General features: G+C 37.6%; 63 protein-coding genes, 3 tRNA genes and 2 pseudogenes (1 of these 68 running past the window's edge). 35 read left to right on the plus strand and 33 right to left on the minus strand.

Annotation, left to right across the window (positions count from 1 at the left end):
• Together ACFIKR_RS00885 and pncB are read left to right on the plus strand one after the other, a co-directional pair.
• Positions 1–1,322 (plus strand): annotated as a pseudogene (locus ACFIKR_RS00885) (GH36-type glycosyl hydrolase domain-containing protein); it begins 7,248 nt to the left of the window's first position.
• A 132-nt stretch (positions 1,323–1,454) separates the two neighbouring features.
• A complete protein-coding gene (gene pncB, locus ACFIKR_RS00890) occupies positions 1,455–2,759 on the plus strand; it encodes a nicotinate phosphoribosyltransferase (RefSeq protein ID WP_375658459.1) in 1,305 nt (434 codons plus the stop codon).
• A 1,512-nt stretch (positions 2,760–4,271) separates the two neighbouring features.
• Here pncB and ACFIKR_RS00895 read toward each other — a convergent pair.
• From ACFIKR_RS00895 to nth, 10 genes are all read right to left on the minus strand, one after another.
• Positions 4,272–4,658, minus strand: a complete 387-nt coding sequence (locus ACFIKR_RS00895; protein WP_375658460.1) for a YbaN family protein — start codon at positions 4,656–4,658, stop codon at positions 4,272–4,274.
• Positions 4,659–5,005: 347 nt separating this feature from the next.
• Positions 5,006–5,911, minus strand: a complete 906-nt coding sequence (locus ACFIKR_RS00900; protein WP_012754509.1) for a metal ABC transporter permease — start codon at positions 5,909–5,911, stop codon at positions 5,006–5,008.
• Positions 5,908–6,774 carry a metal ABC transporter permease gene (locus tag ACFIKR_RS00905; protein WP_012754510.1) on the minus strand — a complete coding sequence of 289 codons (867 nt, stop codon included), beginning with the start codon at positions 6,772–6,774 and terminating at the stop codon, positions 5,908–5,910. Before ACFIKR_RS00905 ends, ACFIKR_RS00900 begins: the two co-directional genes overlap by 4 nt.
• Positions 6,771–7,601, minus strand: a complete 831-nt coding sequence (locus ACFIKR_RS00910) for a manganese/iron ABC transporter ATP-binding protein (protein ID WP_012754511.1) — start codon at positions 7,599–7,601, stop codon at positions 6,771–6,773. Before ACFIKR_RS00910 ends, ACFIKR_RS00905 begins: the two co-directional genes overlap by 4 nt.
• Positions 7,598–8,506: a metal ABC transporter substrate-binding protein gene (locus tag ACFIKR_RS00915; protein ID WP_375627965.1), complete on the minus strand. Its 909-nt coding sequence runs from the start codon at positions 8,504–8,506 to the stop codon at positions 7,598–7,600. The genes ACFIKR_RS00910 and ACFIKR_RS00915 overlap by 4 nt, the downstream gene beginning before the upstream one ends.
• A 291-nt stretch (positions 8,507–8,797) precedes the next feature.
• A complete protein-coding gene (pheT, locus tag ACFIKR_RS00920; protein WP_375658461.1) occupies positions 8,798–11,212 on the minus strand; it encodes a phenylalanine--tRNA ligase subunit beta in 2,415 nt (804 codons plus the stop codon).
• Positions 11,213–11,244: 32 nt separating this feature from the next.
• Complete coding sequence (gene pheS, locus ACFIKR_RS00925) at positions 11,245–12,327, minus strand: phenylalanine--tRNA ligase subunit alpha (RefSeq protein ID WP_375658462.1); 1,083 nt, start codon at positions 12,325–12,327, stop codon at positions 11,245–11,247.
• A gap of 94 nt (positions 12,328–12,421) precedes the next feature.
• A complete protein-coding gene (rplT, locus tag ACFIKR_RS00930) occupies positions 12,422–12,823 on the minus strand; it encodes a 50S ribosomal protein L20 (RefSeq protein ID WP_012754515.1) in 402 nt (133 codons plus the stop codon).
• 33 nt (positions 12,824–12,856) lie between these two features.
• Positions 12,857–13,060, minus strand: coding sequence for a 50S ribosomal protein L35 (gene rpmI, locus ACFIKR_RS00935; protein WP_012754516.1), 204 nt, complete (start codon positions 13,058–13,060; stop codon positions 12,857–12,859).
• A 154-nt stretch (positions 13,061–13,214) separates the two neighbouring features.
• Entirely contained in the window at positions 13,215–13,955 is a 741-nt protein-coding gene (nth, locus tag ACFIKR_RS00940) for an endonuclease III (protein ID WP_375658463.1), read from the minus strand.
• 120 nt (positions 13,956–14,075) lie between these two features.
• Here nth and ACFIKR_RS00945 point away from each other — a divergent pair, with 120 nt between their 5' ends.
• The 3 genes from ACFIKR_RS00945 (at position 14,076) to ilvD (ending at position 17,620) form a co-directional block, all read left to right on the plus strand.
• Positions 14,076–14,507: an Hsp20 family protein gene (locus ACFIKR_RS00945; RefSeq protein ID WP_012754518.1), complete on the plus strand. Its 432-nt coding sequence runs from the start codon at positions 14,076–14,078 to the stop codon at positions 14,505–14,507.
• 26 nt (positions 14,508–14,533) lie between these two features.
• Positions 14,534–14,785 (plus strand): DUF1150 domain-containing protein, encoded by a 252-nt coding sequence (locus ACFIKR_RS00950; protein ID WP_012754519.1) that lies wholly within the window; start codon positions 14,534–14,536, stop codon positions 14,783–14,785.
• Between the two features lie 996 nt (positions 14,786–15,781).
• A complete protein-coding gene (gene ilvD / locus ACFIKR_RS00955) occupies positions 15,782–17,620 on the plus strand; it encodes a dihydroxy-acid dehydratase (RefSeq protein ID WP_375658464.1) in 1,839 nt (612 codons plus the stop codon).
• Between the two features lie 1,053 nt (positions 17,621–18,673).
• On the opposite strand, the gene mutS is transcribed toward ilvD, so the two are convergent.
• A complete protein-coding gene (gene mutS / locus ACFIKR_RS00960) occupies positions 18,674–21,418 on the minus strand; it encodes a DNA mismatch repair protein MutS (RefSeq protein ID WP_375658465.1) in 2,745 nt (914 codons plus the stop codon).
• Between the two features lie 195 nt (positions 21,419–21,613).
• On the opposite strand from mutS, the gene ACFIKR_RS00965 reads away from it, so the two are divergent.
• Complete coding sequence (locus tag ACFIKR_RS00965; RefSeq protein WP_375658466.1) at positions 21,614–23,914, plus strand: NADP-dependent malic enzyme; 2,301 nt, start codon at positions 21,614–21,616, stop codon at positions 23,912–23,914.
• 67 nt (positions 23,915–23,981) lie between these two features.
• Here the strand turns inward: ACFIKR_RS00965 and secB are convergent, their stop codons facing one another.
• Positions 23,982–24,458, minus strand: a complete 477-nt coding sequence (gene secB, locus ACFIKR_RS00970; protein WP_375658467.1) for a protein-export chaperone SecB — start codon at positions 24,456–24,458, stop codon at positions 23,982–23,984.
• 142 nt (positions 24,459–24,600) lie between these two features.
• Positions 24,601–25,095, minus strand: a complete 495-nt coding sequence (locus ACFIKR_RS00975; RefSeq protein WP_375658468.1) for an FxsA family protein — start codon at positions 25,093–25,095, stop codon at positions 24,601–24,603.
• Between the two features lie 172 nt (positions 25,096–25,267).
• On the opposite strand from ACFIKR_RS00975, the gene ACFIKR_RS00980 reads away from it, so the two are divergent.
• A complete protein-coding gene (locus ACFIKR_RS00980) occupies positions 25,268–25,960 on the plus strand; it encodes a Tim44/TimA family putative adaptor protein (RefSeq protein WP_375658469.1) in 693 nt (230 codons plus the stop codon).
• A 52-nt stretch (positions 25,961–26,012) separates the two neighbouring features.
• Positions 26,013–26,603 (plus strand): Smr/MutS family protein, encoded by a 591-nt coding sequence (locus ACFIKR_RS00985; protein ID WP_375658470.1) that lies wholly within the window; start codon positions 26,013–26,015, stop codon positions 26,601–26,603.
• 898 nt (positions 26,604–27,501) lie between these two features.
• Here the strand turns inward: ACFIKR_RS00985 and ACFIKR_RS00990 are convergent.
• Complete coding sequence (locus ACFIKR_RS00990) at positions 27,502–28,035, minus strand: GcrA family cell cycle regulator (protein WP_375658471.1); 534 nt, start codon at positions 28,033–28,035, stop codon at positions 27,502–27,504.
• 489 nt (positions 28,036–28,524) lie between these two features.
• Here ACFIKR_RS00990 and ACFIKR_RS00995 point away from each other — a divergent pair, with 489 nt between their 5' ends.
• From ACFIKR_RS00995 to ACFIKR_RS01005, 3 genes are read left to right on the plus strand one after another with little or no spacing between them, the layout of a single operon-like run.
• The gene (locus ACFIKR_RS00995) at positions 28,525–29,739 is read left to right on the plus strand and encodes an aspartate aminotransferase family protein (protein WP_375658514.1); all 1,215 of its coding nucleotides are present in this window, start codon (positions 28,525–28,527) and stop codon (positions 29,737–29,739) included.
• Positions 29,736–30,671 carry an ornithine carbamoyltransferase gene (argF, locus tag ACFIKR_RS01000; protein WP_375658472.1) on the plus strand — a complete coding sequence of 312 codons (936 nt, stop codon included), beginning with the start codon at positions 29,736–29,738 and terminating at the stop codon, positions 30,669–30,671. Before ACFIKR_RS00995 ends, argF begins: the two co-directional genes overlap by 4 nt.
• Before the next feature lie 36 nt (positions 30,672–30,707).
• Positions 30,708–31,709: an Hsp33 family molecular chaperone gene (locus tag ACFIKR_RS01005; protein ID WP_375658473.1), complete on the plus strand. Its 1,002-nt coding sequence runs from the start codon at positions 30,708–30,710 to the stop codon at positions 31,707–31,709.
• A 1,099-nt stretch (positions 31,710–32,808) separates the two neighbouring features.
• Here ACFIKR_RS01005 and ACFIKR_RS01010 read toward each other — a convergent pair.
• The 5 genes from ACFIKR_RS01010 to ccmA are packed head-to-tail and all read right to left on the minus strand — an operon-like array spanning position 32,809 to position 35,730.
• Positions 32,809–33,402 carry a DsbE family thiol:disulfide interchange protein gene (locus ACFIKR_RS01010; RefSeq protein WP_375658474.1) on the minus strand — a complete coding sequence of 198 codons (594 nt, stop codon included), beginning with the start codon at positions 33,400–33,402 and terminating at the stop codon, positions 32,809–32,811.
• Complete coding sequence (locus ACFIKR_RS01015; protein WP_375635429.1) at positions 33,377–33,628, minus strand: hypothetical protein; 252 nt, start codon at positions 33,626–33,628, stop codon at positions 33,377–33,379. The genes ACFIKR_RS01010 and ACFIKR_RS01015 overlap by 26 nt, the downstream gene beginning before the upstream one ends.
• Positions 33,616–34,395 carry a heme ABC transporter permease gene (locus ACFIKR_RS01020; protein WP_375658475.1) on the minus strand — a complete coding sequence of 260 codons (780 nt, stop codon included), beginning with the start codon at positions 34,393–34,395 and terminating at the stop codon, positions 33,616–33,618. Before ACFIKR_RS01020 ends, ACFIKR_RS01015 begins: the two co-directional genes overlap by 13 nt.
• 46 nt (positions 34,396–34,441) lie before the next feature.
• Entirely contained in the window at positions 34,442–35,107 is a 666-nt protein-coding gene (gene ccmB / locus ACFIKR_RS01025; protein ID WP_375658476.1) for a heme exporter protein CcmB, read from the minus strand.
• A gap of 11 nt (positions 35,108–35,118) precedes the next feature.
• Positions 35,119–35,730, minus strand: coding sequence for a heme ABC exporter ATP-binding protein CcmA (gene ccmA / locus ACFIKR_RS01030; RefSeq protein WP_375658477.1), 612 nt, complete (start codon positions 35,728–35,730; stop codon positions 35,119–35,121).
• A gap of 297 nt (positions 35,731–36,027) precedes the next feature.
• Here ccmA and acnA point away from each other — a divergent pair, with 297 nt between their 5' ends.
• The 11 genes and pseudogenes from acnA (at position 36,028) to gpsA (ending at position 50,272) form a co-directional block, all read left to right on the plus strand.
• Positions 36,028–38,715 (plus strand): aconitate hydratase AcnA, encoded by a 2,688-nt coding sequence (gene acnA / locus ACFIKR_RS01035; RefSeq protein WP_375658478.1) that lies wholly within the window; start codon positions 36,028–36,030, stop codon positions 38,713–38,715.
• A 236-nt stretch (positions 38,716–38,951) separates the two neighbouring features.
• Positions 38,952–39,218, plus strand: a complete 267-nt coding sequence (gene rpsT, locus ACFIKR_RS01040) for a 30S ribosomal protein S20 (RefSeq protein WP_012754537.1) — start codon at positions 38,952–38,954, stop codon at positions 39,216–39,218.
• Between the two features lie 700 nt (positions 39,219–39,918).
• The gene (gene dnaA, locus ACFIKR_RS01045) at positions 39,919–41,490 is read left to right on the plus strand and encodes a chromosomal replication initiator protein DnaA (RefSeq protein ID WP_375658479.1); all 1,572 of its coding nucleotides are present in this window, start codon (positions 39,919–39,921) and stop codon (positions 41,488–41,490) included.
• Positions 41,491–41,674: 184 nt separating this feature from the next.
• A complete protein-coding gene (gene dnaN, locus ACFIKR_RS01050) occupies positions 41,675–42,796 on the plus strand; it encodes a DNA polymerase III subunit beta (protein ID WP_375658480.1) in 1,122 nt (373 codons plus the stop codon).
• A gap of 20 nt (positions 42,797–42,816) precedes the next feature.
• Entirely contained in the window at positions 42,817–43,950 is a 1,134-nt protein-coding gene (gene recF / locus ACFIKR_RS01055) for a DNA replication/repair protein RecF (RefSeq protein ID WP_375658481.1), read from the plus strand.
• 54 nt (positions 43,951–44,004) lie between these two features.
• Positions 44,005–44,457, plus strand: a complete 453-nt coding sequence (gene aroQ / locus ACFIKR_RS01060) for a type II 3-dehydroquinate dehydratase (RefSeq protein WP_375658482.1) — start codon at positions 44,005–44,007, stop codon at positions 44,455–44,457.
• Between the two features lie 132 nt (positions 44,458–44,589).
• On the plus strand, positions 44,590–45,561 hold the full coding sequence (gene cyoA, locus ACFIKR_RS01065) for a ubiquinol oxidase subunit II (protein WP_273787465.1): 972 nt from the start codon (positions 44,590–44,592) through the stop codon (positions 45,559–45,561).
• Between the two features lie 75 nt (positions 45,562–45,636).
• On the plus strand, positions 45,637–47,655 hold the full coding sequence (gene cyoB / locus ACFIKR_RS01070) for a cytochrome o ubiquinol oxidase subunit I (protein ID WP_375658483.1): 2,019 nt from the start codon (positions 45,637–45,639) through the stop codon (positions 47,653–47,655).
• On the plus strand, positions 47,652–48,320 hold the full coding sequence (locus ACFIKR_RS01075) for a cytochrome (ubi)quinol oxidase subunit III (protein WP_375619284.1): 669 nt from the start codon (positions 47,652–47,654) through the stop codon (positions 48,318–48,320). The genes cyoB and ACFIKR_RS01075 overlap by 4 nt, the downstream gene beginning before the upstream one ends.
• Positions 48,320–48,865, plus strand: a pseudogene (gene cyoD / locus ACFIKR_RS01080) (cytochrome o ubiquinol oxidase subunit IV); the annotation flags it as partial. The gene ACFIKR_RS01075 and the pseudogene cyoD, both read left to right, overlap by 1 nt.
• 399 nt (positions 48,866–49,264) lie before the next feature.
• The gene (gpsA, locus tag ACFIKR_RS01085) at positions 49,265–50,272 is read left to right on the plus strand and encodes an NAD(P)H-dependent glycerol-3-phosphate dehydrogenase (RefSeq protein WP_375658484.1); all 1,008 of its coding nucleotides are present in this window, start codon (positions 49,265–49,267) and stop codon (positions 50,270–50,272) included.
• Between the two features lie 961 nt (positions 50,273–51,233).
• On the opposite strand, the gene fabI is transcribed toward gpsA, so the two are convergent.
• From fabI to fabA, 3 genes are read right to left on the minus strand one after another with little or no spacing between them, the layout of a single operon-like run.
• A complete protein-coding gene (fabI, locus tag ACFIKR_RS01090) occupies positions 51,234–52,052 on the minus strand; it encodes an enoyl-ACP reductase FabI (protein WP_375658485.1) in 819 nt (272 codons plus the stop codon).
• Positions 52,053–52,100: 48 nt separating this feature from the next.
• On the minus strand, positions 52,101–53,321 hold the full coding sequence (fabB, locus tag ACFIKR_RS01095) for a beta-ketoacyl-ACP synthase I (RefSeq protein WP_375658486.1): 1,221 nt from the start codon (positions 53,319–53,321) through the stop codon (positions 52,101–52,103).
• Positions 53,322–53,378: 57 nt separating this feature from the next.
• Positions 53,379–53,888, minus strand: a complete 510-nt coding sequence (gene fabA, locus ACFIKR_RS01100) for a 3-hydroxyacyl-[acyl-carrier-protein] dehydratase FabA (RefSeq protein WP_012754549.1) — start codon at positions 53,886–53,888, stop codon at positions 53,379–53,381.
• Between the two features lie 231 nt (positions 53,889–54,119).
• On the opposite strand from fabA, the gene irrA reads away from it, so the two are divergent.
• Positions 54,120–54,632 carry an iron response transcriptional regulator IrrA gene (irrA, locus tag ACFIKR_RS01105; protein ID WP_273787458.1) on the plus strand — a complete coding sequence of 171 codons (513 nt, stop codon included), beginning with the start codon at positions 54,120–54,122 and terminating at the stop codon, positions 54,630–54,632.
• Between the two features lie 46 nt (positions 54,633–54,678).
• Here irrA and ACFIKR_RS01110 read toward each other — a convergent pair whose 3' ends face one another.
• The 4 genes from ACFIKR_RS01110 to ACFIKR_RS01125 form a co-directional block, all read right to left on the minus strand.
• Complete coding sequence (locus tag ACFIKR_RS01110) at positions 54,679–55,239, minus strand: SH3 domain-containing protein (protein ID WP_375658487.1); 561 nt, start codon at positions 55,237–55,239, stop codon at positions 54,679–54,681.
• A 1,612-nt stretch (positions 55,240–56,851) separates the two neighbouring features.
• Positions 56,852–57,085, minus strand: coding sequence for a 30S ribosomal protein S21 (rpsU, locus tag ACFIKR_RS01115; RefSeq protein ID WP_273717519.1), 234 nt, complete (start codon positions 57,083–57,085; stop codon positions 56,852–56,854).
• A gap of 186 nt (positions 57,086–57,271) precedes the next feature.
• Positions 57,272–58,945 (minus strand): formate--tetrahydrofolate ligase, encoded by a 1,674-nt coding sequence (locus tag ACFIKR_RS01120; RefSeq protein WP_375635445.1) that lies wholly within the window; start codon positions 58,943–58,945, stop codon positions 57,272–57,274.
• Between the two features lie 677 nt (positions 58,946–59,622).
• A tRNA-Arg gene (locus ACFIKR_RS01125) sits at positions 59,623–59,699 on the minus strand.
• A gap of 367 nt (positions 59,700–60,066) precedes the next feature.
• Between ACFIKR_RS01125 and ACFIKR_RS01130 the strand changes: the two genes are divergently transcribed.
• From ACFIKR_RS01130 to pgi, 3 genes are all read left to right on the plus strand, one after another.
• A complete protein-coding gene (locus ACFIKR_RS01130; RefSeq protein ID WP_375658488.1) occupies positions 60,067–61,206 on the plus strand; it encodes an efflux RND transporter periplasmic adaptor subunit in 1,140 nt (379 codons plus the stop codon).
• Complete coding sequence (locus ACFIKR_RS01135; RefSeq protein WP_375658489.1) at positions 61,203–64,337, plus strand: efflux RND transporter permease subunit; 3,135 nt, start codon at positions 61,203–61,205, stop codon at positions 64,335–64,337. Before ACFIKR_RS01130 ends, ACFIKR_RS01135 begins: the two co-directional genes overlap by 4 nt.
• A gap of 189 nt (positions 64,338–64,526) precedes the next feature.
• The gene (gene pgi / locus ACFIKR_RS01140) at positions 64,527–66,191 is read left to right on the plus strand and encodes a glucose-6-phosphate isomerase (protein ID WP_375658490.1); all 1,665 of its coding nucleotides are present in this window, start codon (positions 64,527–64,529) and stop codon (positions 66,189–66,191) included.
• A gap of 315 nt (positions 66,192–66,506) precedes the next feature.
• Here the strand turns inward: pgi and ACFIKR_RS01145 are convergent.
• Positions 66,507–66,596: transfer RNA gene (locus tag ACFIKR_RS01145), tRNA-Ser, on the minus strand.
• 285 nt (positions 66,597–66,881) lie between these two features.
• Here ACFIKR_RS01145 and rplU point away from each other — a divergent pair.
• From rplU to ACFIKR_RS01165, 4 genes are all read left to right on the plus strand, one after another.
• Entirely contained in the window at positions 66,882–67,361 is a 480-nt protein-coding gene (gene rplU, locus ACFIKR_RS01150) for a 50S ribosomal protein L21 (protein WP_375658491.1), read from the plus strand.
• Positions 67,362–67,373: 12 nt separating this feature from the next.
• The gene (gene rpmA / locus ACFIKR_RS01155; RefSeq protein WP_273787451.1) at positions 67,374–67,643 is read left to right on the plus strand and encodes a 50S ribosomal protein L27; all 270 of its coding nucleotides are present in this window, start codon (positions 67,374–67,376) and stop codon (positions 67,641–67,643) included.
• Positions 67,644–68,998: 1,355 nt separating this feature from the next.
• The gene (gene ptsP / locus ACFIKR_RS01160) at positions 68,999–71,530 is read left to right on the plus strand and encodes a phosphoenolpyruvate--protein phosphotransferase (protein ID WP_375658492.1); all 2,532 of its coding nucleotides are present in this window, start codon (positions 68,999–69,001) and stop codon (positions 71,528–71,530) included.
• Between the two features lie 1,351 nt (positions 71,531–72,881).
• A tRNA-Ser gene (locus ACFIKR_RS01165) sits at positions 72,882–72,971 on the plus strand.
• 470 nt (positions 72,972–73,441) lie between these two features.
• Here the strand turns inward: ACFIKR_RS01165 and ACFIKR_RS01170 are convergent.
• From ACFIKR_RS01170 to ACFIKR_RS01190, 5 genes are all read right to left on the minus strand, one after another.
• On the minus strand, positions 73,442–74,662 hold the full coding sequence (locus ACFIKR_RS01170) for an MFS transporter (protein WP_375658493.1): 1,221 nt from the start codon (positions 74,660–74,662) through the stop codon (positions 73,442–73,444).
• A gap of 925 nt (positions 74,663–75,587) precedes the next feature.
• The gene (locus ACFIKR_RS01175; RefSeq protein WP_375658494.1) at positions 75,588–76,094 is read right to left on the minus strand and encodes a hypothetical protein; all 507 of its coding nucleotides are present in this window, start codon (positions 76,092–76,094) and stop codon (positions 75,588–75,590) included.
• On the minus strand, positions 76,087–76,605 hold the full coding sequence (locus tag ACFIKR_RS01180) for an ATP-grasp domain-containing protein (RefSeq protein ID WP_375658495.1): 519 nt from the start codon (positions 76,603–76,605) through the stop codon (positions 76,087–76,089). The genes ACFIKR_RS01175 and ACFIKR_RS01180 overlap by 8 nt, the downstream gene beginning before the upstream one ends.
• Positions 76,606–77,055: 450 nt before the next feature.
• On the minus strand, positions 77,056–77,670 hold the full coding sequence (locus tag ACFIKR_RS01185) for a hypothetical protein (RefSeq protein WP_375658496.1): 615 nt from the start codon (positions 77,668–77,670) through the stop codon (positions 77,056–77,058).
• A complete protein-coding gene (locus ACFIKR_RS01190) occupies positions 77,660–77,851 on the minus strand; it encodes a hypothetical protein (protein WP_375658497.1) in 192 nt (63 codons plus the stop codon). Before ACFIKR_RS01190 ends, ACFIKR_RS01185 begins: the two co-directional genes overlap by 11 nt.
• Before the next feature lie 1,067 nt (positions 77,852–78,918).
• Between ACFIKR_RS01190 and ACFIKR_RS01195 the strand changes: the two genes are divergently transcribed.
• Both ACFIKR_RS01195 and ACFIKR_RS01200 read left to right on the plus strand, forming a co-directional pair.
• On the plus strand, positions 78,919–79,284 hold the full coding sequence (locus ACFIKR_RS01195; RefSeq protein WP_375658498.1) for a dTMP kinase: 366 nt from the start codon (positions 78,919–78,921) through the stop codon (positions 79,282–79,284).
• A 223-nt stretch (positions 79,285–79,507) separates the two neighbouring features.
• Entirely contained in the window at positions 79,508–80,761 is a 1,254-nt protein-coding gene (locus tag ACFIKR_RS01200; RefSeq protein WP_375658499.1) for an MFS transporter, read from the plus strand.
• Positions 80,762–80,983: 222 nt separating this feature from the next.
• Here the strand turns inward: ACFIKR_RS01200 and ACFIKR_RS01205 are convergent, their stop codons facing one another.
• Positions 80,984–81,253: a hypothetical protein gene (locus ACFIKR_RS01205; RefSeq protein WP_012754562.1), complete on the minus strand. Its 270-nt coding sequence runs from the start codon at positions 81,251–81,253 to the stop codon at positions 80,984–80,986.
• A 963-nt stretch (positions 81,254–82,216) separates the two neighbouring features.
• Between ACFIKR_RS01205 and ACFIKR_RS01210 the strand changes: the two genes are divergently transcribed.
• From ACFIKR_RS01210 to ACFIKR_RS01220, 3 genes are all read left to right on the plus strand, one after another.
• Complete coding sequence (locus tag ACFIKR_RS01210; protein ID WP_375658500.1) at positions 82,217–82,723, plus strand: helix-turn-helix domain-containing protein; 507 nt, start codon at positions 82,217–82,219, stop codon at positions 82,721–82,723.
• A 918-nt stretch (positions 82,724–83,641) separates the two neighbouring features.
• Complete coding sequence (locus ACFIKR_RS01215) at positions 83,642–89,371, plus strand: Vomp family autotransporter (RefSeq protein WP_375658501.1); 5,730 nt, start codon at positions 83,642–83,644, stop codon at positions 89,369–89,371.
• 626 nt (positions 89,372–89,997) lie between these two features.
• The coding region (locus tag ACFIKR_RS01220) for a hypothetical protein (protein ID WP_375658502.1) at positions 89,998–95,265 on the plus strand (5,268 nt) is incomplete at its 3' end.

The raw sequence follows: 95,265 nt of genomic DNA on the forward strand, positions 1-95,265 counted from the left end.
TGTCTTTGTTATTGCTGGAACCACAATTAGCACGTGAACAATTATTAAATGCAGCAGCGCACCAATTTCTTGAAGGTGATGTGCAACATTGGTGGTTGCCTGACACAAATGCTGGTGTTCGTACATACATTTCTGATGATATCGTTTGGCTTGCATATGCAACAGCTCTTTATGTCACTACCACTGGTGATGACGCTTTTCTTGATACGCTCATTCCTTTTATTGAAGGTGATGTTCTCAAAAGTGGGCAACAGGATGCTTATTTTCAACCTATCCAATCCTCAAAGGTTGCAACAGTTTATGAACATTGTGCTTTAGCTTTAGACCTTGCCATTAAACGCTGCGGACCCCATGGTCTCCCTCTTATTTTAGGTGGGGATTGGAATGATGGCATGAATTTGGTAGGTGTGGAAGGAAAAGGCGAAAGTATTTGGTTAGGATGGTTTCTTGGGTACACATTACAAGCATTTATCTCGTTAGCCAAAAAACGTGGTGACAATAGCCATATGCAAATATGGAGTACGTACCTTGAACATTTAACAAAATCCCTAGAGAAAAGCGGTTGGGATGGTGCTTGGTATCGACGTGGTTATTTTGATGATGGAACACCTCTTGGCTCTAAAATCAATGATGAATGTCAAATTGATACCATTGCTCAATCTTGGGCTGTCATTTCTCAAATGGCATCGCTTGAACACCAAAAACAAGCAATGACATCAATGCTGGAACATCTCTATGATAAAAAAGGTGGACTTATTCGCCTTTTTTGGCCGCCTTTTGATAAAAGTACGCTCGAGCCTGGTTATATAAAAGGTTATCCTCCAGGAATTCGAGAAAATGGTGGTCAATACACGCATGGTGCCATTTGGAGTATTTTTGCGTTGGCTGAAATGGAACAAAACGATAAAGCTTACGCTTTATTTTCTATGATAAACCCAATTACCCATGGACAAGATCCTGAAATTTATCGTGTTGAACCTTATGTGATAGCCGCAGATATTTATTCTGTTGAACCACGATGTGGTCAAGGTGGTTGGACATGGTATACAGGCTCAGCCGGTTGGTTTTATCGCGCCGCAACACAAGCTATTCTTGGAATACAGCGTCAGGGAGATCTGTTGTTTTTACAGCCACATTTACCCTCTATTTGGCCAAAATATGAAGCAACAATGAAGTTTTATGATGCCATTTATACCATTAAAGTAAAATGGGGATCTAAAAATATGCTTCATGTTAATGGCAAAAAATATACCGAAGTTCATACAGGGATAAAGTTACACAAAACAGGTCAGCATGAAATTATACGTATTGTTAAATCTTAGAGATGAAAGATGAAAAAGAGAGTAGACTTTTTTATTCTTGCCCAAAACTGTAGAGTTGTTATATTGCACCGCCTATATTGTCCGTGTTGGTGCATAATATTTTAGATTTTATGAAACTGAAAGAAAAAGGTTATGAATCATCCGGATATTGCTAGACGTGTTTACAATCATACTTGGAAACTTGATCCCATTATTCGTTCACTTCTCGATACGGATTTTTATAAGCTTCTTATGGTACAGATGATTTGGGGGTTGTATCCTAATGTTAATGTTACTTTTTCCCTCATAAATCGCTCTAAAACAATACGTCTTGCCGATGATGTTGATGAGAGTGAATTACGTGCTCAACTTGATCATGCTCTTAGTGTACGCTTTACAAAAAAAGAAATGATTTGGCTTGCTGGTAATACATTTTATGGACGCAAACAAATTTTTGAACCGGATTTTCTTCAGTGGCTTGAGAATTTTCAACTTCCAGAATATGAACTAACCCGCAAAGATGGCCAATATATTCTTCATTTTTATGGTTCGTGGGCTCATAGCTCTATGTGGGAAATTCCAGCCCTTGCTATTATCAGTGAATTACGTTCACGTGCAGCTCTCAAAAAACTAGATCGTTTTGCTCTTGATGTACTTTATGCGCGTGCTAAAGCAAAAATGTGGAGTAAAGTTGAACGTCTCAAAAAATTGCCTGATATTAAAATATCTGACTTTGGGACAAGGCGTCGCCATTCTTTTTTATGGCAGCGCTGGTGTGTGGAAGCATTAAAAGAAGGCATTGGTAATTCTTTTACAGGAACTTCTAATGTTCTTCTTGCTATGGATACGGATTTAGAAGCTCTTGGAACCAATGCACACGAATTGCCCATGGTTATTGCGGCTCTCAGCAACAACGATGATGAATTACGCAGAGCTCCGTATCAAGTCTTGCAAGATTGGAACCGTTATTATGGTGGAAATCTTCTCATTGTTTTACCTGATACCTTTGGTACAGAAGCATTTTTACGCAATGCACCAGATTGGGTCGCTGATTGGACGGGTTTCAGACCCGATAGTGCGCCCCCTATTGAAGGTGGCGAACGTATCATTCAATGGTGGAAAGAAAAAGGAAAAGATCCACGCGAAAAACTTTTAATTTTTTCTGATGCTCTTGATGTCAATACAATTGAAAAAACCTATCATCATTTCCATGGTAGAGTGCGCATGAGTTTTGGATGGGGCACGGATCTTACCAATGACTTTACAGGCTGTGCACCTCAGGAAATCGAAACTCTTGATGCTCTTTCCCTTGTTTGTAAGGTGACCTATGCCAATGGTCGACCAGCCGTAAAGCTTTCAGATAATCCTGAAAAAACGATCGGTGATTCAAAAGAAGTACAACGTTATCTCAATTTTTTTGGTAATAAAAAGCGAATTGCTAGACCTATAAAGACGTAGTTTCCGGTTCTTTAAACGAGTATATTGATTCATCATATTGTTTATAAGATTGATTTTTATTCTGCCCTAAGGATGAGGATTCTTAACCTTTACTGGTCTGTAAATAGTTCGGCTGTTTTTTGAGCAGATTCTACTTGGGCTACCACGCATACGCTTCACTTACATAAGGATCGACAGATCAGACTTAAAAATATTCACTACGCATTAAAAAAATACTTAACTTGCTAGGAAGTTTAGCCAAGGAGGCTTCCTTATATCATTGTCATAAATAACGGTGTTATACGGCATAACAAGATACTGTTGTTTTGCATGTTGAAAGAGCGTGCGCGAATATCATAAATTTTTCTCATTTCAACCCTGTTAAATCAAGCACACTCATCTCCTTGTATGTATGAAGGTTTTCAAGTTTTAAGGGTTATTGGTGTAGCTCGACAGTAGGTTTTGTACTAAGCGGGAAGAGATCGGATTAAGTAGGAATACGTGGTAATTTGTTGTTTTTATGTACAATTTTGACCATTAAATGCGCGTTTCTATAGTAAAAATGAGAAAAGGCTTTGCCCTCCTTTGAGAACATCTTTAAAACTCTTTGAAAAAAAATAAATTGGTACAAAATTTAGTGTAAAAATATACAAAACCCAATGAAAAGCTACAATTGTAACATTAGGAATTGCTAAGGCAACATTGGAGGATGACAAATAGCACGGTGACTATCGGTGTGCATTTGTAAGGCAAGGGTGATGGTGCTCAAATGGATTTTATACACTTTACAGGAGATTTTACTTTATCCATGTATGGTCTGCCATCATGAAATGCGTAAAGCGTTGAGAAATGTTCCATTAAAATAAATGTGTAAATAACATGATTTGGGAGCTCTTTTGTTTTACGTGAGGGGCATGACCTCATTAAAAAACAGAGAATGCAATAATATTTTTATTTCGAATAAGCTTTATACAAAGATAGAGAATTTATTTATTCGCATATTATAATAAGAATGCGTGTATGCAGAAAATCATCTGAAAAATTCTGTTGTTTCTTATGAATTATCCTTAAGCTAAGAACAGATGTAACATTAAAGATTGATATAATAGACCAATAGACCGGCTTCTTAATTGTATAAGTATAAAATGATGATGTTTAGTAAGCTTTGTATTATATCCTCATTAAGAGATATGAAAACAAACGAAACGTCTTTTTAGAAAGAAATGGCTATCATATCAATGACTTTTCAATGATGTATATGTAGAGATTCATACAAACATGCCTTATAAAAATAATGACTCTTTTCCATGAATGTGGTTTATCCAAGTGAGAACATTTTGAGTGTGCGTAAACAGTCTTCTTTGTTCATAAAAATCATTTCACAAACATATTATTAATTAATTGCTTTCAAAAACCTTACTACTTCATATGCATTTTGGATATGGAGAGCTTATATTCAAAACTTAAAAGTCCTCATAGTTTTTACGAATAAGTCGAAGCTAAAAAGAGTATCTCATAAAGCTTTTTCTATCATTATGAAGATGGACGTGTTACAATATAAATAGCAATCAGCAATAATATAACCGCAACAAGTAAGGAAATCCATAAAGGAGGGTGTACCATTACGAAAAAGGATAAAAATCCTCCTGTCATACTCATCATTGCAAAAACTTTAACGAATGGAGAGATTGCTTTTTTTTCTTCCCATCGCTTAATAGGGGGACCAAAAATACGATGATTATTCAACCATTGATGAAAACGTGGAGAGGAACGCGTAAAACACCATGAGGCAACTAACAAAAAAGGCACAGTTGGCATAATAGGTAATACTACACCGATAATACCTAATATAACCATTGCCCACCCTGCTATATAATAGCAGATACGCAAAGGGTGAGATATCTTCAAATCTTTTTTCATTCTCTCGTACTATTTTCCTCTACGCAAAACCCTCTACAAAAACATTGTATCTGTTTTTTCTGTTATAAGTTCCTTGAAAATACCGAATAACTTACGCAATATGCTAATCATTTTAAATGATTTCAAGAAAAGAGAAGAGATTTTAGAAAATAAAAAAACAAAAAGGCTGCAGAATAAATCAATGCAGCCTCTTAATTAAGAATGCAGCGTTGGGGGGAGAAAATGTACCGCATCCACTTGCTAGACATTAGGAGGAAAAATAACCTAGCACCTCGGACTCTAATTAAAATAGGAATGAGAAACAATATATAAAAATGCATGGCTGATATGCATGAATTTTAACACTTTTAAGTTTCTTGAACTGTGTTTTGACGAAAAAAAATCATCATGAAAATAGCCATAAAAATCAACGTCAAGATCAACACAATTGTGGAAGCAGAATCAGAGCCAATAAATAAGCTGAGATAAATCCCTAAAAAACCAGAAAAAGCTGCAACAAGTATCGCGATCATTAACATAAAAGAAAACCGCTTTGTAACAAGATAGGCAATTGCTCCTGGTGCTATCAGTAAAGAAATAACGAGCACGATACCTACAGCTTTCAAAGCCGCAACAATTGTAAGAGAAATCATCGTTAGAAGGGTATAGTGAAGTAGAGATATTGGTAACCCCATTGCATGTCCTTGAACTGTATCAAAAATATACAGCATAAAGTCGCGCCATTTTGCTGCTAAAATAAAAGTGACAACAGCAGAAATGATCGCCGTCTGCGTTATATCAAGCCAGTTAACACCTAAAAGATTACCAAATAGAATATGATTCAAATCTAAGCTACTATAAATAGACGTGGCTAAAACAAGCCCCAAACCAAACATCGAAGAAAAGACCACACCCATCACCGTGTCCTGTTTGATACGGCTATTGCTTCCTAAAAAACCCGTTAATAGTGCACACACCATTCCTGCAACAAAAGCACCGCAAGTAATCAGAGTCATTGTAATATTCTCTGGACGCATATGTTGAAACCAAGCAAATGGCAAAGAAGTCAAAAATGCGATTACCCATGGTGTTGTCATATAACCAACAACAACACCTGGAAAAACTGCATGAGAAATGGCATCGCCTAACAGCGCCCATCCTTTCAAAATAAGAAAACAGGAAAGCATCGCCATGGGAATAGAAAGAATCATGACAATAAGCATACCCTTAAGCATAAAAGAAAACTGAAACGGAAGTAGTAATTGATCAATCATGATAATATTACACCCTTTTTTGCCGCATTTATGCGTAAGCGCGCAGCAATATACCCATGTTTAGGAGCAAAAATAAAAGCCAAAACAAATAAAGATGCTTGAAAAAGCACAACAACCCCCCCCGTTTGTGCATTTAAAAAATAACTCACATAAACACCCAAGACACTTGTGAATGTTCCAATTACAACTGCAATAACCAAGATATTCACGAAACGATCACTTAAAAGATAGGCTGTTGCCCCAGGTGTCACAACAAGACAAATGACTAAGAACGCTCCAACGGTTTGCATAGCAGCAACAGTACAAGCGGCAAGCAATGTGAAAAAGAGAATCTTTAAAAACTTTACATTTAATCCAATGGCATGCGCATGCGTTTCATCAAATAACGAAACAAGAAGATCTTTCCATTTCAAAAGCAATATAAGTAACGAAAAAAAGCCGATAAAAGCCAATTGTAGAATATCTGATGAACTAACGGCTAAAATATTTCCCAAAACAATCGTATCAATATTAACAGCCATTGGTTTTAACGATTTGAGAAACAACCCAAAGGCAAAAAAGGAAGAAAAAATGAGCCCAATAATGGTATCTTCTTTCAGTTTTGTCCGGTGGTTAAAAAAGAGCATTGCTGCTGCTGCAAGACCACCAGAAAAAAAAGCGCCGAGTGAAAAAGGTAATCCTAAAAGATAAGCTCCTGCTACACCAGGAACAATTGAATGGGAAAGAGCATCACCAATTAATGACCAACCTTTTAACATCAAAAAAGCTGAAAGAAAGGCACAAACACACCCAACTAATCCAGAAACCCACATTGCATTCACCATATATTGATAGCTCAGTGGCTCAAGCAACCAAGAAATCATGCAACGTGCTCCACTCTTTCAATGTCTTCACAAACTGCAGACTGCTTTCTTCCTATGAAAACATCATTTTTTTTTGTGCTTTGAAGATCAAAAATATGGTGGTGCAAAGATCCTCCAAAAGTTTTCTCCAGATTTTCCTTTGTAAAGATTTTTTCTGTTAACCCAGAAGCTAAAACGGTTCCTTTTATTAAAACTGTATGATCACAAAATTCGCGAACAGAACCCAAATTGTGAGTTGAAACCAAGATCACTGCTCCTTCTTTACGAAGATCTTGTAATAAAGCAATGATTTTATCTTCTGTTGTAACGTCAACCCCTGTAAATGGCTCATCTAATAAAATAGCTTTTGCTTTCTGTGCAAGAGCGCGTGCTAGGAAAACGCGCTTTTTCTGTCCACCAGAAAGTTCTCCAATCTGGCGCTTGGCAAAAGCCAACATATCAACGCGTTCTAAGGCAATACGAACGGCTTCATAATCTTGTGTACGGGCATAGCGAAAGAAATTCATATGACCGTACCGCCCCATCAATACAACATCTTCGACCAAGACAGGAAAATTCCAATCAACATCTTCACTTTGAGGAACATAAGCAATAAGGTTTTTTTTCAAAGCTATATCAACGGGCAAATCAAACATGCGAATTTTTCCCTTTGAGGGGCGTACAAACCCCATAATCGCTTTAAATAACGTTGACTTACCGGATCCATTAACACCAACTAATGCCGTAATAGAACCCTTTGGACTTTCAAAATTTACTTCGCGTAAAGCTGTATGTCCATTACGATAAGTTACCGTTACTCCTTGGGCAAATATTCCAGATTCTGTCATTGGCTTTTTACTCCCTCTAATAAAGCATTGCTAATACGCCCACTCGTGACACGTAATAAATCAATATAAGTGGGTACCTCACCATTTTTCTCACTTAAAGAATCAACATAAAGAACACCACCGTATTTAGCCCCTGTTTCTCTGGCAACCTGCTTAGCAGGCGCAGGGGAAATAGTGCTTTCAGAAAAAACTGCATGAATATTGTATTTGCGAACCATATCAATAACATGCTTGACTTGCTGTGGTGTTCCTTGTTGGTCAGCATTGATGGGCCATAAATAAAGTTCTTTTAGATTAAAATCACGCGCCAAATAGCTAAATGCCCCCTCACTGGTCACAAGCCAACGCTTATCTTGCGGTACGGCTTCTAATTCAGCCTTAATTGGATCAATCGTTGCACGAATTTTCTGTTTATAAATTTCAGCATTCTCTTTATAAATAGCAGCATGTTCAGGATCATATTTCACAAAAGCATCGCGAATATTATCAACGTAAATCAAAGCAGAGGTTGGTGACATCCAAGCATGAGGATTGGGTTTACCGCTAAAGGGGCCCTCACCAATTTTAATGGGTACAATACCTTTTGAAACAACAACACTTGGAACATCCTTGATATTTTGAAAAAACTTTTCAAACCAAAGCTCTAACTCTAATCCATTCCACAATACAAGGTTAGCTCCCTGAGCACGCATAAGATCGCGTGGGGTGGGTTGATATTCATGAATTTCCGCACCTGGTTTTGTAATGGATTCAACCTCAGCGGCATCACCTGCTACATTGCGTGCCATATCAGCAATGATGGTGAATGTCGTAACAGCTTTAAATTTACCAGCACACAAAGCAAAATTGGGTGTAAAAAAAATAACACTTCCAAAAACTATGCTGAAAAACGTTCTTACGTTCATTGATTCTCTCTTTCCTCTATATGCTTTCTTTTTATTGCAAATAATTCGCATTATCATTTAGCAATAGCAGTTATCTTTTACATTTGCAATGAAGGATTAAGAGAAAAAATAACTTTTCAAGATGTTTAAAAACAGCTTTTTTCATATTGAAAAAACTGATGATTTAAGCAGCTTGTTTTGGTAAGGAGCACCGCTTTCAAGAAGCTCTATAACTCTTGAATGCCAAACAAAAAGGGAGTCATCAAAAATGCTCCCACTTCATGTAAAATATCTCATAAAAAATGAAAATACTCAGTAGCGCAAATATGCACCTGTCATTTTAGTAACATTATCCACGATCTTTAAGGCAAGCTTTTCTAAATCTTCATCTGTTAGAGTCCGTTCTATGGGCTGAATAGTTACTTCAATCGCAACAGATTTTTTATCTTCGCCAAAGCTTAAATCTTCAAAAATATCAAAAATCTGCACTGAATGAATAAGTTTTTTATCCGCTCCACTTGCCGCACGAATAATAAGAGAAGAGGCAACAGTTTTATCCGCTATAAAGGCAAAATCACGCCGCACCATTTGAAAAGGTGAGAGTTTCAAAGGAGGACGGCTTTTGGTCGTTTTTTTCTTTGATTCTGGAATTCTGTCTAGAAAAATTTCAAAGCCGCATAAAGGGCCACTAACATCTAACTTTTCTAATGTAGCAGGATGAAAAACACCAAAAAAACCAAGAATAATCTTTGATCCAAGTTTTATGACACCTGAACGACCAGGATGATACCAATCGGGCGCTCCTACTTCAATCTGCACTTTCCCAACATCCATATCGCATGCCTCTAAAATAGCTAAAGCATCTGCTTTGGCATCAAAAACATCAACGACGGTTGCATTTCCATTCCAAAAACGACCAGCCCCTTTAAATTGCTCTGTTCCGCGACGAATCCCACTAACAACACGGTGTTGTTTATCAGGGGTATCGCCTTCATAAATATTGGAAACTTCAAACAAAGCAAGATCGGAAAAACCACGATCAGCATTTCTCTGTGCCGCCATAATCAAACCAGGTAAAAGGGAAGGACGCATCATTGACATATCAGCAGCAATAGGATTAACCAATTTAAGCTCTTCTTGACCTCCTCCAAAAGCAAGAGCTTGATTTTCAGAAATAAAAGACCATGTTACCGCTTCTTTCATACCACGTTGCACTAAAGCCAAACGTGTAGCACGTGAACGAATTTGTGCGCATGTTAAAATTTGATCTTTTCCTTCTGCGGAGTTTTCCAAAGGAATAGGTTTAATTTTATCTAGCCCATAAATCCTCATGACTTCTTCCACCAAATCGGCTTTCCCCATAATATCAGGACGCCATGATGGTACTTTTACTGTAACGACATCTCCTTTTCCTTCAACGAAAAATCCAAGTTTTGTTAAAATAGAGATGACTTTTTCAGGTTCTATTTCCAAATTTGTTAAACGTTTAATTTCAGAAAAAGGAAAAGCGATCTGTTTGATTTCTTGTTGCTGATAGCCAACGATCCTCTTCTTAGATACTTCACCACCACAAAGACGTAAGACCAATTCTGTTGCAATCTCAAGCCCTGTTTCTATAAAAGCCGGATCAACACCTCGTTCAAATCGATAACGTGCATCACTGATAAGACCTAATGCTCTTCCTGTTTGTGCAATGCTTTGCGCATCCCAAAGCGCTGATTCAATAATAACGCGACGTGTTGTCTCATCACAACTCGTTCTTTCACCGCCCATGATACCGGCAATCGAAACAATCCCCTCTTCATCTGCAATGGCACAATTCTTAGCGCCCAAATGATAGATTTTTCCGTTCAGTGCTTGAAGCTGTTCTCCCTCACGAGCACAACGTACACACAAATTACCTTTAATTTTATTTGCATCAAAAACATGGAGTGGACGACCAAGGTCAAAACTTATGTAATTGGTCATATCAACAAGCGCATTAATCGGTCTCAAACCAATTGCATTCAAACGCTGTTGCATCCACTGAGGTGATGCACCATTTTGAACATTGCGCACTTCACGCCAAGCAAAACCTAAACATAATGATGAATCTTGCGAAAAATCTAATGAAACATCGAGAGGTGTTTCAAAGGAAGGCTCAAATTTTGACAAGGATAATTCTTTTAATTTTCCCATTCCAGCGGCAGCAAGATCACGGGCAATACCACGAACACCTGTACAATCAGAGCGATTGGGGGTCAAACCAATATCAATGATCGGATCATCTAAACCAGCATAAGTTGCAAATGAATCTCCAATAGGTGCATCTTCTGGAAGTTCGATAATCCCGTCATGTTCATTTGATAATTCAAGCTCCGCTTGCGAACACATCATCCCAAAACTTTCAACACCGCGGATTTTTCCTACAGATAATGTCGCATCGAGTCCTGAAATATAAGTGCCTGGTAGTGCCAGAACACCAACAAGACCTGCACGCGCATTTGGTGCTCCACAGACAACTTGAACAGGTGTAGAAGTCCCTGTATCGACGGACAGAATCTGGAGTTTATCTGCATCAGGATGCTTTATTGCTGTTAAAACTTTTGCAATCACAAAACCTTTTAAAGAAGACCGATCATCAACGTAATCAACCTCAAGACCTATAGCTGTTAGTTTCTCACAAATTTCATCCAAAGATGCATCTGTCTCTAAGTGATCTTTTAACCACGACAATGTAAATTTCATTTTAAAACCTCACATGAAAGCGATGACTAAGATCACATATTTCTATTAGGAAAAAAAGCAGGCATATCAAAGCAACGAAAGCCATAATGGTCTAACCAACGCAGATCAGCATCAAAAAAAGCTCGTAAATCAGGCATACCGTATTTCAACATGGCAATACGATCAATGCCCATTCCCCATGCAAAGCCTTGATATTCATCGGGATCTAAACCAACATTTTTCAATACATGAGGATGCACCATTCCGCATCCTAAAATTTCCAACCAATCCTGTCCTTCTCCGAACTTTATTTCTGAACCAGAACGATCACATTGAATATCCACTTCCATAGATGGTTCGGTAAAAGGGAAAAAAGAAGGACGAAAACGCATTTTTACAGAGGGAACTTCAAAAAATGCTTTACAAAAGGTTTCATGTAGCCACATCATATGGGCAATGGTGGAGGTTTTATCAATGACAAGACCTTCTACCTGATGGAACATGGGCGAATGCGTCGCATCCGAATCCATGCGGTAAGTTTTTCCAGGAATAATGATCCGTATCGGTGCTTTTTGTTTTTCTAGTGTGCGAATTTGTACGGGTGATGTATGGGTCCGCAACAACTTTCGTTCTCCCATTTTATCGACATCAAAAAAGAAGGTATCATGCATTTCGCGTGCTGGATGCCCTTCAGGAAAATTCAATGCCGTAAAATTATAATAATCTGTTTCAATATCAGGTCCTTCTGCAAGAGAAAAACCCAACTTCGTATAAATGGCAATAATTTCCTCAATCACCTGTGAAATAGGATGAATGCGTCCTCGTTCTATAGGTGAAGAGCGAACAGGCAAGGTGACATCAACCGTTTCACGAGAAAGACGGGCATCCATTGCCTGTCTTTTCAGAAGATCACGCTTTTGCGTCCATAATTCTAAAATACGATTTTTTAATCCATTAAGAACTGGTCCAACTTTATGGCGCTCGCTAGCATCCATCTTCCCTAATGCTTTTAATTTTTCAGAGATGCTACCTTTTTTACCCAATGCTGCAATACGCACTGCTTCAAGTGCCTGTTCATCACCCGCTGCCTCTAAGGCTAAACAAATTTCTTGTTCCAGACGCTCAATATCGTTCATATTTTTGCCTATTTTTTTAATAAAAAAAACCCGCACTCGCAACAGCCAGCACGGGACCTCGAATAAATAAATGCTTTAAGAGAACACGACTGGCTTACTTGACAGCGCCTTCAAAAGCATTAGGTGTCGTATCTTTTAAATATTCCAAAGCCTTTTTTGCCGAAGCTACTAAAGCAGAAAATGCTTCTGCTTCGTGGATTGCTATATCTGAAAGAACCTTACGATCAACCTCAATACCGGCTTTTGATAAGCCATCAATAAAACGTCCATAAGTTAAACCTTCTGCGCGAACAGCCGCATTAATTCTCTGAATCCACAAAGCACGGAAAGTACGTTTCCTATTTTTGCGATCACGATAAGCGTATTGCTTTGAACGATCAACTGCTGCTTTAGCTGCACGAATGGTATTTTTACGACGACCGTAAAAACCTTCAGCCTGTTTAAGAACTTTTTTGTGCTTAGCGTGTGCTGTCACACCTCTTTTCACACGTGCCATATTATAATCTCCTCAAAATCAAAAGCGTAAGGTTTAAACACCATTCGGCAAATAATGCTGAACGACTTTTTTAGCATCTTGTTCACACAAAACCATTGTTCCACGTGCATCGCGAATAAATTTATTCGAACGCTTAATCATACCGTGGCGCTTACCGGCAGCTGCTACTTTAATTTTGCCTGACGCAGTGATTTTAAACCGCTTTTTAGCGGATGATTTGGTCTTCATCTTGGGCATTTTGCTACTCCGTACATTAATTTATTCAATCAAATATTTTATTCACTCAAGCGGACCAACGCTTGAACAAGCATTTAAACAGCCACGGCATGCCCTGCCGGGCGGTTCTAATAGTGTTTCCATAAGCCACTATACACAAAATAGCAAGACCGTATTACAAAAAAATCGGAGCTCCATTGCCTTGAAGCTCAACTAAAGGTGCCGGAATAGCATTTGTTTTGATAGCTGCTTTACATAGATCAGCAATAATGCATTGCCTACATTGTGCTTTACGTGCTTGGCAAACATAGCGTCCATGTAAAATCAGCCAATGATGCGCATGACGAAGATAATGGATTGGTATAATCTTTAATAATTTTTTCTCAACAATCTCTGGTGTTTTGCCAGGCGCTAAACCAAGACGATTGCTTAAGCGAAAAATATGTGTATCTACTGCCAATGTAGGCTGACCAAAAGCAACATTCAAAACAACATTAGCCGTTTTGCGCCCCACTCCAGGAAGGGACATAAGTGCTTCATGCGTATCAGGTACTTGACCGCCATAACAATCAATTAAACAGTTGCAAAGTGCATAAACATTGCGTGCTTTTGCTCGCCAAAGACCAATTGAACGGATATGATGTGCTATTTCTTCTTCTCCTAATGCAACCATTTTTTCCGGTTGATCAGCAAGGCGAAATAATTCTTTTGTCGCTTTATTAACGCTTACATCTGTCGCTTGAGCCGAAAGCACAACGGCAATCAAAAGCGTAAAAATATTTGTATAGATAAGATCACTCTTAGGCGCTGGGCGTTGCACAGAAAAACGGCGAAATATTTCTGCAATTTCATTTTCATTATATAATATACCAGATAAATTTCGCACGTTTGACAATTTTATGGTACTTTGAGGCATTGAACTCTCTTAAATCTTCTCTCTTGAAGTTATCATTCATGCTCGCCATATGAGAGGAATGCAGCGAACACTTTTATAGAGTTTGGTCAAGTAAAGCCGTTTTAAAGAGGATACTCATGAATGACACATGTGACGCCTTTCTCCAATCCCTTTCTTTTAGGGTTTGAAACCGTAGAAAAAATATTGCAACGTATCGGTAAAGCTGATGAGGCTTACCCAGCCTATAACATTGAACGTTTGCATAAAAATGATGATGCAAATCATATCCGGATAACTTTGGCTGTTGCTGGATTTAAGATTAACCATCTTAATATTTTGCTCGATGATAATCAATTGGTTATTCATGGTAAACAAACAGATAACCAAAATCATCAATATTTATATCGCGGTATAGCTGCGCGACAATTCCAGCGAACCTTTGTTCTCGCGGAAGGGATGCATGTTACAAATGCAGAGTTGAAAAATGGTCTTTTATCAATTAATCTGTATCAACCAAAATTAAAAAAAGAAATAAAACAGATTCCAATTAAAGTCAGTAGTGGTGAGTCATAAAAGTTAAGGCGTAAAGGAACAGTGAAATGGGAGAACATAAACAGAACTTGTCGTTTCAGAACACATCCTACTCTGATGCGGGACAGATTGCCTATTTAAAAAAAGTTTGTACAGATGATTTGGCTAAAAACTTTCCAGATCTTCCACCAATGACCCCAGGAATTACGATATGGGCGCTCTTTGGTGAAACAGGTTATCCTATCATTTTATCCGATGAGCGTTCTATCGCCCTTGCTGGAGCCAATGAGCATGAACTACAAATTGTAACTCTGCACTAGATTACTTTACGAGAAAACGCTGTACTCTTTATAAATTCTATCTGTTTTTTCATAAAGGGTGTAATGTGAGTTATAATGAGATAAGTATTGGTTTATATTCATAATTAATTTTTTACAACTGGAATGAGAGTCCCGAATATCATAAGGTTTTCTCATTTGAGGTCCTCTTGTATTAAAACAATTAAAGTCACTTGCTTGTATATCACGCGCAGGGAGAGCCGTGTGGATAAAAACACTTGAAGAAAGGAATAAAAATATCTCTTGTGAATTGTCTTAATTAGCAAGGATGTTGGCAATGTTGGGGATGAGAAAAATGTATGATGGTGTCAGTTTGCTTCTTCACAAGTGTGAAGATGTCCCCTATAGATTTATATTATTTACGGGAACTTTTATACCATTTATAGGCGCTATCGTGAAATAGGCTCGAGTGTGCATTGAAAGATGTTTCTTTAAAATGAGTACATGAAGGCTATACAAGTGTATTTTGTTTGGGGTTTTCTGTTCTTCTTGAGGGAAGTGACTCCATTGAGGAGTGTAAAAACAAAAGCATGAGATAATGCGTCATCATTATTTAAAAGATATTGCTATGAATGCTTTTGAAAGATGTAAAGCTGAATTGTAAGGAGATGATAGATTTTTACCATGATGCCTTTATATTCTTTCCAAATTAGGCTGTCTTCTTGTTCCAGAAATTACGCAAACAGATAGATGCAATATACTTACCAAATCTGGCATACAAAAATCTGGTACAGTTCGTGCCACACTGAAGCGTTTTGATATTTGTCTCAAACGTGGAATTGCACAGGGATTAGACGTTGATTAACAGGTAATAAAAAAAACAAAGGCCTTATGAAAAAGTTTATGCAGAGCTTTTAATTTTGTGCTTCAACTGCCTCAGTACAAGATATTTTTCTCTTTTGAATATTAAAGCTCTTGTTTTTATAATGAAGTTACAGCACAACAAGCAAAATGGAATTATTTGAGGGAAAAAAAATAATGCCTTCTTACCGTTCAAGAATGTCGACCCACGGGCGTAATATGGCAGGAGCCCGCGGACTTTGGCGTGCAACAGGGATGAAAGATACTGATTTTGGTAAACCCATTATTGCGATTGCGAATTCTTTTACACAATTTGTACCAGGGCATGTCCATTTAAAAGATCTTGGGCAATTAATCGCACAACAGATAGCAGTTGCTGGTGGTGTTGCGAAAGAATTTAATACCATTGCTGTAGATGATGGAATTGCGATGGGGCACGATGGAATGCTCTATTCTTTGCCCTCACGTGAAATCATTGCTGATTCTGTAGAGTACATGGTTAATGCACATTGTGCGGATGCACTTGTCTGTATTTCTAATTGTGACAAAATTACGCCTGGTATGTTAATGGCTGCTTTACGGTTGAATATTCCGACAATCTTTGTTTCAGGTGGTCCTATGGAAGCAGGTAAGATTAAATGGAAGGATCAAGATCTAAGGGTTGATTTGGTCGATGCCATGGTTGCAGCAGCTTCAGAACAGAATTCAGAAGAAGAAGTTGCTGAAATGGAGCGTGCTGCTTGTCCTACATGTGGTTCTTGTTCAGGAATGTTTACAGCCAACTCCATGAATTGCTTAACGGAAGCATTGGGGCTTTCGCTTCCCGGAAATGGATCAATGTTAGCAACACATGCAGATCGACGGATGCTTTTTGAAGAAGCTGGAAAACAGATTGTTGCATTGGTTAAACGTTATTATGAAAAAGATGATGAAACAGTCTTGCCGCGCTCTATTGCTTCACGCAAGGCTTTTGAAAATGCAATGACCGTTGATATTGCTATGGGGGGATCAACCAATACAGTACTGCATCTTTTAGCCGCGGCGCAAGAAGGTGAGGTGGATTTTACCATGACGGATATTGATCATCTTTCACGTCGTGTTCCTGTTTTATGTAAGGTTGCTCCTGCTGTCGCGAATGTACATATGGAAGATGTTCATCGCGCTGGTGGTATTATGGGGCTTTTAGGCGAACTGGATGCGGCGGGACTCATTGATACGTCAACTTATACGGTTCATGCAAAAACAATGAAAGAAGCTCTTTACCGTTGGGATGTGAAACAAACTAATGAACCAACAGTTCGTACATTTTATCGTGCTGCTCCTGGTGGTATTCCAACACAGACAGCTTTTAGCCAATCTTGTCGCTATGAGACCCTTGATCTTGATCGTGAAAAAGGTGTGATTCGCGATAGGGAACATGCATATTCACAAGATGGAGGATTGGCAATTCTTTATGGAAATCTTGCAAAAGATGGCTGCATTGTAAAAACAGCAGGCGTTGATCAATCAATTTTAACTTTTAAAGGTCCGGCAAGAATTTTTGAAAGCCAAGATTCAGCTGTTTCAGCTATATTAACTGATAAGATTAAAATAGGTGAAATTGTTTTAATCCGTTATGAAGGTCCACGTGGTGGACCTGGAATGCAAGAAATGCTTTATCCAACAAGTTATCTCAAATCTAAAGGATTGGGCAAGGTTTGTGCACTTGTTACGGATGGACGTTTTTCAGGGGGAAGTTCAGGGCTCTCGATAGGACATATTTCACCAGAAGCTGCTGAAGGAGGAGAAATTGCGTTGGTGGAGGAGGGGGATATCATAGAAATTGATATTCCAAATCGTAGAATTCATATGTTGGTGGATGACGTTGAGATGAAGCTGCGCCGTGCTAAGATGGAAGCAAAAGGAAAAGGTGCTTGGCAACCGATTGAGAAACGTCAGCGTAAAGTTTCAAAGGCTCTCAAAGCCTATGCAGCGATGACCACATCTGCTGCAAAGGGTGCAGTACGTAATATTTGATGAGATGAATGACGCGTCTTATAAAAGGGAGATAGTATTCTGATTTTTTGCATCTTTTGCACGATATTCTAAGCTAATTATTTTATGAGTTTATGAACTTATCAGAATATTTCGAGTCATGATAAGTATGATTAAAAAGCTATCAATACAACTAAAAGCTGCTGCGGATTGCTTATTTTAGCAGTTATGTAAGACAGATAAAGATAGATATGGTATGATTACTTTTCATATCATATCTCAATTTTATACGAAATTACGATTTTCTGTTCTTATATTTATGAAAGATATTTATTGTACTGGTGGCATTATCTTGTTGTACCGTAAAACACTGTCATTTAGGGCTGTGATATACGGCATCCTCCTTAATATATTAAGTGTTTTTTTAGTGTGTGGTGAATATTTTTAGACTTGTTTATCAAGCTGTGAGTTTAAGTGAATCACATGACTAGAAAGTCAAGGTAAATCCCTTAGAATCTGGACTGTTTGCAGACTTGATTCGAATGAAAATCTTTATTTCTTGAGGTGCGGGAAGGAGTTCAAAGGATGTTTAGGAAAATAAAATGCTGCTGTGATATATCTGATTATATGGTTCATATGAAAACAGTAAAAGAGCTCTTTATAACTTAAAATGTGAGGAAAATGAGAGACCCATTACCCATGAATTTATTATGCAAAATGGGGTGGCATCCCGACAACTTTAAACTAAAACTGTTGCTATGATAACAATAATATTGATTGTGAAAAAGCATAATTTATTAAATATTGCGTATTTACAAGATAGAGGAGATTTCATGACAATCTTTACAAAAAACGACTATCTTGTAAAAGTAGTCGATATTGACCAATTTTTTGTATACGGGCCAATATTTATCTAAGGAAATATGAAATATAATGCATAGGGTTTTGCTTCTATATGCATTACACGTATCAAAATATATTGTGTAGAAAAGCGATAGGAATACGGTAAACAACAGTTTGTGCTGCAGCATATCAAAAAGGGATACTTTGATCTCCTATTAAGAAAGCTTTTTAATAAAAAATAACATCCGTTTTCTATAAAGGGTTACTTTTTTCAAGCTGTTTGAGATGGTAAATTGCTTCTAAAGCTTGTTTAGGAGAGAGTTCATCGGGATGGATATTTTTTAAAGCTTCGTGAAGTACACAATGTTTGTTTCTTGCTTCATTGACGGGAGATGTTGCTTTAAGAGAAAAGAGTGGTAAATCATCAATGAGTTTATGTCCTTTTCCAGCCATTTCACCTTGTTCTAATTGATGGAGTACATCTGTTGCTCGTGTAATAACGGCTGGGGGGAGTCCAGCAAGCTTTGCAACTTGTACACCATAGGAACGGTCAGCAGCTCCTGGTGTAACCTCATGAAGAAAAACTACATCACCATTCCAATTTTTGACTTTCATGGTTACATTATGCAGTCTGTCAAGTTTTTCGGTAAGTGCAGTCATTTCATGAAAATGGGTAGCGAGAATAGCACGACAATGGTTAACTTCATGGAGATATTCAACAGCAGCCCAAGCAATAGAAAGTCCATCAAAGGTTGATGTCCCACGTCCTATTTCATCAAGAATAACAAGGGAATGGTGGCTAGCATGATTGAGAATTGTTGCTGTTTCAACCATTTCCATCATAAAGGTTGAGCGCCCCCGTGCAAGATCATCGGAAGCCCCAACACGACTAAATAGGCGGTCAACAACACCAATATGTGCTGAAGTCGCTGGAACGAAGGACCCCATTTGCGCCATAATAGCAATAAGAGCATTTTGCCGCAAAAAAGTTGATTTTCCTCCCATATTAGGCCCTGTCAACAGCCAGATTGCTGCATATTGCTGATTTTCTTGCACAGAGAGATCACAATTATTGGCAATAAAAGGTTCTGCTGCTTGTTTGCGGAGTGCTTGCTCGACGACAGGATGGCGTCCTGCTGTGATATGGAAGGTAAGTGAAAGATCAATTTTAGGTCGGCAATAGCCTTGTTCTTCAGCAAGATATGCTAAGGCGACAGAGACATCTAAAATAGCAAGTGCTTCAGAGGCTTTACGAATAAAATCAACTTGTTCGGTAATTTCCTGAACGAGAATATCAAAAATCTCTAGTTCAAGTGTCAATGCGTGATTGGCAGCATGGGCAATACGGCTTTCAAGGTCAGCAAGCTCTGTTGTCGTAAAACGCATAGCGTTTGCCATTGTTTGCCGATGAATAAAACGTGCTTTAGCTTGTGGATTATTTGTAAGAGCAGATGCTTGTGTACTGGTTACTTCAATGAAATAACCTAGAATATTATTATGCTTTATTTTAAGCGTTTTAATATCTGTTTCTTGGGCATATTGCGCTTGAAGTTCAGCAATGACACGGCGCGATTCATCACGTAAAGCACGCATTTCATCGAGCTCTTTATGATAATTTGAACGAATAAAACCACCATCACGTTTAAGGAGTGGGAGATCATCAGCTAATGCTTGTTCTAAATGAAAGTATAACGCTGTGGGTAAGTTTGAGAACACCTGTTGTACATCACTTATTTCTTGAGGCAAAAGCTCATTATTAAGAAGTTGATGCAATTCACGAATGATTTCAAAGCCGCGCTGAATTGTCGCCATATCACGGGGACCTCCTCGTCCAAGAGCCAAACGTGAAACGGCGCGGGGCATATCTGGTCCCCCTTTTAAAATAAGCTTTATCGCTTCTGCAAGAGAAGGATTACGTAGAAAAAAATCGATAGAATCCAAACGCGTATCAATAGCTGAAGGAGTGGTGAGGGGAGCAATAAGGCGATCGATGAGAAGGCGTGATCCTCCTCCTGTTACAGTGCGATCGATAGCTTTTAATAAACTTCCATCCCGTTGACCTGATGTCGTACGAATAAGTTCAAGGCTTAATCTGGTTGCGGCATCAATAAAAAGAGTCGCACTTTCATTTAGGCGCTCAGGCTGCATGAGAGGAGGACGATGCGTTATTTGTGTTTTTTCGATATAACGAATAGCAGCTACAATTGCAGAGAGTTCGGAACGTGAATAATCGGCAACGCCGTCAAGAGTTGAGAGTTTAAAATAATTGCAAATATCGCGTTCAGCGGTCAGTGCATCAAAGAGACAAGCAGGTTGAGGTGAAACGATACGATCAAGAACATTAAAAAGTGATTTGTGAGATTTATCATGAAAGAATGAATCAGCAACAATGATTTCTTGTGGATCCACACGCATAATATCTGCCAAAAGTTTTTCTTGGCGGCTTTCTGTTACACGAAATATGCCTGTTGAGATATCAATCCAAGAGAGAGAAAATTCCTCTCCATCGCTAGTTTTTATACGGGAAAGTGTCATCAAATAATTTGCGCGTGTTGGATCAAGGAGTTTTTCTTCTGTTATCGTTCCAGGTGTTACAAGGCGAACAACATCACGCCGAACAACAGATTTTGAGCCACGTTTTTTTGCTTCAGCAGGATCTTCTATTTGTTCACAAACAGCAACTCGGTAACCACAAGCAATCAGTTTTTGTAAATAATCATCAGCAGCATGAACGGGAACACCGCACATAGGAATATCTTGTCCTAAATGTTTTCCGCGTGCTGTGAGTGTGATTCCTAAAGCCTGAGCAGCTTCAATCGCATCATTAAAAAATAATTCATAAAAATCCCCCATTCGGTAAAAGAGAAGGGAATCATGATGTACGGCTTTAATTTCTATGTACTGCTCCATCATAGGTGTCAGGCGTTCTTGAGAGGAAGCAGATGAAGAAGCAGGCTGTGGAATTAAATTATTTTTATGATTATTTTTTTTATCCATTTGTACGAGGCCTGTTTCCTTTAAGTGAAGTTTTTACTCTTTTTTGTTTACTTCAATATCTATTTATCTCTAAATTGCAACGCATCATCAGATTTGCTAAGGCAAGAATAACGATTTCTAATATATGAATCAAATTTAATGACTATACGCATTATCAAGCAAAATTTACACTGTTTTTGGAGAAAATAAAGTGAGATGAAAGAGAGCGAGCAGGATCAGAAAATGTCTCAAACTGTTTACAGTGCGAGCGAAAGAGAAGCTCTAGATTTTCATAGTCGTGGTCGACCAGGAAAGCTTGAGATTGTTGCAACAAAGTCTATGGCCACACAGCATGATTTAGCACTTGCTTATTCACCAGGTGTTGCAGTTCCAGTTAAGGCAATTGCTCAAAATCCAGCGCTAGCTTATGATTATACAGCAAAAGGCAATCTTGTTGCTGTTATTTCAAATGGTACAGCTATTTTAGGGTTAGGCAACTTAGGAGCCCTTGCCTCTAAGCCGGTCATGGAAGGCAAAGCAGTGTTGTTTAAGCGTTTTGCGGATATTGATTCCATTGATTTAGAAATTGATATAAACGATACAGAAAGTTTTATCAATTTGGTGCGTTATTTAGAACCTTCTTTTGGTGGAATTAATCTTGAAGACATTAAGGCGCCAGAGTGCTTTATGATTGAAAGCCGCCTACGCGAGGTGATGAATATACCTGTTTTTCACGACGATCAACATGGTACAGCAATTATTGTTGCTGCTGGTGTTCTCAACGCTTTGACTTTAACAGGGCGCGATATGCAAAATACGCGGTTAGTCTGTAATGGTGCTGGTTCTGCAGGAATTGCTTGTATTGAACTGATTAAAGCGATGGGATTTCGTTCCGAAAATATCATATTATGTGATACAAAGGGTGTGGTCTATGAAGGCCGCAAAGAGGGAATGAATCAGTGGAAATCTGCGCATGCTATTCAAACAGATAAACGTACGCTTATGGAAGCAATGGAAGGTGCAGATATATTTTTTGGGGTTTCTGCTAAAGGTGCTCTTACTCCTGAAATGGTAAGATCTATGGCACCGCAGCCGATCATTTTTGCTATGGCTAATCCTGATCCAGAAATTACACCGGAAGAGGTTATGCAAGTGCGTCATGATGCCATTGTCGCAACAGGGCGTTCCGATTATCCAAATCAGATTAATAATGTTCTCTGCTTTCCTTATATATTTCGTGGTGCACTTGATGTGCGTGCAAGAGTTATTAATGAAGAAATGAAGATTGCTGCGGCAAAGGCTCTTGCCAATTTAGCGCATGAAGAAGTGCCTGACAGCGTTGCAGAAGCTTATCGTGGAAAGCGATTAAAATTTGGTCCTAATTATATCATCCCTGTTCCTTTTGATCCGCGTTTATTGACGGTTGTTTCAATAGCGGTAGCAAAAGCAGCAATGGAAAGCGGTGTTGCGCAAAAGAACATAGATGATTTAGAGGCCTATGAGCGCGATTTGAATGCGAGGCGTGATCCTACTTCTTCGATGATGCGTGGGGTTTATAACCATGTTCGTCAAGCGCCAAAACAAATTGTCTTTGCAGAAGGTGAAGAAGAGCAAGTTATGCGGGCAGCCGTTTCCTATGTTCATCAAAAATTAGGACAAGCGATTTTGGTCGGTCGTGAAGAGCAAGTAAGAGAAACAGCTGTTATCGCTGGAATTGATCTGGAGCGTGAAGGTATTTCTATTATGAATGCTAAGCTTTCCTGTCGTACAGATGATTATGCGAATTATCTTTATAAAAAGATGCAGCGTCAAGGCTGGCTGTTGCGTGATTGTCATCGTCGTATCAATAATGATCGCAATTATTTTGCTGCGTGTATGGTGGCACTAGGAGATGCTGATGCAATGGTTACAGGGGTGACACGCAATTATGAAACAGCGCTGATCGATATACGTCGTGCAATTGATGAAAAACCAAAAGAACGATTGATTGGTATCTCAATGGCTATTTGCCGAGGACGAACTGTGTTTATTACGGATACAGCTGTTTATGAAAATCCTAATGCTGAAGAACTTGCGGATATAGCGGAACAAACCGCTTCGTTTGTACGTGGATTTGGATATCAACCACGGGTAGCATTTTTAGCATTTTCTACGTTTGGTTATATGAAAGGGCAAATCACACAGCAAATTCAGGATGCGATTAATATTTTGCATGAACGCAAGGTTGATTTTGAGTTTGATGGAGAAATAAGTGCTGATGTAGCGCTCAATTCCAAATTGATGCAGCAATATCCATTTATGGGATTAACAGAGCCCGCTAACATTTTGGTTATGCCTGGATATCACGCGTCTTCCATTGCAAGCAAAATGTTACAAGAACTTGGTGGAGCAACCATCATTGGTCCTATTTTAATTGGGTTGGAAAAATCTGTCCAAATTGTACCGTTTAGTGGAAACGATACAGATGTGGTCAATATTGCAATGCTCGCGGCTTATCATGCCGCAAAAGCCGTCTAAAGGAAAAAAGCCCCTAATATACCAATAATATATCAAGGGGCTTTATGATAGCAAAAGAATAAATTTTTTAAGAGGGTTGTATTTGATTGTCGTTTTGTTCTTCAGCGAGACGCTTTTGAAAGAGGGCTGCAAAATCAATAGGATCAATCCATAAAGGTGGAAAACCACCATTTTGAGTAGCATCAGATATAATTTGGCGAGCAAATGGGAATAAAAGACGAGGGCATTCAATAAAGACCAATGGCATAACATGTTCTTGTGGAATGTTTTTAAGGTGGAAAACACCACCGTAAATCAGTTCTACATGAAATAAGGTTTCAGTTTCATCATTGGCTTTAACGGAGAGAGACAAAACGACATCATAATTGTCATCACCAATTGGGTTGGCATTGACGTTAATATTGATATCAATTTGTGGTGATTTTTCACGTGTACGCAATGAACGAGGAGCACCTGGGTTTTCGAATGATAAATCTTTTAAATATTGAGTTAATACAGCAAAAACCGGCTCTCCACCACGGTTATTCATTTCTTCTTCGGCCATACGACGAACCTCTCTCATTATAATATGTATATTTATTTTAGATCTAAAGACCAAATTGGTTATCACGCCTTGCAAAAGGTTGCAAGAAATGCGCTCTTTATCTTGAATATTTTTTTAGTTTGTTACAGATTTTTTAGGCATTTCAATGGTTATCATCATTTTTGCGCCATGGAGATTCTGTCGTATCATAAATTGTGTAATCTTCTGCGTTAAGATCAATTATTTTTTCAGCATCATTTTTTCTTTTAGTATTGGGATTCATTTTGTTTTGTAATGATGTAAAGAAATGCCAAACAACAGAGCGAATTGGTTTAATAAGAAGTAATATTCCCAAGAGATCACTTACAAAGCCAGGAAGAATAAGTAAAATTGCACTAAACATGATGAAAACATCATTAATAATATTATTCTCTAATGTACGCCCTTGGATAAGTTCAGTTTGTATGTTTTTTAAAAGGCTAAACCCTTGAACTCGCAATAAAACAACCCCAACTATGGTTGTGAGAATAACCAAACTCAAAGTTGCCAAAATACCAATTTCTTGACCAACAAAGATAAAACCAGCGATCTCGATTAAAAGAATGCAAAGAAAGATAACAACAAAAAAACGAGGATTTATAGAATAAAGTTTTATCACATGCAAATTTCCTTCTGGATGAGGTGGGGAGAAATTCTTAAGAGCACTCCATTTAATATAAAATCTACAAAAATATTTGAATGGTAGGATTCCTTATTTTACATATTTATTGATAAATGGTATTGACTGCAATGTTTATTAGAGACTTAAGCTTTGGAGATTGACATCGCCCATGGAATTTGACGTTATACTTGTCATAGCTCTTGTTATTATGGTTGTTATTTTTGTGCAACTCCGTAATGTATTAGGGAAACGAATTGGGTTTGAAAAGCCCCCCTTTGATCCTTATTCACGTCGTTCTAAAAAACAGGTTGAAGCAGAAACGGCTGATAATATTGTTTCGTTCCCTCATCAGAAAAATTCACAAAAAGACGACTTTAGTGAAATTGATAAAATTTCACCGGAGGGGAGTATTTTGAATAAAAATTTGCGGGAATTGCATAGAATTGATCCTCAATTTTCTCCTCAATTTTTTATAAAAGGTGCACAAATTGCTTATGAAATGATTGTAACAGCTTTTGCCAAAGGTGATCGCAATCAACTTAAAAGCTTGCTTTGTCAGGATGTTTTTGAGAGCTTTTGTACGGCTATTGAGCAACGAGAAAAAAATAAAGAGAGAATAGAGTTCACTTTTGTTGGAATTAATAAGATCGAATTTGTTGCGGCGGCAATACAAGAAAAGGATGAACTTTTAACGATACGTATTGTCAGTGAGATGATTTCTGTTACTTATAATGAACAGGGTGAGCGTATAGACGGTGATCCTGATGCTATTGTAGAAATCAGGGATATTTGGACTTTCGTTCGCAATAGTTTATCGTCAGATCCAAACTGGAAGCTTTTTGCTACAGAAAATGAAAATTAAAATACTTTTTGTTTTTCTTCCATAAGTATTCAATGATTTATGAGAAATTAAAATGTCCTCAAGTAAATGGAGACAAAAAAGAGATTTATTGGCTTCACAGGATCGCCTTTTATGGGAGATGGTTTGTCGTACGATAACACCGCTTCACGGTAAGATGCTCTCTTCTGCTTCAGAAACTATTGCAAATATTAATGATAAAAAACAGCCTGTAACTCAAATCTCCTCATTATCTCAGGAAAATCAACAACCCTCGACAATTATTAAAAGAGAAAAGAAGGGGGGTACACAAGCACAAAAGATTCATTTTTTTGATCATGTTGCACATCGTAAAATTTCCCAAGGTCGTTATCCTCTTGAGGCGCGCCTTGATCTCCACGGTTATATGCAGGAAGAAGCTTATTTTTTCTTAAAAAAATTTCTACAATCCTCTCAGCAGAGAGGATTGCGTTATGTCCTTGTGATTACAGGAAAAGGGCGATCCGTTGGGAGCGATGGAGCTTTGTATAGATTTGTTCCGTATTGGTTATCAACACCAGCTTTTCGATATTATGTCCATGCATTTGAGCAAGCAGCGCGTCAGCATGGCGGGGAAGGTGCACTTTATGTTTGGTTGCGCCGTTTCGTGTCGGGAAAAGGAAAGTGATGTTATTGTGGTCGTTCTAGGTTTAATATTTATTTATACGTAATAATTTATAGTTTTCGTATATTTCGTAAGAGCCTTGAATACAATATCCCCTTATTTATAATTTTTATAAAAAATTATAAATATATCATTTTACATTCTACGTATTGCTTCACGCTTTTGTTTATCGCATTCTTTAATGGGGTACATCCCTCACGCAAAACAGAATGACATTGGATTGCATATATGCACAGGCTTGTTTTAAAGAAACATTTCTCAACGCACCCAAGCCTATTTTGCGACGGCATCCGTGAAGGGTATAACGATAAATCCATTAAGACTCCTATCTTTATGCTTAATAAAAGAGCAAGCTGGCATCATCACACACTTTGCTAGCTCCCAATGTTGCAGCAACTCTGGAAGCCCTTGGCACTTGAAAGCATTTGTAGAAGGCATGCTTTTCTTTAAGTGTTTTTACTCTCCACAGTTCTCATCTCATTCGTGACGCTCAAACGAAAGATTTTGATTGATTCAATATAAGAGGGCTTAAAATAAAAGAGATATTGATGGATCTCATTTAGGTTGCAACGTGATAAATTATTTTTATAAACCACAGCATTACTCTATTAAATACACGAAGAATAAAAACATGAGAAATTGTCTTATTCAAAAGATATTGCTATGGATAGTGTTAAAAGTAGTACAACTAAATTAAAGAGAATCTTGAAAATAAACAGGAATATAACTTTACAACACATAATTGTGCAATAGCACCAAAAAATACAATTTCGTTGAATAGTTTCATGAAGAAATTTGTTCACTCATTAAAAGCTCTATTAAATTTCTTTCTCATAATTCGATAATTAAAATTTAATAACGAAGCGCAGAAGGTATAGAATATGAGATTCAATCGAGGATATTACACTCTTATCCGACGTCTTTCAGATATTGGTTGAAATGCTAGCTTAGCATGAAAGGCACAATAGGGGCTATTTTCATCAGAATCTGCACCACAAAAATGAAAATCTGCTGATAATGGATCGCCAACCGGCCATCTGCATGTATTTTCACTCAATTGTAAAAGATTAAGTTGACGTGATATAGGCACAACTACATTGGATTTTGTGGACATATCAACTTCTTTTACATCTTCCGCTACAAATTCTGTCTTTAAAGCTGTTTCTTCAATACTTACAGATGATGTGTTTATTGGCGATACCGTGGATGTGTTGCGACGCACACGTGGAGATGATGGGCTGCTTCCCACGGGGGTTTTTTGCGTACGCGCGCTTCCTTGTGCTGTCTTACCGCGTCCTGGTAACTTTAATCGGTGTACTTTGCCGATGACTGCATTTCTGCTGACCCCACCTAATTGAGCAGCAATTTGACTTGCACTTAACCCTTCACTCCAAAGCTTTTTAAGAAGCTCAACGCGTTCACATGTCCAACCCATACCAGCACTCCATTCCGATTACCTTACTAAGATGCTCTCCCCCTTTGCATCTTCAAATGTTTTAATAATGTTTTCACTACGCTGAATGAAAGAATTTTACACTCTAAGCGAGCATAAGAAAATCATCCAACCTGTGGACTTACAAACCAAAACACATCATCTTGCTTATTATATTATAAATTACAATATGCACTCACTCTATGACAAGAGTCTTTGACCTCTTGAAGAGTTTATTTAGAATGTTTTCCCCAACTTGCAAATCAATCATAGGTTAAACTTTCACTTTTGTTTAAGGCTTTTTCCCAAAATGCTTATTTGTAGAACCTTCATTGACTTTTTTTCAATTGGTGTAATGATCTATTCCATAGGTGTAATCATTAATCGTAATGAAATGTTGAAAGCACCGTAACGAAATGTACCACGTTGTTTTATTTGTAGTGTTGCTTTGTATATATATATTGAAAAGGTTAAAATATAAAGGAAATTATGATGGATGCCGTCTCTATACAACCACTTTATGAATGCTTCGCACGACGAGATTTGCATTTTGAACAGGGGCATGGTGTATGGCTTATTTCCGATAAGGGAGAACATTATCTTGATTTCACATCTGGCATTGCTGTTAATGCATTAGGGTATTCACATCCAAAATTGGTTGATACGCTCAAAATGCAAGCTGAAAAACTTTGGCATGTTTCTAATATTTTTCAATCCCCTGAACAAGCAGCTCTTGCCACGCGGCTTTGTGCAAATAGTTTTGCGGATAAGGTTTTTTTCTGCAATTCAGGCACTGAAGCATTGGAGTGCGCATTCAAAACGGCACGTCATTATTATTACGCTGCGGGTCATTCAGAACGCATTGAAATAATTACTTTTGAAGGGGCATTTCATGGACGTACACTTGCAGCACTTGCTGCGACTGGGCATGAAAAATATCTTGAAGGCTTTGGACCTAAAGCTGGTGGATTTATTCAAGTACCTTTTTGTGATGAAATTGCTTTGCGTAACGCTATTAATAAAAATACCGCCGCTATTCTTATTGAACCTATTCAAGGAGAAGGAGGAATACGAACGGTTTCTCATGAATATTTAAGATTTTTGCGCAAAATATGCGATGAGAATGGTGTGTTATTGATTTTGGATGAAGTCCAAACGGGTATAGGACGAACAGGAAAGCTTTTTGCTTATGAATGGAGTGATGTCTCGCCTGATATTCTTACCCTCGCAAAAGGATTAGGAGGAGGATTTCCATTAGGTGCTTGCCTTGCAACGGATAAAGTTGCAAAAAGCATGACACTTGGGACCCATGGTTCAACCTTTGGAGGAAATCTTCTGGGAATGGCTGTAGGAAATAGTGTTCTTGATATTTTGTTAGAGCCAAATTTTCTCAACCATGTTCAGCGCATGGGAAATAAACTAAAAAGTGGACTTTTGCACATTCTCAATATCTATCCTGATATTATCTGCGCAGTTCAGGGGATGGGCCTAATGGTGGGTATTCAGTGTGTTGTATCTTCGAATCTTGTCGTTAATGCTTTAGAAAATGAATATCTCTTAAGTGTTGCTGCCAATAACAACGTTGTGCGCTTATTGCCTCCTCTTATCATTAGGGAAGAAGAAATAGATGAAAGTTTGCATCGTATTGAAAAAGCAATAGCTTATCTTTCGCAAGCAAACAAAGAAAGACAAATATTACACACATGACAAATGCTCTTCGTCATTTCACGGATTTATCCATTTTAACGCCAGCAATAGCACGTGCACTGATCGATTATGCAAAAATCCTTAAAGCATCTTTTAAAGCAGGGAAAGGTTCAAAACCTTTTATGGGGAAAACACTTGCGATGATTTTTGAAAAACCATCCACACGAACCCGTATTTCATTCGATATCAGTATGCGTCAGCTTGGGGGAGATACAATCATGCTCACGGGGTCAGAGATGCAGCTTGGTCATAGTGAAACTATAGCTGACACGGCTCGTGTTTTATCCCGTTTTGTGGATATCGTGATATTACGAACAACAAAACATCAACGTATGCTCGAATTGGCACAATATGCACAAATTCCTGTCATTAATGCCCTTACAGATGATACACATCCTTGCCAAATTTTAGCAGATATATTAACCTATGAAGAGCATCGGGGGCCAATTGCTGGCAAAATATTCGCGTGGATGGGGGATGGTAGTAATGTGCTCCATTCCTTAATTGAGGCCGCAGCTCTTTTTGATTTTCATTTGCGTATTGCTACTCCAAAGGGCAGTGAACCACAAGAAAAATTTATACATTGGGCACGTGAACGAGGAGCGCACCTTACACTAACCCATAGTCCCCAAAAAGCAGCTCAAGATGCTGATTGTATTATGACCGATACATGGGTCTCCATGGGACAAGAATTTCGTGCTCGCAGTCATTCTATTTTTCAGCCTTATCAAGTCAATGAAGCTCTCATGAAATTAGCAAAATCTGATGCTCTTTTTATGCATTGTCTTCCTGCTCATCGTGGTGAAGAAGTGGTTGATTCTGTTATTGATGGACCGCACTCCGTTGTTTTCGATGAGGCTGAAAATCGTCTTCATGCTCAAAAGGCAATTCTTTCTTGGTGTTTACAAGATGCGTTTTTCTCTCCACAATAGCCCCTCTACAACAAATTATATAAAAAAGGCAAAGCTATGAGTAAACAAGCTAAAGATGAAGCCTCTCTCAACAACAACTTCTTGCATGAAGATGATACTGTTATTCCCTTTCAAGTTGAAGAACTTGATATCCGTGGACGTGCCGTACAACTTGGAGAAACTTTAAATTCTATTCTTAACAGACATCAATACCCTGAACCGGTTTCTTATCTTCTAGCAGAAGCTTTACTTTTAACTGTTCTGCTTGGAACTTCTCTAAAGCTTACAGGAAAATTTATTTTACAAACTCATTCCGATGGACCGGTTAATATGTTGGTATGCGATTTTTCGCCTCCTTCCAGTTTACGTGGATACGCTCGTTTTGATAAAGAACAGCTTAAACAAGCCATAGACAATAATCAAATCTCTTCAGAAACACTTTTAGGAAAAGGCACTTTAGCCTTCACAATTGATCAAGGTCCCCATATGCAACCCTATCAAGGGATAGTTGCATTAGATGGATCAAATTTACAAGAAACTTCTCGTATTTACTTTGATCAATCAGAACAAATTCCTACCGATATCCGTTTGGCTGTTGCTATATTAATTAATCGTGACCAACAAGGAAAAACGCAGAAAAGCTGGCGAGCTGGAGGTATTTTGATTCAACTTTTACCCCAAGAATCGTCTCATCATAAAATAGATACCTCTCATCAAACGCGAGAAAAAACGAAAACCCATATCCAATTGGATAACCAATGGCAGGAAGCTAAAATACTCATGGCAACGATTGAAAGTTCAGAATTAACAGATCCCCAAGTTGGTAGTAAACAGCTCTTGTTCCGTCTTTTTCATGAACAAGGTGTTAGAGTTTTTAATCCTTTTTCTCTTGTCGATCAATGTTCTTGTTCACACGAAAAAATTAAAGGAATCCTAGAAGGATTTTCGATTGATGAACGCAATAAAATGGTTAAAAATAAATATATTTCAGTCACATGTGAATTTTGCTCAAAAACGTATTGTTTTACACCACAAGAATTTTTAGAAGAAAAAACATAATCAAATATTTTTCATAAAAAAATGATGATTGCAACAAAAGCCTATTTTATTTGCGTCATAAAAGTTTACCTATAAGCTCATATGAACTTCTAGAATATTTCTTGTCTTAGAGTTTTTTAATGTATACGAGTGATCTTTCTGTTGAAATCAGTAATCACGTCACAGAGTGCTTAAAAAAGAGTTCTCTGTAAAATATATTTTCTCCTCTCGAAAAAGCTTCTTGTTTATTTTTTTCATCTCAAAAGCTTATTTCTTACAATGAATTCTTTTATAATATTCATTGATAGATTGATCATGTACTTATAACTTATTTTCTCTGTTAAATGTTTTTTTGATTGTAGTCATATTTTCTTACTCGAATTTATCTTATTAAGAGTCAAAAAAGCTTATTAGTTATAATCATAAGATAAATTATCGAAAGAATAAGAATGTATAGACTCAATATGGACTTTATGGAGTCTATTACGAACAGATAGTGTAATGGGAATAAATATACCAATAACGCTGCGAAGGAATGGATTTGTTATTTTATAAAGATGAAAATAGTGGTGAAGTCCCCTCATAACAATGTGCATTTCAGATAAACAAGTGGAGACAGAACACTATATTATTTTGAAAATAATATTTGGTTTCTTTCACTAATCTAACGATGTTTCTATAACAATATTGTTTTGTCCAAATAATCAAAAATAAAGCTCTCAAACAGATATTTAATCGCTAAAAAATGAAAACTACTTAAATTTTTGTCATATTTGGGAGGTTTGCTCTACAGATATTTCTTTGCACATGTTTTTGAATCAACAATGGTAATGCTCTTGTCAAATTTTCCTAAAAAGAATGAGGATCCGTATAAATAAAATAGCATACATAGCATGATAAAACGTTATGTTTTTACAAACCTGCATTATTATATTTTTCAATTTAAAATATTGCCAATTATTTTCACGTTTAGACAATTCATAAAAGGTATTTTTAGTCTTTATCCTAAATGTTTTTTGATTCAACATATAGAAATTTTAAAAAATCTCATAGTATACGGTATTTTCATTTAATAGATAAAAATGGTAAATTATTATTTATAAATCAATATGTTGATATTTTATTTTTCTTCTGTCATGAGCGCTTGTTCAATTTTTGGTAGAATTTTTTTTTGATAAATTTGCCATGTTAAGGGACCAACATGTTTAGCGATAATGGTGCTCTCTTTATTCAAGAGAAAGGTTTCTGGGGGGCCATATATTCCCCAATCAATGGCTGTATATCCTGAAACATCAAAGCCAATAAATTTAAAAGGATTACCAAAACTGTTTAAAAAGCGCAGGGCGTTTGTTTTGTTATCTTTATAATTAATACCAATCAGATCAAAACGTTTATCTTGTGCAATTTTCATAAGAATAGGATGCTCTTCGCGACAGGGCAAACACCAAGAGCCCCAAAAATTGATCAATGTGACACGTCCTTTAAACTGTTTTGAATTGAGATAACTTTCTTTATCAAGAAGAGGAAGATGAATATTAGGAGCAGATTTTTCAGCTAATGCGTTTGGGAGAAGGGAAGAATCTTGAAGGTATTTTTTATCCATAAAGTTGAAAAAAAGCACCATGAGAAGAAGAAAAAGCACAAATGGTCCAAAAAAAACAAGCAGAACAGGCAAAGATATATTTTTTTTAAGTTTTGGAGGGATGTTTTTCATTATACTTTTCTTTTTGTGACAACTCTTTTTTGTTTAGCTGTTGGAGAATTTTTTTTTGGTATAGGGCTTTGCAGAGAATATATCCAATAAGACATAAGAGGGATATTGCAGAAAGCACATAGCTTAAAACAACAATTTGCTCGTGTTTAAGGGTGCTAAGGAAAAAATCAATTTTCTGAGATAGATTTCCTAAAAGTCCGCCCTGGATGCCATTTAGGTCGAGCATGATGAAGAGTCCTGTTGTTGTGCACGACGGGATTTTTTAATCTGAAGCATTCGGATATAATAACTATTGATTTCATTTCGCATAGCCATCAAATAGAGTGCAATAAACATAAAGATAAAACAAAATAGCATTGTTATAAGGGGCCATAACATAGCATTGTCGATTGTTGATCCTCCAGCACGTAACAATGATGCTGGTTGATGCAATGTATTCCACCAATTAACGGAAAATTTAATAACAGGGATATTAACAAATCCAACAAGTGTAAGAATTGCAGTAGCGCGAGCGGCTTTTACTTGGTTGTCAAAAGCACGTCCAAGCAGGATAATGGAAAGATAGATAAAAAGCAGAATTAAAACTGATGTTAACCGTGCATCCCAGACCCACCATGTTCCCCATGTAGGTCGCCCCCAAAGTGCTCCTGTCATGAGAGCCAATGCGGTAAAAATCGCTCCAATAGGCGCTCCACATTTAAGTGCCACATCAGCAAGATGATATTTCCAAATCAGATTTCCTAATGCTGCTGCACTCATCGTTACATAACAGAATGTAGACAACCACGCAAAGGGTACATGAAGGTACATAATCTTAACAGTAATGCCTTGTTGATAGTCATCAGGAGAATACATCACCAGAATAATTCCTAAAATAAGGAAACACAATGTTATGCCAGCCAACCAAGGTAAGACGATACTGCTTATTTTCATGAAAAGGGTGAAACTTGCAGGGAGTGACCTGATTTTATATGGACGAGATAGTTCATTCATGAAATTCATAATAGGCAGAGTTTTGCTATGCGGCAATCATCTTTTATTATTCTGATAAAAGTTTAAGCGTTATCGTAGCAACAAAAGAGCCAAAGAGACTCAAAAGAAGTGAAAAAGCGCTGAGAAGAGCCAAGGACGTGAGAAAAGAAATATTTGGATTTATTGGGGCTGTAGCAGCCGAGACACCAAAAATCATAATTGGAATGATCCACGGCAAGATAATGATAAAAATAAGCAGAGTACTGTGCAACAATGAGGTTGCCAGTGCCGCGCCTATGGCGCCAATAAAAATAATGGCTGGTGTTCCGCATAAAAGGGTAAGTATTGTTGTAAAAGTTATTGTTACATCTAAATGGAGCATGAGGGCTAAAATAGGTGTAGCAAAAATAAGAGGAAGCATTGTTCCTACCCAATGGGCAAGACATTTGGTAAAAACAATTAGTGTAAAACTTTGTCTTTTTCCTGAAAGGATAAATTGGTCGAGATTACCATCATCGCGATCGATTTGGAAAAGTTTGTTTAGATTGAGGAGTCCTGCAAGAAGGGCTCCAAACCACAATATACCTGGCCCTATTTGTGCAAGAATTTTGGGATCTGGTCCAATGGCAAAGGGGGTTATGACAACAACAGCGATAAAAAACAATAGTCCTGTTAGTGAAGAGGCTTGTGGCGCTAATAATAGTTTAAGGTCACGCCAGAACAGTGCTTTCATTTTATTCTTTCCTAGAGAGGTAAAAATTTTTCCAGAGCGATTTTATGGTTTTCTGGAATACCTAGGGAATTATGAGTTGCAGCGATAATCATACCACCTTGATTGAGATGACGCTGGAAAATACGAGCAAGGAGTTTTTGAGCATGGTTATCAAGCCCAGATATTGGTTCATCTAAAATCCAAAGAGGACGATAGGAGAGCAAAAGGCGAGCAATAGCTACGCGTCTTTGTTGTCCAGTTGACAGAGCTTTAAAGGGTAAATGTTCAAGGTTAGAAAGACCAATATCAGCAAGAACCTCATGCACAAAGCGTAAATGTTGACCATAAAAATCTGCCCAAAATTGCAAATTGTCCATGACAGATAAGAGAGGTTTCATAGCATTTTGAGGACCAAGATAATGACACGCAGTTGCAACAGGGTATATTTGATCATGGTCTTTAAGTATTATATGACCTTCAGCAGCTTCAAGAAAACCGACAATGATTCGGAGTAATGTAGACTTTCCGATACCATTAGGACCAGTGATTGTCATCAGTTGCTGTGAAAATAAACAAAAAGAAAGACCTTTAAACAGAATTTCCTCGTTTCTGTAAGCGGCTAAATCTTTGCCTGATAACACCATGTGATTGCCTATTTTGTTTTTATTTTCATATTCTTTATTGCATTATAGAATAAAAAACACATTTTTTGTGCAATTGTACCTAGAATAGTTCTAGAAATAGTTCTATAAGAGATACCTTACATCAATATCTGGTGTAAAATGGTTTCTGGCGCTGATTTCCGCATTTGCCTACGAGAGGGTGGAAGGGGAAATGGATGGCGGAGGTGATTGCGTCTGCGCTCAAGCTGCGACCTTGACTCGTAGTTTGTGTTGTTCATTCCTGGAAATTGGGTGGTTATAATATGAGGGTGGACAGTCATGACTCAAATTGATAGCTTTAATTGTCGCAGAGTATTAAATGTTGGTGGCAAGGAATATACTTATTATAGCTTGATCGAAGCGGAGAAGAATGGTCTTGAAGGTGTTTCTCGTTTACCGTTTTCGATGAAAGTTATTCTCGAAAATTTATTGCGATTTGAAGATGGTCGCACAGTTAAAAAAGAGGATATCCTCAATGTTGCTAAGTGGTTAAACGACAAAGGGAGCGCTGGGGCAGAAATTGCTTACCGTCCTGCACGTGTTCTTATGCAGGATTTTACAGGTGTTCCAGCAGTTGTTGATCTTTCTGCAATGCGTGATGCTATGGTTAAACTTGGCGGTAACGCTGAAAAAATCAATCCTCTCATTCCCGTTGATCTCATCATTGATCACTCAGTTATTGTTGATGCTTTTGGCAATTCCATGGCTTTTAAGGAAAACGTTGAGCATGAATATGAACGCAATGGTGAACGCTATCGTTTCCTTAAATGGGGGCAGCAAGCCTTTCAAAATTTTCGCGTTGTTCCTCCAGGAACAGGGATTTGTCATCAGGTTAACCTAGAATATTTAGCACAATGTGTATGGATGAAAAATGAAGAGGGGTGTGAGACGATTTATCCTGACACCTGTGTGGGAACTGATTCGCATACGACTATGGTTAATGGTTTAGGGGTTTTAGGTTGGGGTGTTGGTGGTATTGAAGCAGAGGCAGCAATGTTAGGCCAACCTGTTTCTATGTTGTTACCTGAAGTGATTGGTTTTCGTCTAACAGGTAAACTTAAAGAAGGTGTAACAGCCACCGATCTCGTATTGACGGTGACTCAAATGCTACGCCGGAAGGGTGTTGTCGGTAAATTTGTTGAGTTTTTTGGTCCTGGTTTGGAGCAGATGACGCTTGCTGATCGGGCAACGATTGGAAATATGGCACCTGAATATGGAGCAACGTGTGGTTTTTTCCCAATTGATAAGGAGACAGTGCGTTATCTCAATATGACAGGGCGTGATGAAAATCGGATTGCCTTAGTAGAAGCTTACACCAAAGCACAAGGGATGTGGCATGACGAAATGGTGGCTCATCCCATTTTTAGTGATACAATTGAATTGGATATGGGAACTGTTGTTCCTTCTATGGCTGGTCCTAAACGTCCTGAAGGACGTATTGCATTGGAAAACGTTGGGCAGGGTTTTGAGAAGGCATTGGTCGAAGACTATAAGAAGACTTCTGAACAAAATAAGCGTTATCAGGTCGAGGGTGAAGAATATACGCTTGGTCACGGTGATGTGGTGATCGCTGCGATTACGTCGTGTACGAATACATCGAATCCAAGTGTTCTTATTGCAGCGGGTCTTTTGGCAAGAAATGCAGTGGCAAAAGGTCTCAAGAGCAAACCATGGGTAAAAACTTCTCTTGCACCAGGTTCACAAGTCGTTGAAGCTTACCTTCAAAATTCGGGTCTGCAAAAAGATTTAGATGCATTAGGATTTAACTTAGTAGGATTTGGGTGCACAACATGTATTGGGAATTCTGGTCCTTTGCAGCCAGCTATTTCCAAAACGATTAATGACAATGGTATAATTGCATCTGCAGTTCTTTCGGGAAATCGTAATTTTGAAGGGCGTGTTTCCCCTGATGTGCAAGCGAATTATTTAGCTTCACCACCGTTAGTTGTTGCACATGCGCTCATCGGGACGGTGTGTAAAGATTTAACCAAGGAACCTCTTGGTGAAGATTCAAATGGCCAACCCATTTATTTGAGAGATATTTGGCCAACTTCTCAAGAAATACAGGAATTCATCGAAAAAAATGTTACGCGTAAGGTTTTTGCCGAAAAGTATGCAGATGTTTTTAAGGGAGATGAAAATTGGCAAAAAGTTCAGATTCCTACGGGTTCTACCTATTCTTGGGATGAGCAATCCACTTATGTACGCAATCCACCTTATTTCGATGATATGCAGAAAACACCTGATATCTTACCAGATATTAAAGATGCACGGATTTTAGGTTTATTTGGTGATAAAATCACGACGGATCATATTTCTCCTGCTGGTTCTATTAAAGCAGCTTCTCCTGCCGGAAAATATTTAATGGATCATGGTGTTAAAGTGGCTGATTTTAATCAGTATGGAACGCGTCGTGGGAATCATGAAGTTATGGTGCGTGGGACCTTTGCCAATATTCGCATTCGTAATTTCATGTTGGGGGAAAATGGTCGGGAAGGAGGTTATACGGTTCATTATCCGTCAGCGGTAGAACAAGCCATTTACGATGCAGCAATGGCGTATAAACAAGAAGGTACTCCACTTGTTGTTTTTGCTGGTATTGAATATGGCAATGGATCATCGCGCGATTGGGCAGCCAAAGGTACCAATCTTCTTGGTATAAAAGCAGTGATTGTACAGTCTTTTGAAAGGATTCATCGCTCTAATCTTGTTGGTATGGGCATTGTTCCCTTTGTCTTTGAGGAGGGTGTAAGTTGGAAATCTTTAGGCTTAAAGGGAGATGAAAAGGTGACAATTGAAGGAATTCATAACTTGAAACCTCGTCAAAAGACAGTAGCGAAAATTACTTTTTCTGATGGTACGATAAAAACCGCTCCGTTATTATGCCGTATCGATACTGAAGATGAGCTAGATTATTTGCATCATGGGGGAATTTTGCAATATGTCTTGCGTAAGTTAGCCGTTTAAATTCTTTTGTTTGTTAAGGAATATCTATTATTAAGCTATAAAGTTGCGGATCAAAGAGTTTGGCTTCATTTTTTATGACTATCTTTGAAAATCTAATTGACGTTAGCTTTGGGATTGCGCTATAAGCCACACAGTTATAGGCAGCTTTATAGTTTTGCTTGGGTTGAATTTATTTATATTGGTAGAGTTATTCTTTAGACTCATTTTACCAAGGTATTGAAAGAGAGATTATATTTATGGCGAATACACCTTCTGCTCGAAAAGCGGTGCGCAAGGTTGCGGCGCGCACACAGGTTAATAGAGCCCGTCGTTCGCGCGTTCGTACCTTTATACGTAAGTTTGATGATGCTTTAGCGGGTGGCGATAAGGCATCTGCAGAGATTGCATTTAAGAATTTTGAGCCTGAAATTATGCGTGCGGTTTCTAAAGGGGTTTTTCATAAAAATGCTGCTGCGAGGAAAGTATCGCGTTTAGCTAAACGTTTGAAGGCTCTCAGCGTTTAAGCTTTTTCTCCTTTATTGAGAATAAAGCCAGTATCCATGAGGATGCTGGCTTTTTGTTTATTATCTCAAAAAGTTTCTATTGAAAATAGGAATCGATAATGATTCTCCTCTTGAAAAAGGAGAAAAAGTTTATAGGGGGAGTATGGTTATCCACAAGCTTTGTGGATTTTTACAGAGTCTTTTTTGTCAAGCATTTTATTTTTTTTTTTAAATCTGAAGAGATTCTTTAATTGTTGGTAAATTTAGAGAAAAAAAATGAATTGAATCAATATTTTTTTCAGTCCTTATTGATATAAGCATTTTTTTTGAGTTTTTTGATTTTATTTTGACCTCTTGCATTTTACCTCTGCTGTTTTGTATGGTTCTTACGAAGACTAAAAAGTATGAAGGGGTCACACCAGCACATTATTCTGTATTTTGTTGAGTAGAAGATGTTTTGATTTAGGCTTTTCGAAGCTTTTGTGCTGGAGAGGTTTTCTGACGATTTTTTAGTTTTCTTAATGGATATGTTTACCATTTTAGAAGGGTGGGTCATATCATGAGTGCAAGTAAATCTTATTGGTCATCTTTATTAGTGGGGTTGTGATGAGGCTATCCTAGGGGAGGGTGAGTAATCTTATTTGGGGTAGGGCGTTTTGCCTTCGCTAGATTTATTTTAGCTGTTTGGCAGGACAAAATTTTATTTTTATCAGGATGGAAGATGGTGGATAAATTGAACTCTAAAGCTAGTTCCTTTAAAAGGGTTTCGGTGAATATCCTGTCGGCAGAGAACATAATAAAGAATAGGATGACGGAGACTGATGAGAATGTTTGTAGAAATGCTTCTATAGGGCATTCTATTGTTTCAGCGGAGGAAAGTGCGGCGGCTTTTATACGTGTTATGGCGCAATTAAAGGTGCAGGTTGGTGTTGAGGCTTATACCAGTTGGTTTGGGCGTGTGAAACTTGCTGAATATAGCCATACTCTTGTAAAGCTTTCTGTTCCTACTGCTTTTTTACGTTCATGGATTAATAATCACTATGGTTCTCTGTTGACTCATTTATGGAAACAAGAGAATTCAGCAATTCTTCGTGTTGAAGTTATTGTTCGTGGTATGGAACGCGTTTCAAGAGACGTCGTTTGTAAAAGAAGTGTTCCTTCTGTTGTGCTAGAGGAGCAGGCGACTTCATCTTTTGTTGAAAGTTGTGCAGAGCATTCAGTTAAGAGTTCTCAAACGGGAGTTTTTGGATCTCCACTTGATTCTCGCTATACTTTTGAAAGTTTTGTTGAGGGGGCTTCTAATCGTGTTGCTTTAGCAGCTGCGCGTTCAATTGCGGAAGGGCATAAAAGTGCTTTGCGTTTTAATCCTCTTTTTATTCACGCATCTGTTGGTTTAGGAAAAACACATTTGCTTCAAGCGATTGCTGCTTCTGCATTGAAGCGTTTAACGTCTGCGCGCGTTATTTATTTAACTGCTGAATATTTTATGTGGCGTTTTGCAACAGCTATTCGTGATAATGATGCTCTTTCTTTTAAAGAACAGCTTCGTGATATCGACCTTTTGATTATTGATGATATGCAGTTTTTGCAGGGTAAGTCGATACAACATGAGTTTTGCCATTTGCTTAATATGTTGCTTGATAGTGCAAAACAAGTTGTTGTCGCTGCAGATCGTCCGCCAGCAGAATTAGAATCTCTTGATCTTCGCGTTCGCTCTCGTCTTCAGGGAGGGGTTGCCCTTGAAATTGAAGCACCAGATTATGAAATGCGTTTGCAAATGTTGCGCCAGCGGTTGAAGGTGGCACAACAAGATGATGGCATGGTATCAATTTCTGATGATATCTTGGAATATATTGCGAAAACGGTTTTAGGGTCGGGGCGTGATATTGAAGGTGCATTTAATCAGCTCTTGTTTCGTCAATCTTTTGAATCTGATTTATCTTTAGAGCGGATTGATGAGTTATTAGGTCACTTGACACGTCCTGGTGAACCTAAGCGCATTCGGATTGAAGAAATTCAGCGTACGGTAGCACGTCATTATAATGTTTCTAAACAGGACTTGTTGTCTAATCGTCGAACACGTACGGTTGTGAAGCCACGGCAAGTTGCAATGTATTTAGCAAAAGTATTAACTCCTCGCTCGTTGCCAGAAATTGGGCGTCGTTTTGGTGGGCGTGATCATACAACAGTTTTACACGCTGTGCGTAAAATTGAAGATTTGGTTTGTGGTGATCAGACCTTGGCTAAGGAACTTGAATTGCTTAAGCGGTTGATTGGAGAACAGGCTGTATAGTGTTTATCGTTTCTTTCTTTGGAAAAACTTTAAAGAATTTAATGAAAAGATTTATTTTTTCTTATGCAGGAGTGACTTGCCATTTTAAGAGAGGTTTAATAAAGTCTAGCAGGCGATTCTTTAAAGAGGATCTTTTTTAATGCTAAGGAATTCTTATAGTTTTTAGTAAACATACGGGGCTTTTATGCGTATTACAGTTGATCGCAGTCAATTTCTTAAGTCTCTTGGGCGGGTTCACCGTGTGGTAGAGCGCCGTAATACTGTTCCTATTTTATCGAATGTGCTGATTGATGCAGAAAATGGTCGTGTGCAGTTAAAAGCAACAGACCTTGATTTAGAGGTTACGGAATCTTTTGCAGTTAATGTTAAACAAGCTGGAGCAACAACTGTTCCAGCACATTTGCTCTATGATATCATTCGAAAACTCCCTGATAGCCATGAAGTTATATTATCCGTCGATGAGAATCAAGCAGGTACGATGTCCGTTGTTTCAGGTTGTGCACATTTTCAGCTTCAATGTCTTCCGAAGGCAGATTTTCCAGAGTCGCTTCCTGGGCAGTTTGGTTATCGTTTTTCTCTATCGGCATCAAGCTTAAAACATTTACTTGATTGTACGCAATTTGCTATTTCTACTGAAGAAACCCGTTATTATCTTAATGGTATTTATTTACATGTTATTAATGATGGTGTTTTGAAATTGCGTTTGGTTGCAACTGATGGTCATCGTTTGGCACAAGTTGAGATGGAGGCTCCTTCAGGAATTGAAGGAATGCCCGGTGTTATTGTTCCCCGTAAAGCTGTAGGAGAATTGCAAAAACTTCTTTCAGAAGAAAATGATAGCGATGTATGTGTAGAGCTTTCAGAGACAAAGATTCGTTTTTCTATAGGTTCTGTGATTTTTACATCAAAATTAATTGATGGAACATTTCCGGATTATCAACGTGTTATCCCTCTTGGAAATGATAAAGAATTAATTGTTAATAGGCAGGACTTTTCTTCTGCAGTTGATCGTGTTTCAACGATTTCAAGTGATCGGGGGCGTGCAGTTAAATTAACGATTGAGCATGGACAGTTAAGGCTTGTTGTTAATAGCCCAGATTCGGGCAGTGCAGAAGATCAATTATCAGTAACTTATGCATCTGAACCGCTTGAGATAGGGTTTAATTCACGTTATCTTTTGGATATTGCTGGGCAGCTTTCAAGCGATGAGATGGTTTTTATGTTGGCTGAGGCTGGAGCACCAGCTCTGATTCGTGATAATGATGATGCGAATGTGCTCTATGTACTGATGCCTATTCGCGTTTAGGGGCAATTGTTTTGCAATGCATGGCCAGTCATGTGCACAAAGTGGCAGTGAGGCAGCTGAAGCTTTTACGTTATCGCAATTATCCTTTTTTCAATATTCATTTTTCTGGTCAGCATGTGGTTTTTACTGGCCATAACGGTGCTGGTAAGACGAATCTTTTAGAGGCGTTATCTTTTCTTTCTCCTGGTCGTGGTTTGCGACGTGCTGCTTATTCTGACGTTAGTTTTGTAGATGGTGGCGGTGGAGGGTTTGTTGTATTTGCGCTTCTTGAATGCGCTCTTTATGGTGAAGTAAAGATTGGTACAGCTTTGGAGGTTAGCGATAACAGTCGAAAAGTCCATATTAATGGTGTGAATGAGTCGGGTGATTGCCTAACAGATTATTGTCATATTAGTGTTCTAACACCGTCTATGGATGGTCTTTTTACAGGTCCTTCGCTTGAGCGCCGTAGTTTTTTGGATCGTATGGTTTTGGCGATTGATCCCTTGCATAGGCGCCGCATAGCTGATTATGATAAAGCTATGCGCGCACGTAATCGTTTGTTTTTAGATGGAAATGAAGATTGTGCTTGGTTTGATGCTTTAGAAAAGCAGATGGCAGAACTGGCGACAGCTATTTCTGCGGCGCGTGTTGATGTTGTTCGTCTTTTAAATGATTTGTTTACACAAATGCCATCACAGATACCTTTTCCACGAGCTTTTTTGCAAATTGATGGTTTTTTGGAAACAGCTCTTAGTGAAATATCAGCAATTGAAGTTGAAGAGCAATTTTGTGATCTATTACGGCATAATCGCGCAATGGACCGTGCTGCTGGTCGGACATTAGAAGGACCACATCGCGCAGATTTGCAGGTTTTTTATGCTGATAAAAATATAGCCGCAACATCTTGTTCAACAGGTGAACAAAAAGCGCTGCTGACAGGTTTAGTTTTGTGTCATGCACGTCTAACAGGTATGATGTCGGAAAAAACTCCCATTCTTCTTCTTGATGAAATGGCTGCTCATCTTGATTCGCATCGACGTGCTGCTTTATTTGATATTCTTGATGATTTAGCTGTACAAACATTTATGACAGGAACAGATCGTCTTTTATTTGATGGCTTAAAAGGACGCGCAGAATTCTTTGAGATTAAGAATGGAGCTTTATTGTCGTAAAAACATGCTAAATATTTTTTTAATAAGTGATAGGTCTAAAAGAAAAGGCATGCTATGTCTGAGATGATAACGATTTTAAATGGTCCTAATTTAAATTTTCTAGGTCAACGTGAGCCAGAAATTTATGGAACTGAGACTCTGGAAGATATTGAAAAAAGATGCAGAGAATGGGCAAAAAAAAATGATATCATAATAAATTTTTATCAAAGTAACTGTGAAGGGCAGTTGGTAGCATGGATACAAAAAGCAATAGAGGCAAGTTCTGGATTGATTATTAACCCAGCGGCTTACAGTCATACATCTGTTGCACTTCTTGATGCCCTAAAAATGTTTTCAGGGCCAAAAGTAGAAGTTCATTTATCTCATATTTACCAGCGTGAAGCTTTTCGTCACCACTCTTATACATCTGCAGGTGTAGACGCTATCATAACTGGGTGTGGAGGTGATGGATATTGGTTTGCACTTGAATATATTGCAAAACAATTAAGCAAAACAATTAAATTGTGATAGGTAAAGAATAAGCGTTTGATAAGAGTAATATAGGCATTGAATTCACTTGATAATTATTTTCAAATCTGTACAATACGAGGTATATATATTTATGACAATTTTTGGTGCATATGACGGGGGTAAATAGAGATGAAAAGCTTTGTTCGACAATTAGAAATGCTTGTGATTTTAGGGGGAGCACTGCTTTTATCTGGTTGTAAAATTGATGTTATACAGCCATCAGGTTATGTTGCACGTCAACAGCTCATTTTGATAGTTGTTTGTGTGGTGGTGATGCTTTGTGTTGTCATCCCAGTTATGGTGAGTGTGGTATTTTTAGCTATAAAATATCGTGCATCGAATATGAAAGCGGACTATTCTCCTGATTGGGCGCATTCAAATAAAATTGAAGCGTTGATGTGGGGTATTCCAATTGTAATTGTAATGGTTTTAGGTTCATTAACAGCTTATTATACTTATAAGCTGGAACCTACAAATCCTCTCCCAGTGGAAGTTGTAGGTGAAGGAAAGCCATTACAGATTGATGCCGTTTCTCTTGATTGGAAATGGCTTTTTATTTATCCTGAATATGGTGTTGCATCGATTAATGAGATTTATGCACCTGAAGGACGTCAAGTTTTATTGCAATTGACGTCAGAGAATTCTGTCAATGCTTTTTGGGTCCCCAAACTGGGTACAGTTCTTTACGCTATGCCGCAGATGAATGCTAAGTTGCATTTGGTCGCTGAAGAGCAAGGAGTATTCAAAGGAACCTCAGCAAATTACAGTGGTGATGGTTTTTCGAGTATGCGGTTTAAGTGGCATTCTGTGTCTTTGCAGGACTTTGAGGATTGGATTGTAAAAGCTCGGGCTAATGGTCGAGTGCTTGATCGTGCATCTTATCGTCAACTTTCTATTGCGCCTCGTATGGGTGATATTGCTGCGAAGAAAAAAGATGCTGAAGTTCGTTATTTTGCACCTGTTGAGAAGCGCCTTTACTATCGTGTTGTTAATCGATGTGTCGATGAAAATACGGTATGTAATGAGGATTTAATGAAACGTGCTGCTGCTCAGACGCTATGGGGTGCACTATGTTCAGTATTTGATCCTGATGTTATTTAAAGGGTCAGTAAAGAAAGAGCCCTTTTAACATAAGGTTTCTTTTAAACTTGAATTTCATTTGAAATGGGTTGAGAAATGTTTGGAAGACTTACAGATCCTACGGCAGGTGCTTTTCATGCACTTGCACATGAGCCGATCGTTTTATACACGTGTATTGCGATTGTTGTGGTTGGTTTAATTGCTGTTGTTGCTCTAACAGCACTTGGGTGGTGGGGGATTCTATGGCGAAATTGGATTACAACTGTTGACCATAAACGCATAGGCATTATGTATATAGTTCTTGGAATTATTATGCTTGTTCGCGGTTTTGCGGACGCGCTTATGATGCGAACACACCAAGCTTTAGCTCTTGGGAGTGAAAGTGCAGGTTATTTGCCCCCTGACCATTTTGATCAAATTTTTTCGGCGCATGGCACTATCATGATTTTTTTCATGGCCACGCCTATTTTATTTGGTCTTTTTAATTATCTTATACCGCTTCAAATTGGTGCGCGTGATGTTGCTTTTCCCTTTGCAAATAATCTAGGTTTTTGGATTACGGCTGCAGGGGCAATATTGATTAACATATCCCTAGGTGTTGGGAATTTTGGTCGTGGTGGCTGGTTGATGTATCCACCTTTTACAGAATTGCAAACGAGTCCAGATACAGGGGTAGACTATTATTTATGGTCACTTCAACTTTCTGGTATAGCGACAACAATGGGGGCGGTCAATTTTGTTGCGACTTTGATTAAAATGCGTGCTCCTGGGATGACGATGATGAGAATGCCTGTTTTTTGTTGGAGCGCTTTTGTTAGCAATGTCCTTATTTTAGTTATTTACCCTGTCTTAACTGTAGCATTTGCACTCTTGGCATGCGATCGTTATTTGGGCATGAATTTCTTTTCTAATGTTGGTGGCGGAAATCCGATGGTATGGATTAACTATGTTTGGGTTTTTGGTCATCCTGAGGTTTATGTTTTGGTTGTTCCTGCTTTTGGAATTGTTTCTGAGGTTGTATCAACTTTTTCTTCAAAGCGCCTCTTTGGTTATACTTCGATGATATGGGCCATGTTGGTTATTTTGATTCTTTCGCTTCTTGTTTGGGGACATCATTTCTTCACAATGGGTGGCGGTGAAGCTGTGAATACTTTCTTTGGTATTGCGACAATGATTATTGCCGTTCCAACAGGTGTAAAAGTCTTTAATTGGCTGCTAACTATGTATAAGGGGCGGATTCGCTTTGAGCCTCCAATGCTTTGGTGCATGGGAATGATTTTTACATTTGTTGGTGGTGGATTAACAGGTGTTTTGTTATCTATTGTGCCAGCTGATTGGCAGTTTCATAATTCGTTGTTTTTGGTAGCGCATTTCCATCATACAATTATTGGTGGTGTCGTTTTTGCGTACTTAGCGGGGATTGCATTTTGGTTTCCAAAAGTTTTTGGTTATAAACCAAATCGAGCATTGGGTATTGCATCTTTCTGGTGTTGGTTCATTGGTTTTTACCTTGCCTTTTTCCCAGTCTATGCACTTGGTTTAATGGGTGGGACGCGTCGTCTCCAGCATTACATGGAACCTAGTTGGCAACCGATGTTTATGATTGCTGCATTGGGTGCTTTTATTATTTTGCTTGGTATCCTTTGTTTTGTGCTGCAAGTTGTTTTGGCGATTTGGTACGGTATCAAACATAAGGGACGTTTACCTGTAACATTAAATGATTCTTGGGGTGATGCACGGACCCTTGAATGGTCTATCTCTTCACCGCCTGCTTCTTACAATTTTGCAATAGTTCCGAAAATACAGTCTGATGATGCTTATTGGAATATGAAGAAAAGTGGTTATCAACGTCCTACCAGTGGATTTACAAAAATTCATATGCCGTCCAATACATCGGCTGGAATTATTGCGGGATTTTTCTCATTAGTTGTTGGTTTTGCGCTTGTCTGGCATATTTGGTGGCTTGTTGCGGTCGGCTTGATTGGTTTTATTGCAACGCTTGTGTGTCATTCATTAACAGGTGATCATCATGGTTATTATATTCCGGCTGAAGAAGTACAAAAAACTGAAGATGCCTTTACAGCTGTTCTTAAAGAACAAGGAGTGACAGTATGAGTGCAGTAACAATGAATAAAGTGAGTGCTGTGGATGAACATCACCACGATAATAGTTCGGTAATGACGTTTGGTTTTTGGGTCTATATTCTCTCAGATTTGATCCTGTTTTCGACACTTTTTTCAAGTTTTGCTGTTTTTTCTGCTTCTTATGGTGGTGGTAAGGCGGGCAATGAGTTTATTGATTTAAAATTTGTTTTGGTTGAGACTGCTTTCTTGTTGTTTTCATCCGTCACTTATGGTTTTACAATGGTACAAGCACATAAAAATAACATCAGTGGTGTGCGTTTATGGATGGCTATTACCTTTGTATTTGGCTGTTGCTTCATTGGTATGGAACTTTACGAATTTCATGAACTTTTGGGTGAGGTCTTTTATTACGATCCAAATGCTTATGCTGGGATTGATCCTGCAACGGGTTTACAGCTTTTTGGACGGGAGATTCTCTCTGCTTATTGGTCAGCATTTTTTGCTTTGGTTGGCACCCATGGACTTCACGTAAGTGTTGGTCTTCTTTGGATGGTTGTGATGTTTTTTCATCTTCGTCGTAATGGCTTGGATCAGAACAATAAGACACGTTTAGCATGCCTTTCCATTTTTTGGCATTTACTTGATATTGTATGGGTTGGTGTTTTCACCATGGTTTATCTATTAGGAGCGTTGTGATGAGCATGCAAAATGAAACACATGGTCCCAGTACTGGTTCCTATTTGGTCGGTTTTATTCTGGCTGTATTTTTCACTTTGGGTTCTTTTGTTCCTGTGATGTATGGAATGATGGAAAGTTGGGCAGTTAGTACAAAGGTTGCGTATCTTATTGGGATGGCGATCATTCAGATTATAGTACAAATTGTTTTCTTTTTGCACTTGAATTCTGGTCCGGATGCCAAGTGGAATTTAAGCGCATTGTGGTTTGCTGCTATTTGCGTTTTTGTTATTATTGGGGGAACTTGGTGGGCTATTTCTCATTTGAATTATAATATGATGGGTGGTTCAGGACGTGTTATTGAACCGGAAATATCAAGTAGAGATGATTCTTCAGTATCTAAGCAGTTATTAAACAAAGATATATCCGTAAGAAAACAACCAGAAAAGATACAGGGCTCAGAAATGTCGATGGGGCAAGGTGCAAGTGCGCAAACTTCTGTAGATCAAGCGCCTGGTTCGGAAATGCCCATGGAGCAGGGGTTAAGTACGCAGTCTCCTGTGGAGTAATTTTTAGAAATATCTGTGGAGCTGATGCAGCATGTATCAGCTCTTACAAGAAATTCGTAGGATATTAAAGAGGGGTAGCTACAAGATATCAGTGGAATGAGTATCATGATTTTGAATGTACTTTTATTTCAAAAGAGAAAGTCCACGGAGTATTGAGTCAAGCTTTAATTTTTGAGACAAATAGCTATTTGTAGAATATACAAAAAGTGATGTCTATGCAATTTACTACAAAGAAAGAGAATGTGAGAAACAAGTTTTTATGTTGTGTGGAATAAAAGCTACGAAGCGGTAACGTTTTTATAATTTACAGAATTTATATTAAAGATAGCATTAAAGTTATTTGTAATAATAATATGCACTTGAAATCAAAAGTTTAGAGAATAATCAGAAAACTTGATGAAAACCGTTGCAATGACAATTATTGGTGCTGGTTCTTTTGGTACTGCATTAGCGATTGCTCTTGCCCGTAATGGTCATAATGTTTTACTTTGGGGATATAAACCCCAACATATCAAAGAATTACAGGAACAACGTTGTAATCAAGTATATTTACCCGATATTCAATTTCCTGAAAATTTATTACTTGAAGCTTCGCTTGAAACTGCAATAGCAGCAAGTCACAATATATTAATCGCTGTTCCAAGCCATGTATTTCATCAAGTTTTGTATAATATTCAGCCTTATTTAGATCAGCATTCACGCGTTATTTGGGCAACAAAAGGTTTAGAACATGGTACCGGACGTTTCTTACAAGAGGTTGCTCGTGAGATTTTAGGTGAAAAAATTCCTTTAGCTGTTTTTTCTGGACCAACTTTTGCTCAAGAACTAGCTATTGGTTGGCCTACTGCAATGACGATAGCAGTTTCTGATGTTGAGTTTGGTAAAGAATTGCAGCAACTTTTTCATTGTGACAAAAGTTTTAGAGTTTATAAAAGTTCGGATATGATTGGTGTTCAATTAGGGGGAGCAGTCAAAAATGTTATTGCTATTGGTGCAGGAATATCAGATGGTATGGGCTTTGGGGCAAATGCACGAATAGCTCTCATCACACGAGGACTAGCTGAAATCAGTCGTTTAGGGGGGGCTATGGGTGCTGAGCTTTCCACATTTATGGGAATGACAGGCTTAGGTGATCTGGTTTTGACATGTACTGATAATCAGTCGCGTAATCGCCGTTTTGGAATACTTCTTGGTAAAGGAATAGACATAAAAGAAGCGGAAAAACAAATTGGTCAGGTTGTTGAAGGGTACTTAAATACCAAGGAAGTACATACGTTGGCGCAACGTATTGGGATAGAAATGCCCATTGTAGAACAAATTTATCAAATTCTCTATTGTGGTAAAAACATAACTGAAGCGGCGAACGCATTACTAAGCCGTACTCTCAAGGATGAAATACAATGATATCCTATTTTTTTAAATAATTCCAATCGTAAAAAAATAAAAACATGCTATGATAGACATATAAAATAGATTGTATTGATGGTTGTATATGATAGTCATATTCCAGCAAATTATAGATTCATATCATTCGATTCTTTATGAAACATGGATGAAATATAAAAGTTTTGGCTTTTGTCTAAGAGCTATCTCTTTGAATATAAATTATCATTTCCATTTACACATGTTTATCTAATGAACAAGATATTTTGATTTTCTCTTAAATTCATCTCACAATGATATTTGCAAACAGAATAATACAAGACTCATTAGGTAGAAGCATCTTATTTATGTAACGTATAAGCTAAAAATATCATTGCTATTATCCAATTTTCAATATTATTTGCTGCGTGTAACAGCTTTTGTATCTAGATAGGGGGCAGGGATATTGTGTGTCTCTGTTTGTGTAATTCTTTAAAACAAGAAGACAATCTAATTTGGGAAGAAGCTGAAATTTAAAAGATGAAAACCAGTTCCCATTTCTACCATCATTTTTAACTTCAGTTTTACGCTATCTAAAGCAGTATCTTTTAAATAATGGAGATTACCTCACACCTTCATATTCGTCCTAAATTAGATTGTCTTGACGTTTCAAGAATAAATAGAACGGTAGGCAATATTTTTTTCAACCTGGTATACAAAAGCTGAAGCTAAGGATTTTAATAATCCTCTAATCTCTGTTTCAAACTGTGATAGCATGAGAGCTGGATATTTGCTTTATAAGCAACAGCAAAAGCGTATGCTTTAGTAAGGTAAATAACGTCATAAAATACAAAATTTATCAACCATGGATTGAAGAAATATTCCGGATTTTTATAAAATACTTTGCAAAACAAGGCATCATACATCTGGTTTTGTATTACACTTATTCTTATAAAGACCTGCGCACGTGCCTTACGTCATATTTTTCTAAGTGCGATGATTTTTATCCTTCTTGAGCATCGTCACTCTTTTTCAGCTCTTCAAGTATTGGCATAGACATGATGTTATAGCCTGAATCAACATAATGGATTTCACCTGTAACACCTGATGATAAGTCAGAGAGTAGATAAAGAGCAGATTTTCCAATTTCATGAATATTTACGGTACGACGTAATGGGGCATTACGGCGTTGATGTGAAAATATTGCCCGTGCAGCTGCAATACCGTTACCTGCTAAAGTTCTAACAGGACCAGCGGAAATCGCATTGACACGGATATTTTGAGGACCAAAGTCCGCTGCTAAATAACGTACCATAGCTTCTAAAGCTGCTTTAGCAACACCCATGATGTTATAATTAGGCACAACTTGCTGTGAAGCACCATAGGTAAGAGTTAAAAGTGTTCCTCCATTAGGCATAAGTCTACCCGCGCGCTGGGCAATTTCAGTAAAGGAATAAGCTGAAATAACCATCGTGCGTTGAAAGTTTTCACGTGTTGTAACATCAACGTAACGCCCTTTTAGCTGAGTTTTATCTGAAAAACCAATGGCATGGACAATAAAATCAATTGTTTTCCATTCTTTTTCAAGTTGCTCAAAGACGTAGTCAATATTTTCAATTTTTTCAACATCACACTCTAGCACTAATTTGCAGCCAAGTTTATCTGCTAGAGGCTGAACACGTTTTCCAAAAGCATTCCCTTGATAAGTCAATGCTAATTCAGCTCCTGCTTGTGCGAGCTGAAAGGCAATGCCCCAAGCAATTGAATGGTCATTCGCAATCCCCATAATAAGGCCACGTTTGCCCTCCATCAAACCTTTCATATTATTCTCCGTAAGACCGTACTTTTTTCAATTACTAAGAACTTTTGTTTATTCATAGCGTTGGAAAACAAGCGTTGCATTGGTACCGCCAAAGCCAAAAGTATTTGACAATACGGTATTCAGTTGTTGATGATCACGTCGTTCACGAACGATTGGCATATCAGCAAAAGCTGGATCAAGTTCTTCAATATGAGCACTTTCACAAATAAAATTATGCTGCATCATTAACAATGTGTAGATTGCTTCTTGAACACCAGCTGCACCCAAGGAATGACCAGTCAGAGATTTTGTGGCGGAAATTGGTGGGCATTGATCACCTGCTCCGAAGATACGGCGGATCGCTTCTATTTCAGGAGGATCACCAACAGGTGTTGCTGTTGCATGGGGATTGATATAATCAATCTTATTTTTGACGGTCGTAAGTGCCATGCGCATACACCGCTCTGCTCCCTCACCCGATGGAGAAACCATGTCGTGTCCATCGGATGTAGCGCCATAACCAACAATTTCTCCATAGATTTTTGCACCACGTGCTTTAGCGACTTCTAGTTCTTCAAGAACCAAAACGCCAGCGCCACCAGCAATAACAAATCCATCACGATTAGCGTCATAAGCACGCGAAGCTTTTTCTGGTACATCATTATATTTGCTGGACATAGCACCCATAGCATCGAATAAAACAGATAATGTCCAATCCAGATCTTCGCAACCACCAGCAAAAATGCGATCTTGTTTTCCATATTGTATTGTTTCATAAGCATTGCCGATACAATGATTGGATGTAGCACATGCGGAAGAGATTGAATAGTTTACGCCTTTAATTTTAAAAAAAGTTGCAAGTGTTGCGGATGCCGTAGAACTCATCACTTTAGGCACAACAAAAGGACCGATGCGTTTTGGACCTTTTTGGCGTGTAATGTCAGCAGCTTCTACGATTGAATGTGTTGAAGCACCTCCAGAACCCATAATAATACCCGTGTGTTCATTCGACACTTCATGCGGTTCTAGACCCGCATCAGCAATTGCCTGATCCATGGCGATGTGATTCCATGCTGTTCCACGCCCATGAAAACGTAGAGCACGCCGATCTACGAGTCCTTCTATATTAATATCGGGTTTGCCGTAAACTCTGCTGCGAAAGCCTAATTCGGCATATTGAGGTGCGTAAGAAATTCCGGATTTTGCTTCACGTAAACTGGTTAAAACAGCTTCAGGTCCATTTCCAATCGCGGAGACAATTCCCATTCCGGTTACAACAACTCGACGCATTCATACCTCCTCGTTTCATACAGAATAGTGGAAAGTTTTTTCTGACGGAAATAACGTTCAATCTTCTTTGAATAAAGCAACGCGTAAATCATTCGCCTTATAAATAGTCTCTCCATCTGCTTTTAGCCACCCATCAGCTATTCCTAAGACTAAATTTCCACGTCGAATACGCTTAAAATCTATTTCATATTCAAGAATTTTGGTTTGTGGAGTTACCATCCCTGATAACTTTACTTCACCTGTTGATATCGCTCTTCCTTTTCCTGGTTCGCCTAGCCAACCAAGAAAAAAGCCTGTTAATTGCCACATACCATCCAGTCCGAGACATCCTGGCATGACGGGATCACCTATAAAGTGACAATTAAAGAACCACAGGTCTGGTGTAATGTCAAATTCGGCGCGAACCATTCCTTTATCGTATTTACCATCAGTTTCACTAATTTGAGTGATTCGATGAATCATCAACATTGGCGGTGCTGGCAATTGCGCATTACCTCTACCAAACATTTCGCCGCGAGCGCAGCTTAGAAGCTCTTCATAAGTGTAGCGAGACTTTTGTTCAGCCATTGTTACTCCATTTATTTGCATATATTTTTATTTCTGCGCTTTTCCCAACCTACTTTTAGAGCAAATTTTAAAGAGAGGGAAATGATTTTATATCATTTTTAATGACAAAAGCCCTTTTTTATGTATTCTACACAGGTAATTATTTAAAAATGGAATACAAGATTACACCATACTATTCCCATTTTTTTGTATTTTGATCTTATTTAGCAGGGATATATTTGGGTTTGTAATATGTCAGTAAGTGCAGACGATTTAGATATGAATGAAGAACAACAGTTCACAAAAGAGTGTGGAAAAATTGTGCAATATTATTCCATTTCTATGTTAGAAAAACGTTTGCGTCAAAATGGTCTGCGTCCAACACGTCAGCGGTTGGAACTTGCACATATGATTTTTTCTCAAGGAAATCGTCATATTACTGCTGAAGAGCTCTATGAGGAAGCGGGGAGGGCAGGTGTACCTGTATCTTTAGCAACGGTTTATAATACGCTTCATCAATTTACGGAAGCGGGATTGTTACGGATTATTGCCGTAGAAGGCTCAAAAACTTGGTTTGATACCAATACCTCTGATCACTACCATTTTTATATAGAAGGCGAAAATCGTATTCTTGATATTCCTTACAATTTGGAAGAAGCTCCCATTATTAGAAATTTGCCTAAGCCACCAGAAGGTATGGAAATTTCACATGTTGATTTGATCGTACGATTGAAACCCAAAAATCAATCTTGTGATAGGCAGTGAGGATATTCAATGAGGAATAAAAGTTAAACTTGATAAGTTTGAGTATTCACCAACCTTTTACTTTTTCATCAGGATAGATTCCCCATAACTGGGGTTGCTGAAGCCATCCGCGCGTATTATTAATGTTTAGTTCGCACCATTGTCCATCACATTGGCGGATATTACCAATGACATTAGGTTCTACTTCCGCCACAAGTTCTGCGTTGTCGGTGGGGTTTTTTCGTAGCATCAGCCTTTTTGTTTTATCTTTTTGCCATGGAATAGTTATAGCAGTTCGCTTTCCCGATAAAAGCGATTGATACACCCACCCCTCATCGCCTTCTGCATCACGAATTTTGCGCCATTGATCATATTCTTGAATGATTTCAATAGGCAAGCCCTTCTTTTTGTAGGTAAAAATGATAGAATAGTTGCTTCCTGGTCCAACGCGTACATTAACGCTGGTGGGTTTAATCGAAGCAAATCGCGGAAGTGGTAAACCGCTGGGCCCTAAATTTTGATTAAATGTTTGTGCGTGCAACAAATGAGGTGAACCCAATACAATGACTGTTGCTATTAAGATACATGATGCGAGTATTGAAACGTGAAACCAACAAGAATTTTGCACACTGAACTCCTTTATTTCGTCATATATTGGAAATTTAAAATCTGAAAGATAAGACTAGAAACTGATAAAAATTATGACATATCGCTCGTTAAAGAGATCTAAACAATGAAAAAATTGTTACGAGAATAGCAAAATAAGGAAAACAAAAGTTTGTATTTTTTAGTGCTTATCTTGTTTATGAGGGGATAAATATAAATAAACACTGGATTTTATGTAGCTGTACGCGTGATAAAACAGTAAAGTATACTGGGGACATAGCAGTTTTTGTACAGGAAATTAGGGCTAAAGTATTGCATCTCTTTTCTGAGTTTGTTTCTCAAAGTAAAAGTACATGTATGCATATTATGAACAAAGAGCTGTTCAGTAAGGGGTTATCATGTTGCTTGAAAAGAAGTTTTGAATGGACAAATAATACGATGAATAAAACATTTAAGCTTAAAAATATGAGCAATACGGAGTAGATTGATATATGAAGGGCTGATTTTAACAGGACAGTTTTTCGTGATAATCCATTTTATAAAATTTGCTATACTATAATCTTATGCCATGATAATGCTTATCCGTATGCTAGATAAGCTGGATCCATCATACCATTTACTTGCTCTTAATGTTATGCAGTTCTTATTATTTATGGCGTTCATAAGAAGCATTTTTATCTTTTTCTTAAATAGCTTTTATTCTATTTGCATACTAACCCTGCTTATAATGTACAAGAAAATAATCTTGATTGATTCAATATAAGAAGGTGTTGAAAAACTTCACGTTATTCAGAATTATTACTTAATATGAAAAACGATTACTTATAACGATGAATCAATGCGTTAAAAACTTTAACTCGTTATTTGAATTGTAAAAATATTTCCATCAAAAATGGTAATAAAAGGCACATTCATTCATCCATATTAAAATACAGTGTTTTCTCTGTTTATTGTCAATTTTCTTTTTCTCTAACTCAGTATAGAAGAAAGTTGAATGAAATAGAGGAGCTTATTCGATATACTTATGGGGGGCATTACATAAGTGATGAATAGAAGAAGTTTATCAAGAAAAAAGAATCCGTAGTGCCGTAGTTGAAATTCGTCATTGTTTAGAGAGACAGAGTCAAGAGATATAAAAAGTTATGGAATTATATCGTTTTGTTACATAACTGAAGGGAAAGAGGATTATGCATTTGATATCATATTTTTACACATAATCGCATATTGCGATAGTTACTTTTGTTTTGCGATCTGATCTAGGATGTTCGAAAGATGTAGAATATTTAATGACAAAAAAAGAAAATCATCATGAAATTTGTACATAAAGAAACAGTTATTTAAGAGATATCCGGAAGGAGAAAAATTATAGCGAAAAGTGATAATAAAACACCTTACACTCAAGTCACATAAGAACAAGTCGCTTAAATATCTAAAGCGTAGTTTGTTATCTGTTTGAAATATAAGAGTGAAAAAAACCACCCCTATGACAGAAACCTTATTATTTTCAGATAACTAACATATTAGATAACATTGTACACAAAAAACATACACGAGCAATTTATTGCAATCGCCTATGAAGATAAAATTTTCTGGAAGCTTATTATCTACTGCTTATGCAATTACATTAAAGTATACTACTTTACCGCAACAGTTCGTCCGTTACTAACAAAACCTTCTCTCTGCGCACGCTTACGAGCAAGCTTACGTGTACGGCGAATAGCCTCAGCTTTTTCACGAGCACGCCTCTCAGATGGCTTCTCATAATAACTACGCATTTTCATTTCACGGAAGATACCTTCACGCTGCATCTTTTTTTTCAACGCACGGAGCGCTTGGTCAACATTATTATCACGAACAAGTACTTGCACTATCTATCCTGCTTTTTTCAGTGTCATAAATGATAGGAAAAACCTATGCCCTTTTAAAGGCATATCCAAAAGGACAAGAACCTATATCATATAAATAAGACATTTGTCTATATCGCTTTTTAAAATTCTGTTCTTTTTGCAATAAAACGCTTTTTATAATGAATGATAGAATTTACGGTTATAAATTTATGAAAGTCCTTGTATTTGATCATTTTCGTCAAGATGAATTTTTTCAGCCGTGGGATAATGGGGTAGTCCCGGCATGGTCATAACATCTCCACAAATGACAACAATAAAGCCAGCTCCTGCGGAGAGACGAACTTCACGTACGGGAATTTCAAAATCAACAGGAGCACCATATTGCTTGGGATCAGAAGAAAAAGAATAAGGTGTTTTTGCCATACAAATAGGGTAGGCACCAAAACCTTCTTTTTCCCAAGATTCAAGTTGTTTGAGAATAGGGGCTGGGATGATGGCGCCACGCCCACCGTATAGCTTTGTTATAATACAATTAATTTTTTGAACGAGTGGAATATTATCTTGATATAAAACTTTAAAATGAGAATGTTTTTCTTCAATCAAGGTAACGAGTTCTTGTGCAAGTTCTATAGCGCCTTTTCCACCTTGTTCCCAATGCTTACAGATAATAGCTTTGTGTCCAGTTGTTGCAACTATTTTTTGTAATGTTTTTATTTCAGCATCGCTATCGCTGTCAAAATGATTGATAGCCACAACACAAGGAATACCGTAGTGCTCCATATTTTTTATATGTCGTAAAAGATTGGCTGTTCCTTTTTCTAAAGCGGTGATATTTTCTTCTGTCAGGTTATTTTTATCCACACCACCATTCATTTTTAATGCACGAATAGTTGCGACGATTACTGTAGCATTTGGTACAATACCTGCTTGCCTACATTTGATATTGAAGAACTTTTCTGCTCCAAGATCTGCTCCAAACCCTGCTTCTGTGACAACATAATCAGCAAGTTTTAAAGCAGTTTTTGTTGCTATAACTGAATTGCAACCATGAGCAATGTTGGCAAAAGGTCCTCCATGAACGAGAACAGGGTTATTTTCAATTGTCTGTACGAGATTGGGTTGTATAGCATCTTTGAGAAGAACTGCCATTGCACCTTCTGCATTGAGATCAGAAACGGTGATGGGCGTTTTATCATAACGATAAGCAACAATAATTTTTTTGAGTCTTTGTGTAAGGTTTTCTAAATTTTCAGAGAGACAAAGAAGTGCCATAATTTCTGACGCAACAGTGATATCAAAACCTGTTTGGCGTGGAAAACCATTTGTTATGCCCCCCAATGAAATAACAATATCGCGCAATGCACGGTCATTCATATCAAGAACGCGTTTCCAAACAATGCGACGTGGATCAATGTTTAGAGTATTTCCCCAATAAAGATGATTATCTATCATTGCGGCAAGAAGATTATGAGCAGCTGTAATAGCATGAAAATCACCGGTAAAATGTAAATTAAGGTCATCCATTGGAACGACTTGCGCATAACCACCACCAGCAGCACCACCTTTTACACCAAAACAGGGACCTAAAGACGGTTCTCTCAAGGTAGCTATTGTTTTTTTACCAATAAGATTAAGAGCATCACTTAGTCCAACTGTTGTTGTTGTTTTGCCTTCTCCGGCAGGTGTGGGATTGATAGCTGTGACGAGGATAAGTTTACCATCTGGATTTTTATCAAGCGATTTTATGTATTCAGAAGAAATTTTAGCTTTATCATGGCCATAGGGAATGAGATTTTCATGTGAGATACCAATTTTTTTTGCAATTTCAATAATATGCTGCTTTTTAGCAGTGCGAGCAATTTCAATATCTGTTTTAGGCATGGAAAAATTCTTTAAACTTAGCTTTTATTAATGTTCGAGATCTGTACCCCATGGATTAATTAGAAGAATTCATAGAGAACAGAAAGTATTAGGATATCACAGAAGTCGATGACATGCTATGTAAGAGATAATGCTAAAGAAGCACGAGAAGAAGCTTTGGTTTGCAACAAAATGCTAATGATATTAATGGATACCATAAGTGTTTTATGGTGGTGCGTTTGAGAAGTAGTTTATTTGTTCTTTCCAATAACACACTGAAAAAGTTTTACATGGTGGTAAATCGGAATTTATGGTGGCACATATGAAGTCCCTCTTAAGATGGGACTGCTAGGAATAAAATATTCAGAAACATCCAGTTATGGAAAAATTAGAAATAAGCACGTAAAAAATTATCTAACTGATTAAAGAGTATAATCCGGAAGAGACTAAAAACAAGCGCATAAATCGAAAAAAGAAAACAACACACGCTACTCATGCAATCGTTATGATTATTAGCTAATAAAAGCACCTTGGAGCTGAATTGAAGGACTCATAACATCTTATTCTAGCAAAATGGCTAAAGAAACGACTCACAACACAATGAAGTAACAAAATACAAAAAACAAAGATAGGCAAAAATAAATCACAAAATAAAGAATTTAAAGAGCCTGAATTTATAAGAAGATATTATTGATAGATGGCGCACCCGAAGAGATTCGAACTCCTGACCCCCAGATTCGTAGTCTGGTGCTCTATCCAGCTGAGCTACGGGTGCATACATTTCAGTTTTTTACATTGTCTACGACAAAGGGTTCCTAATCGTTTCATTAAAGAAATGCAAGTGAAACTTGGATAGTAATAAAAAAAACTCTCTTTTTTATGAGATATTTTAAAAAAGGATATAATATATTATGGTTTCAGTTGGTTTTGATATGATCATTTTTTGTTGTGACCGTACAAAGCAATATGAACGATAGTTAACTTGACGTTTTAATCTATGAAAGATAGTCAAGCAAAGATGAGATGTGTTTTTTGCGGTGGGGGGGTAAGATATATACACCCGCTGTTTGGTTTTTGTGTAAAACGCCGATATTACTGTTGAAAACTATTTCAGATGAACATGATACAGCAAGGGTGGATGTATGGCGTTATTAAAAAAGAGCTTTCCATTGGTGTTTTTAATTGTCGTTTTAACGGTTACTTATTGGGCTGGAAAACAGAGTGCAGAACACCCCATTTCTACGGTGGATAAAACGAGAGTATCGTATAAATCTTCAAAGGAAAAAATGGGAAGACCACCGACAAATGTTGTCGTTAATCTTGTGAAAATTCAAGATTTTTATGAACAACTTAACGTTCTTGGGAATGGAAAAGCTCTTGCAGAAGTCGATCTTACCCCTTTATCCTCAGGTGTTATTGATAAGCTTTTTGTATCAGCTGGTACAAAAGTACAAGTCGATGATGTGATTGCAAAGCTTGATTCTAAAAAAGAGGAAATAGCAGCTGCAAAAGCAAAAGTACAACGTGATAATAATGCGTTAACGCTTTCGCGCATTCTTAAATTACGCGCCAGCAATACAGCAACGGAAGTTCAAGAAATTACGGCACGCTTAGAGTTAGATAACGCAAATTTAGTTTTGCGTAATGCTGAATTAGATCTCGATCGGCGAACAATTCGTGCACCGATTCCTGGAGTTGTTGGTATTTTGCCCGTTGATGTGGGGAATAACGTGACCCTTAATACTGTAATAGGCCGTATTGAGAATAGAGAACGTATTTTGGTCGATATATGGGCCCCTGAACGATATGTGTCGCGCATCCATAAAGGAGATGAGGTAACGGCAACGTTAACCGCGCAGCCAGATAAATCTTTTGTTGGTCATATTTATGCGATTGATAATATTGTTGATCCAGAAAGTCGCACACTTCATGCTCAGGTTGAAATCAATAATGAAAAAGATATGCTCATGTCTGGTATGGCCTTTTCTGTTGCATTGCAATTTCATGGTGGTTCTTTTCCTGTCGTTAATCCTCTTGCGGTTCAATGGAATAGTGAAGGGTCATTCGTTTGGCGTGTGAGAGAAGGAAAAGTAGAGTCTATTCCCGTATCAATTATTCAGCATAAAGCGGATCAGGTTTTCGTGAAAGCTCCCCTAGAAAAGGGTGATCAAGTTGTCATTCAAGGGGTGCAAATGCTTTATCCAGGAAGTAAAGTAACTATTGATGATCCAAAGTCCTATCAACAGCAATTATCAGCAGTTTATGGAACGGATATACAATGAGCCAAGAATTGAGCACAAAACAGCCTAGGTCAAAGGTGGAGCAAGGTGGTCTCATTGCCTTATTTATTCGCAGACCGGTTTTTACTTTTGTTTTAAATGCTATGATCATCATTGCAGGATTTGCAGCATGGTTGAATGTTGATGTAAGAGAATTACCCGATGTTGATACTCCAGTAACAACGGTTGTGACGATGTTTTCTGGTGCATCTGCAGAAACCATTGATCGTGAAGTAACAAAAGTTATAGAAGATGCGGTTTCCCGTGTTTCCGGTGTTAAGACGATTTCTTCAACATCTTCTTTTGGACGCTCTCGTGTGCAGATTAATTTTAATGTCGGTGTTGATTTGAATGTAGCGGCATCTGATATTCGTGATGCTCTGTCTCGTATTGCTTATTCTTTACCAAAAAATGCAGATTCTCCTTTAATCATTAAAGCAGATTCGAATGCTGCTGCTATGATGTATTTGGTTGTGACGTCACCAACAATGAGTATTGATGATTTAACAACGATTGTAAATGATCAGATTGTTGATGCAATTTCTGCTGTTGATGGTGTTGGTGATGTACAGGTTGATAGTGCTCGCACAAAGATTTTTCAGATTGATATAGATCAAGCAAAACTTGCAAGTTATGGATTAACAGTAGCAGATATTTCACGTGTTCTTGCTGATATGACAACGGATGTGCCAGTAGGATCATTACGCAATTCTAAGCAAACTTTAGTTGTCCGTGCCACTGCACGTTTAACAACACCAGAATCTTTTGAACAAGTTGTTCTAAAGCCTCATGTGCATCTTGGTGATGTTGCGCATGTTACTTTATCGCCGGATATAGAAACGGTTATTCTTCGTATCAATGGAAAGACAGGTATTGGATTAGGTATCGTGCGGAAAGCACAATCCAACACGCTTAATATTTCTCAAGGTGTAAGAGCCGTTGTTGATAATCTCAAAAGTATTGTTCCTTCTTCTGTACATATAGACGTTATTAATGACGATGCAATTTTTATTAAAAGTGCCCTTCATGAGGTTGAGGTTGCGTTGGTCATTGCTATTTTGAGCGTTATTTTAGTCATTTTTCTTTTTCTCAGAGATATTCGTGTAACACTGATACCTGCTTTATCTCTTCCTGTTGCCTTGATTGGTACCATTGCAGCTATTTATCTTGTGGGGTTTTCATTGAATATTCTCACATTGTTAGGACTTGTTTTAGCAACAGGGCTTGTTGTGGATGATGCCATTGTTGTTCTGGAAAATATCGTTCGATGGCGCAATATGGGGTTAGGTTCCAGAGCTGCAGCGGTGTTAGGAACACGTGAAGTTTTTTTTGCTGTTGTCGCAACAACATTGACTTTAGTGGCTGTATTTGTTCCTATCTCCTTTCTTCCTGGGCAAGTTGGAGGGCTTTTTAGAGAATTTGGTTTTGTTTTGGCAATTTCTATTTTGCTTTCTTCAATTGTTGCCTTAACGCTTTGTCCCATGCTGGCTTCACGTTTTCTCAAAGAACATATTGAGGAGAAAGAAGAAAAGTCCCATCATTTTACTTTTTTATATAAATTAGGTACTTTTCTTCATAAGGCATATACTTACAGTTTGCATAAGTGTTTAGAAAAGCCTTGGTCTGTTGTTTTTGCTTCACTTATTTTTGCGGGGCTTTGTGTTGGAGGCTATATGAAGCTGAAACAGGAATTAACTCCAGCAGAAGACAGAGCTCTTATCTTTTTGGTTATTAATGGACCACAAGGTATTTCAACACAATATTTGAACGAGCAGGTAGAGCAAATTGAAGCAAGTCTACAGCCATTACGTGATGCAGGGGAGATTGCTAACAGTTATTCTATCGCGGGTATTGGAGGTTCACCCAATACTGCTTTTTTGATTTTATTGCTTTCATCTTGGGATAAACGTTTACGTAGTCAGCAAGAAATCGTGAAAGATGTTAATGCAAAGGTTAAACAGTTTCCCGCAGTTTTTGTGTTTGCTGCGCAGGGAAATTCTCTAGGTGTGAGCGGAACTGGCCAAGGGTTGCAATTTGCAATTCTTGGCAATGATTATGCAACATTACAACCTATTGCTGATAAGCTGGTGAGTGCTTTACAAGATGATCCGCGTTTTATTCGCCCACGCCTTACTGTTGATGCAACACAACCGCAATTTTTTATTGAAATCAATCGAAAAAAAGCTTCCGATTTAGGGATTGATATCACCAATTTGGGCGATACATTACAAGCAATGTTGGATGGTAAAAAGATTGGTTCTATTAACGTGGATGATCATTCTTACGATGTTAAATTGATATCGCGTACAAATTCTATGAAGAGTCCTAGCGATTTAGAAAATATTTTTTTAAAGACTAAAGACAATCGATATGTTCCTTTATCGGTCATTGCGCGTTTACATGAAAAAGCTATCGCTCCCCAACTAAAACGGGAAAAACGCATGAGTGCTGTTATTTTAAGCGCAAATCTTGCTCCAGATATTGCTTTAGGGGAAGCTTACCAAACTGTACAGAAAATTGCTTCTCCTTTGTTATCGAAAGGAACCTACTTGGTTCCCTTAGGGGAAGCCGAAACGCTTAATGAAACATCTTCCAATTTTATGATTGTTTTTGGCATTGCCTTTTTGATTATTTTATTGATTTTGGCGGCTCAGTTTGAAAGCTTTATTTCAGGATTCATTATCATGGCCACTGTCCCATTAGGGATTGGTTGTGCTGTAATTGCTATGCTATTAAGTGGTGTGAGTCTTAATATTTACAGCCAAATTGGATTAATTTTGTTAATTGGTGTTATGGCAAAAAATGGTATTCTCATTGTTGAATTTGCAGATCAATTACGAGATCAGGGAAGAAGCGTGCGTGAAGCCGTAGAAGAAGCAGCAAATATTCGACTTCGTCCAGTTTGTATGACAATGGTTTGTGCCATTTTAGGAGGTATTCCTTTGGTTTTAGCCAAAGGTGCTGGCGCAGAAGCTCGTATAGCTTTAGGTTGGGTTATCGTTGGTGGCTTAGGTTTAGCAACTATTTTTACGCTTTATGTCACACCGGTTGTTTATCTTTTTTTGGGGCGTTTTATAAGACCAAAAGCAGAAGAAGATTTACGCTTAACAAAAGAACTCAATCAAGTTAAATGATGTATCTGATAGAAAAGGTTTGAAAGTTTATTCCTGTAAAAATATCATTTTCGGATCTTATCCTTTTATTTTGTATATTCCTTCATTTTTATGTGAGCAGTGAAAATAGCGAGCAATAAAGGAGGCGCTTTCTGCTTTGTTATGGTTTGGGCATAGATTTCATTATCAATAACCGTATAGGATAAGCTTATGGGAGATAGCTTTTCGATTCGAAATGAAAAGGCTTTTGAAGCCACATTAAAAGCTTTAAAAAACCATGCTGCAAAGGATGGGGTCTATGATATTCGTCGACATTTTGTAGAAGATGAACAGCGTTTTTCCCATTTTTCCCTCAGATTTGATGATCTTCTTTTTGATTTTTCAAAATGTGGTGTGACATTTAAAACATTGCAACTTCTAGATGATTTAGCTGTCGCAGCAGATGTGTTAGGCCGGCGTGATGCAATGTTTTCTGGTAAGGCGATTAATACAACTGAAAAACGCTCAGTTCTTCATATTGCGTTACGTTTACCTGCTGATGAAATTTTCATGTTGGATGGTCATAATCTTATTCGCGATATTCAAGACGTCCTTGAAGATATGGAAAGATTTTCTGAAAAGGTACGTGATGGCAGCTATAAGGGAAACAGCGGCGAGAGAATAAGTGATATTGTTAATATTGGTATTGGTGGTTCTGATCTTGGTCCTGCAATGGTCACATATGCTTTAAAACCTTATCATGATGGTCCACAGTGTCATTTTGTTTCTAATGCTGACAGTGCCCATATTTCTGATACTCTCTCTATTTTGAATCCAGCAACAACGCTGTTTGTCATTGCTTCTAAAACTTTTACAACGGCTGAAACAATGGTAAATGCTCAAGTTGCACGTCAGTGGATTTGTTCACATTTAGGAGAAGAAGCCGTTGGTACGCATTTTGTTGCTGTTTCAAGTGCGCTTGATAAAGTGGCAGAATTTGGCATAGATTCCACAAGAGTTTTTAAATTTTGGAATTGGGTGGGAGGACGTTATTCAATTTGGTCAGCCATTGGACTTGTTGTTATGTTTGCAATAGGTGGTGGAAATTTTCGCCAATTTCTCAATGGTGCGTTGCAAATGGACCAACATTTTAAAACTATGCCTTTGCATAAAAATATTCCTATTCGTTTTGCTCTTTTAGGATTCTGGCATCGTGTTATTTGTGGTTATTCATCACGTTCTATCATTCCTTATGCACAGCGTTTAATACATTTTCCAGCTTATTTACAACAGCTTGATATGGAATCAAATGGTAAGCAAGTCTCGCTGGATGGAAAACCATTAAGTTTTTCAAGTGGTCCGATTGTTTGGGGGGATTCAGGAACAAATAGTCAACATGCTTTTTTTCAGCTTCTGCATCAAGGAACAGATATTATTCCTGTAGAATTTATTTTATTTATAAAAGGGCATGAGCAAAATTTACATTCTATGTATGAGATGTTGCTAGCAAACGGTTTAGCACAATCAAAAGCATTGATGAAGGGGCGTAGTATTGAAGATGCTCGGCATATCTTGATAAAAAATGGAGTTAATGAGGGTGAAGCAAATCATTTAGCACTTCATAGAAGTTTTAAAGGAAACCGTCCCAGCATTACGTTGGTTCAAGATTTATTAACACCTTTTACACTCGGTCGTCTTATTGCGCTTTATGAACATCGTATTTTTGTTGAAGGGATTTTAATGAATATTAATTCATTTGATCAATGGGGGGTTGAACTTGGTAAAGAATTAGCAAATGAGTTACTACCAATTCTTCGTGGAGAAAGTAAAGCGGATAATCGCGATAGTTCAACATTAGGGTTGCTAGCACATATTCAAGAAAGACGTGCAAAATAAATATAATTTGACAGTAGGTTTTGTACTAACTAAGCAAAAGTAGAATGAGAGAGAAATATGAGATAATTCTTTAGTTTTACTATGCGTTCTCTTATTATCTGAACTATATTTATGTAACAGAAAACCAAAAAGTGAAAAAATTGTAATAATGAGAATTTATTCGCAAAAACGATAAAGAGCTTTGAAAAGTCGTGAAGGACTTTTGAAAAATGAATTGGTACAAAACCTGCTGGCAAGCTACACTAGGTAAAAATATACAGAATCCATCGGCAAGCTATGATTAAAGACATTTTAATAATATCGCTTTATAAACTTTGGCGGAGAGAGAGGGATTTGAACCCCCGATAGAGTTGCCCCTATGCCGCATTTCGAGTGCGGTGCTTTCAACCACTCAGCCATCTCTCCATAATAAAGTAAAACAAAAATCGGCACTATTTGAGTATATAAGGGGTAGATAACCTTCAATTGTTTTTGGTACAACCTTTTTTTCTTTTTTATGGGACTTTATTGACAGAGAATAGAAATTCCTTCATATATACAGAATATGAGCGTGGGGAAATCTGCGCATATTTGTGTTGAAGAAGGTTTTATCCTTCTTTAAAATTTATTACGACTGATAAAAAGCAGCCTATTTTCCCTTATTTCAAGGCAGAAATTAAATAAGAGCTGGAGTGAACGGAAGGATAAAAAATGTTCGCAGTCATTAAAACTGGTGGTAAGCAATACCGCATTGTTGCTAATCAAGTGGTAAAAGTTGAAAAAGTTAGAGGAAATGCGGGTGATGTTGTTGAATTCAATGACATATTGATGGTTGGGCAAGAAGGTAATGCGGTTATTGGTACCCCTGTCGTTGCTGATGCATTGGTGACAGCTGAGATTGTAGAACAGGCACGTGGGCGCAAGGTTATCGCATTTAAGAAGCGCCGTCGTCAAAATTCTAAACGCACGCGTGGTCATCGTCAAGAATTTACGAGGCTTCGTGTGTTAGAAATTTTAATGGGTGGTTCAAAACCTAAAAAAGCAGCTGCAAAGCCGATAAAAGAAGAAGCAACTGCATCAAAAGAAACAAAAGATTCTGCTTCTGTTGAGAAGACAGCTAAAAAGACGGCTGAAAAAAAGACTGCGTCGCAGAAGAAAGCGTCTGTAGCATCAAAGAGTAAGAAAGGCTAAAGGAGAGCGTCTATGGCACATAAAAAAGCTGGTGGTTCCTCGCGTAATGGTCGCGATTCAGAATCGAAACGTCTAGGCGTTAAAAAATTTGGTGGTGAAACCGTTATTGCTGGAAATATTATTATTCGCCAGCGTGGTACGCGTTGGCATCCTGGCAACAATGTCGGCATTGGAAAAGATCATACGCTTTTTGCATTATCAAATGGAAAGGTTTCTTTTCAACGCAAAGCGGGTGATCGTTCCTATGTTTCAGTCATTCCTATGGTGGAGGCAGCAGAGTAATCTGTAACACTCTCTAGCAATCAACAGGATTCCATTGAATTGTAGTTGTGGTTTTATAAGTATTAAAAGGGAAAGATAGAATCTCATCTTTCCCTTTTTGCTTTGGTACTATAATAAATGTAGAAGATATACGAAAAAGGTAGAATTGGGGAAATGACGTTTCTCAATGAGGGGGGAAGTTTGTGCGGTGTTATGTTAGTATTTAGTACTGAACGTATTGATATTATGATAGAATTTGTTGATAAATTTCTGTATAATTATAGTGAGGAGAGACTTTCTTTTTATGCATGAAGAAGTGTCTAGTAATTTCTTTATAGGAGAAGCAGTTTGTTTTCAGGAAATTATGAGAAATTTAATGAAAGCATTATTTATGTAATCATTTTGATAAAGATGGCTCTTTTTATTGGCATTGTAGTATTGATGAGTTGTCATACTGTTTTTAGGTGGTGGTGTGGATAGGTGGGGCTATTCATTTAAAAGGATATAGGGATAAAAAAATCCATAAGATGGCAGTCAAAACTACTTTGAAAGTGACGTGCATTAAGGAGTTTTCGGTAAATCGAGAGTGAAGTTATATTTTTAAGGAGGACGCTGTTTAAAGATATAAAAATAACCAATGTGCAATCAGCGCTCTTCAAGAATATTTTTTCTGATTTCACTATTATTGTATTGTGCATTTTTGAAAATAAAAAAGCATAAGAGCTAGGGTTAAGGCAATAACTGCGTTTCATTTTTTACTTTATTTGTCCTATTTGTAGAGTTTTCCTTGATTTTAGTAATTGATGATGGTGCTTGGGGGATGTTCGTACTTTGCAAATGTGTGACAGAGGGTATTGTGTGTCTGCGATATTGATTGAAGTAAAGGATTGGCTTAAAATATATATATTATATATCAAGGATTTAGTATCATAGGATGAGCTACACGGAATTTTAAAGATGATAAGTTGCATGGAGCAATTTATAATTATGTAATGAGTTTATAAAGAGGGATAATAGGTTAAATAAACTTTGAGGAATCAGTTAAAATATTAGCTGAAGTTACAGGTAATTGGGAAGGATGCTTTCTTGTAGGGAGAATAATGAAAAGTTATGTTGAATAACTTGGGATAATGAGAGCGTTTTTAAAATATAGTTTTTTAGGTGATTGGTGCTGTAAAAATCGGGGTTTTATCTTTGTAAAGTAAAAGAGTAAGAGGCAGACTTGCTTATGATGCTTTTAAGCACCTCACTTAGCTGCATTTCGTAAAATATAAAGAGAGTGGTGGTGGTATTTATAGCTTGTATTTTGGGAAATACAGCTTTGAAAGGGAATTTATCAGAGATATTGGTGTTCAAATGTGAGGCAATTTGAATTTATGATGAGATGTGAGAAAGCAGAAGCAATGAATGTAGATTTTACCGAGGGTGAAATCTTGTCTATAAGATCTGTGCAACTTGCAGCTGCTTTTGATCATAAAAATGATGCAATTTGTGCTGCTGCTGAATTGCTTGTGCAGGTTGGCGCAGTTGATAAGTGTTATCTGGAAAGCATGCTCGCACGTGAAGAAAGAACCAATACTTGGCTTGGAAATGGTATAGCCATTCCTCATGGTATGGCTGAAAATCGTGATTTAATTATCAAGGACGCTGTTGCTATTATACAGGTTCCTGCTGGTGTTGAGTGGCAGGATGGCAAGAAAGCACATTTGGTTATTGCCATTGCAGCGTGTCCAGATCACTATAGAGAAATTTGTAAAAAATTGACGTCTCTTTTATTTGATAAAAAACAGCTTGAAGTGCTTGCGACAACTATGGACAAACAGCAAATTGTTAGAACTTTGTTTGATCAAGATATGAAGATAGAAAAAACTTTTATTGGTGACCTTTCGGTGTGTCAGGAATGGACTTTAGATTATCCAAGTGGTCTTCATGCACGACCAGCTTCTCTTTGGGTTGATTTTGCAAAAAAGGCACAAAATTCTATCAGAGTTCGCCATGGTCAATATGCCGTTGAAATGAAAAATTTGGTTGGTTTATTGCAATTAGGAGCAAAAAACGGTGATGTTCTGATTTTTTCTACAGATGCTGCAGAAGGAGCACAACTTCTCAATGATGCCATTGCTATTGTAAAAAAAGTGAGTATTAGTGAAAAATGCCTGATGAGAGCAATGGAATCTCAAACAAAGGCTTTTCATGGTTGGTATCCACGCTCTATGCAAAAAGGCATTTCTGGTGTTGGAGCAAGTTCAGGATTAGCATTTGGTAAGATTTTTGTTTTAAGGCAAAATGATATTTCCATAATAGATCAGCCAATTGATTTTGCAGCTGGTGCAGCGTGTCTTGAAAATGCTCTTACAAAAACAAAACATAAAATGGCATCTGTGATTTCTGATATTACAGTGCGTATGGGAGCAGATTCTGCTGCGATTTTTTCTGCGCAAATGGTTTTGCTTGAAGATGAAAATTTAATAGCTCAAGCTTGTCGTTTTATAGCAGAAGGTCATGGTGTCGCTTGGTCTTGGGATAGAGCAGTTCGTCAATTTTCAGATATGTTTTTTAAGGTAGATAATCCTTTGTTAGCAGCACGTGCTGTTAATTTAGTTGATGTTGGTCGACGTGTTTTAGGTGAAATCAATCCATCCTATAGATCGTTCTTTTTAAATGATATTCCACATGGTGTAATTCTAGTTACAAATGATCTTTCCCCTTCTGATGTAGCACAACTTGATTGTACAAGGGTGAAAGGATTAGCAACAGCATGGGGAGGTCCATTATCTCATACAGCTATTTTGGCGCGTACTCTTGGTATTCCAATGGTTGTTGCTGCAGGTGATGATATTTTAGCGATTCAGTCTGATATTCAGGCTATTATTGATGGCGATAACGGGTTTATTTACCTTGATCCTACGCTTGAAGACGTTGAAGATGCTCAAAGGCATATTGATACTGTTGCGCAAAAACGTTTCAGTGAAATAAGTGCGTGTAGATTACCAGCGCAAACGACAGATGGTCAAAGAATTCGTATCATGGCTAATGTCAACTACGCAAATCAGGTTCCTGTTGCGCTTGATTTGGGGGCTGAAGGTGTTGGACTCATGCGCACGGAATTTTTGTTTTTAGAGAATCCACATATTCCGGATGAAGAGCTACAATTTAATATATATCGGGCGATGATTACAGCTGTAGGAGATAAGCCATTAATTATTCGTGCGCTCGATATTGGTGGGGATAAACAGGTTACGCATTTACATTTATCTAAAGAGGATAATCCTTTTTTAGGTGTTCGAGGAACGCGGCTTTTGTTACGTCGACGTGATCTTTTGGTGCCCCAATTACGTGCTTTGTATCGAGCAGCAAAAGAAGGCGGAGATCTATGGATTGTGTTTCCGATGGTAATGTCTGTTTCAGAGATTGTTACTATAAAAAAGATTGCAGAAGAAATCCGCAATGATATTGATGCACCAAAATTAAAACTTGGTATTATGATCGAAGTTCCAGCAGCCGCCATTATGGCAGATGTGTTGAGCGCCCATGTTGATTTTTTCTCAATTGGAACCAATGACCTAACACAGTATACAATGGCTGTTGATCGGCAAAACCCGTACCTTGTGTCTGAAGCTGATAGCCTTGATCCAGCAGTTTTGCGTATGATTTATCAGACTATTCAGGGAGCTTCACAACATAAGTGTTGGGTTAGTGTATGTGGTGGTATGGCTGGAGATCCTTTTGGTGCAATGATTTTGACTGGGTTGGGAATTAATGAGCTTTCTATGATATCTTGCGATATTTCTCCAGTAAAGGCGTGTTTGCAGACTCATAGTTTTGAAGATATGAAAATTTTAGCACAAAAAGCATTACAATGTGAAACTGCACGAGCTGTACGTACTCTAAGCAAGGATATAAGGTGATAAAGAACATTAAGGGGAACGAGGGAGCTCATTTTGCAGAGCAATCAGATCGTTAGTGCTGTAAAACATTATTCTTTTATACGTTACAGGGAGGAGTAGCATGTGGATAAAAACACTTTAAGAAAGAATAAATGCCTTTTATGCATTCTCTCAAATAGCAAGGGATGTTGCAACATTAGGGGATAAATAGCATGATGGTACTTGGCTTGTACTTTTTATTTAAGGAAAGATGATGCTATTCAATAGATGTTATACTATTCATAGACACCGTATGAGATAGATGTGACAAGCTTTAAGAAATGTTTTTTAAATAAACGTGTGGATGAGAAAGAAAATCGTATTCTTAGAGTATTCTGTTTTGTTATGAGAGCATATCCTACTTAAAGAATGCGATAATCAAAAGTATGAATTAATACGTAATCTCTTTTAAATAATAGAGATTACTTTAGATATTTTGAAAACTGTAAAGCTGAATTTAAAAGTATATGGTAAAAATGAAAACAGGTTTACATCTTTATGATTTTGTATTTGACAAAAATGAGACTATTTTCTCATTTCAGAAAATAAGATATATTCATACATATTAAATTAAAAATGCAAAGGTCTTTTTTGTCTTAATTTTATTTTCTTTAGTATCAACTAAATATAGAAGTGTGAAAGTGTGAAATTGAATAGAGGATTTAGACTAGGGCTTATTCTGTGATCCTATGAAGGAGGAAACTGACACTATCACACTATTCTACAGCCCTCGATGTTGCAACAATTCGTGCTATTTGAGAGAATGCATAAGAGCCATTTATCCTCTCTTAAAATGTACTTCCTCCACATACCATCCCCGCTTATGACGTATAAGCAAGTGATTTTAATTAATTCAATATGAAAAGGGTTATGATGAGAAAAATTTACGATATTCGAGGTTTTTATGATGTATAAAGAATATTTATCATTATAGATCAATGTCTTATATATTATCTGAAACATAAAAGTGATTAGCAGGTAGATCTCATTTCAAGAGAGAGTTGTTTGTAATCAATGGTGTTAAGCGAGAGATATTTAATTATTTGATTATGCAAAATCATGGACTGTATGCCAATTTTAAGAGAAGTATTTTTTGTGAAGCAGAAAGTGCGTAAATAAGCATGAAAATTTATGACTGGTGACAATCTTTTTATTCGCATTATTGTATTATACAAACCTATCCACGAAAAAAGTTTTTTCTTAAAAAGAAAGGATGTGCTTGTTATTCAACAGATATAAGCTCTTACTTTAATAAATAAATTTGTTTTTTGAGTTTTGAATGTATAATTTAGGCTTGCACGTTATTTCTTTCTGGGTATAGTGCGAGACTTCTGGAGAGGTGGCCGAGTGGTTGAAGGCGCACGCCTGGAACGCGTGTATATGGGAAACCATATCGAGGGTTCGAATCCCTCTCTCTCCGCCATTAATTTAAAACGAACTTTCATATGCTTGATATGACATAGCTTAAAAAGCTCAGGATTTGCAGGATTTTTTACTGTTTGCAATTGACCAGTTTGCGCCGATCTGTATCTGTCATTATGTATACCTAGAAATTGCAGTTGAATTTCCATGAATTTTATAACTTCTAAGTTACTCTCCTCTCGATCTTTAGATAACCTGATCTAGCATAAACGATCTCTTCAAATATCATTAAGGGATTTTTGCCATTATCACTAACTTCTGATAGAGTTTCAGAATTAATGGTGATCATAGTGCTATTTGCAATTCCGATTAACGGGCTAAATGCGTTTTATTCACATGAGAGCTAACGAACACCTCAGCTTTTCTCACGCAATGTGCTCATTTCAAATTAATTTCATGAATATTTGTACAAAATCTTTATCTATACAATAATCAAAAAAAGGCTGACGTAATATAATAATTGAAGATCATTCATGCGGTGCTTTCTTTTATTTTTAAGCTTTGTATGTAAATAGATAGTCCGTGTAAAATAAATAAAGGGGCGCAAAAACCTATAAATATACACAGGACGTATAATGTAGAAAATGAAAAAAAATTTCCGGCATATAAAAGCACAATAGAGAATAAAGCTGTTATGATGCGCACACTGGCATCGCCTGCCAAAATCACCTCGGCTAAATTTTCACTAGGTGTGATAGCTTGTCCAATTGTTATTCCCGATACCCTAAAATAAAATTGCCCAATACCTAATAAAACCCCCATAATATAAAGGGAATATTGAGTAAAACTTAAATATAAAACAAAAGAGATTGCGATCGCTGCAAAAGCCGGTGTTCCCCATACAAAAAAACGAATTAAAGATGGAAATTTCCGTAAATAATAGGATGAGATAAGACCATTGACTACAAAACCCAGTGCTGACAAAGCAAAAATAGAATTTTGAATAGCGGTAAATTTTGTATTATCTGATGTTATAGATGCAAGAACAAGTGGTAATAGAACAATAGGCCCCGTATAGAGAAAATTATTCAAAATACGATTAATCGTTAAAAAACGCAGCGAAGAAATCCGCCAAAGGCACCTAAAACCAACTCCATAAGCTTTTTGAGATGGCTTTTTTAATAGCTCTTCTACTCTGTTTATTTGTTGTATAGACTTTATACGAAACCATAGGCTGGCATTCAAAAGATAAATAAACACAATAAAGGCTATGGCCATTTTGTGCCCCAAATGCGCAATTATAAAATATATAAGCAATGGGGATATAATAACAAAAAACTGACAGCAACTAGTATAAAGTGCAAAAATTCCAGCTTTTTGTTTGGGAGCTGGAACCAGCTGATTCAAGGCACTGTTGTTATTTGGATTATCAGCCCCCATCAAGAGAGCAAGTAAAAAAAATACAAATAAAATAAGTACCGGATTGTTCATAAATAATAAGAACGATAATAAACAAGCGCAAATAATTTGACTATAAAACCCAATTATAAAGCCTTGATAGCGCACCAACACATTTCCCAAACATAAGCCTGCAATTCCAATTGCGATTAAATTAACAACATTTAAAGTAGCAGATGCTTTTCCAGTTGTATCTTGGAATTGTAACAAAGAAAGGCCAATAGATAATACACCACTAGCACAAAAACTCGTCAAACAACCAATCAAAATCATAAGAAAAACAGAATTACGCAATAGCTTTCTCACTTTTAAACAGAGACTCGAGCCATTTTATGATTTTCTCCATTGTCGAATATGGTTCGGTACTAAATTCCATTTTTTCATAAAATTTTAGTTCAAATGCGTTGTAGGTACTTATTTTTTGCGAGTCATCTGTCAGCATGAATTCTATACTTGGCAACGTTGCGCCCATAGATTGAGACAAATAATAGGAAATTACTTTCCAATACATATGGGCACGTTCTCTTGCCAAATAATTTTCCAAGACATATTTCAAGTGACAACCATCTAAAATATATTTCGAACAATGGTGCAAAGGATAACAAATACAAATAGCATCCGTTTCATGTACGGGACAAGAAGAAATAGTAATATTTTTATCATTTTTGTTAAAGATTCTTATGCAACTATTTCTACGTTCAGCATTCTTTTTCCACTTGTTTACAGCAAAAGATTAATAGCTAAATTCACCTATGTCATAGTAGTCCTTCTTTTGGTAAAATAGAGCTGCTTCAATCTCGACATATAAATATTTTAGTTCTCTTCATATGCTTTAGACTAACAACACACCAAAACCAAAATATTTATTTTACTTAAGTTATTGAATATTGTTTAAAAAGTATGGAAATAAAGTGATACAAGAGTTAAAAAAATTATTTAAAAGTTCAAATCCATCTACATTTTAGAGCCATCACGCATGGTAATAGCGGTTGTTATTAAATATACTAAGTATGCTTGATAACTTTTCTGCTTCATGCCTGTAGGGGAGCTCCAGATAGGGATAATACCAGAATCCATCCGCGAATGCTCGATAATAAAGCTGTAAACAAAATTATTTTCTTGTTGTTTAATCCGTTAAGCTTGATCCATTTTTCATATTTGTCTATATTTTCAATTATTCGCGCTGCTGAATCTATGTTTTCCTCCCAATTGTTGTATTTTATAAGAAATTGCTACGAATGATCCTCTCCAAAGCTGATAATTCATCATCACTGTGTCCCCAAATTGCTATAATAGCTGGGCAGGTATTTAAATCGATGGTTAGGGGGAGGGGCTCGTTTTCTTTAAAAAAGAGCATAAAATGAACCACATTTTTCCAAGAATGAAGCTTTTGCTGCCATACGTTAACATTTTTTATAATATGACCGTCGATTTTGTTGATAAGAAAGATAATACGCCCTTTTTTCTTAAAGCGACTTGGTGTTTGCGAAAACACACCTGCAATAAGGTTAACGGAGCTTTCAAGTAAATCATCTTCATAGCAATGCGCGAATAAAGTGGGTGCAATTCCTCCGTGGAGGCGGGCTCCTACTTCGATCATTACTGGACCACGAGCTGTTTGCATGATTTCCATATGCGCGGGTCCATATTCAATCCCCAGCGCGCGAATGCATTGTTTTGCATAAGAGATAAGAGGGGCATAAAAGGGATCTTGAGCATCAAGCACATACCTTTATAGCCTCTCCTTTTACGACGGCGTCGACGATGTATTCCTCTCCCTCCAATCTTTCTTGGAGCAAATAAGCCTCGTTAGGTGCGCCAAAAATATTTTTTTGCGTCCAGTCGATTCTAGAGGACCATGCCGCCACTTCCTCACGGTTGGAAAAAAACAAAATGCCATCGCTTCCAGCAGAATCATTCGGCTTTATCACATAGCCGCTGGGACTTTCAAAACCATCGAGAGTACAATTGTCTTTTGTAAGAATTTTTGATCGGATGTAAGATAAACCCTTTTCACAAAGGCGCCTTTGCATTACTGCCTTTTTCCGTCGCCAATCGGTGGTTGAGGGATTATTCCCAAGGCAACCATAATAAGCCGCCAATTGCTCTGCACAATAAATACTTACCTCGGCACCTGCTACCACGGCCTCTATCGCGCCGATAGGAAAGCGTATCTTGATCTCATCTACATTATGAAGTTTTGCTTCTGCCATGCCTTCTCCCTGATAAGAAAGCATATAGTGTAAAAAAGGAGCTTGTTGAGAGACAACACCATAACAAGCATAGGCCTAATTTTTGCAAAGCAGGGCCATAGAGGGCACCCGTGGAGAAAGGGTCGACAATAAGAATAGGTTTTCTCATACTTTGTTCCGCTGCGATAAAAGGAAAAGAACATAAATAAAGATTATTAGCCCTATAAGGGGTAGAAAATAAACAGCTACTTGAGGACCCATAAGGGCAGAGCTTGTAAGAAGACCAAGGATAACATAATCTGCCGATTGGGAGAGAGTATAAAGCATGCCCGCTATAGCTTCCCACCAGCTCTGCTTGAGCCTCTGTTTTAGTCGCTTCAATCGTATGTTTGCGGGCATTAATTCGCATGGTATTCATTGAAAAGCCAATAAAAAAGCAAAAGACCATAGCCAAATAGGGCGATTGTGTGGTGCTAAAAATAAGATCAGCCACGCTCAACATAAGGGCTGGGAGAATAAATTCAAAGCGAGGGATTTTGTAAAAGCAGCCAAAAAAGCGTCCACGCCCGCGACTGCACTGCAAAGCCCATAATATTCAGAGCCAAAATTTTTCACACTTTGAAAAAGAATGGTTGCCAGCGTATTATAAGCACAAATATGGAAGCCAATAAGTCCTATGCAGACGCATAAAAGTTTAAGCTCACGGGAGAGTCCATCCGCTTGCGGTGTAGGCACTGGCTTCTTATCGGTTGCAAGTGCTGTGGTATCTGTAGTGTTATATTCATCGCAAAAGATGATATATCCGGCTATAAGGCTTATAATGATGTCAAATACACAAAGCGCCACAATCAAACCATTATAGCCGATTTCAGCCGCTGCCCCTCGTGGGCTGGTCGCTTCTAAGAGATAACCACTAAGTGCTAGTTTAGTATTATAAGTCTCGAGTGTGCTTAAGGTAATCAAAGAGAGATAGCCGATAGAGATAGAGACAGCGATAAAACCAAAGGGGGAATCAGCGTAATGGAAAAGTGCAATCAATAAAAGAAGGCTATAGATAATGATCCGCCTTTTGTATAAATCGACCAACCGCAGTGAGGCTTTAATGCGCACAAGTCCGCTTTTTTTTCAAAAGATAGGGCATAAGGGTGCCCAAAGCCATGGTTACGCCTAGGAAAACCGATGAGGATATTATGCGATAAACATTCCAAAGATTACTTAAAAATAAAACCATATCAGAAAGATACAGCAGGACAACAAGCCCATAAAACCGAAACATCAGTTGTTTGTGCACATCATCCCCCCATTTTGAAATCTCTTAAAAACACGCAGTATTATAAATCAGCACACATGTTTACAAGGGGTGTGCGTATATACGTATTATTGGGCATGTCAAGTTTTTTCAGTAGGGAAAATTTGAACGCTGATGTTTATGGTAGTGATAGCTTATTTTCAGGAGAATGAGTAGGATGGAGGCTGGTATTTTTACTGCGTCTCTTGGCAGGTGGCTTGCCAATAAGGAACTATATCTTAGAGATATATTTTTCGCTTTCAAGTTGATTTTGTTTATACTCAAGGTTGAGGTTTTGCTATTGACCGTTTTTAGATGTTGTTGTGATAACAAACTTCGTTATCTATCGGAAACATTTATGGCATTAGCGCTAAGGTGTGCGATTGTATTAAAGCCTTTACACGGTAGTCTTTTTCATAGAGAGGTATTATTGGTTCAGTTTTAGGAGGCTTTGTTAAGTCCGATTTGGGCGTCGTCGTTGTTTGAAGGCTTATTATAATATTCTTAGTTTCAGTTTATGAATATACCGAAAAATATAGTGAAACATTTGATTCAAACGCTTTTGTAAGGCATATTTCAATATCTCAGGAATGTTTTCTGAGAATTGCTCTGCTGCTTTTTGACGGAATCGGATACCAAATGCCTTATGGCGTGGGCAGTGGTTTGAGAAAAGATTGAGTTGATTTCGTTAGATTCTTATGTAGCGCAATCTAGTATCAGCTCTTAGGGGCAATAATATACTTAGATCGAATTCATTTCTATATGCTTACACGATGCTATAGGAGTAATCCTTAGAAACTCTACTAGAATTCGTTAGAAAATGGCAGGTTATGTAGTGTGAGCAAAAAAATATATTTTTTACAAACACTTAATCTCATTTTAAGTTGTCTAAAATATAACCTTATCTTAAAACTAAGTCTATATACCGTCACTTATCATAAAGTTAATAAGTTATACAAATGCGGGAGTATTGTGTGTTTCTGTTTAGAGACGAGTAAAAAAACACCTTATTAAACATTAAGAGATTTTAGACATAAAACAATTTAACTTATGGAGAGTATATAGACAAAATGTATCTTGATAAAAAAGTTTATAATTCCATGTGGTCTCCAAAAAAATTTTCTGGTTCTTTTATTGTCTTATGTGATTTTGATGGGAGTGGAAAGACAACACAAACAAAAGAAATTGCTCGCCATTACTCAACAGAAAAACATATAATACAAACTTTTCAACCCAGTTATTGGTATAGAAATAATCCAGAAATTAGAGATTACTTAGATAATGGAAAAGCAATTGATCCGTTGCTTTTAGCACTCTTATCAGCGACAGATAGACGCAAACATACGCTTGAAATTATTGAACCTTCCTTAGCTTCATCGCAAAATTTATTAATTAGCGATCGATATGTTTATTCTTTTAGAGACGAAGTGTGGTGATAGAAGAACGACATAGAGGGATATATTCGAGCATATTTTAGTGCATAAATGTTTTGTTTTCATAGAAGAATTAATCATACAACAGCACAAAGATTTTAAAAGCCTCAAAAAAGGAATTTTGCTTTCTTAAATTTAATGATCTAAAATGAAAATCGTAAGAATGCATGTTTTAAAACAGGATGTATTATGCATATCGACTGGTATTTATTTTAGAGGATAATTTATGTTCACTTCAAATTTGAAGGAACGCATTGCTTTATTTGAAAATAGAACTTTTCTCTATTTTACTTTGAGCGGCTTATTTGCTACATTTGGAAATGGACTAAATTATATTGCATTGTCATGGCTTGCTTACAATCAGACGGGGTCAATCCGTGGTGTAGCGTTGATGATGCTTTTTCTTTGGACGCCTAGCATTATTTTTGCTCCTATTTTGGGCATATTGGCGGATAAATATAATCGTAAAATGCAGATTATTATTTCAAATCTTGTGAGAGGTTTGGTAATCGTTGGCTGGGTAATGCTATGGCATTTTGGTATAGAAATTGAATTGATGGTCTTATCTGCTCTTTTGGGTATTTTTATCTCTTTTTATATGCCATCAGCTATTTCTTTAATTCAAAGTATTGTGCTGAAGGAACAGCTCATCAATGCAAATGCGACTATCGATATGATTTACGAACTTGGCACTATCGCAGGTATGGGCTTAAGTGGATTGATACTGTCCTATGCAGGAACAAAAGGAACTCTTCTAATAGGTGGTATATTCTTTATTATTGCTGGTTTATTTAATTTTGCAATGAAGGTACCTAAAAACCGAAGATCTAAAAATCAAAACCAGCAAAACTGGTGGGAAAATTATACAGCAGCACTTCATTATTTTAAACAGAATCCGGCTCTTTTTGTACCTTATGTAAGCCAGATGATTATTATGACTCTTTTGATGACCATTCCTGTTATTCTCGTTCCTTATATACAAGAGGTTTTGCATGCGGATAGCAGGACCTTTGCAATATTTGAGGTGCTTTATTCTATGGGCGTATTGACAGGTGCGGTTTTTTCACCACTTCTTTGTAAAGTTTTATCCATAAGGAAAACATTAGCCATTTTATTAGCTTTTATGGCTATTGGTCTCGCTATTCTCTCTGTTAATACACACAATTTTGTTGTTTTTCCTGTTTACTTTATGATTGGATTTGGACTTTCGAGTTGGGCTCTTTCGATTTCTTTATCACAACTCTCTTGTGATCCTGAATACCAAGGAAGATTGCAGGCAAGTTTTAATGGTATCTCTGGATGCTTGATCCTCGCAGTCTATCTCATTATGGCACGCGATAACAGTAGCATATCACCTCAATCGATATATTTTTTTCAAAGCATTTTTGCACTTGTTGGAGTATTCATAGTGCTGTTTTATAAACATTTACGCTACAGCATATTTCATATTTTGCTTTTACAGGGAAGTGAGAAAATGTAAAAATTGGTGCTTAATGAATAAAGCATAAATTGATGTATGCTAGAGAATACTTTCTGTTTTTTGATAACGACCCACAAGAATTGCTGCGTTTCTTTAATTCATCTCACTGTTGTTAAGAAGACGAAAACGCAACATTTAAATCTTCTTGAAAGTTTTTTTGTTTAAGCGCAGTAGAAAATAAAGCGATAAGGTAATATCTTATCATACGGAGAGAGTGTTGCATTATTTTTGTTTTTCAAAATCCATATGAAAAATTGTATCAATTTCATCTTCATTGGAATGGGTATTTCTACGACGATGTAAGGTTTGCACAATCTCTTTTTTTAAAACGGCATCTGTTTCACTTAAACGGTGAATACTGAGTTCCAATTCAAGAGATAACGCCAAATCCACGCACAATTTAAGCTCTTCTCCAATGTCGAAACCGCGTTGATAGTCGTCATAAAGACCAACCAATGTATCAGATAATTCTTTATCGCATAAAGAGGTCATGCTTAATTCCTCCGCGTTGCGGTTTTCCATACAGCTTTTTTAAGTATTACTCCACTATTATCACTTAGAATTGCCATGTATACGAACCTCATGGTTTTGTCAATTTTCTGCAAAATACGCGCTTTTAAATCAATGTCTATTAAAGACTGTATTACTTCAAGATTTTGAAGCGCCCAATTGTAAATATGGATGGCAATGTGTTTACTATAGAACTTATAACATTTAAATACATTGCCAAAAGGCTTTTAATGTGCATAGAGGAGGAGTATTCTGACGATAAACCAAACACCCTGAAATCTCTATTGCCAATTACAGCTAAATCAGTGCCATTAATATATAAAATAAGCAAACATGGTTTGTAAACGTCTAACTTTTTAATAACGAGTGATAATCTCATTTTTTGTAGAATACCAATTATTTTACCTGTTTTATATTGATTTTTAGACATTGATAAACTTTTTACCTTATGTTGTAATGTAAAAACTTTGGGAAGTGTGTTTATAGATTCTTGCAAAGAGGTTTAAGCAGGTTTACTAGGCTGTTGAGTGAGAGAACCTGTGTTGGGCTTTTTGCTTCTGGAAAAATGTAACTGTGACTTTTGAGAAAGCAGTTGGCAAGAATTTTCTTGGCGTGCAAACTGATAAAGTTGGCAGTGGCGCATTTAGCTTTTTCATTGGGCTGTGTCCAAATGTTTTTGACTCTGGAAAATAGCCTCTGATAGGCTTGAGTTTTGCCAAGGTTATATTACAGGGTGCAGTTCAGTAAAATACCACGGCGATTGCATTTTTTATGTAATTGTCATAATTTTCGCTCCTGCTTAAATAGATACTGTAACATCCATTTTTGTGGGGTTATGTATGTAAATCTTTGCCTAACATAAGGGGCAGTAACAAGAGGTATAAGTCAATATAATTATTTAATAATTATTTAGTTAACAATTATATTGACTTTGGAGTGTTTTTTTTGGCTCGTCCGGAAGCAAAACCTAAAACTGAGTTGGCAAAACGTTTTCGTGAAGTGCGTCACGCTCTTGGTTTTACAGAGCGTAAGCAGTTTGCGGAACATCTTGGTATCACTACTGGCTCTATAGGAACTTATGAAACTGGTATAAGTGAGCCTACAGCCTCTGCGCTCTCCAAATATCAAGAAATTTATGGGGTTTCATTAGATTGGCTTGTAACGGGCAATGGCGAGATGTTTTCAGATATGGCAAAGGCGAAAGCAGCTGGTTTTAAACCACAAGCGATTCCTGCTGGTCTAATGAAAAAGCTTGGACATTTGGTTTGTATGACCTATCATGATGCAAAAATAGATCTTTCTCCTGAAGATGTTGCGGAATTAGCAGCAGAGCTTTATGGAAAATTGCAAGAGCTTATTCAAAACCTCAATGATACAGAAGAAGTCGAAGCCACTTTGCCACTTTTAAAATTACATTTAAAGCGTAAAATCGAAACTGAAAAGCACATCTAGAAACGTCATAAGATACGAATGAACAGCCTTTTTAAAAAATAAAACTTTTTTGATTTTTTACTGTATAAACAGGTTTTAAATAAGAAAATCTCACGATTTTTTTGGTCTCTTATTCAACATGAAAAATGATAAATTGTCATTATAAATTAATATATTGCTCTAATAAAGGTAAAACTGCTTATAAAAAAAATTACAGTTAGTAATACAAAAAATTATACAACAGTGAAAATACGATGACGATGTTTTGTTCCTATAAAAGGGTCACAGACATATAAGAGAGAAGAAGGAAAGACTATTTATAGGCGCGCTTTTGTCTTTTTATGAAGATGATGAGATGAGTACGTTGAAACTTTTTACAGAGCGTACATCATTATATTAAGAAAGATTTCTTTTAAAGATATGTATCATATATTGAAACAGCTTACCTTGCAGAAAAGAGTGAGGTCATTATGATAATCGTCATCCATTACACTATGCTATAAGTTAAAAAAATCATAAATTTGTGCTTATAAGAATAGCTAATTTATTGAGAAGTATTTTGACAAATTTATAAAAAATTATTTTTATACTCTTGCCATTCTACTGAGGCGCTTTATCTAAAAAGTAGAATTGCTCTTTAGTGAAACTATTTTTGTTAAGAGATAAATCGCAGTGTTTTTGAATGGAGATTACGTTATATTTTCAAAGTCTTGTGTTTTGATTTATTTTTTAGCTTGAATCCCTCTAGCTAAAAGGGTTGGGGACTTTTCTAGATTCAATATCTTTTCAGAGATTTTAGGGTGATGCTGTGATGGAGATCGCTATCGCGGGGGATGGTTTTTATCTTTAATTTATTCGTTTTTGGGGGCGCAAACAGGGGTTTTGCCGTGAGGTTTTTGCGCGTTGTAATGGTATTGGACTCTGTTGGAGGAGGTTCTTATGAAAAAATTATATTCAACATCAAACTTGGTTAAAGCTGTTTCTTTGGGAACAGTAATGACCGCACTGTTATCAAGTGTTTCGCCGGTTTTCGCTGCTAACTTTGCATTCACAGGAGGGGCTAATTTAAGTACAAGTGGTGCTGGTGTTGCTTATAGATACGGTAGTCATGGGAGTGTTGTTTTAGCTGGTGATGATAATTTCTGTGGTGCAGACACTGTTATTGGTCGTGGTGGCAAGCAACAGGAGTCAGTTGCTAGTACTGATAAAATAACCGCAGAGCAGCAATATAATAGATTTATCACGGATCAAAAATTTGGTAATCGTAATCCTTATGGCACAACCACTGAACAGGTCATTTGGGGTGGTAATAGTGTTACAACCCCTCGTGGTGGTTATATGGGGGCGCTGACTGGTGGTGTCGAGAGCGCTACGCCTGAGGCTTATGGTGTGTATTCTTTTGCAACTGGTTGTGGATCTGCTGCAACGGGGAATTATTCAACCGTTTTTGGTGCAGGTGCAACGGCAAAGGCTGGAGGGGCGCAAGCCTTTGGTGTTTCTGCGCTTGCAGCTGGAAAAGCAAGTGTTGCTATGGGTGTGGGATCAGAAGCATCGGGGGAATCTACGGTTGCTATTGGTGGACTTGCAACCGCTTCTGGTAAAAATAGCATTGCTTTAGGTGTGCGTTCCCAAGCTACGTTAGACGATGCGATTGCGTTTGGTTCAGATGCAACAGCGAGCGGTATAAATAGTGTTGCTATTGGTAAGGTGGCATCTGCATCTGGTTACGATAGTATTGCATTAGGATTAAAGACCAAAGCAACTGACGAGTACGCGGTTGCTATAGGCACGAAGGCTGAAGCTCAAGCTCTTGGTTCTATTGCGATAGGTGGTGGGGAACCTGCAGACAACGGGGAGGAAAGAAAAGTAATAGCAAAGGGTAAAAATTCGATTGCCATAGGTACTCATACTTATGCTGAGACGGCTCATTCAGTTGCAATTGGTATAAATGCACAAGTACGCGTTATAGATGGTGTTGCTGTGGGGGGGGGATCTGTCTCTCGTGTTGATGGGAAAGTTTTGGGGTATGATCCTGTAACAAATACTACAACAACAAAGAGTGATCTTGCATGGAAAAGCACTGCAGGTGATTTTAGTGTTGGTAATACTAACCAGAACTTAACGCGACAGATTACAAATGTTGCAGCAGGGAGTAAAGACACTGATGCAGTGAATGTTGCCCAGTTGAAAGCTATGAGAGATGTCATAGCAGGGGGAGGTACTTGGCAGATTTCTGCTAATGATAAAGATCCTACAGAGGTTAAAGCAGGCAATACCGTAGATTTTTCAGTGAAAAGTGAAAAAGAAGAAGGAAAAGATAACTTAAAGATTGAAAGAAATACTACAGAGAATAAGCATAAAATTGAATTTACTTTGAGTGATACTCTCACACTGACACAAGTTACCACAGGTCAAAGCAAGATGAGCGATGATGGCTTTTTTGTTAATGGTGAAAACGGTTCTCGCATGACTGTGGATGGCTTTTTTATTAATGGTAATGATGGTCCAAGCATGACTATTGATGGTATTGATGCAGCCAAGAAAAAGATTATAAACGTAGCAGAGGGCACTGAAGATACCGATGCAGTAAATTATAAACAGCTGAAAGCTATACAAGAGGCAACTAAAACGAGTTGGCAGCTTGCTGTTAACGGTGGAAATGCTACGGCTATTGGTCCAAATGGTACAGTAAATTTTCAGTCAGCTGACAATGAAGGTACAAAAAATATCAAGATTACAAAAGATAATGATCACAATGTCACGTTTGATCTAGCTGATGATATTCAGGTAAAGACTGTCACAGCAGGAGAAAGCGTTATGAGTGCTGTTGGCTTTGGGTTTACTGATGGTAATGGGCCGAGCATAACTGTTAATGGCATTCATGCTGGTGATAAAACGATTAAAGGAGTAGCGGCAGGGGAAAACGATACCGATGCTGTAAATTATAAGCAGTTAAAAGACTTTACAGCAGGGATGGCAACAGGCTGGAAGCTTTCTGTTGATGGTAACAATGCTACAGATGTTAAAGCTGGTAGTACAGTAAATTTTGTTGCAGCTAAGCAGAAAGACGATGATAATAATGAGAGTGAGAATACAAATATAAAAATTACCAAAGGCGATAACAATGAAGTCAAGTTTGATTTAAGTGAATATATTAAAGTTGGTCGTGTAGAAACTGGGGATAGCCGTATGAGTAACGCTGGGTTCATGATCAAGGATGGACCAAACATGACGAAGGGTGGTATTTTTGCTGCTAATACAAAAATTACAGGAGTACAAAAGGGTACTAATGAGAATGATGCCGTAAATGTTTCACAGCTGAATGAAATAAAAGATCAAATAGTAGATAATAGCCTTGTTAAATGGCATGAAGATCAGAAGCTTATTACCATTGGTGCGCAAAAAGATGGCATCGAAATCAATGTTGCAAATAATGATGACGAAAATCGAATTATTTCTGGTGTTGCAGTCGGAAAAGTCAGTTCTGATTCAACAGAAGCAATAAATGGTCATCAGCTTTTCAATTATGCTGATAATATTTCAAAATATTTTGGCGGTGAGACAGATGTAATTGATGGCTTCAAACCAACTTTTACGGTTCAGAAAACGAAACATAATAATGTAACTGGTGCTTTCGCTGCTGTCGATAGCTATATCACAGATATTTATAGTCAGATTAACAATGTAGCAAGTAATAGTCTTGTTCAATGGGATGAGGGCGAAAAGCTTATTACCATTGGTAAAGAAAAAGGCGGTACGAAAATTGATATCACAGGTACTGAGGGAGCTCGGACTATCGCGGGCGTGAAAGCTGCAGAGAACGATGATGAAGCTGTTAATAAAAAACAACTCGATGACACTGTAACAAATATTAATAATAATGTTATTAATCAAATGGATAAATTTGCGGTTCTCTATGATAAGAATGATGATAATTCTGTTAATTATAATAGTGTGACCTTAGGAGGTAATAAGATTAACGGGCAAGTTGCTCTTCATAACGTCAAAGATGGAAAGATTTCTGATCAATCGCATGACGCTATCAATGGTAGCCAGATTAATAAAATATCCCAAAATGTTGCTGAGTTTTTTGGTGGTGGGACCTCATTCGAGAATGGAGTCTTTAGAAAACCGAGATATAATTTAACTACTATTGATGAAAATGGTCAGGTAAAACAGCAGGAACATAATGATGTTGGATCGGCTTTGTCAGGGCTTGATACAAATATCAGGCATGTTAATCATCATTTAGTCCTTGCAATGAAGGACGTTGCTTCTTATTTTGGTGGTGGCGCTGGATATGATGAAAATGGAGAATGGCACGCTCCTACTTTCAAAGTTTATCAGATCAACGATAATGGTGCTGTCTCTAAGAAGTCTTATGACAATGTTGCTGATGCTTTTGAAGGTGTGAACAATACTTTCACAAATATTCACAATCAAATTTCTGATATAACAAAAAATAGCCTTGTGAAGCAGGAGGGAGAAGACGGTCTTATTACTATCGGTAAGGCAACAGGTGGTACTGAAATCAGCATTGTAAATAAAAGTGGTATGGACCGTACACTTTCTGGTGTGAAAGATGGAACACTTTCTCAAACATCAACGGAAGCGGTAAATGGTTCACAACTCTTTAAGACAAACGAAAATGTGACTACTGTTACCAATGATCTCAAAACAGTTGCTCAAAATACATCGAAATATTTTGGTGGTAGTACAGATGTACTGAATGGTGTAGAACCAACATTCCTTATTCAGGATACAAAATATAATAGTGTTTTTGATGCGTTTACGGGTGTGAATATTTCTATCCATAAGATTGATGATAAGATTTCCGATGTTGTGAAAAATAGTCTTGTTAAGCAAGACGGAGGTGTGTCAGCGCCTATTACAATTGGTAAGGATACAGCTGGTACTGAGATCAATATTGCAGGCAGTGGCAAGTTAGCACGCAAGATTTCTGGTGTTAGGGCAGCAGAGAATGGTGATGAAGCTGTTAACAAAGACCAACTTGATAAAAGCATAGATAAGATTTCTAAAGATATTGAGACAGTAACTGCTGCTGCGGTTCTCTACGATAAGAATGACGATGGTAATGTTAATTATGGTAGTGTGACTTTGGGTGGCGATAAGAACAACGGACCAGTTGCTCTTCATAACGTAAAAGATGGTAGCATTTCTGAAAATTCCCACGATGCAATCAATGGTAGTCAAATTAATAAAATATCAGCAGATATTGCAAAGTTTTTTGGCGGTGGTGCAAAGTTTATTAACGGTGCTTTTAAAGGGCTGAAATATACTTTATCGGCTATTGTAGATGGTAAGGTAGGGCAGGCTAATTTTTATGACGTTGGTTCAGCTTTAACAGGTCTTGATAAAAATGTTCAAGATGTAAATAAGCGCTTAACAAATGTATCCAATGAGTTTAATCAGAAAATTGAAAATTTCTCAAAAGATGCTTTATTGTGGGATGATGATGAAGAAGCATTTGTTGCACGTCATGAAAAAGATGGGCAGAAAACAAAGAGCAAATTGAAGTATCTTTTAGATGGTGAGATTGCGGATGGTTCAACAGATGCCATTACGGGTAACCAGCTTTATTTCATGAGCAACAAGCTTGCTAATTATTTCGGTGGCGGTGCCAAATATGAGAATGGCAAATGGACAGATCCTACTTTTAAGATTGTTCAAGTCAATGCTGATGGTACGACTGTTGAGAAAGAGCACCATAATGTCGCTGATGCTTTTGGTGATATTAATAATGGGATGTCAAATATTAATAACCGTATTGATGATGTCATCAACAAGGTCGATACAGATGCTTTAAAGTGGAATGATAAAGAAAAAGCCTATGATGCTGGTCGCGATGGTAAGCCGAGTAAGATTATCAATGTAGCTGATGGTAAAATTGAAAAAGGTTCGAAAGATGCGGTTAATGGTGGACAACTTTGGGAAACCAATGAACGTGTCACGGGTGTTGAAAAAGATGTTAAGCATCTTACCAATAGAGTCGACAATATTTCCACTACGGTTACGGATATTGGTAAAACGGTTTTCAATATTGAAAACAAAGTTGATAATATTGATAATAAAGTTAACGATATTGCTGAGGACGCTGTTCGTTATGACAGAGATGAAAACGGCAAAAAAACCAATAAAATCACATTAGCGGGTGGTGATCCTAGTGAACCTGTTATGATTGATAATGTAGCTGATGGTAAAATTGAAAAAGGGTCGAAAGAAGCTGTAAATGGTGGTCAGCTCCATGATTATACCCAAGAACAGATGAAGATTATTCTTGATGAATCCAAGCACTACACAGATCAACGGATAAATAATATCAGGATTGATGCGATTGATGATGCTGTTGATCGGGCTAAGCAATATACAGATATGAAGTTTGATGTTTTAAACTATAGTATTGAGAGTGTGAAAAAAGAGGCAAGACAAGCAGCTGCGATTGGTTTAGCAGTGTCTAACTTACGCTACAATGATACGCCTGGAAAATTAAGCGTTGGATTTGGTACTGGTTTATGGCGTAGCCAATCTGCATTTGCCTTTGGTGCAGGTTACACCTCAGAAAATGGAAAATACCGTTCTAACATATCCGCAACAACTTCTGGAGGTCACTGGGGTGTAGGTGCGGGATTCAATATGACATTGAACTGATAATAAACAAAATACATAAAAAACACTTTTTCACCCCTGTCTCATGAGGCAGGGGTAAATTGTTTTTACGGATGTAAAAAAACATATATAAATTGGTAAGCGCTACAATGATAAATACAGGTTTACAAAACAGAAAAACCGCACACTTTCAACAAAGTGAACTCCTTATTTCAAAATAAGATAATGAGTTTTTTCATAAATTATAAGTTTATTATTTTTTGCTGTAATTTTTAAATATAAAAATCTGTAGCACCCTACAGATAGAAAAAAACCTTTCACTCTCTAGAAATCTATTAAAAAATTTTCTAACAAGACAATAGTATATATTTTGTATTTCAATTTCACTGGAGGAAGTTACAGAAATAATATACTAAACTAACTCTACCCCTTGCAAAAAACAACCAACAAGCTTAAAGTTTAAAAATCAATCACCACAAAAAGTTTACCTTCTTAGGAAATGTAAAAAAGCAAAGCACGTTAACCATAAAACCTAAAAACACAACCTTTCTATCTTTTCAATCAGACACTAAATTTTTATGTTTAGAAAAAACCGATTTTAAAGAACTTTATAGCGCTTAAATGTGTCTTTTTTGTGTTTATAGTTATTTTTCATTGGGGAGTTCATTATGAAAAAATTATATACAAAATTAGCAGGGAGCGATTTAAATTTTTCTCGTTTTTCTTTTGTTAAAGTTCTTTCGTCGGCTACAGCGGCTACATTTTTATCGAATGTTACACCTGTTTTTTCAGCAAATCCTGATTTTAGAAACACATTTCTTGAGGGTGTTAACAGTGCTGGTGTCTCTTATCCACAAAACATCATCTCTGTTGCTGATTTGAATGCTTCTCCTGTTTCAAAAGACAATTATTTAACAGCACTCAATAAAGCCGGATTAGAAAAGATTAGTGCTGCTGATGACTATGCAAATTTTTTAACCAGAACTCTTCTAGATCCGAGTAATGAGAGTTCTATAATAAATGTTTTGACAGAAAACAGTAATAACCTATCGAAAAAAACGTTAAATGCAGGGGGGCAAGATAAAAAATCTCCCATTAGTCCACGGTCATTTGTGGTTGATAGCTCTGCAGACCAACAGCTTGCACAGGATGATGAGAATACAGATATTATTAATGTTTCTGACCTTTTGCGGAGTGGTTCAACTGAGGGAATGCAACGTGATGCATCAGGAAATAATGTCATTTTTGGTGAAGACGTTGATGCGAAAACCGCGGGCAGTGTTGTTATTGGTTATAAAGCGAAGGCGGTATTCGCTGAAGGAGATAAAAAACTAGCGGCGTCTGTTATCATAGGTGCTAACTCGGAGATCCGTCGAGGTGGGAACGTTTCCATTGGGGCAGACACAAAGATATTAAAGAGTGACTCGGTTGCTGTTGGTCGTTATGCAAAAGTAGAGGAGGATTCCGGTACAGCTCTAGGCTTTAAGGCGAATGCGAAAGGTGAATATGGTGTTGCTATAGGAAATATGGCTCATGCTTTGGGAAAAAGCAGTGTCGCAATAGGTGGTGAATATAATGAGAAGAGCGAACATGAAAATAATGATTATACAACTGCGAAGGATGATTATTCAACAGCTGTAGGAGCCATTTCTAAAGCCCTAGGGTATGGCTCTACTGCTTTTGGTCACCGTGCATATGCATTTAATAAGCATGCCATTTCTATAGGCTTCTACTCGAAAGCACAGGGAGATGGAGCTATCGCTATAGGTGTCGATTCTGTAGTTTCGGTGGATGATGGTGTTGCTATAGGAAGAGATTCTGTAGCTGATAGGGCTGCTGGCGTTTTTGGTTATACTTCTGTGTTGCAGGGTCCTGCAAAAAACACCGAGGCGCAATGGAAAAGTACGCGGGGCGCAGTGAGTGTTGGTGACTATAGTAAGGGTATAACCAGACAAATTACAGGCGTAGCAGCTGGTTCTGATGTTGCTGATGCAGTTAATGTTCGACAGTTAAGAGATTTAGAAGAAGTTGTAAGAAAAAACGGTTGGAAACTGTCAGTTGGAGGTAAAAATGGCAAGACCGTTCTTATAGACGATGAAGTAGATTTTTCTGCTGGAAGTGACAACTTGAATATTACAAAGGGCGAAGATGACAATAAAGTAAAATTTGATCTAGCTAAGGACATTGCACTGGAGAGCGTAAAGGCAGGCACAAATACCTTCGATGCCACCGGCTTAGTAATTACTGATGGTCCGAAAATAACCACCGGTGGTATTGATGCTGGAAATAAAAAGGTAACTGGTATTACATCTGGTGATCTTAGTGCAGATTCACAAGATGCGGTAAATGGTAGTCAGTTGAATGTTGTAGCTACCCATATAGCTGAATATTTAGGCGGTGGTGTTAAATTTACGAATGGCCAATGGGATGATCCAAAGTTCAAAATTAAGACTTTCAATCCTGAGACGAATGAGATTGAAGAAGAAAGTTTTCCGGATGTAGCAAAAGCCTTTGAGGGGGTGGGTAAGTCTTATGTAAATCTTCACAATGAGATTAAAAAAGCTACCGATGATAGTGTCTTTAAATGGAATGCCGAATCGAAGAGCATTAAAATTGCCGCCAGTGAGGAAAAAGGTGGGCAAGGAAGTATTGCTATAGGTAATCTTTCAAATGCATCTGCCGAAAATAGTATTGCATTAGGTGGTTTTGCAGCGGCATCTGCTGAAAATAGTATTGCATTAGGTGGACTTTCAAATGCATCTGGTGCAAATAGTATGGCATTAGGTTCAAATGCACAAGTACAAGCTGGTGTTACTGGTGGTGTTGCTGTGGGTTATAAATCTTTTTCTCGTAACCCAGCGTCCACTGTTGGCTATGATCCTTCCATAGGTAGCAAGTCAACAGATGATGGTGTGATCTGGAAGAGTACTCAAGGAGCTTTTAGTATTGGTGATACTCCGAATAAGATAACACGACAGCTTACAGGTGTGGCAGCGGGTTATGCAGATACTGATGCCGTCAACATTGCGCAGCTAAAAGCACTAAGAGAGTACGTAGGCAAAGGTTGGAAACTTTCTGTTGATGATAAAAATACCAAAGCCGTTAGCATAGATGATACAGTAGATTTTTCAACTGGAAGTAAAAATTTTAAAATTACAAAAGGTGATAAAGACAATAAGCTAAAATTTGATCTGGCTCAAGATGTTGCATTAACGAGCGTAAAGGCCGGCACAAATACCCTAGACGCAACAGGTCTAGTAATTACAGGTGGTCCGAAAATAACAACGGGTGGTATTGACGCTGGCAGTAAGAAGATAACAGGCATTCAAGATGGTGCCCTCACAGCAGAATCAACCGAAGCGGTCAATGGTTCCCAACTTTTGGCAACAAATACTGAAATTAATGAAGTAAGAGACAGTATTCTTGTTAAGCAAGTAGCAAAGAAGACGAGAACGCGCAGTCTCGCTGATGGAGGAGCAGGTCTTATCACTGTTGGTATGGAAACTGGTGGTAGCGAAATCAGTATTTTGAACAAAAGTAATGAAGGGCGGAAACTTTCCGGTTTACTCGGCGGGGCAATCAGTGCAATTTCAACAGACGCAGTAAATGGCTCACAGCTTCATACATTGGGCACAGGTGTTGCATCTTATTTTGGTGGTGGTGCCAGCTATGCGGATGGTAAATGGACCGCTCCTACATTCAAGGTAAAAGCAATCAAGGAAGATGGCAGCCCTGAAGATAAGGAATATCCTGATGTAGCATCTGCTTTTGCTGGAGTTGGTAGTTCTATCACGAATGTTCAGAATAAATTGACTGAACAGGTTAATAATGTGATTAATAAAGTAGAAAGCGAAAGCTTTGTTCAGCAAGACAAAACAACGCATCGTCTCACTATTGGAGCTGCAGTAGGAGGCAGTGAAATCAATGTTGCCAATAAGACTGGTGCGGATCGGACGCTTTCTGGCGTGAAGGACGCGACGAAAAGCAATGAAGCCGTTAACAAAGGACAGCTTGATAAAGGCTTGAAAGATCTTTCGAACAGTCTTCAGTCTGATGAATCAGCTGTTGTTCATTATGATAAAAAAAATGATGAAAATGGCAGCATTAATTACACAAGTGTTACTTTAGGAAAAGCTAAAGATAAGACAGCTGTAGGCCTCCATAATGTTGCTGATGGTAAGATTTCCAAGGATTCACATGATGCAATCACGGGTGGTCAGATTAATACCATAGCTTCGGATTTATCGAAAATTTTAGGTGGAGATGTATCCTTTGATGGAAAAAACTTTAAAGGGCCAACTTATAATTTATCCAGTATTGATGAAAAAGGTGAAGTAACAGATAAACCGCATACCGATGTTAGTTCAGCCTTTGCAGGTCTTGATAAGAATATCAAGAATGTTAACGATCGTATTAAGGAAGTCTCAGAAGGAGTTGCACAGGATTCTTTATCTTGGAGCGATGATGACAAAGCTTTTGTAGCTCTGCATGGGGAAGGTGATGACAAAAAAGCCAGTAAAATTACGTCGCTTGCTGTAGGAGATATTACGAAAGAATCGACGGATGCAGTAAACGGTTCTCAACTTTATTCACTGGGCGATAAGGTTGCAAAATATTTTTCTAATGACGCTGAATATAAGGATGGGGAATTGAATGTTCCTGATTTTAAGCTCAAAACTATCAATGATGATGGCACTGAAGCTGAATCAAGCTATAAGAATGTATCAGATGCATTTTCAGGTGTGGGTCAACTTTTCACAAAGGTTCAAAATGCGATCAGCGATGTAATCAGTAATCTGCTTGTTACGAAAAATGAAGATGTTATCAACATTGGTAAAGGAATAGAAGGTAGTGAAATCAATATCGCAAACAAGAGTGGCGTAGCACGGACTGTTTCTGGTGTGAAGGCGGCAGAAAAAGATAATGAAGCGGTTAACAAGGGACAGCTTGATAAAGGTTTGAAGGATCTTTCTGATACCCTTCTGTCTGATAGTTCTTCTGTTGTTCTTTACGATAAAACAACAGATGATCAAATTGATTATACAAATGTAACTTTTGGTAAAGGGAAGGGTGCTACACCTGTTGCACTGCATAATGTAGCTGCAGGATCGATTGCGGAAAACTCAACGGATGTTATCAATGGAGGACAGGTTCACATCCTTTCAACGGATGTAGCAAAATTCTTGGGTGGAGATGCTGAATTTAAGGATGGTACTTTTAAAGGGCCAACTTATAATTTATCCAGTATTGATGAAAAAGGTGAAGTAACAGATAAACCGCATACCGATGTTGGTTCTGCTTTTGCAGGTCTTGATAAGAATATCAAGACTGTTAACGATCGTATTAAGGAAGTCTCAGAAGGAGTTGCACAGGATTCTTTATCTTGGAGCGATGATGACAAAGCTTTTGTAGCTCTGCATGGGGAAGGTGATGACAGAAAAGCCAGTAAAATTACGTCGCTTGCTGTAGGAGATATTACGAAAGAATCGACGGATGCAGTAAATGGCTCACAGCTTCATACCCTAGGGAGCAGTATTGCAAAATCTTTAGGCGGTGCTGCTAGCTATGAAAATGGTGCATGGGTTGTTCCGACTTACGAGATCTCTAATGTTGCTGAAGATGGTACAGTAACGACTAATCCATATAACGATGTTGGTAGTGCGTTTGCGGGTCTTGATACGAGTGTCAAGAATGTGAATACGCATCTAGCGAATGAGGTCAAAAAGTTTGATGAAAAACTAACGAATATTACGCAAGCAGTGCAAGGTGATGCTTTGTTGTGGGACAAGACTACAGGTGCCTTTGTAGCTAAGCATGGAGAAAAAGACGGAGATAAGACAAACAGCAAGATCACATCACTGGCTGATGGTTCTATAGCATCAGGCTCGGGTGATGCGGTTAATGGCGGACAGATTTATGATTTGAATCAGTCGCTA

Origin of the sequence: Bartonella sp. MR30HLJHH (genome assembly GCF_042194195.1) — a bacterium.
GTDB classification, from domain to species: Bacteria; Pseudomonadota; Alphaproteobacteria; order Rhizobiales; family Rhizobiaceae; genus Bartonella; species Bartonella grahamii.

Bases quoted from the DNA above. Each gene is read 5' to 3' on its own strand.
- ACFIKR_RS00950 (WP_012754519.1), top strand. From the start codon at position 14,534: ATGGGAGAACATAAACAGAACTTGTCGTTTCAGAACACATCCTACTCT.
- irrA (WP_273787458.1), top strand. From the start codon at position 54,120: ATGTCAGTAAGTGCAGACGATTTAGATATGAATGAAGAACAACAGTTC.
- argF (WP_375658472.1), top strand. From the start codon at position 29,736: ATGACAAATGCTCTTCGTCATTTCACGGATTTATCCATTTTAACGCCA.
- ACFIKR_RS01075 (WP_375619284.1), top strand. From the start codon at position 47,652: ATGAGTGCAGTAACAATGAATAAAGTGAGTGCTGTGGATGAACATCAC.
- ccmA (WP_375658477.1), bottom strand. From the start codon at position 35,730: ATGGTGTTATCAGGCAAAGATTTAGCCGCTTACAGAAACGAGGAAATT.
- acnA (WP_375658478.1), top strand. From the start codon at position 36,028: ATGACTCAAATTGATAGCTTTAATTGTCGCAGAGTATTAAATGTTGGT.
- fabI (WP_375658485.1), bottom strand. From the start codon at position 52,052: ATGAAAGGTTTGATGGAGGGCAAACGTGGCCTTATTATGGGGATTGCG.
- ACFIKR_RS01020 (WP_375658475.1), bottom strand. From the start codon at position 34,395: ATGAATGAACTATCTCGTCCATATAAAATCAGGTCACTCCCTGCAAGT.
- fabB (WP_375658486.1), bottom strand. From the start codon at position 53,321: ATGCGTCGAGTTGTTGTAACCGGAATGGGAATTGTCTCCGCGATTGGA.
- ACFIKR_RS00915 (WP_375627965.1), bottom strand. From the start codon at position 8,506: ATGAACGTAAGAACGTTTTTCAGCATAGTTTTTGGAAGTGTTATTTTT.
- ACFIKR_RS01200 (WP_375658499.1), top strand. From the start codon at position 79,508: ATGTTCACTTCAAATTTGAAGGAACGCATTGCTTTATTTGAAAATAGA.
- ccmB (WP_375658476.1), bottom strand. From the start codon at position 35,107: ATGAAAGCACTGTTCTGGCGTGACCTTAAACTATTATTAGCGCCACAA.
- recF (WP_375658481.1), top strand. From the start codon at position 42,817: ATGGCCAGTCATGTGCACAAAGTGGCAGTGAGGCAGCTGAAGCTTTTA.
- rplU (WP_375658491.1), top strand. From the start codon at position 66,882: ATGTTCGCAGTCATTAAAACTGGTGGTAAGCAATACCGCATTGTTGCT.
- dnaN (WP_375658480.1), top strand. From the start codon at position 41,675: ATGCGTATTACAGTTGATCGCAGTCAATTTCTTAAGTCTCTTGGGCGG.
- ptsP (WP_375658492.1), top strand. From the start codon at position 68,999: ATGATGAGATGTGAGAAAGCAGAAGCAATGAATGTAGATTTTACCGAG.
- gpsA (WP_375658484.1), top strand. From the start codon at position 49,265: ATGAAAACCGTTGCAATGACAATTATTGGTGCTGGTTCTTTTGGTACT.
- rpsT (WP_012754537.1), top strand. From the start codon at position 38,952: ATGGCGAATACACCTTCTGCTCGAAAAGCGGTGCGCAAGGTTGCGGCG.
- cyoA (WP_273787465.1), top strand. From the start codon at position 44,590: ATGAAAAGCTTTGTTCGACAATTAGAAATGCTTGTGATTTTAGGGGGA.
- ACFIKR_RS00910 (WP_012754511.1), bottom strand. From the start codon at position 7,601: ATGACAGAATCTGGAATATTTGCCCAAGGAGTAACGGTAACTTATCGT.
- ACFIKR_RS01130 (WP_375658488.1), top strand. From the start codon at position 60,067: ATGGCGTTATTAAAAAAGAGCTTTCCATTGGTGTTTTTAATTGTCGTT.
- rpmI (WP_012754516.1), bottom strand. From the start codon at position 13,060: ATGCCCAAGATGAAGACCAAATCATCCGCTAAAAAGCGGTTTAAAATC.
- ACFIKR_RS00905 (WP_012754510.1), bottom strand. From the start codon at position 6,774: ATGATTTCTTGGTTGCTTGAGCCACTGAGCTATCAATATATGGTGAAT.
- ACFIKR_RS00945 (WP_012754518.1), top strand. From the start codon at position 14,076: ATGACACATGTGACGCCTTTCTCCAATCCCTTTCTTTTAGGGTTTGAA.
- ACFIKR_RS00980 (WP_375658469.1), top strand. From the start codon at position 25,268: ATGGAATTTGACGTTATACTTGTCATAGCTCTTGTTATTATGGTTGTT.
- cyoB (WP_375658483.1), top strand. From the start codon at position 45,637: ATGTTTGGAAGACTTACAGATCCTACGGCAGGTGCTTTTCATGCACTT.
- ACFIKR_RS01205 (WP_012754562.1), bottom strand. From the start codon at position 81,253: ATGACCTCTTTATGCGATAAAGAATTATCTGATACATTGGTTGGTCTT.
- aroQ (WP_375658482.1), top strand. From the start codon at position 44,005: ATGTCTGAGATGATAACGATTTTAAATGGTCCTAATTTAAATTTTCTA.
- ACFIKR_RS00895 (WP_375658460.1), bottom strand. From the start codon at position 4,658: ATGAAAAAAGATTTGAAGATATCTCACCCTTTGCGTATCTGCTATTAT.
- ACFIKR_RS01120 (WP_375635445.1), bottom strand. From the start codon at position 58,945: ATGCCTAAAACAGATATTGAAATTGCTCGCACTGCTAAAAAGCAGCAT.
- rpmA (WP_273787451.1), top strand. From the start codon at position 67,374: ATGGCACATAAAAAAGCTGGTGGTTCCTCGCGTAATGGTCGCGATTCA.
- ACFIKR_RS00965 (WP_375658466.1), top strand. From the start codon at position 21,614: ATGAAAGAGAGCGAGCAGGATCAGAAAATGTCTCAAACTGTTTACAGT.
- ACFIKR_RS01005 (WP_375658473.1), top strand. From the start codon at position 30,708: ATGAGTAAACAAGCTAAAGATGAAGCCTCTCTCAACAACAACTTCTTG.
- pheS (WP_375658462.1), bottom strand. From the start codon at position 12,327: ATGAACGATATTGAGCGTCTGGAACAAGAAATTTGTTTAGCCTTAGAG.
- fabA (WP_012754549.1), bottom strand. From the start codon at position 53,888: ATGGCTGAACAAAAGTCTCGCTACACTTATGAAGAGCTTCTAAGCTGC.
- ACFIKR_RS01135 (WP_375658489.1), top strand. From the start codon at position 61,203: ATGAGCCAAGAATTGAGCACAAAACAGCCTAGGTCAAAGGTGGAGCAA.
- ACFIKR_RS01015 (WP_375635429.1), bottom strand. From the start codon at position 33,628: ATGCTCGACCTAAATGGCATCCAGGGCGGACTTTTAGGAAATCTATCT.
- ACFIKR_RS00990 (WP_375658471.1), bottom strand. From the start codon at position 28,035: ATGGGTTGGACATGTGAACGCGTTGAGCTTCTTAAAAAGCTTTGGAGT.
- dnaA (WP_375658479.1), top strand. From the start codon at position 39,919: ATGGTGGATAAATTGAACTCTAAAGCTAGTTCCTTTAAAAGGGTTTCG.
- pncB (WP_375658459.1), top strand. From the start codon at position 1,455: ATGAATCATCCGGATATTGCTAGACGTGTTTACAATCATACTTGGAAA.
- rplT (WP_012754515.1), bottom strand. From the start codon at position 12,823: ATGGCACGTGTGAAAAGAGGTGTGACAGCACACGCTAAGCACAAAAAA.
- nth (WP_375658463.1), bottom strand. From the start codon at position 13,955: ATGCCTCAAAGTACCATAAAATTGTCAAACGTGCGAAATTTATCTGGT.
- ilvD (WP_375658464.1), top strand. From the start codon at position 15,782: ATGCCTTCTTACCGTTCAAGAATGTCGACCCACGGGCGTAATATGGCA.
- ACFIKR_RS01010 (WP_375658474.1), bottom strand. From the start codon at position 33,402: ATGAAAAACATCCCTCCAAAACTTAAAAAAAATATATCTTTGCCTGTT.
- pheT (WP_375658461.1), bottom strand. From the start codon at position 11,212: ATGAAATTTACATTGTCGTGGTTAAAAGATCACTTAGAGACAGATGCA.
- ACFIKR_RS00900 (WP_012754509.1), bottom strand. From the start codon at position 5,911: ATGATTGATCAATTACTACTTCCGTTTCAGTTTTCTTTTATGCTTAAG.
- ACFIKR_RS01215 (WP_375658501.1), top strand. From the start codon at position 83,642: ATGAAAAAATTATATTCAACATCAAACTTGGTTAAAGCTGTTTCTTTG.
- ACFIKR_RS01180 (WP_375658495.1), bottom strand. From the start codon at position 76,605: ATGCTTTCTTATCAGGGAGAAGGCATGGCAGAAGCAAAACTTCATAAT.
- ACFIKR_RS00995 (WP_375658514.1), top strand. From the start codon at position 28,525: ATGGATGCCGTCTCTATACAACCACTTTATGAATGCTTCGCACGACGA.
- ACFIKR_RS00985 (WP_375658470.1), top strand. From the start codon at position 26,013: ATGTCCTCAAGTAAATGGAGACAAAAAAGAGATTTATTGGCTTCACAG.
- secB (WP_375658467.1), bottom strand. From the start codon at position 24,458: ATGGCCGAAGAAGAAATGAATAACCGTGGTGGAGAGCCGGTTTTTGCT.
- ACFIKR_RS01195 (WP_375658498.1), top strand. From the start codon at position 78,919: ATGTATCTTGATAAAAAAGTTTATAATTCCATGTGGTCTCCAAAAAAA.
- mutS (WP_375658465.1), bottom strand. From the start codon at position 21,418: ATGGATAAAAAAAATAATCATAAAAATAATTTAATTCCACAGCCTGCT.
- pgi (WP_375658490.1), top strand. From the start codon at position 64,527: ATGGGAGATAGCTTTTCGATTCGAAATGAAAAGGCTTTTGAAGCCACA.